This is a genomic window from Actinocorallia sp. A-T 12471, from assembly GCF_033875155.1.
Classification (GTDB): Bacteria; Actinomycetota; Actinomycetes; order Streptosporangiales; family Streptosporangiaceae; genus Actinocorallia.
Map to the genome: position 1 here is coordinate 1 of NZ_JAWZTE010000014.1, position 111,800 is coordinate 111,800.

Genomic DNA, 111,800 nt, shown 5'->3' on the forward strand with positions numbered 1-111,800 from the left:
GGGCCCGTCCGGAGTACGGACGGGCCCGGCCACACGATGCGGCGCGATGCGCGGGGTCGCCTCTCGGCGAAAGGCACAACACGGCTCCAGCCGAACGGTATTCCGTGAAGGCATTAGATGGGGCCCGGGGACACCCGAATCACATCGGCCACGTGCTGTACAACCGACACCCCCCACCCAATGTTCCCGCCCCCCGAACTTTCTCCCCACACCCTCCCCACAGCCCCCCCGCCCACCCCCGCAACCGACCCCTCCGCCCACCCCCGCGACCGACTCCCGCACACCCTCCCCGCGGCCCCTGCGCACCTCGCGGCCGACCCCTCCGCGCACCCCTGCGACCGGCCCCCGCGACCGGCCACGCGCACCCCCGCGACCGGCCCCCGCACACCCTCCCCGCGGCCGAACCCCTCTGCGCACCCTTCGCGACTGGCCCTCGCGACTGGCCCTCGCGACTGGCCCTCGCGACTGGCCCTCGCGACTGGCCCTCGCGACTGGCCCTCGCGACTGGCCCTCGCGACTGGCCCTCGCGACTGGCCCTCGCGACCGGCTACGCGTACCCCCGCGACGGCCCCGCGACCGGCTACGCGTACCCCCGCGACGGCCCCGCGACCGGCTACGCGTACCCCCGCGACGGCCTCGCGACCGGCTACGCGTACCCCCGCGACGGCCTCGCGACCGGCTACGCGTACCCCCGCGACGGCCCCGCGACCGGCCACGCACACCCCCGCGACGGCCCCGCGACCGGCCACGCACACCCCCGCGACGGCCCCGCGACCGGCCACGCGCACCCTCGCGATCGGCCCTCGCGATCGGCCCTCGCGATCGGCCCTCGCGATCGGCCCTCGCGATCGGCCCTCGCGATCGGCCCCCGCGCACCCTCGCGGCCGAACCCCTCCGCGCGCCCTCGCGACCGGCCCCCGCGCACCCTCGCGGCCGAACCCCTCCGCGCGCCCTCGCGGTCGGTCCCTGCGCGGCCCTCGCGGTCGGCTCTCGCGTGCCCTCGCGGCTGGACCCTGTGCAGCCCCGCGGTCGGCCCTTGCGCACCCCCGCGACCGGCCCCCGCGCTCCCTCCGCGCGCCCCCGCGACTGGCTCTCGCGTGCCCTCGCGGCTGGACCCTGTGCAGCCCCGCGGTCGGCCCCTGCGCAGCCCCGGGGTCGGCTCCCGCGTTCCCCGCGGTCGGCCCCTCCGCGCGCCCCTGCGGTAGGCCCTCGCGCGGCCCCGGCAGGCCCCCGGGTCGCGCTGTCCCCGGGGGGCGGGGAGGTAGGAGCGCGGGGGCCGGGGAGGTGGGAGCGCGGGGGGCGGGGAGGTGAGAGCGCGGGGGGCGGGGAGGTGGAGTGGGTGGGGGTGGGAGTGTGGTGGGGGGTGGGTGTGATGGGGAGGTGGAGCGCTGGGGCGGGGAGGTGGAGAGCGCGGGGGCGGGGAGGTGGCGAGAGGGGGGCGGAGGGGTGGAGTGGGTGGGGGTGTGAGGGGGAGGGGGTTGGGGGGTGGGGGGTGGGGTGGGGGTGGGTGGGGGCGTTGTTTGGGGGGTGGGGGGCTGGGAGAATGGGGGGATGATCGAGCGGAAGCCCATTGAGTGTTGGCTGTCGGACATGGACGGGGTCCTCGTGCACGAGGGGAAGCCCGTTCCGGGGGCGGAAGCCTTTATCGCGAAAGTGCTGGGTTCGGGCAAGCGCTTGCTCGTTCTCACTAACAACTCGATTTACACGCCGCGCGACCTTTCCGCGCGGCTCGCGGCGGCGGGGCTGAGCATCGCGCCGGAGATGATCTGGACGTCGGCGCTGGCGACCGCGAAGTTCCTCAACGACCAGCGGCCGCACGGGACCGCCTACGTCATTGGGGAGTCGGGGCTCACGACCGCTTTGCACGAGGTCGGATACATCCTCACCGACCTCGACCCGGAGTACGTGGTCCTCGGCGAGACCCGTAACTACAGCTTCGACCAGATCACCAGGGCGGTCCGGCTGATCGAGCGCGGGGCGAGGTTCATCTGCACCAACCCCGACCCGATCGGGCCGTCGCAGGAGGGTTCGCTGCCCGCGTGCGGCGCGGTCGCCGCGATGATCACCAAGGCCACGGGCGTCGAGCCCTACTTCGTGGGCAAGCCGAACCCGCTGATGATGCGCAGCGCGATCCGGCAGGTGGAGGGGCACAGCGAGTCGACGGCGATGATCGGCGACCGGATGGACACCGACGTCGTCGCGGGCATGGAGGCGGGTCTCGAGACGATCCTCGTCCTCACCGGCGTGACCCGTCGGCACGAGGTGGAGAGGTACCCCTACCGTCCGTCACGGGTCGTTGACTCTGTGGCCGACCTCGTGGACCTCATCGGTTGAGGCTTGTTCCACTCCGGGGGAAAATCCTTTAACCCCCCTACCTCGGGAGAAAAGTACTTATTGGTACCTCATAACGGTTGTCAGTGACCCGGTGAATTCGCCTGTTCCGCGTCGATAACCTCCGATCACTTCGAAATTTCGGGTGACGGGGGGACGCGGTGCCGGCGATTGAGGATTGCCTGACCGCGGTCATGGCGATCCCCGGAGCCAGGTCCGTGGGCCTCGTCGACTTCGCCAGCGGCCTCGTCATCGCCGCCGAGGGCAGGGCGGACGGCGAGGCCGCCGAGCACGCGGCGGGGGCCGCGGAGCTGGTGCGCGCCGTCGTCGCGAGCCCGGTGTTCAGCTCGGCGGGCACCGGTGACGAGATCGAGGAGATCACCGTCAGCGGGACGGCAGGCCACCATCTGCTCGCGCTGGTCACCACCGAGACGGACACGCGGTTGTGCCTGCACCTGGCGCTCGCGGCCGACCGGGGCAACATCGCGCTCGCCAGGCACAGGATGCGTGACGTGCTGCGCGACCTGGCGGCCGGATGAGGCAGATCCGCGCCCATCTGGAGCGCCTGGCGGGGGAGCGCGCCACCGGGACGCTGCTGCTCGGCGAGGACGGCGCGTTCCACCTGCTCGACGGGGCGGTCGCGCACGTCGAGACCGGCCTGACGCCGAGTCTGCGCGACCTGCTGACGGCGTCGGGACGGCTCAGCGAGCAGGGGTGGGAGCGGCTGCGCAGCCGGGGCCCCGGGCAAGGCCCCGCCACTCCCGCCCGCCTCACTGGCGCCGAACTCCAGGCGCACGCGCTCGTCCAGCTGTTCGACGCGGCGTTCTTCCTGTTGCGTTCACCGCACGAGCCGGTCTTCCACGAGGGCAGGGGCGGCTACTGGCCGGACTTCCTCGCGGTCGACCCGGTGACGCTCTGCGTGGAGACGCGCCGCCGCGGGGGCCTGCTCGACGAGGCGTGGCCGTCGCCGCTCGCCGACGACGGCCCGGTCGAGCCGGTGCGCAGGCAGCGTCGTCAGCGGGTGATCCTCACGGGTCTCCAGCTGGAGATCCTGCTGAACGCCGACGGGCGCAAGACCCCGTCCGGGCTCGCGCGGGAGCTCGGACGGACCCGCTTCGGGTGCACTCTCGCCGTCCGCGGCCTCGTCGCGTCCGCGCTCGTCCGGGCCCCGCTGCCCGGCGCGGGCGACGGCCCCGCGCCGGGCGTCCGGGTCGGGGGTGCGCCCCTGCGGGAAGCGGGGGCCCCGCCTTTCGAGGGGCCGACGAAGTGGGCCGACGCCGATCTCGCGTTGCTGACACGGTTGCACGACGCGCTGAGGGAGCTGGAATGAGCGATGAACGGATCTGGAGACACCTGCACGAGCTTCGCCTCAGGGTGCCGCACATGACGGGTTCCCTTGTCGCGACCTGCGACGGGTTCCTCGTCGCGAGCGACCTGCCCGACCCGGTGGAGCCCGACGGGATGGCCGCGATGACCGCGACCGAGCTGTCCCTGTCGGACCGTGTCGCCCGCACCGCGGCTGACGGGACCTTCGAGGAGGTCGTCATCCGCAACAGCGGCGGACACGTCGCGATCTACGCCGTGGGGCCGACCGCGGCCCTGGCGATCCTCGCCGGTCCAGGGGTGACCCTGGGCCGGCTCCATCTGGAGGCAAGGCCCGTCGCACGGGCCATCGCGGCCTTCCTGCCAGAACCCACCAACGAAAGGATGAGGAATGTCGAACCTGGACCAGTCGCTCAAGGAGATGATGTCGATCGATGGCGCCCTCGGCGTGGCGATCGTCGACTACAGCAGTGGCATGGCGCTGGGAGTGCTCGGTAGCACCAAGGCGCTCGACCTCCAGATCGCGGCGGCGGGCAACACCGAGGTGGTCCGCTCCAAGATGCGCACGATCGAGCAGCTCGGGCTGAAGGAGTCGATCGAGGACATCCTGATCACGCTCGACAAGCAGTACCACATCATCCGGCCGCTCACGAGCCGCAGCGGGCAGGGCCTGTTCATGTACGCCGCGCTCGACCGGGGCCGCGCCAACCTCGCGCTGGCCCGCCACCACCTGCGCCGCATCGAGGAGAACGTCGAGGTCTGATCGCCTGACACCGGAAGCCGGGTCCCCCGAGGTCCCGCCTTCCGGGCAGAGCCGCCCCGCCCTCCTCGTCGACCCCGGAGGGCGGGGCCCCGGCGTCTAGCGGAGGGCGTCGGAGAGGTAGAGGACGGCGAGGGCGCAGGCGAGCGCGCCGAGGAGCAGCCGCAGGAAGCGTTCCGGCATCCGCGGTTGCAGCCGCGCCCCGACATACCCGCCGACGAGTCCGCCGAGCCCGCACGCGATCCCGAGGGTCCAGTGCGGCGCGATGTCCCCGCTCGTGACGAACGACAGGACGAGGTAGGTGAGCGCGCCGACGATCGACGTCACGAACGTCGAGGCGAGGGCGGCCGGGGCGACGCGGGCCATCGGCATGCCGCGCCCGGCGAGGATCGGGCCGAGGATCGAGCCGCCCCCGATCCCGTAGATCCCCCCGATGACGCCGACGCCGGCGGCCATCGCCGAGATCGACCGGTCCGACGGCTCGGCCCCGCCCGTCCCCCCGCCCGCGACCGCGGGCCTGAGCGTCCGGTACAGCAGCCAGAGCCCCAGCGGCAGCAGGAACGCCCCGACCAGCAGCCGGAACGCCTGCGGCCCGGGAATCGCGAACACCCGGATGACGGCCCCGACGACCACCCCGGGCAGTGTCCCGAGCACAAGCAGCCGGCTCAGCCGCCCCCCGAGCTGCCCCCGCCGCCGATACCGCAGCAGCGCCCCCGGCCCGGAGACGACGTTGTAGAGCAGGTTCGTCGGCGTCACCGCAGGGTTCGGCACGTGCAGCACGCTCAGCTGCACCGGCAGCAGGAACACCGCCCCGGACACCCCGACCGGGGCGGTGACGACGGAGATGAGCGCCCCGGCACAGAACCCGAGCAGATGGGTCTCCAACGTGGCGCTCTCCGTTTACTCCCAGAATTCCGGTCTTATCGCTCGGAAAACTATCGCACCCGCGCGGTCTCCGTCCTCCGGGCGAACAGGACGGCGGCTCCGGCGACCGCCGCGCAGGCCGCGCACAGCAGCCAGACGACGACATAGGCGGCCTCCGTCGGGGTCCCTTCGAGCGCCATGGTCGCCAGCACCGACGCGATCACCCCGCCCGCCACCGCGCCGCCGAGGGTCTTCACGTTGTTGTAGAGCGCGGTGAGGACCCCGGTGCGGCCCGGGTCGGCGGCCTCGACGATCACCGTAGGCAGCGCGCCGAGGGCGAGGCCGGCGCCGAAGCCCATGAACATCTTGGCGACGACCAGTTGCCACAGCTCCGCGTGCAGGAGCGCCTGGAAGAGGATGCCGCCCGAGACCAGCCCGAACGACAGCACGAGCGCGGCCCGGTAGCCGGTGCCGCGGGCGATCCGCGCGGTGAACGCCGACCCGGCGACGGCAAGGACGGTCGCGGGCAGCGCCATCAGCGACAGGGACAGCGCCGACAGGCCGAAGCCGTAGCCGTCGGTCTCGGGGTCGGCGGCGAGGAACGTCGTGTCGGGGGTCTGGACGCCGAAGAAGACGATGCCGAACAGGAACGCGACGGCGAAGAACGGCGCGATCCTGCGGTCGGCCATGGCCCGCAGGTCCACCAGCGGGTCGGCGGAGCGCAGCTCGACCCTGGTCCACCCCGCGAGCAGCGCGAGGCCCAAGGCCAGGGGCCCGAGAGCGCCCGGGGAGATCCACCCCGACGCCTCGGCCCGCGACACCCCGGAGAGGATCGCGATCATCGCGAAGCCGAGCAGGAGCAGCCCCGGCCAGTCGGCCCGTCCGGTGGCGCGCGGGACGCTCTCGGGCACCCTGAGGAACGAGATCGGCACGCACCCGACCGCGAGCAGCGCGGGCAGCAGCAGCGCCACCCGCACGTTCCCGACGGCCTCGTGCACCGCGCCCATGATCACCGCGCCGAGCAGCCCGCCGAAGGTGAGGGAGCCGACGAGCCGCGCGATGGCCTGCCGCGCCTTGTCCTCGGGCAGCCTGTCCTTGACGAGCGCGACCTCGAGCGGCAGCAGCGCGGCAAGCGGGCCCTGCAGAACCCGTCCGACGAGCAGGGCCTGGAGGTTCGGCGCGAGCGCGACGAGCAGCGTGCCCGCGGCGAGCATGACGAGCGCGATCCGCAGCAGGCGGCGGTGCCCGTACAGGTCGCCGAGCCGCCCGAACGTCGGGACGCACACGGCGGCGGCCAGGAGCTGGAGTGACAGCACCCAGTTGAGGTCGGAGTCGGCGACGCCGTGGTGCTCGCCGAGGGCGGGCAGCAGCGGGGTGAGCCCGCCCTGGAGGAACCCGCTGGTGATCTCGAACATGACGAGGATGCCGACGACCGCGCGGACCGTCGTGTCCCTGCCGCCGGTCACGCCCCGGGGCGGTGCGGCGGTCACGCGGCGGCCGCCTTGGCGAGCCGCCGCGCGGCCAGGGAGGCGAGCAGGAGGGCGGCGTCGGGCAGGACGACGTCGTCGAACGCGGCCTGCGGGGCATGGTTCATGGGCGCGGTCGCCGGGTCGCGATCGGCGGGGCAGGCACTGAGGCCGAGCATCGCGCCGCCGACCTCGCCGAGCACGAAGGAGAAGTCCTCGGATCCGGAGAGCGGCTGCGGGGCCTCGAACGCCCGGTCCCCGCCGAACAGCTCGACCGCCGTCTCCAGCGCGAACGCGGCCTCGGACGCGGTGTTGTGCGTCACCGGGTAGACGAATCTGTAGTCGATGTCGACCTCGACCCGGTGCGCCCTGGCGATGCCCTCGATCGTCTCGACGACGATGTCGCGCACGTCGTGCCTGGTCTTCTCCGAGAACGTCCGCACGGTCCCCTCGAGGCGCGCGGTCTCGGGGATGACGTTGCGGGCGCTGCCCGCGTGCGCTGACCCGACGGTCACGACGGCGGGGTCGAACACGTTGACGGCCCTGGCCACCCGCGTCTGCAGCGCGGTGATCATCTCGGCCATCGCGGGCACGGGGTCGCGGGTGGTGTGCGGGGCCGAGCCGTGCCCGCCCGCGCCCCGGATCGTGACGTCGAACGAGTCGCTCGCGGCGAGGAGGGTGCCGGGACGCGTCCCGATGATCCCCGCGGGCAGCATCGTGGAGAACACGTGCAGGGCGTAGGCCGCGACGGGGCGGCTGCCCGAGGCGTCGAGCACACCCTCCTCGATCATGATCGGCGCTCCGCCGTAGCCCTCCTCGCCCGGCTGGAACATGAGGACGACGTCCCCGGCGAGGCGGTGGCGGCGGTCGGCGAGCAGCCGTGCCGCGCCGACCAGGCCCGCGACGTGCAGGTCGTGGCCGCACGCGTGCATCGCGCCCGCGACCCGCGAAGCGTAGTCGAGGCCGGTGTCCTCCTGGACCGGCAGCGCGTCCATGTCGGCGCGCAGCAGCACCGACGGCCCTGGCCCGCCGCCGCGCAGCACCGCAGTGACGGAGCTGAGCCGCTCCCCGGTGGTGACGTCGAGGGGCAGGCCGTCGAGGGCGGCGAGGACGCGTTCCTGGGTGCGGGGCAGGTGGAGGCCGATCTCCGGCGCGCGGTGCAGGTCGCGGCGCAGGCGGCGCAGGTCGGGGCCGAGTTCGGCGGCGTCGTCGTGCTGGAACATGCCGCGTATCCTGACGAAGTACTCAGCCACCACCGGGAAAACGCAGGGATTGACCTTTGCCACCCGATCCACTGCTGGAATCCGCCGACCTCGACGAGCTCGACTTCCTCCTCGTCGCCGCCCTGCAACGCAGTCCCCGCGCCGACTGGGTGACGATCGGCGCGGCCCTGGGCGTCGACGCCTCCACCGCAGCCCGCCGCTGGGCGCGGCTGACGGGCGCGGGCCTCGCCTGGCTGACCTGCTATCCGACGGCGCTGCCCGGCGCGCACCCGATCGTCGCCATGATCGAGATCGACTGTGTGCGGGGAAGGACGCACGAGGTGGCCGCCGAACTCGCCGATGACCCGCACCTGTTCACGATCGAGCACGTGACAGGGCGGCGCGACCTCCTGGTCACCGCGATCTTCGGCGACCAGGCGGAACTCGCGCGGTATGTCGGGTTCCGGCTCGGCGCGCTGCCGGGCGTCGCGGCCACCCGCACCGACCTCGCGACGACCCTGCACGCCGAAGGCAGCCGCTGGAGGCTCGAGCGGGCCGGCGGCCGCGAGGGCGGCAACACGATCCCCGGGCCGGGAACCCGGGCGTCCGAGGCCCCGCCCGGACGCCCGGGGTCGGGCGGCCTCACCGCCGCCGACCTGCGCCTGATCAAGGTCCTCGGGGAGGACGTCCGGCAGAGCGCCGCGTCCCTCGCCGCCAAGACGGGCCTCAGCCAGACGACGGTACGACGCCGTCTCGCACGCCTTGAGCGGGAGGGCTCGATCGCCTACCGGTGCGAGGTGGCGCGGTCGCGTTCCGGCTGGCCCGTCAGCGTGACGTTCTGGGCGACGGTCCCCGCCCACCGGGTCGCGGAGGTCACCGCGCGCCTCGCCGGGCGGCGTGAGACACGGATGTGCGTGTCCCTGTCGGGCGCGCACAACATGCTGTTCACGGTGTGGCTGCGCTCGATCGACGCGATCCCGGCGTTCGAGGCGTCCCTCGCCGAGCACAGCCCCGACCTCGTCGTCACCGACCGGGCCGTCGCGCTGTGGATTCTGAAGTTCGCGGGCCGTCTCCTCGACCCGCTCGGCCGCCACCTGAGGGCGGTGCCGCTGACGTCGTGGACGCCCGGCGCCGCCGCCGAGGCGGAGGGCGCGCTGCTGCGGCGGCTCGCCGAGGGACCGCCCCGCCCATGAACGCGTCGGCGCGGCGGGGTCGCCCCCCTGCCGCGCCGACGCCCCCTCACGCCGTGAAGCTCCCGTACAGCTGGGGTGCGCGGGTCGCGAGGGGGTCGAGGTGGTGGCCCATCATCTTGTCGTTGGACTCGCGCAGGTCGAGGTCCATGACCAGCTGCTCCTCGAATCCCGGACGGGTCCAGTAGCCGCTCGGGTAGCGCATGAGCGCGATCGGCTGGCCGGGCACGAAGTCGTCGGCGCGCACGATCTGGCTGCCGAGCCCGGCGGGCGCGTCGAGCCTGGTCACCGACACGAGGTGGACGCGGTTCTCCTCGGTCCGCTCGGTGGCCGCGACGTGCATGGCCTCCGGCGTCGTCCACGACGTCGGGTGCGCGATCAGCTCGGCCCCGTTGACGGCAAGGACCCGCGCCACCTCGGGTGCCCACACCTCCTCGCCGACCATGAAGCCGATCCTGCCGAGCGCGGTGTCGGCGACGGCGAGGGAATCACCGGGCGTCGCCCAGGCGCGGTCGGCGTCGGTGAGGTGCGTCTTGCGGTACCGGTGCGCGACCGCGCCGGTGTCGTCCAGCAGATAGACGCTCGAGTAGTACCGGTCGCCCTCGGCCTCGACGAGGCTCGCCGCCACCCAGATCTTGTGCTCGGCGCAGGCCGCCGCGAGCCGCTGGAGCACGTCGCGCGACAGGCCCGCGGCCTTGGCCGGGTCGGCCGCCGCCTCGCCGGGCGCGAGGCAGAACAGCTCGGGCAGGACGCCGAGCCGCGCGCCCTGCCGGGCGGCGTGCGCGACCTGGCCGAGCGCCCGCAGCACGGTCCACTCGGTGTTGCGGGAGAAGCTGACCTGAAGCAGCGCCACCGGCAGCGGCCGGGGAGGCATGTCGGCGGGGGCTGGCCCGTACATCGCCGCGGCGGGGACGTCCGCGAGCGGCTGGGTGAGCACCCCGTACAGGTCGGGACGCCGCCATCCGAACAGATCGCCGACGCCGGGCATCACCTTGTCGTCGGCCATCGCCGGGTCGATGTCGGCGACGATCAGGCCGGGCTCGTCCTCGCCCGCGTCGGCGAGGCGGGTGCCGTCGGGCGCGACGATCTGCGAGCCGCCCATCCACGGCCACTCGTGCTCGGGCCCGCCGACGGTGTTGGCCGCCACGTGCCAGACCCGGTTCTCCAGCGCGCGCAGCGGCACGTGGACGCGGTACTCGTCGGGCCCGCGCGAGTTCAGCGAGTTGCACAGGATCTGCGCGCCCATGAGGGCGAGCGCGCGCGGGGTGTCCGGGACGATCCCGTCGGCGCACAGCAGCAGGCCGATCCTGCCGATCTCGGTGTCGAACACCTCATACGGGTGGTCGCCCGGCGTGAACAGTGTGTACTCGTAGTCCCATAGGACGTGCTTGTGATGGACGCCGACGAGCGCGCCGTCCGGCCCGACGAGCACCGAGCCGATGTGGACGACGGGGGAGGCGTCGCCGCGCAGGTCGACCCCCGCCGCGACGTACACGCCGAGTTCGGCCGCGAGCGCCCGCAGCCCCGTCACGAAGGGGCCGTCCAGCGCCTCGGACCGCTCGTAGCACTCCTCGCGGGAGCCGTAGTCGCGCACCCGGTTGGCGTTCTCCGGCAGCACCACGAGGCGCGCGCCTTGCGCGGCGGCCTCGCGCACGTACCCCGCGCACAGCGCGAGGTTGGCCTCCGGGTCGGCCCCGGAGAAGAACTGGGCCGCCGCGACCCGAACCACTGCCATCTGTCTTTCCTTACCTTCGTGCTGTCGTCTTACAGGGTCGCCAGCAGGCGGCCGGCCCCGGGGACGGGGTCGGTGATGCCGTGGCTGCGGTAGGCGTGCCACAGGGTCGCCGCGTTGATCGGGACGACCGGTTTGCCGATCTCCTCCTCGAGCGCCGCCGCGACCCCGATCACCGGCAGGTTCGTCCCGGCCTGGACCAGGACGTCGACGTCGGGCGCGTCCACCTTGGCGAACGCCGCGCGGATCTCCTCGGGGGTGACGTCGGCGATGGACGTCGCCGACCCGCACTTCAGCCCGTGGACGGCGTGGACGTCATAGCCGAGTTCGGTGAAGTACGCCCTGACCTGCTCGTCGGCGACGGGCTGGTAGGGCGTGATCACCCCGATCCGCCGCGCGCCGAACGCCTGGAGCGCCCGGTGCGTCGCGGAGGCCCCGGTGTAGACGTCGAGGCCCGACATCTCCCTGATCCACGCCTCGAAGCGGGCGTTGCCCTCGACCCCGCCCCAGAACGTCTCGGCGCTCATCCCCATGATGAGCGCGTCCGGCTCGCAGGTCAGGACCGAGGTGACGGCGTTGCCGATCTCGCCGCGCAGGTCCTCGAGGAACGCCTCCATGGTCTCGTCGGAGTCGAGGACGGCGTTGCGGATGAGGATACGTCCCGCGTGGAACGACACGCCCGGTGCGCGGAAGCGGTAGTACTCGTCCTCCACTGCGGTGTTGGTGGACGGGATGATGACGCCGAACACTGCGCGGTCGGCGAGCACGGTGGTCATGCGGGTTCCTTCTCTGGGGAGTCGGGCTGGGCGGGCACTGCCTTCCAGCGGTCCTCGTTCGCCGACAGCGTGGGCAGGCCGAGCACCGTGGTGAACTCGTCCCAGCCCAGCGGCGGCTCGGGGGCCGCGCCGGTGGCGAGGATCGAGCGGTAGGCGTCGCGCATTGCCGCCGCGCCCGCGAGGGCGGCGGCGACGGGGAAGATGGCGATGCGGCATCCGGCGCGGGCCAGGTCCGCGACGGGTTCGGGGGCCTTCCCCGCGGCGGAGAAGTTCACAAGGACGGGCAGGCCGCCCGAGGCGTCACGGGCCTCGGCGACGGTGGCCGCGTCGATCGCGCCCTCGACGAAGACGGCGTCCGCGCCCGCCGCCGCGTACGCGGCGATCCTGCGCATCGCCTCATCCCGCCCGGCCGTGCGCAGCGCGTCGGTCCTGGCGATCAGGACAAGTCGCTCACGGGTCTCGGCCGCCGCGCGCAGCCTGCCGACGGCGTCTTCGAGCGGCGCGAGGCGGGTGCCCTCCATGTGGCCGCAGCGCTTGGGCATCACCTGGTCCTCGAGGTGCAGCGCGGCAGCGCCCGCCCGCTCGTACCTGCGGACCGTCGCGGCGACCTGGAGCGGATCGCCGTAGCCGGTGTCGGCGTCGGCGATGATCGGCAGGTCGGTGCCCGAGGTGACGCGGCCGAGCGCGTCGAGCATGTCCGACGCGCCCACGTAGCCGAGGTCGGGCAGGCCGAACGTGACGGCGCTGACGAGCGCGCCGGAAAGGTGGATCGCCTCGAATCCTGCCTCGGTCGCCAGCCGCGCGGACAGCGCGTCGTGGCAGCCCGCGGCGAGCACGGGCGCGCCCGCGCTCATCCGCGCGCGCAGGCGGTCGGCGGGGTAACCGTTCTGGGGGGTCATACGGCTTCCTTCCACAGGTCATGCACCGTGCGGGTGTCATGGACGTCGGCATACTTCGCGGAGAGATCGAAGAGCGCGGCCTCGTGCGGCCGTGGATCGCGGTCGGCGACGGCGTCGGAGACGACGACGGGCCGGAAGCCGTGGCACAGGGCGTCGAGCGCGGTCGCCCGGACACACCCGCTGGTCGACGTCCCGGTCACCACGACCGAGTCGACGCCGAGCGCCGTCAGGGTGGATGCCAGGGACGTGCCGAAGAACGCCGAGGGGTACTGCTTGGTCACCACGAGGTCGCCGGGCCGTGGCGCGAGGGCGGGCGGCGGCTGCCCCCAGGGCGAGCCCCGGTCGAACAGCCGCAGCGCGGGCACCTTGCGGTAGAACAGGCCGCCGTCCGCGCCGCCCGGCTGGTACTCCACGTAGGTGAACACGACGGGGTGGCCGAGCCGTCGCGCGTCGTCGGCGAGCTCCGCCGTGCGCTCGGCCGCGGCCTCCGCGCCCGCGTACAGCGGCGAGGCCGGGTCGAGGTAGGCCCGCACGAGGTCCACCACGACGAGCGCGGGCCGCGCGCCGAGACCGACGCTGCCGCCGAACCCGGCGGCGCGGTAGTCGTCGGCCAGCGCGCGGTCGCCGGGGGAGCCGTGGGACGGATCAGGCATCGAACTGGATCACCGAGCGGCCCGCGAGGATGGGGGCGAGGCGCTCGGCCACCAGCGCGCGGTGGGCGGGGTGCTCCTGGTAGGCCCGCCAGTCGTCGGCGCTCGCGAAGTCGAGCACCGCGGCGAAGTCCGCGCCGCCCTCAGCGAACTCGAGGGCGGATCCGCAGGACAGCGCGCTGATCTGGGTGACATGCCGGGGCAGGTCATGGAAAGCTTCCTCCGCGGCGCGCTTCTGCGCGGCCGTGGCGGTCGGCTTCCAAGTGAGCAGGACGACGTGTCTCACCTTGGCTTGGCTCACCATGCGGTCGGTTCCTCCGGTGTGTTGTGGGCCGGAGAGTGCTGATTTCTCGTAGTGTGAGAGACTTGTTTCTACGATGTAGGACACCGTAGATCCCGGCGAGGCCGGCGGTCAAGGGGATGAGGAGGAGCTGTGCCGGACAAGACGGACGTCCCTGTGCAGCGGCGCAGCGGGGCGGAGAGCTCCCGCAAGGTGCTGCACCTCCTGCTCGCCTTCAACGAGCGCAGGCACACCCGCACCGCCGCCGAGCTCGCCGCCGAGCTGGGAACGCCGCTCAGTTCGGTGTACCGGTACCTGTCCGTGCTGCGCGAGGAGGGCATGGTCGAGGAGGCCAGGCCCGGCGAGTACCGGCTGAGCCTGCTGTTCGTCGGTCTCGCGGGCGCGGCCCGCGCGGCGGGCGACTCCCTGGAGAAGGTCGCGCGGCCCGTGCTGTCGTCGGTCGCCGAGAAGGGCGGGGAGACGACCCTCCTCATCAAACGGGTCGGCTGGAACGCCACGTGCGTGGACCGCGCCGAGTCGCCCCACCCGGTGCGCCTGCAGTTCGAGCCGGGCCAGCCGATGATCCTGCACAAGGGCTCGGCCTCGCGCGTCCTGCTCGCCTCGATGCCGCCCGACGACCGCCGCCGCTACCTCGCGACCGTCAAGGACCTCACCGCGCCGCAGCGCGAACAGATCGAGGCCGACGTCGACACCGTCGCCCGGGTCGGCTGGGTGGAGAGCTTCGGCGAGGTGGACGAGGGGATCTGGGGCGCGTCGGCGGTGATCCGCGACTGCGGCGACGTCGTCGCGGCGCTCGGCGTCGCGGGTCCGCTCTACCGGCTCCAGCACGCCGACCGGGCGCGGATCATCGACCTCGTGGTGGGCGGCGCTGCCGAGATCTCCCGTGTTCTCGAGGGCCGTTCCTAACATCCGATAACCCCTTCCCAGCCTCGCGAACAAGGCCCCGGCACCCCTGTGCCGGGGCCTTTCGCCGTCCTGACGTGGGACGTTCGGTGTAACCAATCGGTCAACTCGTGTCGGCCAGCCATTGACTTACTCCTCCGGTCATCGTTAGCTTTCCCGCATAGCGAGTGCATGGTTACCGCAGTGTGAGAGCTGCTAGTGATGGAGGAATCCGTGCTTCTCGGCTTCAACGACTCACGGCCCCCGGAGGAGTCCGACGTGGTGGTCGTGGGCCTCGGCCCCGTGGGCGCCACCGCGGCGCTCACGCTCGGCCTGCGCGGGCTGAGGGTGACGGTCCTGGAGTCCGGCCAGGCGGCCGCGGGCTCGCCCGAGGAGTCCCGTGCCTCGACGTTCCACCCGCCCACGCTGGAACTCCTTGACGACCTCGGCGTCGCCGACGCCCTGCACGACGTCGGCCTCGTCTCCGACACCTACCAGTACCGCGACCGCGAGGAAGGGCTGATCGCCCACTTCGACCTGGCTCGCATCGCGGGGGACACCCGCTTCCCCTACCGGCTGCAGAGCGAGCAGCAGAACCTCGTCAGGATCATCGCCGACCGGCTCGCCGACCTGCCCAACGTGCGGATCTACCAGGGCGCGCACGTCAACTCGGCCCGCGACGCGGACGGGTCGGCGGTCGTCTCCGTCGCGGGCTCGCCCGACGCCGACGCCGCCATGATCGAGTGCCGCGCCCGCTGGGTGATCGCCGCCGACGGCGCGCACAGCGCGGTCCGGCGCTCACTCGACCTCGCCTTCGAGGGCATGACCTACCCCGAGCAGTTCCTCGTGGCGTCCACCACGACCGACTTCGCCGCGCTGATCCCCGGCATCGCCTCGGTCAACTACATCTCCGACCCGCGCGAGTGGCTCGTGCTGCTGCGCACGCCGCTGCACTGGCGTGTGCTGTTCCCGATCCCGCCGGGCGAGGCCGAGGCCGAGGCGGCGCTCGACCGCGCCGGCGTCGAGGCGCGGCTCCAGGCGATCGCGCCGAACCCCGACGGCTACGACCTGGTCCACACCCGCATCTACCGGGTCCACCAGCGGGTCGCCGAGACCTTCCGGGTCGGCCGGGTGCTGCTGGCGGGCGACGCCGCGCACATCAACAACCCGCTCGGCGGGATGGGCATGAACAGCGGCATCCACGACGCGGCGGCCGCGGCGGCGGCGATCCTCGCGGCCGAGTCGGGCGACCCGGCGCTCGCCGACGCCTACGACGAGACCCGCAGGTCGGTCGCGCACGACTACGTCCGGGTCGTCACCCATGAGAACTGGGAGATGCTCGGCGAGGAGGACCCGGCCGAGCGGCGGCGGCAGAACGCGCACATGCGCAGGACCGCCGCCGACCCCGAGCTCGCCCGCGCCCATCTGCTGCGCTCGTCGATGCTGTCGTCCCGCGTCGAACGGACCCGGGGTCCGCGCGTTCTCACCTGATAGTTATTAATTCTCACATTATAAGAATCCCCGTTTGTTGAGATGGAGAAGGAGGATGTCTTGGACGTCCCCGTGAACCAGCGGGCCCGCTCGGGCCTCGAGTTCCTAGGCGCGCTCCAGGGCTACACCGGAGGCGTGCTCCAGCAGGCCGCCGCCGCCCGGTACGCCGAGGTCGTCACCGACCCGCCGCTCGACCTGGCCGCCCGCCGCGCCTCGGTGCGCGCCGCGCTCGCCGACCACGGCCCCTGGCTGTTCGACAGGCTCTACACCCGGTACGTCGCCGAGGAGATCTACGTCCGCTCGATCCCGGCCGCCGAGCAGGCGCGCGCGGCGATCGAGGAGTGGCTCGACGTCCCCGGCGACGCCCCTGGCTCGCTCACCCTCGACCCCGAGGTGGCCACCCCGGACTACTTCACCGCGGGCTTCCACCTCACCACCGGCGGCTGGGACGGCCACGACCTGATGGGCGTGGTCATCCACGACCTCGGGTACCGGTACGTCCTCGTGCCCGGCGGCGTCGGCGCGGCCCGCGCGGGCGAGAGCCTGATGGACCACCGCACCCAGGTCGCCCGCGAGGCCCCCCGCCGCGACTACCGGCACGTGCTGGAACTCGGCTGCGGCAACGGCAGGTTCGCCACGGTGCTGAGCACCGAGTTCCCGGGCAGCCACTACACCGGCGTCGAGCTGTCGGCCACCCAGCTGAAGTACGCGCGCGCCCGCGCCGTCCACGAGGGCCGCGACTGGACGCTGGTGCAGGCGCCCGCCGAGGCCACCGGACTGCCCGCCGGCTCGGTCGACCTCGTCGCGGTCTTCACGCTGTTCCACGAGACGCCGCCGAAGGCGACCGAGGCGGTGCTGGCCGAGGCGTTCCGCGTCCTCGAACCCGGCGGCGACCTCGTGATCGGCGACATCGCCCCGCAGGAGCGCAACGCCGCGTTCCGCGCGGTCGTCCTGGACTGGGAGACCGAGCACCGCGGCGAGCCGTTCATGCGCTCCTACCTGCAGCTTGACCTTCCCGCGCTGGTCAAGCAGGCGGGTTTCGCCGACGTCGAGGCGTACGGCCTCGGCAAGGGCGACTACCCGTGGATCGTGCGCGGCCGCAAGGAGGCATGACATGAGCGAACGAACCCCCCGTTATCTGGAGAGCGACCGGCTCGACGACCTGGCCCGCATGATCGCGGAGCTGACGTCGGAACTGTGGATTCTCAAGGACCGCACGCTGGTGCTCGAGCACCTGCTTGAGCGGCACGGCGTCATCGCCGCCGCCGCGGTGGACGGCCTCGCGCCGTCCGCCGACCTCGCCGCGAGGCTGCGCGCCGAGCGCGAGGCGCTCGTCAGCCGGGTCTTCGGGGCGGTCCTCGACCCCGACACCAGAGTCACGGCCGCCGTCGCGGCCGCCGAGAAGCAGGAGCGTTAAGTGGCGGACAAGATCTTCTCCGGCGCGGCGGTGGACCGTCGCGGGTTCCTGCGCGGCGGTATCGCGCTCGGCGGCGTCGCGGTGGGCGGCGGCCTGCTCAGCGCCTGCGGCGGCCCCGGCGGCTCCACCGGCGCGTCCGACGGCGGCGGCCCCCTCACCATCGGCACGGTGATCGTCGACGACACGCTGAACCCGATGCAGGAGCAGTACACGACGTTCCAGTTCAACGCGTTCGACGCGCTGGTCCGCCAGCTGCGCGGCGACGACGAGGCGACGCCGCGTCTCGCCGAGGAGTGGTCGCGCTCCAGCGACACGGTCTGGAAGTTCAAGCTCCGCCAGGGTGTCACGTTCCACGACGGCTCCCCGGTGACGGTCGAGGACATCGTCTTCAGCTTCACCGAGCTCGCCGCACAGCAGTACGCGAACGCCACGGCGGTGGCCACCATCAAGGAGGTCCGCAAGGTCGACGCGACGACACTGCGGATCGAGACGACCGCGCCCGACCCGCTGCTGCTCGCCAGGATCGGCCAGGTCTTCGTCGTCCCCGAGGCGCACTGGAAGAAGGTCGGCGCGGACGGCTTCACCGCGAACCCGATCGGCTCGGGCGCGTTCAAGATCGACAGCTTCCAGGTGGACTCCGGCATCGAGTTCAGCGCCTACGACGGCTTCTACGGCGCCAAGCCCAAGACGCCGAACATCTCGCTGCGCTACTTCACCGACCCGGGCGCGCTCGCGTCCGCGCTCGAGGCCGGCGAGATCGACGCAGCCCAGAACCTCGGCGCGGAGAGCATCAAGACCCTCGCCGGACGCGACGACCTCACCGTCAAGGCCGACTTCAGCGGCAACCAGAACATGCTCCAGCTGAACACCACGAAGGCCCCGTTCGACGACGTCAGGGTGCGCCGCGCGGCGGTCATGGCGGTGGACGCCGCCGCGTTGAACGACGCGATCAACTTCGGCGCGGGCACCCTCGAGGACGGCCAGGTCGCCGCCGAGGGCGTGTTCGGCTACGACAAGAGCCTGAAGCGCACCCCCTACGACCTCGCGGGCGCGAAGAAGCTCCTCAAGGAGGCCGGGGCCGAGGGCGCGGAGATCGAGATCTTCGGCATGAACCTCTACAAGAAGCTCTACGAGGCGGTCGGGGCGCAGCTCCAGGAGGCGGGCTTCAAGCCGAAGATCTCCGCCGTGGAGGTCCCGGTCTGGGTCCAGACGTTCCGCAACGGCTCCGACGCCGACGTCTTCTACCGCGGCGCGTCCTACACCGGCATCTTCGACGCCGACCGGATGTACGGGCACGTGTCGTCGTCCAAGAAGCCGTTCGTCAAGGACGCCAAGTGGGACCGGCTCCTTGAGGCCGAGCGCACCGAGATGGACCCGGACAAGCGCGAGAAGAAGCTCCACGCCTGCGCCGCGTACCTCAACGAGCAGGCTTACGTCCTGCACACCTACGCGGCCCCGACCGTCGGCGGGTTCCGCAAGGGCGTGTCCGGCTTCGACAACACCAACGGCCTGATGCTCCTGCTCGACAGCGTGGTCAAGGAGGGCTGAGGCACATGTCCCCGGACGAGACCGCCGTCCCCGACGGCATGAACCCCGCCGTCAGGCTCCACCAGCGCGGCCGCGCGGAGCTTGAGTTCCTGGCCGCGCACCGGGCCGCGCTCGCGCCGCTGCGCGCGCGGGTCAGGGCGGTGGTGGAGGGCGTTCCCGAGGTCGCGGCGTGGGAGGGCGATCCCACCGCGCCGATCGAGGGGCTGCGCGCCGCGGCGGACCGCGCCGTCGCCGACCGTCCCGAGCAGGCGGTCGTCGGCGCGGCACTGCGCTGGAACCGGCGCTCGCTCACCCCGCGCGCGGTCGCGGCGTTCACCGAACGCCGCGCCGAGCTGGGGGAGCTCGCCGCCGCGCCGGACCCGACGGCGATCCTCGACCGGGGACAGGAGGCGGTGCCGCGCTACTGGAAGTACGAGTTCCACGGCACCGAAGGAGGCTGGGACGGGCACGCGCACATGGGGTTCGTCCACCACGAGCTGGTGTACCGCTACCTGCTCGTGCCCGCCTACGGCGACATCTTCCGGCAGCGCGGCGCGGTCGCGGCGGCCGCGCCGCGCGACAGGTACTCCGCGATCTGCGACCTGGGCTGCGGAACCGGCCAGTACACGCTCAAACTCGCCCAGACCTACCCGGACGCGGCGATCACCGGCGTCGACCTGTCGACGGCGTCGCTGCGCTACGCCCAGCGGCGGGCCGCCGACCGGGGCCTTGCCTGGACCCTCGTGCGGGCCCCCGCCGAGGACACCGGGCTCCCCGAGGGCGGCTTCGACCTCGTCACGTCGTTCATCCTGCTGCACGAGCTGCCGCCGCACGCGATCCGCGCGGTGTTCGCCGAGGCGTTCCGGCTGCTCGCCCCGGGCGGCGACCTCGTCTTCTCCGACGTCACCCCCTACCGGCGACGCGCGGGGCACCAGGCGTGGCTCGACGACTGGGACGCAGAGAACGGCAACGAGCCGTGGTGGCGTACCGCCGCGACGGCCGACCTCGTCGCGGTCGCCGAGGCCGCGGGCTTCACCGACGTGCGGCAGGAACCGCTCGGCCCGGGGAACTACCCGTGGCTGACCATCGCCCGACGCCCCGCGCACCCCGGACAGGAGGCGGCATGAAGACAAGACTGCCGGCGACGGCCACCGCGCCGCCCGCCGACGCCGCGCAGGGCCCCGACGCCCTCGTGATGGACGGGGTGCGCGTGTCGCTCCCGTCCGGGCGCGGCCCCCTGCGCATCATCCGGGACGCCACGTTCCGGGTGCGGCGCGGCGAGGTCGTCGCCCTGGCCGGGGAGTCCGGCTCGGGCAAGTCGACCTCGATCCTCGCCGCGCTGCGGCTGCTGCCGCCCGGCGCGCGGGTCGACGGCTCGATCGTCCTCGACGGCCAGGACGTCCTGGCCACGCCGCGCCGGGAGATGCGGCGGCTCCGCGCGAGCCGGGCACGGCTGATCTTCCAGGACCCCTGGCGGTCGCTGCACCCGATGAAGCGGATCGGCGCGCAACTTGTCGAGTCGGCCCGCACCGCCGACCCGTCGCTGTCGAAGAAGGCGGCGGCCGAGCTCGCCGAGGCGATGCTGGCGCGGGTCGGCATCCCCGACCCCGCCTCGCGGATGGCGTCGTACCCGCACGAGATCTCCGGCGGCCAGTCCCAGCGCATCGTGATCGCGATGGCGCTGGTGGCCCGCCCGTCCGTCCTGTTCTGCGACGAGCCCACCACGGCGCTCGACGTGACCACCCAGGCCCAGATCCTTGAGCTGCTGCGCGAGCTGAACCGCGACCTCGGCCTGTCCATCGTCATCGCCACCCACGACCTCGACGTGATCACCGACCTCGCCGACCGGCTCGTCGTCATGTACGCGGGCGAGGTCGTCGAGTCGGGCCCGACCGCCGAGGTGCTGGCCAGGCCCCGGCACCCCTACACGTTCTCGCTGCTGCGCGCCGCGCCCGGCGCGCAGACCGGCGGACGGCTCCACGCCATCGAGGGCCGCCCGCCGGGACCCGCCGAGGACGTGCCGGGCTGCGCCTTCGCGGCCCGCTGTCCCAGCGCCGAGGACGTTTGCGTCTCGGCCCACCCTGCGCCGCGCGAGGTCGTCCCCGGACGGATCACCGCGTGCCTGCGCGCGGAGGGCTACGGCCCGATCGGAGGAACACCGTGACACAGCAGCCCGTCGCGAGGGTCGCCGACCTCGTCAAGGAGTTCAGGGTCGGCCGCGGCCGTGTCCTGCGGGCCGTGGACGGCGTCTCCTTCGAGGTCGGCAGGGGCGAGACCCTGGGTCTCGTCGGCGAGTCCGGCAGCGGCAAGACGACGGTCGCCCGGATGCTCATCCGCCTTGAGGAGCCGACGGCAGGACGCGTCGAGTTCGAGGGCCGTGACGTCACCGCCCTGAAGGGCGGGCCGCTGCGCGAGGCGGTCCGGCGGCGGATGGCGATGGTCTTCCAGAACCCGTCGACCTCGCTCAACCCCTACCAGCGCATCGGCGACGTCCTCGCCGAACCGCTCAAGGTCCACGGGGTCGGCGACGCCGCCGACCGTGCGCGCGCGGTACGGGAGATGATGGAACAGGTCGGGCTCGACCCGGCCTTCGCGGGCCGCTACCCGCAGGAGCTGTCCGGCGGGCAGCGCCAGCGCGTCGGCATCGCCCGCGCCCTCATGCTCGACCCGTCGCTGATCGTCGCCGACGAGCCGACCGCGTCGCTCGACGTGTCGGTCCAGGCCCAGGTCGTCAACCTGCTTCAGGACCTCCAGCGCGACCGGGGCCTGGCGTACCTGTTCATCACCCACGACCTCGCGCTCGTGCGGCACCTCAGCCACCGCGTCGCCGTCATGTACCTCGGCAGGGTCGTGGAGATCGGGCCGGTGGCCGCGCTGTTCGCCGAGCCCGCCCACCCCTACACCGCGGTGCTCGCCTCGATGCAGCGCGACGCCGAGCACAGGATCGTGCCGCGCGGCGACATCCCGTCGCCGATCGACCGGCCGTCCGGGTGCGCGTTCCGCTCCCGCTGCCCGCTCGCCCGCGAGCGGTGCGCGACCGAGGCGCCCGCGCTCGCGCCCGTCGCCGAAGGCCGTCAGGCCGCCTGCCACTTCCCGGGCGAACTGCGCCTCGCGGGCGTCGACCTGCACCGCGCGCTTCCCGAGCCGCCGCCGCTGGTCCGCCCGGACTCCGCCCTGCTGACCGTCAAGAAAGGGGGGTGAGCGATGCCAGGCTTCGCCGCCGACGACCCCGTCTACCTGACCCGCCCGGAACACCTCGACGGGCTGTTCAACGCCCTCATGGAGGTCGCCTCCGAGGTGTGGGTCATGCGTGACCGCTGCACCGTCCTGGAGCATCTGCTCGCCGAGCGCGGCTCGGTCACCGCCGCCGATCTTGACGAGTTCCAGCCGGACGGCGACCTCGCCGCCCGCCTCGCCGCCGACCGCCGTGCCTTCCTCGGCAGGATCGTCGAAGCCGCGGCCTCGGGCGGGCCGCGATGACCGGCTACCTCGTCCGCCGCCTGCTCATGCTCGTCGTCGTCGCGTTCGGCGTCACCACGTTCCTGTTCGTCCTCGCCCGGCTGTCGGGCGACGCCGCGGAACTGCTGACCCCGCCCGACGCCAGCGCCGCCGTCGTGGAGGCGACCAGGGAACGGCTCGGCCTCGACGCGCCGGTCCTCGTGCAGTACTGGCACGCGCTCGTCGGGTCGGCGACCCTCGACTTCGGCCAGTCGTTCGCGTTCCACCAGCCCGCCGCCGCGATGGTGTTCGAGCGGATCGGCGCGAGCCTGTGGATCGTGGTGCCCGCGCTGCTGCTCGCGGTGCTGCTGTCGTTCGCGATCGGCGTCGCCGCCGCGCTGCGGCCCAGCCGGGCCAGCGGCAGGCTGCTGATGACCGCGACGTTCCTCACCGGCAGCGTCCCCTACTTCTGGATGGCGCTGCTGCTCGTCCTGCTGTTCGCGGTGAACCTCAAGTGGCTGCCCGCGACCGGCAGCGGCGGCATGACGAGCCTGGTGATCCCCGTCCTGGTGCTGACGCTCGCGGCGGTCGCGACGACCGCGCGGCTCGTGCGCGGCCAGCTCCTCGACTCCTTCACCGAAGGGCACGTGCTCACCGCGCGCTCCAAGGGCGTGCCCCCGTGGAAGGTGCTCCTCGGCCACGCCCTGCCGGGGGCGCTCCCGCCGCTGCTCGGCTGGCTCGGCATCGAGTTCTCCTTCCTGTTCAGCTCACTGCTCGTGCTTGAACCCCTGCTCGGCTACAACGGGCTCGGCGCGCTGCTCATCCGCAGCGTCACCAACCAGGACTTCCCCCTGGTCCAGGCGAGCGTGTTCTGCATGGCGATGCTCATCACCCTGGTCAACATCGGCATGGACGTGATCGTCCGGCTCGTCGACCCAAGGCTGCGCGCGAAGGCGGCGGCATGACCGCCGGGCGACCGACCTCCAGGAGGCCATCATGACGACGGCGACGACCGAAGTCTCCAAGCACCGCGCGCCAAGGGCCGCGCGCAGCCGCTCCCGGGCCGCCGAGATCGCCGCCCGCGTGTGGGCCGACTCCACCGGCAGGATCGCGGTGCCGCTGCTCGGCGTGCTCGTGCTCGTCGCGGTGTGCGCGCCGCTGCTCGCCCCGTTCGACCCCGCACAGCAGAACCTCCAGGCCGCTAGCCAGGCCCCGTCCTGGCTCGGCGGGCAGGGCGGGCACCTGCTCGGCACCGACACCCTCGGCCGCGACGTGTTCAGCCGCATCCTGTTCGGGCTGCGGCTCAGCATGGTCGTCGGCGTCGTCACCGCCACCGGCGCGGCGCTGTTCGGGCTTGTGCTCGGCCTGCTCGCCGGGTACTTCGAGAACAGCCTCGGCATCGTGCTCATGCGGGTCGCGGAGATCCAGTTCGCGGTGCCCTTCGTGGCGGTCGGCGTCGCGCTCGCGGCGGTCGTCGGGCCCGGCATCGTCAAACTGATGATCATCCTCGCGGTGTGGGGATGGGTGAACTATGCGCGCACGATCGTGAACTCGGTGTCACAGACCAAACGGCTCGACTTCGTCACCGCCGCGCGCACGATCGGCGCGCGGACCCCGGCGATCCTGTTCCGGCACATCGCGCCGAGCGTGCTCGGACCCGTCGTCATCCTGTGGTCGACCAGCGCGGGCGTCCTCATCCTCGTGGAGAGCGCGCTCAGCCTGCTCGGCCTCGGCGTCCAGCCGCCCGGGTTCTCGCTCGGCAGCATGCTCGCCGACTCCCGCACGACGCTGCGCCTCGCCTGGTGGGCGACGGTCTTCCCCGGCGTCGCGATCATGCTGCTGGTCGTCGCGTTCAACCTGCTCGGCGACGCCGTCCGCGACGCGCTCAACCCGTCCGCACGCGGAAAGGCCGACCCGGAACTGTGGTGAGGCGTCCCGTTGGGCCCGGGCCGGAGGGTCCGGGCTCAGCGGGCTTCGGGGGAGCGCAGCCAGGCCCAGCTGCGGTTGATCTCCTCGGCGGCGGCCAGGACGAGCTCGCGGTGCCGGCCGACGACGTCGGGGGTGAACCGGTGGGCCGGGCCGCACAGGCTGATCGAGCCGTGCGCCTCGCCGTCCGGGCCGAACAGGGGGGCGGCGATGGACCCGGCGTCGGACTGCCGCTCGCCGATCGACACCGCGACGCCCTCCCTGGCGATCCCGGCGAGCTCGGCGCGCAGCGCGTCGCTGTCGGTGACGGTCCGCTCGGTGATCGGCTCGAGCGGCCCGGCCAGCACCGCCTCACGCCGGTAGTCGGGCAGGAACGCGAGGATCGCCTTGCCGGACGAGCCCGCGTACAGCGGGAACCTGCGCCCGACCTCGACCGTCATCTTGACCTCGCGCGGGCTCTCGAACTGGGTCAGGTAGACCCGCTCCTCACCGACCAGCCCGGACAGCGTGGTCGTCTCGCCGGTCTCGTCGCGCAGCCGCCGCAGCACGGGCAGCGCGGCGGTGCGCGCCTCGAACCTGGACAGCGCGCTCGCGCCGAGCGCGACCGAGGCCGGCCCGAGCCGGTACCCGGGGATACCGGGGTCGGTCTGCAGCATCTCCCGCGACACCAGCGACTGCAGGATGCGGTGCACGACGGCCTTGGACAGGCCGAGCTCCCGGCTGATCGCGCTGACGCCGAGGTACTGCGGCCCGCCGACGAACAGCAGCAGCACGTCGGCGACGCGGGCCGCGGTCTCGGTGCCGGAGGGCTCGGGGGCGGGGCGCGGGGCCGCCCTTCCGGCGGCGGTCTTGTCCGTCACGTCATGATCCTAAGGTCGTGGGGATACGGCGAGGCCCCGCCTCCGGGGAGCGGAGACGGGGCCGGCGCGTTCGGGTCAGCGCCCGCGCGGGACGTAGCGGCCGGTCGGCCCGCCGACGATCTTCCCGTCGGCCAGGACGCGCGCGCCGCGCACGAAGGTGTCGGTCACCCGCGCGGTCATCGCGAAGCCCTCGAACGGGGTGTACTCCTGGGTGGACTCGGAGTCGGCGGCCCTGACCGTCCAGGACGCGTCGGGGTCCACGAGCGCGATGTCGGCGTCCAGGCCCTCGGCGAGGTCGCCCTTGCCCAGCAGGCCGTAGCGGCGTGCCGGGTTCGCCGAGGTGAGGCGGGCGATCGCCTGGAGGGACAGCCCGCGCTTGGTCCCCTCGCCGACGAGCCCGGGAAGCAGGTACTCGGCGCCGCCGAAGCCGGACTTGGCGAGGAAGATGTCGTCGCGGTCCGCGCCGAACTTCATCTCGTCCTTGCAGCAGGCGTGGTCCGACACGACCCAGTCGACGTTCCCGGCGAGCACGTGGCCCCACAGCGCCTCGACGTCCTCGCGCTCGCGCAGCGGCGGGTTCACCTTGCCGCCGAGTCCGTGCGCGGTGTCCACGTCGGCGAGCAGGTGGCCGATGGTGACCTCGCGGCGGAAGTCGACGTGCGGGAACGTTCCCGCCATCGTCATCGCCGCCTCCATCGCCTTGCGCGAGGTCAGGTGCAGCAGGTTGATGTTCGGCAGGCCGGTCTCGTGCGCGAGGTAGGAGGCGATGGTGACGGCGAGGCCCTCGGAGTGCGGGGGACGCGAGGCGCTGTAGGCGCGCAGGCCCGTCAGGGAGCCGTCCTGCTCGACGAGCTTGGTGTAGGCCGTCATGATCTCGGCGGTCTCGCAGTGCAGCGACAGCGACAGGTGCGGCGCGTAGTCGGTCAGGATCTCCCGCGCGTTCTGCACCCCGCGCATGACGAACTCGAAGTGCGCGAGGTCGTAGCGCTCGTTCTCGGGGATCATCAGGAAGTCGCTCTGGCTCGTCGAGCGGCCGTGCAGCCCGTGGCTGCCGTAGAACATGAAGATCTTGAACGACGTGACGCCGTGCTCCTCCACGAGGTACGGGATCTCGCCGATGTGCTGCGCCGACATGGGCGCGAGGTGGAAGGCGTAGTCCACGTACGCCTTGCCGTCGGACGCGGCGAGGACCTCGGGGAAGAAGTCGCGGTAGGAGCCGCCCTTGTTCAGGTAGTACTGGCCGGTCCGCATGTAGGTGAGCGCGGTGGTGACGCCGCCCTGGGCCGCCGCCCGGCTCTCCGTCGCGGTGTCGACGGCCAGTTCGTTGTAGATGCCCCAGTGCTGGTGGGCGTCCACCACGCCGGGGAAGGCGAGCAGACCGCGTCCGTCGACCACCTCGGCGGCGTCGTCGGCGGGGATGTCCGGCGCGATCCGCACGATCTTGCCGTCGTTGACCGCGATGTCGACGGGCGGGGGCGTCCCGTCGGCGTCGCCGGGCCGGACGGCGCGGACGCTCTTCAGCAGCAGTTCGATGGACGCCATGGAAACTGTCCTCCAGGGGATCGGAGCGGGTCAGCGCCCGAGGGCGCGGGCGAGGTGGTCGGCGGCGAGGTAGGCGAGGCCGAAGGCGGGCAGCAGGCCGTTGCCCGGCAGGTAGCCGTCCGCGCCGTGGCCGGAGATCCCGGCCGCCGCGCCCCCGGCCGCGTACAGGCCGGGGATCGGGGTGTCGGAACCGTTGACGACGAGGGCGTCCTCGTTGACGATGAGGCCGCCCTGGGTGTGGAAGAGCGCGGGCAGCACCCGGACGGCGGCGTAACGCGGCTCGAGGGGGCGTTCCCAGTGGACGCGGCCGTGCGGGTCGGCGGCCTCGCCGCGCGCGGCGGCGGCGGACGCGGCGAGTTCGGCGGCGAGGGGTCCGGCGGGCAGGCCGGTGACCTCGGCGAGCGCGGCGGCGTCGTCGGCCCACAGGATGCGGCCCGCGCTGTCCACGTCGCGGAAGTCCTGGAACGCCTGGCACTCGTCGTAGATCGTCTTGTCGATGACGATCCAGCCGGTGCCCTCGGGGCGTGCGGCGAGTTCGGCGGCGTACTCGGAGTAGCCGCGGGTCTCGTCGCCGAAGCGGCGGCCGGTGCGGTCGACGAGGACGCCGCCCCGGATGATCGTGGCCCAGCCGAGCAGGGTGCCCGCGCCCGCCGCGACGGCGGCGTGGCCCTGGTAGGCGTCGAGGAAGCCGGTGGCCGCGCCCAGGCGTGCGCCGATCCGCAGCGCGTCGCCGCGCGAGTGCTCACCGCCCTGGTACAGCGCCCCGGCGATCTCCGGAAGGTACTTGTCGACCAGCGCGCGGTCGGCCCCGTAGCCGTTGGTGGCGAGCAGGACCGCGCGGGTCGGGATCTCCTCCTCGGTGCCGTCCGGCAGGCTCACGACGGCGGCGTTGACCGCGCCGTCCTCGCCGGTGCGCACGTCCACCAGGCGGGCGGGGATCAGCAGGTCGATGTCCGGGTGCTCGCGCACGCGGCGGGCCAGATGGTCGATGACGGACGTGCCGTGCCGGCCGGGCAGCGAGTGGCAGCGCGGCACGGAGTGGCCCGGGTAGTTGAAGTCGGTCACCAGGGACAGCGGCAGCCCGACGCCGTCGGCGAGCCACTCCACGAGCGGCGCGCTGACGGCCGCGAGGGTGCCCGCGAGACGCGCGTCGGCCCTGCCCTTGGTCTTGGCCATGATGTCGGCGACGAACGCCTCGGGGGAGTCGGCGACCCCCGCCTCGGCCTGCCAGCGCGAGCCCGCGCCGGGGAACATCGCGGTGGACATCGAGGTGTTGTTGCCCCTGCGGAAGTGCTCGCTGCACTCCACGACGAGCACGCTGAGGCCGTGCTCGGCCGCGCGCAGGGCCCCGGCGAGGCCGCCGCCCGCGCCCGCGACCACAAGGTCGGGGCCGGTGAAATCCGTTGCGCTCATCGCGTCAGCTCCGTGCCTTCCTGCGCGCCGCCGCCCGCGGTGCGGGGTCGGACGGCTGCCCTGTTCTTGTTCCGCTCACAGGAACGACGATCTGGCTACGCCTTATCGTGACATCCGCCGACCGCCCGGGTCAATCTCCTGGACGAACTTGACGATACGCCGTGATCAGTGCGAACTTGGGCTTCCCCGGCCGAAGGGCATGACCGATCAACGGCTCTTCGTCGTTCCGCTAAGAGGAACGAGGCGGCGGGGTGACGAGGAAAGGAAGGTGCACGCCATGGCACGCGCCCTGGAGGGCCTGCGGGTCATCGACACCGCGACGCTGTTCGCCGGACCGCTTGCCGCGACGCTGCTCGGCGACTTCGGTGCCGAGGTCGTCAAGGTCGAGCACCCCAGGGGCGACCCGGTCCGCAGCCACGGCGCGAGCAAGGACGGCGTCGGCCTGTGGTGGAAGATGATCGGCCGCAACAAGAAGGCGATCACCCTCTACCTCGGCTCGCCCGAGGGCCAGGAGATCTTCCGCGCGATGGTCGCCGACGCCGACGTCGTCATCGAGAACTTCAGGCCGGGCACCCTGGAGAAGTGGGGCCTCGGCTACGACGCGCTGAGCGCGATCAACCCCGGGCTCGTGCTCGCCCGCGTCACCGGGTTCGGCCAGTTCGGCCCGTACGCGGGGCGCCCGGGGTTCGGCACGCTCGCCGAGGCGATGAGCGGCTTCGCCGCGATCACCGGCGAGCCCGACGGCCCGCCCACCCTGCCGCCGTTCGGCCTCGCCGACGGCATCACCGCGCTCACCACCGCCTTCGCGGTGATGACGGCGCTGCGCGCCCGCGAGCACACCGGCCGCGGCCAGGTCGTGGACATGGCCATCATCGAGCCGATCCTCACCCTGCTCGGCCCGCAGATCATCGCCTACGACCAGCTCGGCGTCCTGCAGGAGCGCACCGGGAACCGGTCGTCCAACAACGCGCCGCGCAACACCTACCGGACCCGCGACGGCAAGTGGGTCGCGGTCTCCACCAGCGCCCAGTCCATCGCCGAGCGCGTCATGCGGCTCGTCGGACGACCCGAGTTCGTCGCCGAGCCGTGGTTCGCCTCGGGGGCCGAGCGCGCCCAGCACGCCGACGAGCTCGACGCGGCAGTCGGCGGCTGGATCGCCGACCGCGACAGGGCCGAGGTGATCGCCGCGTTCGAGGAGGCGCAGGCCGCCGTCGCGCCGATCTACGACGCCGCCGACGTGCTCGCCGACCCGCAGTTCGCCGCGCTCGGCACGATCGCCACGGTCCCCGACGACGAACTCGGCCCGGTGCGGATGCAGAACATCCTGTTCCGGCTGTCGGAGACGCCGGGCGAGATCCGCTCGACGGGCCCCGCGCTCGGCGCGCACACCGAGGAGTTCCTGGCCCGGTACGGGGTCACCGCCGAACGCCTCGCCGACCTGCGCGCCAAGGGCGTCGTCGGATGATCAGGTCGTGGCTGTACGTGCCGGGCGACCGGCCGGACCGGATCGGCAAGGCGCTCGACGGCCCCGCCGACGCCGTCGTCATCGACCTTGAGGACGCGGTCGCGGCGGCGGCCAAGGAGGCCGCCCGCCGCGCCGCGCTCACCGTGCTCGGCGACGGCCGGGCCGCCTACGTGCGGATCAACGATCCGGCGTCCGAGCCCGGCCGGGCCGACCTCGCCGCGCTGGCCGCCGCGCCGGGCGCGCTCGCGGGGGTCCGCGTCCCCAAGTGCGAGGACCCCGGCGAGCTGCGCCGCGTCGCCGACGCGCTGGGCGTCCCGGTGTTCCCGCTCGTGGAGTCCGCGCGCGGCGTCGAGAACGCGTTCGCGCTCGCCACCGCGCACCCGCTGGTCCACGGCATCTCCCTGGGCGAGGCCGATCTCGCCGCCGACCTGCGCGCCGACCGGGCCGCGCTGGCCTGGCCGCGCTCCCGGATCGTCGTCGCCGCCCGCGCGGCGGGGCTGCCGAGCCCCGCGCAGAGCGTCTGGACGACCGTCCGCGACCTCGACGGCCTGCGCGCCGACACCGTCGAGGGCCGCGCCGCGGGCTTCTTCGGCAGATCCGTCATCCACCCCGCGCAGATCCCCGTCGTCCACGAGGTCTGCGCCCCCGACCCCGCCGAGACGGCCTGGGCCCGCGACCTCCTGGCCCGCGCCGACACCTCGGGTTCCGCCTGGATCGACCCGTCGGGCCGCTTCGTCGACCGCGCGGTCCTGGAACGCGCCCGCTGGCTCACCGCCCTCGCCGACGCCCCCAACCCCTGACCGCTGACAACTCCGAGCACCCCAGAGGACGAGGAAAGCCGATGTCCCAGACCACCGCACGTGATCCGCTGCTGGCCGCCGTGGCCGCCGGGGTCCGCCTGATCGAGCTCGGGCAGCCGTTCTTCACCGGCATGCCGTGTTCGCCCAACCACCCGGGCTTCCGGATGACGCTCATCCGCCGTCACGGCGACATGGAACGGCCCGACGGGGGGTCGGCGGCCAACGAGATCATCGTCACCGGCGGGCACGTCGGCACGCACATCGACGCGCTCTCGCACGTCAGCCACTGCGGTGAGCTGCACGGCGGGATCGACGCGGCCGAGGCGCAGAAGGGCGGGGCGTTCAGCGCGCTGGGCGCGGAGACCCTGCCCGGCCTGCTGCGCCGGGGCGTCCTGCTCGACGTCGCCGCCGTCCACGGGGTCCCGACGCTTCCCGCGGGGTACGGCGTCACCGTCGCCGACCTCGAGGCGGCGGCCGAGCGGGCGGGCGTCGCGCCGGGCGAGGGCGACGTCGCGCTGATCCGCACCGGCTGGGCGCGGAACTTCGGCGACGCCGACACCTACCTGAGCAAGGCCGCGGGCGTGCCCGGCGCGACGGTCGAGGCGGCCCGGTGGCTCGCCGCGCGCGGGATCGTCGCGACCGGCGCGGACACCACGGCCTACGAGCAGATCCCCGCGGGCGCGGGCCACGCGGTGCTGCCGGTGCACCGGTTGCTGCTCGTGGAGAACGGCATCTACATCATGGAGCACCTGAACCTCGAGGACCTCGCCGAGCAGGGCGTGCACGAGTTCGCGTTCGTGCTCGCGCCGCTGCGCATCAAGGGCGGCACCGGCTCACCCGTCCGTCCGCTCGCGGCGGTGAGCGCGTGAGCACCGCCGTCGCACTCCTCGGTGATTTCGCGGCCAAGGTCCGCGCCGAAGGGCTGCCGCCCGAGCTGCGCGCGGACGCCGCCCGGAGGGTACTCGACGTGCTCGGCAACAGCCTCGCCGCCACCGCGGAGGCCCCGGCCAAGGCCGTCGGCGCGCTCGTCGCCGAGTGGGGCGGCGCGGGCCGCTCGACCGCGCTCGGCCATGCCGCGCCGCTGCCCGAGCCGAGCGCCGCCCTGCTCAACGGCACCCTCGCGCACTCGCTCGACTTCGACGACACCCATCTGCCCTCGGTCCTGCACCCGTCGGCGTCGGTCGTGCCCGCCGCGCTCGCCGTCGCCGAGGCGCGCGGCGCGTCCGGGGCACAGCTCCTGGACGCGATCGGGGTCGGCGTGGAGATCGCCGTCCGGGTCGGCATGGCCGGATACGACCCCGGCCTGGGCAACTCGGTGTTCTTCGAACGCGGCCTGCACGCGACCGCGATCTGCGGCGCGCTCGGCGGCGCGGCGGCGGCCGCGATGCTGTCCGGCCTCGCCGCCGACGGCGTCGCGCACGCGCTCGGCATCGCCGCGAGCATGGGTTCCGGCCTGCTCGAGGCAAACCGGACCGGCGGCACCGTCAAGCGGGTGCACTGCGGCTGGGCGGCGCACGCCGCGGTCACCGCGGCAGGGCTCGCCCGCACCGGCCTCACCGGCCCGCCGACCGTCCTCGAGGGCCGGTTCGGCCTGCTCCAGGCGTTCTGCGGCGACAAGTACCACCTCGAACCGCTCCTCGACGGCCTCGGCGAGCGCTGGGAGCTGCCGGGGATCTTCTTCAAGCCCTACCCGTGCAACCACTTCACCCACGCCGGGATCGACGCGGCGCGCAGGCTGCGCGCCAGGGGCTTGGACGTCACCGCGATCGAGCGGATCGACCTCGGCGCGCCGACCCCGGTGCTGCGCACGATCGGCGAGCCGCGTGAGGACAAGATCCGGCCGAGTTCTGGGTACCACGCGGCGTTCTCCGGCCCGTACACGGTCGCCGCCGCGCTGCTCGGCGGCGGAGGGCTCGGCCTGTTCCACGAGGACTTCACCGACGCGGCCGCCGCCGACCCCGCGCGGCTCGCGCTCGCCGCCAAGGTGCACTGCGCCCCCGACGCGCGCTGCGATGAGATCTTCCCGCATCAGTTCCCCGCGGTCCTGCGCGTCACCCTCACCTCGGGCGAGGTGCTTGAGGAGCGCGTCGACGTCAACCGGGGCGGCCCCGGCGACCCGCTGACCGCCGACGAGCTCGCCCTGAAGTTCCGCCTCAACGCGACGCGCCTGCTCACCGACGTCGAAGCCGACGAGGTGACCGCGCGCACCTACGGCCTCCCCGACGCCCCCGACCTCACCGCGTTCACCCGCGCGCTGAGGGCCCCGGCGTCACGGTGAGGTGTCGCCGCCGCCCGTCCCACGCGGCGGGCGGCGGCGTCGCCGTGGGGGCCCTGTCTTTGCTGGTATGGAAGTCTCACTCTGAGAGTCTTGATCTTCTGGTGGAGGCGGCTTACTTTCTGGGCGAAACCGGCGAAGGGAACGTCATGGTGCAGACACCGGAAATGCCGACTAAGCGGGAGGATCCGCTTGGGCTTCCTGTCGGGCTTGAGGAGTTCAGGGACGGGCCGCCCGCGCGCGTCAGGCTCGCCGACGGGGGTACCGCGTGGCTCGTCGGCGGGCATGCCGAGGCGCGTGCCGTGCTCGCGGACCCGCGCTTCAGCGTTGACGACTCCGACCCGGCCTTTCCGAAGCTGCTGCCCGTCCCGGCCGTCAAGGGCGCGCTGTCGTTCCTGCGGCTTGACGACCCCGACCACGCGAGGATGCGCAAGATGCTGGCCGCCGAGTTCACGGTTCGGCGGATCAACCAGCTCAAACCGTCGATCGAGGAGGCCGTCGACGACCTCCTTGACGACATGTTCGCGCAGGGCCCGCCCGCCGACCTCGTCGCCGACTTCGCGCTGCCGCTCCCGTCGCTGGTGATCTGCCTGCTGCTCGGCATCCCCTACGAGGACCACGACTTCTTCCAGCGCGCGAGCCTCGAGTTCCTGAACGTCGAGGCGGACCCGGCGATCGCCGTCGCCGCCGCCGAACGGCTGTACGGCTACCTCACCGACCTCATCGCCGCCAAGGTCGCCGCGCCGACCGACGACCTGCTCGGCAGGGTCACCGCCCACGTCAGGGAGGGCACGCTCACCGAGGAGGAACTGGTCCTCATGGCCCGGCTGCTGCTCATCGCCGGGCACGAGACCACCGCCAACATGCTGTCCCTCGGCACGTTCACGCTGCTGCGCACGCCCGACCAGCTCGCCAGGCTCAAGGCCGACCCGTCGTACGCGCCCGCGGTCACCGAGGAGCTGCTGCGCTACCTGTCGATCGTCCACTTCGGCCTCGCCAGGACCGCACGCGAACCCGTCGAGGTCGGCGGGGTGCGGGTCGAGGCGGGCGACGGGCTCGTCGTGTCGCTGTCGGCCGCCAACCGGGACCCCGCGCACTTCGAGGGCGACCCCGAGACGTTCGACGCCTCACGCCCGCCAGGCCACCACGTCGCGTTCGGGTTCGGGATGCACACCTGTATCGGCGCTGCGCTGGCCAGGCTTGAGATGAACGTCGCGCTGCCGAGGCTGTTCGAGCGCGCTCCGGGGCTCGCCCTCGCCGTCCCGGCCGAGGAAGTGGTGTTCCGGCCCGAGCAGTTCGTCTACGGGGTCGCGGCCCTGCCCGTCACATGGTGAGCGTCCGGGCCGACCTGGCGGCCTGCCGCGGCGCGGGCCAGTGCGTCTTCACCGCGCCCGACATGTTCGACCAGGACGACGCCGACGGCACAGTCGTGATCCTGCCCGTGGAACCCGATCCCGACCTCGCGGCAAGGGCCGTCCGGGCCTGTCCGAACGGCGCGCTCGCGCTGGGCTGACGGCTCAGGGCACCCGCGCGACGACCCCGTGCATGCAGATGTCCCCGGGCCGCGCGCGCTGGCGCTCGGGCACGTTCGGCTGCCAGTGCGGCAGGGTGATCACGCCGGGGTCGACGAGTTCGAGCCCCTCGACGAACCCGGCGAGGTCGGCCGCCGTCCTGAGCCGGAAGGGGATGCCGCTCTGCTTGTTGACGACGTCGTGCTCCTCCACCGGGGAGGCGAGGTCGTCGCTCGTGGCGTGGGACAGGGCGATGTAGCTGCCCGGCGCGAGCGCGGCGCGCAGGGTCCGCAGGATGTGGTGCGCCTCGGCGTCGTCCTCGAGGAAGTGGAAGACCGCGAGCAGCATCAGCGCGACGGGCTTGGACATGTCGAGCGTCTTGTACAGCTCGGGCAGTTCGAGGATCTTCTCCGGCTCGCGCAGGTCGGCCTGGAGGTAGGCGGTCCTGCCCTCGCGCGAGCTGTTCAGCAGCGCGCGGGCGTGCACCAGGACGATCGGGTCGTTGTCGACATAGACGACGCGGCTCTCGGGCGCGATCTCCTGGGCGATCTCGTGCACGTTGCCCGCCGACGGCAGGCCCGCGCCGATGTCGAGGAACTGCCGGACCCCGGCCTCCTCGGCGAGGTAGCGGACGGCGCGGTGCAGGAAGCGGCGGTTCTCGATGGCGGAAAGGCGGATCGTCGGGAAGGCGTCGGCGATGATGCGCGCGGACTCGCGGTCGGCGGTGAAGTTGTCCTTGCCGCCCAGCCAGTAGTCGTACCGCCGTGCCGGATGGGCACGCGAAGCGTCGATCCCCCGAGGCACCCGTTCGATATCCACAACCGGCATTCTCCTGTAAAACCGGCGCGATTGGTACATGATCGTCTATGACGCCCCGCACGACCGCCCCTCGTCCCAGAAGGCAGCCCATGGACCTGCACTACAGCCCGTTCGACTTCGCGATCCAGAAGGACCCGTACCCGGTGTACAAGCGGATGCGGGAGGAGGCTCCCGTCTACCGCAACGAAGAGGACGACTTCTACGCGCTGTCGCGGCACGCCGACGTGGTCGAGGCGCTGAAGGACTCCGAGCGGTACTCCAGCAAGAACGGCCTGCGCCTCGAGCCGGCGTTCTGGGGTCCGCAGGCCGAGCAGATCTTCTCGTTCGTGGCGATGGACCCGCCCCGGCACACCCGGCTGCGGTCCCTGGTGCAGAGCGCGTTCACCAACAAGCGGGTGCAGGCGCTCGAACCCCGGCTGCGCGAGATCGCCAGGGGCCACCTCGAGCCGCTGCTGTCCGGCGACGCCTTCGACCTGATGCACTTCGCGGGCGGCTTCCCGACCGACGTCATCTCCGAGCTCGTCGGGGTGCCCGAGGCCGACCGCGCCAAGGTGCGCGACCTCGGCATGGCGATCATGTACCGGGAGCCGGACGGAGGCCCGGTGCGGGACCTGCCGCCGTCGGCGATGGCGGCGGTCGGGGCGCTCGTCGGCTACTACACCGAGCTGACGATCGACCGGGCCAAGGTGCGTCAGGACGACCTGCTGTCCGGCCTGCTCGACGCGGCCGAGGGCGACGACAGGCTGACGCCCGAGGAGGTCGTGTCGATCCTCATCCTGCTGGTCGGCGCGGGCATCGAGACGACGATGCTGCTGCTCGGCAACGCCTGGCACGCCGCGTGGTCGCACCCCGACCAGAAGGCGCTCGCGCTCGGCGGCAGGATCGAGGACTGGGTCGAGGAGACGCTGCGCTACGACCCGCCGTCGCAGACCATCGCGCGCACCACCGTCGCCGACGTCGAGGTGCACGGGACTGTCATCCCGGCCGAGTCGCGCATCCTGCTCATGACGGGCGCGGCCAACCACGACCCCGAGGTCTTCGAGGACCCCGACGCGTTCGTGCTCGGCCGCGACACCTCAGGCTCCCTGGCGTTCGGCTACGGCCGCCACCACTGCCTCGGCTCGATCCTCGGCCGCCTTGAGGCGCGCATCGCGCTCCAGACGCTCAGCTCGGCGATCGCCGACTACGACATCGACGAGGACAGCGCCGTCCGCGTCGGCTCCTCGAACAACCGAGGCTTCGCCTCCCTCCCGACGAGCTTCACCGCCCGCTAACGCGGAGAAGGGCCCGCCAACGAAGCCGGACCCTCCTCCGGACACCCGCCGCACCCACAACGCGGCCGCGCACAGGGCCCGCCCACAAGGCGGGCCCTTCTTGCGCCTGTCGCCCGCGTAACGCGGGCGTGCGGGCCCGCCGACGAAGGCGGGCCGCTTGTCGCGCCTTGTGACGCGGGCTCGCCGACGAGGCGGGCCCTTCTTGCGCTTGTCGCGCGCGTAACGCGGGCGTGCGGGCCGCTTGTCGCGCCTGTGACGCGGGCTCGCCGACGAGGCCCGTCTTGCGCCGGAGCGCGGGCCCGTCGGCGACGCCGGGTCCAGGTGCGGTGGTCGCGGCCCCCTGGTGCGGGTGGTGCGGGCGGTCCGGGGGAACCGGGCCGCCCGCGTTGGGGGTCAGGGGAGGAAGCTGGTGTGGGCGACTTCGAGGGAGATGCCTGCCGCGCGGTGCAGGGAGACCATGGGGGTCGCGGCGGCGAGGCGGGTGAAGCCCGTCGCGTCGAGCTGGGCGCCCGCGGCGGGGACGTCGGCGGTGAGGAAGACCGGGTAGAACGGGGTGTTCGTGGTCGTGCAGCCGTTCAGCGGCAGCGCGGGGGCCTGGGTGACGATGCTGACGTACGGCGCGTTCGTGCTGCCCAGCTCGACCGTCTCGTGCACGAACACCGAGGACCCGTCGCCGAGCGCCCACGGCATGTCGTAGGCGACCTGCGGCGCGAAGAAGATCCCCGAGATCTGCGCGACCTGCGACCTGACCGCCGCGAGCGGGCACGGCAGGATCGAGATGTTGCGGACCTTGCCCAGGTCGATGCCGGGCGGCTGGCCCGCGTCCTGCCCGGTCGGCGCGGCCGAGTTCTCGATGAGCTGCACGAGCACCCCGCCCGAGCCCTTCCAGAACGAGAACGCGCCGCTGTCGGCGACCCGCTGGAAGCCCGCGCCGACGAGCCGCGACGCCGCCGCGTCCACGTCCGGCACGGTGTAGGACAGGTACGGCTTGGCCTGCGACGGCGTCGCCGACCAGGGCCCGGGCGCGTTCGCCTGGAGCAGCTCGAGGTGCGGCGCGCCGCGCAGGGTGCGGGCGCGGCGCATCTCGATCCGGGACGTGCCGTGGCCCGCGACGGCGACCACCGGCTGGGTCGTGCGGATCTGCGTGAACCGGTTGCCCGTGCCCTTGCGCAGCTTCCACACCGCGGCGTTGATGTCGGCGACGGCGAAGCCGACGTGGTCGGGCGCGCCGAGCGGTCCGGTTCTCGGCCGCTCGACGGCGGAGTGCCCGGTCGTCTCGGGCACCGCGGGGCCGGGGAAGGCGAGCGCGAACAGCGGCACGAGCCCGAGTGCCAGCGCTCGCCCGATCTTGGAAACCTGCACGAATCTCTCCATACGTGTCTGCTGACCGAGGGACCCGAGGCCCGCGGCGTCCTCCGAGACGCGCGCACGCCTACGGGACGGCGCAGTGCCGTCGCGGTCAGTGCGGGGGGACCGACCGCTAATGTCCGGTCGGCCACGATGGGTGATGATTAAATCACTTCCAGCAGTCAATGTTGCAGAAATCGCAGGATCAGTCACTCTGTGAGAGTTTCTGGGGCTTGGTGGGCGTCCAAAAACCCTTCGCGGGCAGGGCCGTCACCCGGCTAGGCTCACCGCGTCTCCCGCCCTCCGAGGGAGGCTTGTGTGCTTGACCTGCTGCTCGACATCGAGACCCAGGACCCCGACGACGTCCTCGCGCTGTGCCTGCTCGCCGGACACCCGCGCGCGCACCTGCGCGCGGTCACGGTCACGCCCGGCTCGGCCGACCAGATCGGGCTCGTCCGGCGGGTGCTGGATCTGCTCGGCCGCCCCGACGTGCGCGTCGGCGGCCGCGACCCGGGCACCGGCCGCGACCACGTCTCGGGATTCCACCGCAAGTGGCTCGGCGCATGGCCCGCCGCCGACCCCGACGCGCCCGCCACGCGGGTCCTCGCCGACGCGCTCGCCGCGCACCCCCGTGCCGTGCTCGTCACCGGGGGCCCGCCGCACCACCTCGGCGCGCTGCTCGAGGAGCACCCGGACCTGCGGCTCGACAGATGGGTCGCCCAGGGCGGCTTCGCCGGCGACGCCCTCGTCCCGCCCGAGCACCGGCTTGAGAAGTTCGCGGGCAAGGACGTGTGCCCGACGTTCAACTTCAACGGCGCGCCGCGCGCGGCCCTGGGCGCGCTGTCGTCCGCCGCGATCGGCCGCAGGGACCTCGTGTCGAAGAACGTCACGCACGCCGTCCGATACGACCGCGCCTTCCACGACCGTCTAGCCCCGCACGCGGCGGACTCGCCCTCGCTCGCGCTCATCCACCGGGGCATGGAGCTGTACCTGCGCCGCAAGCGGGACGGCAAGCTCCTGCACGACCCCACGGCGGCCTGCTGCGCGCTGGACCCGGAGATCGCCGTCTGGGCCGAGGCCGAGGTGTACCGCGAGCCGGGCGGCTGGGGCGGCCGCCCGGCGCCGGGCTCGGGGACCTTCCTGACCGTCGCCCTCGACCACGAGGCGTTCTTCCGCGCCTTCGCCGGGCTGGACTGAGCGCGTAAACCCGGGTGCGGCGCGGGCGCGCGGTCGGGCAGACTGCCGGGATGCCCACGCCGCGCGCCGCCCTGCTCCTGCACCAGCTCGCCGTCGCCGAGGCCCTGCTCGACTACCACCTCGACGGCCTCGGCGACGCCGAGTGCCTGTGGGAGCCGTCGCCGACGTCGTGGACGGTCCGTCCGGACGGCGCGGGCGGCTGGGCCGCCGACTGGGCGGACACCGAGCCCGACCCGGTGCCCACCCCGACGATCGCGTGGCTGATGTGGCACATCGACCTGTGGTGGACCGCCGCGCTGCGCGAGTGCTTCGGCGTCCCGGGCCCCGAAATGCCCGTCTGGCCGGGCTCGGCGACGGCGTCGGCGGCGCGGCTGCGCGCGCTCGTCGCGGCTTGGCGCACTTGTCTCGACGGGGTCGCCGACGCCGACCTCGACACCCGGTCGGTGACCCTTTTCGGGCTCGCTCAGCCGCTCTCTGACGCGCTCGCGTGGGTGACCGTCGAGCTCACGAAGAACGTCGCGGAGATCGGCTCCCTGCGGCTGCTGTACGCCGCGCACGCCGCGTCGCGGGCGCGCTGAGCCCCGCCGCGCGGGCGAGGTCGCGGAACCGCTCGGCGTCGCGTACGGCGGCCCCGCCTTGGTCGTTGTTGAAGTAGACGTAAGCGCGCTGGAAAGGGCCGCCTTCGCGGAGCCGGTCGAGCCAGGTGCGCAAGGCACGGTCGCCGTAGTGCGGACGGGGTTCGGCCGCGCCCTCGTGGAAGCGGAGGTAGGCCCAGTCGGCGGTCCTCCACAGCGGGCTCTGCGGACGGCCCAGCCGGTCGGCCCACGTCAGGGCGGCCCCGCGCGCCTCGAGGACGCGGCGGACGTCGTCGGTCCACCACGAGGGGTGCCTGGGCTCCACGGCGACCCTGACGCGGCGCGGAAAGGCGCGCAGGCACCCGTCGAGGCGGTCGGGGTCGCCGCGCATCGTCGGCGGCAACTGCAGCAGCACGGGCCCCAGGACGGCCCCGAGCCCTTCGGCGGCGTCCATCAGCCGCCGGACGGGCTCGGCGGGATCGCGCAGCCGTTTCATGTGCGTGAGGTACCTGCTCGCCTTGACCGCCATGACGAAGCCGCCGGGAAGCGCGGCCTTCCAGTCGGCGAAGGTGTCGTGTGAAGGCAACCGGTAGAAGGCGTTGTTGTTCTCCACGGTCGGGAACCGCTCGCCGTAGTACGCGAGCCACGCCTTCTTGGGCACGTCCCTCGGATAGAACCCGCCACGCCAGTCGTCGTACATCCACCCGGACGTCCCCACGAGCAGTTCGGACACCGCGCACACCCCCGAAGGCCGTCATATCCGGACGTGACATGGATGAAGCCCAAATCCGGGTCGAATGCCTCTGCACAACTCGGGCCGGACGCCGTCAACGATCCAGCCTTCGTGAACCGGAATGGCAAGAAAATAACGAATCTTGTTCGTATATGCCGGATGTGGCGGGATTCGCGGTAAGACGGGGGGACGGCGAAGGCGGCGTGCGGAGGTGTCGTGGGACTGACGATGCGGGCTTACCGGCTCGGAGCTTGGCTGGCGGAACCCGCGTTCGCGGAGGTCAAGGTACCGGAACCGGGTCCCGGCGAGGCCGTCGTGCGGGTCGCGGGGTGCGGCCTGTGCCACTCCGACCTCGCGATGCCCGGCATCACCGCCGACGTCGCCCGCGCGCTCGGCTGGCATGCCCCGTTCACGCTCGGACACGAGACTTCGGGACATGTCGCGGCGGTGGGCAGGGGCGTCCACGGGGTCGCGGAAGGCGACGCGGTGGCCATCGTGTCGCCCGCGTCATGCGGCTCCTGCCGGTTCTGCGCGCGCGGCCTCGACAGCGTCTGCCCCGAGCGCCCTTACGGACGCGGCTACGGCCGCGACGGCGGGCTCGCTGAATACGTCCTGGTGGACGACATACGGGCGCTCGTAAGGCTCCCGCCCTCCCTCGACCCGGTGACGGCGGGTCCCCTTACCGACGCGGGGGCGACCTCCTACCACGCGGTCCGCAGGGTGCTCCCGCGCGTCCCGGAAGGCGGCACCGCCGTCGTCATCGGCGTCGGCGGGCTCGGCGGGTTCGCCGTGCAGTTCCTGCGGCTGCTGACCGGGGCGCGGGTCGTCGCGGTCGACACCGACCCCGACGCGCTCGCCCGCGCGGGCGGCCTCGGCGCGCACGAGACGATCCCGGGCGGGCGCGGCGTCGCCCGTGCCGTCCGCGCGCTGACCGGCCACGGCGCGGACGCCGTCCTGGACTTCGTCGGCGCGGACGCCACCCTGCGCGCGGGCGTCGGCTCGGTCGCGCCCGGCGGCGCGTTCGGCCTCGTCGGCGCGGCCGGGGGCACCTACGACAGGCCGTGGTTCGGCGGCCTGCCCAAGGACGCCGAGATCTTCACCTTCCAGGGCTCCTCGGTGGCCGACCTCCGCGAGGTCCTGTCCCTCGCCGCCTCCGGAGAGGTGCGTAACGACACCCAACTCTTCCCGTTCGAAGAGACCACGGCCGCTTACGCCGCGCTGCGCGACGGCGCCCTGAGCGGCCGCGCCGTCGTCGCCCTCTGACCCCGGGATCAGGGCGTGAAGCCCTTGGTGCGCAGCACGTTGAGACGGCCGGTGCCCAGCTCGTAGTAGGCCCCCACGAGCCCCAGCCGGCCAGAGCCGACCCGGGAGGCGAGCGCGGGGTCGTGTTCGAGCACGGCGACGGTACGGGTGATCTGGGCGCGCACCGTCGCCTCCACGAGGTCGCCGCCCGCGCGGCGCGCCTCGGTCACCGCGGGCCGCAGCGCCTCGACGACGTCGGCGAGATGTCCCGGGGCGCGTCGGCCGCCGTCCAGCGCGCTGACCGCCGCGCTCACCGCGCCGCACCTCTGGTGGCCGAGGACGACGATGAGGGGTGTGCCGTCCTGGAGCGGGCCGTACTCGATCGAGCCTGTGACGAGGTCGTCAAGGGTGTGCGCGCCGGTGCGCACCACGAACAGGTCGCCGATGCCCTGGTCGAAGACGATCTCGGGGGACAGCCGCGAGTCGATGCACGTCACCACGACCGCGAAGGGGTGCTGCGCCTCGGCGAGCCGGTGCCGGTGCGCGCTGCTCTGGTCGGGATGCCGCAGCCGGTCGCCCACCCAGTACTCGTTGCCCTTGCGCAGCAGCCGCCACGCCTCGCCGGGCCCGAGTGACGGACTGTGCCCCGGACGCGCGGGCTCCGCGGGCCTCGCCGAGACGGGTCCGCCGACGAGCGGGCAGAGCGCGGCCGCGCCCAGCGCGCTGAGGGCACGGCGTCTGTCCAGCGCTGACGTGGGGTCCATTCGGGTCCGCCTTTCGGGGCGCGCGCCGCCGCCTTGTGACGTGGCGTCCTGAGAGCTCTGGATACCCGGTGATCTTCACCGCAAGCTCCATGGAAAACGAAAGATCACCAGAAATTCGACGTACCGGAAAACCCACGTTCACCAGCGCCGATGTTCCCGCCCGACAGCTCCTGCCGAATCCGGTAAAACGGAATCATTGGCTTTCCGGGCAGTTGTCAGAAGGTGTTGGCATTTCCACACATTCGGCCGTCTAAAGAATTACTCAAAGACCGCTTCGCGGATTTGGCCGGGCCCGGGGGAGGGGAGGAATCGCGCGGACCCCGCGGAGTCCGGTACGCGCCGCCACCCGAGGCGGCCCGACCCCGGGTCCGGCCGAGGAGGGTGTGTGAGGGTGAAAAGACCGCTGGCGCTTGCCATGTGCGGCGCGGTCGCGGCGGGTGTCGCCGCGGTGGGTGCGACGGCAGCCCCGGCTTCCGCCGCGGAATCCGGCTGGGTGTATTCCGACAAGTGGGGTGTCATCGGGCGGAACACCCTCGGCTCCCCGGTCGCCGACCTGAGGTTCGGGCCGTGGGGCCGCACGAGCGCGACGTCGGCGGCCACCCAGGCGCCGCCGTACGGGCGCGGCAGCCTCGGCCTCGAGGTCGCCGCCGGCCCGGACCCGACAGTCGTCACGAACGCCGAGAAGGTCGCCTACGGCAACGAGACCGACTTCGCGGGGCTGCGCCTCAGGGACATCAGGACGGTCCGGTACTCGATCTTCGCGGGGATGGACTCGATCGACGGCGTCGCGCTGCCCGGCATCGCCTTCGAGGTCGACCCGAACCTGAACGACACGGTCAACTACTCGACGCTCGGCTACCTGCCGCACCTGTCGACCGCGCCGTCGTCACCGTCGCCGAGGCTGCCCAACCGCTGGCAGGAGTACGACGCGGCGGCCGACGGGAGCCAGTGGTTCGCCACCGGCCAGACCGGCGCGGACAGCGGCTGCATCCTCGCCGACCCGTGCACGTTCGCCGAGCTGAAGCTCGCGCTGCCCAACGCGGTCGTCACCTACTCGGTCCAGTTCCAGAAGGGCCGCGACAACGCGTTCGTCGGCGCGGTCGACGGCCTCCGCCTCAACAACACGGTCTACGACTTCGAGTACAACGGCGTGCGCAAGCGCAAGACCTGAGCCGCCGTCCGGCACACGTGCGGGCCCCCGCCTGGTCACAGGCGGGGGCCCACACGGCGTTTCCCGGGGTCAGCCGTCGCGGTGGCCGCGCCGGGCGGCGCGGCGCGCGACGCTCAGCGCGAAGATCGCGCCGAGTGCGCCGGAAGCGCCCTCGAGCCGGGAGCGCCCGGTCGGGGTGCTCGCCGAGGTGCGGGCGCGTTCCACCGCGCCGACCACGGTCGGGTGCGTCACCACGGTCCTGCCCTGTGCGAGCGCCTGGTCGCCGAACGCGCGTGCCGCGCTCAGCGCGCGGTCCTTGCGTGAGACGTGCCTGGCCCGGTGGAGGCGGGCCCAGACCAGTGCGCCGATCGTGGCGGCGGCCGCGGTGAGCGCGATGCCCTTGGTCCGGCTCTCCGGCTCCGCGACGGCGTGGCCCGCCTTCTCCTTGGCGGCGCGCAGGCCCTCGCGGGCCGAGGTGTCGGCCTTGTCGGCCAGCAGCGTCACCGTCCTGCCGAGAGAACGGCGGGTGTTGTCGATCTCCTGGTGGACGGCCTCGACCTCGGGGTCGCGCGTGGCCGTGTGCCCCAGGTTCTCGCTGGTCATCATGTGCCCTTCTGCTGTCGGACGGGGTGTGCCCGGGACGCGCCCACGACGAGAGGTCGCGAACCCGTGCGTAAAGAACCATCCCCAATCACGGAAAGATAAACACATCTTTTCGTAGATCGTCCCGTGATCGGCGTCGCGGACGGGTTTCGCGCCCGCGTATCGAGGGGTGTGAGGGTCTCCTGATGCCGGGTTGCGTTTACAGAGCGTGTTTCCTTGTCGGCCCATGGTCGCTTTCTTCTTGCCGAATCCTGCGGTTCTGACCTGCGGTTATGTCGCCGTCTCTGGCCGCCTGGGCCGTCGGACACGCTCAGTGATAAAAGCGTGACGCGCGTCTCTTTCGGCTAAAAAGTGATTCAAGGAATGGTCAAGGGGCATGTTTCATGCTGACACCTTCTGAGTGGGAGAGAGACATATGACCGTCGCAGGAATCATCACCGCCATCGTCGTCGGCGCCATCGTCGGGATGCTGGGCCGGCTGGTGCTGCCGGGCCGCCAGCCGATCGGCGTCCTGCTGACCGTGGGCGTGGGTATCGTCGCCGCCCTCCTGGGCACCGCGCTGGCCCAGGGCGTCGGCGTCGCCACCACCAACGGCGTCGACTGGATCGAGCTGGTCTTCCAGATCGGTCTCGCGGCCGTCGGCGTCGGCCTTGTCTCGGCGCTGCGCGGCGGCAGGTCGCGCACCGGCCGCTACTGACCGGCGGTGCCCACCCGGGCCCTCAGGGCTCACCAGGGCACGGACCAGCGGCGCGCCTCTCGGGGAAGGTGTCGCCGCACAACGAGGAGGCCGTATCCGGCGGAGCCGGGTGCGGCCTCCTCGCACGTCCGCGCCGCGCCGGACGCGGAAAACCCGTTGCCGCGCCGCCGTGCCGATGAGATGTTCTCACTATGAGACTGAATCGAAAGGCGATCGCCGAAGAGACGATGGCGATCATCGAGGCGGGTTCCTACCGCGTGGCAGGCCGCACCGTCACCCTTGACGTGCCCAGGGCCGTGGCCGCCGCCCGCCTGGTCCACGCGCACGACGCGCCGCGTCCCGAGACCGGGGAGAGGGCGACCGTCCTGCGGCTGACCCCAGAGACCACCCTCGAGGCCGCGCGCCGCCTCGGCCCCGGCGTCGCCGCGCTCAACTTCGCCTCCGCCAAGAACCCCGGCGGGGGTTTCCTGCGCGGCGCGCACGCCCAGGAGGAGGCCCTGGCCCGCGCGTCGACCCTCTATCCGACCCTGCGCCGCTTCCAGGCCGAGTTCTACGACGCGCACCGCGCGGCCGGCGACGCCAGGTACTCCGACCGGATGATCTACTCGCCACACGTCCAGGTGTTCCGTGACGAGTCCGGCGCGCTGCTCACCGACCCATACGAGGTCGCGTTCATCACCTCGCCCGCCCCCAACCGTGGCGCGCTCGCCCCCGACGTCGACGTCTCCGGCGCGCTGCGCACCCGCGCCGCCAAGGTGCTCGCGCTCGCCGCCGCCGAAGGGCACCGCACGCTCGTGCTCGGCGCGTGGGGCTGCGGCGTCTTCCGCAACGACCCCGGCGAGGTCGCCGACGTGTGGGCCGACCTCCTCGACAACGCGTACTCGTCTGGGCCCGGAGCGCGGGCTTTCAAGGGCCCGACTTCGTCGGGCCGCCCGCGCACCGCGCCGTTCTCCGGTGTGTTCGAGCACGTCACGATGGCGGTGTGGGACCCGTCGGGGACGACCCCGCAGTACCGTGCGTTCGCCGAGCGGTTCAAGGAGGCTCAGGGGGCGGGCTGACACCGCGGACACCAGTAGGTGACGCGGTCGTCCTGCCCGGCGACCCGGATCGGGGTCCCGCAGCGCAGGCACGGCCGCCGCGCCCGTCCGTACACCCACAGCGGCTGCGCGGCCGACCCCGTCGTGACGCGCCTCGGCCGCTCCCGGTTCACCAGCAGCAGCCGGTGCGCGATCTCCACAAGGACGGGCAAATCGGCACGGCCCGTAGGGGTCAGCGGATGGGTCCGGCCGGTGAACAGGATCTCGGACTTGAAGATATTGCCGATCCCGGCGAGGTCGCGCTGGTCGAGCAGCGCCTCCCCGATCGGCCGCTCCGGTTTCGCGGCGAGGTTGGCGACTGCGGCGTCGGCGTCCCAGTCGGGCCCGAGCAGGTCGGGCCCGAGATGCCCGACGACCTCGCGCTCGTCGGCGACGAGCCTGAGCTGGTGCACCCGGTACCCGACGGCGGTCCCCGCCTCGGTCCGCAGCACCGCCCGGATCTGGTGGTACGGCCCGGCCTGGCGGCGCTCAGGGGCCCGTGCGTACGGCCCGGCGCGCGGGCGGCCCGACGAAGTCGGGCCCTTGAAAGCCCGCGCTCCGGGCCCAGACGGGTGCGGCCCAGACGAGTACGGCTCGGCGCGGCGGCGCGCTCCGGACGGGTACACCTTCCATGCGCCGTCCATGAGCAGGTGGCTGTGCAGGACCATCCCGTCGAAGCGGATGAGCAGGTGTTTGCCGCGCGGGACGACGTCGCGCACGACGCGTCCGGTCAGGTCGGCGGTCGCCAGGCGCGGCACGCGCAGGTCGGCTTCCAGCAGCTCGTGGCCCGCGAGCACCTCGCGCAGGTCACGCGCCGCCCGCCACACGCTGTCACCTTCCGGCACCCCTCCATCATCACAGAAGGGGCCGGGAGGTCACGCGTAGGGGTTGGCGGGCTTGGCGGTCTTCTCGACGCTCTCGGCCTGGAGCTCGTAGACGCCGTTCCCGTCCGGGGTCCCGGCGGGCCGCCAGACGCCGACGACCTCGACCCACTGGCCCTTGGGCGGCTTGGGCGCGCCGAAGACGGTCAGCCGGAGGGTGATCGCGTCGGCGGCGCAGCAGTTCAGCTGGAGCCGGTTGAGGAGCCAGCGGCCGTCCTCGCCGGTGGTGGCGAAGCCGGTCAGGCGGACCCGTCTGTCGGTGAGGGTGGCCTGGCCGCCTATCTGCGCCTCGTAGGAGCGGCCCATGAACTCGGCGATGGACATCGGCAGAGGGTCGGCGCCCGGGGGGAGGGCGTAGCCGTCGGCCACAGGCGCGGGCTTGGCTTGGATGCGCTGGTCGGTGCGCTCCGCGGTGAACACGCCGAGCTCGGGCGGCGCCATCGCGAACACGGCGACGACCGGGAGCACCAGCAGCCACGCGACCTTCGGGCCGCCGTGCCCGTGGCCGTGCCCGTCGTGCCCGTGCCCGTCGTGGTGGTCGTGGTCGTCGTCGGCGGGCCGCCAGTCGCGCCGCATCCCGGCGATGCCGAGCGCGACGAGCACGAGCGCGGCGGCGACCAGCGGGTACCGCAGCACGGGCTTGACGTAGTTCAGGACCTCCCCGCTGACCAGGGTGATCCACAGGACGGTCGCCCCGACGAGGACCATGAGCAGGTTCTGCGCGGCCCTGGTCACAGGAACACCACCCCCACGAGCGAGCTGACGGACACGGCGAGCACGAACGTCAGCGGGACGAACCTGAGCGCGAACGCCTTCCCGAACATCCCGGTCTGCAGCGCGATCAGCTTGAGGTCGACCATCGGCCCGACCACGAGGAACGCGAGCTTCGCGGTGGGGGAGAACGCGGTGAGGCTGGCCGCGACGAACGCGTCGGCCTCCGAGCAGATCGACATCAGCACGGCCAGCACCGCGAGGACGAGCACCGACGCCCACCCGATCCCGGCGAGCCCGGTCAGCCACGACGACGGCACCACAACGTTGATCGTCGCCGCCGCGGCCCCGCCGACGACGAGGAACCCTCCCGCGTGCATGAAGTCGTGCCGGACGGCCTGGCGGAAGGCGTCCCACTTGCCGCCGTCGTGCGCCGGACGGGCGGGCACCTTGATCCACTCGCCCTTGCCGAGCCACGCCCACACCCACCCGACGAGCACCGCGACGGCGAGCGACGCGCCGAACCGCGCGGCGACCATGCCGGGCTGGCCGGGAAAGGCCACGGCGGTCGCGACCATGACGATCGGGTTGATCGCGGGCGCGGCGAGCAGGAACGTCAGCGCGGCCGCGGGCGCGACGCCGCGCGCCATGAGGCTGCCCGCGACCGGCACCGAGGCGCACTCGCAGCCGGGCAGGACGGCCCCCGCCGCGCCCGCGACGGGCACCGCGACCGCCGCGCGCCTGGGCAGCAGTCTGGTCCAGGTCTCGGCGGGCACGAACGCGGTGATGGCCGCCGACAGCGCCACCCCGAAGACGAGGAAGGGCAGCGCCTGCACGCAGATCGCGACGAAGATGGTGCCCCACGCCTGCACGGCGGCGTCGGTGACGTGCGGCGCGAGCACGAGCCGGGCGGCGACGAGCAGGGCGGCGAGGCAGCCGAACAGCAGGAGTGCGGACGCGCCGGGGGCGCGGGCGGCGCGGGCGCGCGGACCGGCGGGCGGGCCGCCGGGTGCGGTGGAGATCAAGGCGGTCTCTCGGTCGTGGGTCGGGCGGCGGGCGACACGGATTCCGACGTCCGAAGGCGGCCGGGTGTTCGCCCGGGGACGCCCGAGTTATCCGATCTTGATCATGCGGATTTGTGTGCGGGGCCGCAAACCGGGCCGCGGACTTGAGCCCGTGGCACTAGCGAGCGCTTGTTCGGGTTGGTTCGCTGTGATCCCCGACACGAAAGGTCTCCCATGGACGTTCCCCTCACCCGGCGGCAGGCCCTCGCGGGCTCCGCGCTCGCGGCGACCGCGACGCTCGCCTCGGCGGGCGCGGCGCGGGCCTCCGGCAGGGCCGCCGACGCGGACGTCATCGTGGTCGGCGCGGGCCTCGCGGGCCTCGTCGCGACCGCCGAACTCGCCGACGCCGGACGGCGGGTGATCCTCCTCGACCAGGAACCCGAGTCCAACCTCGGCGGCCAGGCGTTCTGGTCGTTCGGCGGCCTGTTCTTCATCGACTCCGACGAGCAGCGGCTCATGGGCGTCAAGGACTCGCTCGAGCTGGCGCGCCAGGACTGGCTGGGCACCGCGCGCTTCGACCGGGGCATAGACGACCCGCTCGGCGAGGACTACTGGGGGTACCGCTGGGCCGAGGCGTACCTTGAGTTCGCCGCGACCGAGAAGCGGAGCTGGCTGTGGAAGCAGGGCGTCCGCTGGTTCCCGCTGGTCGGCTGGGCCGAGCGCGGCGGCGGCCTCGCCGACGGCCACGGCAACTCGGTGCCGCGCTTCCACGTCACCTGGGGGACCGGCCCGGCCGTCGTCGAGCCGTTCGCCAAGCGGGTGCGCGCGGCAGTCGCCAAGGGCCTGGTGACGCTGCGGTTCCGGCACCGCGTGGACGAGCTCACCGTCACCGGGGGAGCGGTCGACGGCGTCAGCGGCGCGGTCCTCGAACCGAGCAACGCCCCGCGCGGCGTCGCGAGCTCCCGGGTGGTCGTCGGGGACTTCGCGTTGAGCGCCCCGATCGTCATCGTGACCTCGGGCGGGATCGGCGGGAACATCGACCTGGTCCGGCAGAACTGGCCCGACTGGCTCGGCGAGGCCCCCGAGTCGATGGTGACGGGCGTGCCCGCGCACGTCGACGGCAGGATGCTGGGCATCGCCGAGGCGGCGGGCGGCAGGATCGTCAACCGTGACCGGATGTGGCACTACACCGAGGGCCTGAAGAACTGGAACCCGATCTGGGCCAACCACGGCATCCGCATCCTGCCCGGCCCGTCCTCGATGTGGTTCGACGCCGAGGGCAACCGCTTCGGCTCGCCCGACCTGCCCGGGTACGACACGATCTCGACGCTCAAGCGCATCCTCGCGACGGGCTACGACTACTCGTGGTTCGTGCTCACCGACGAGATCATCGGCAAGGAGTTCGCGCTGTCGGGCTCCGAGCAGAACCCCGACCTCACCAACAAGAACATCCCCCTGACGCTGTCGCGGGCCTGGCAGACCCCCGAGCCGATCCGCAAGTTCATGCAGCACGGCGAGGACTTCGTCGTCGCGAACACCCTTGACGAGCTCGTCGCGGGGATGAACCGGCTCACCGGGCAGAACCTCATCGACGCCGCGTCCCTGCGCCGTCAGATCGAGGCGCGCGACCGCGAGACCGTCAACGGCTACACCAAGGACGTCCAGGTCATGGGCATCCGCAACGCGCTCAGGTACCCGGGCGACCAGCTCAGCAGGACCGCGGGCGTGCACCGCATCCTCGACCCGGCCAAGGGCCCGCTCATCGCGGTCCGCCTCAACATCCTCACCCGCAAAACCCTCGGCGGCCTCCAGACCGACCTCTCCGGCCGCGTCCTCTCCGCCGCCGGAACCCCCGTCCCCGGCCTCTACGCCGCAGGCGAGGTCGCCGGCTTCGGCGGCGGCGGCGTCCACGGCTACCGCTCCCTCGAAGGCACCTTCCTAGGCGGCTGCCTCTTCTCCGGCCGCCAAGCCGGCCGCGCCGCCGCCACCGCCCTGACCTAACCCCTCCCATACCCACCCCAGATGATGACATCATCTGACAAGCCCCTCCGCGCAGCCCCTCCGGGCCCGCGCGGAAAAGCTGAGCGCACCGCACTCCCGAGACCGCGGGGCGGAGCCCGGGCCCGCCGCTGTCCTCCGGACCGCACGGCGCTCGCCACCCCGCAGTCTCTTCGGCGCGGCCGGGCTTGTTGGCCCCGCAGTCTCTCCGAGGCGCGCGGCGCTCTTTCTCCGCGCAGTCCCTTCGGGACTGCGCGGAGAAGCTGGGCGTGTCGCGCTTCTGAGACCGCGGGGCGGAGCCCGGGCCCGCCGCTGTCCTTCGGACCGCACGTGGCTCGTCGGCCCTGCGGTCTCTTGGGGCCGCGCGGGGCTCGTCGGCCCTGCGGTCTCTTGGGGCGTGCGGGCTTGTTGGCCCTGCGACCTCTTCGGGGCGGGCGGGGCCGTTCGGTCCTGCGGTCTCTTTGGGTGCGGGGCTCTTTTGCCCCGCAGTCCCGAAGGGACTGCGGGGTGGGGTTGCGTGGTTCCTTTGGGGCTGCGGGGCAGAGTTGGGATGCGGCCTTTGGGCTGTGCTGAGAAGAAGGGGTGGGTATGGGGGACGGCGGTAGGGGGGAGCAGCAGGCGCGGACTCGGCGGAGGGTGCTTGAGGCGGCGCGGGCGGAGTTTCTCGCCGAGGGGTTTCGGGGGGCGACAGTTGATGGGATCGCTGAGCGGGCGGGGCTGACCAGGGGGGCCGTTTACTCCGGGTTCGCTGGGAAGCGGGCGCTGTATTTTGAGGTGCTTGCGCTTGATGCCGAGGCCGCCGTGTTGCGCGGGCCCGTCTCGGAGCCCGTCGTCGCGGGTGCGGCTGATCCCGTCAAGGCGCTCACCGAGTTCGCGCGCGCTTGGACGGGGCGGCTTCCGCTGGCGTTGGACGACCCGGAGGCGGCGGCGCGGCTCGGGCGGGAGGTGGTCTCGGAGATCGCGGTCGATGAGTACGCCCGTAGTGCGTACGCGGGGTTGATGGCGCTTGATGCGCTGCTGCTCGGGCTCGCGCTCGAGCGGATCGACCCCTCCCGGACGTTCGGGGGGCGGCGGGTGCGCGTCGCGGAGAACGCGCTCACGCTGCTGCGCGGCGCGGAGGCGCTCGCGGCCGCCGCGCCGGGCTTCGGGGAGCCGTTCGACGTCGTCCGCGCCTGCGGGGCGATGGCAAGGGACGAGCCCGAGGAGCGCTGGGACCCGCCGCACCTGCCCTACGTCGGCAAGGCGCGCCCCGTCGACGAGGTCTGGACGCCCCCGCCCGCCCTCGACGCCGTCCGCGGCGTCCCCGCCCCGCTGGCGGCCGACGGGGTCGTCGCGGTCCTCGGCATGCGCCATCTCGGCGCGATCGAGGAGGCAGTCCGCGCCACGCCCGACGGAACAGTCACCGTCGTGCCCGTCTCGGCCGAGCCGCGCGAGTTCGGCCCGCTCGCCAGGCTCGTCGTCGCCGAGGCCGCGTTCTGCCTGCAAGCCGCCTTCCCGCCCTACGCGCTGCCCAGGCTGCGCGTCGCGCACGACCCCACGGGCGAGATATCCGCCGCCATGGGACTCGGCGGCGCGGGCGACGACACCCAGGCCGCGATCCTCGTGCGCGACGGCAGGATCGTCGCCCGCGCCGACGGCTACGGCGCGTGCCACGCCGCCGCCACAGCGCGCTAAGGCGAGTCGCCTATTCGTGGCGCACTCGTCTGACTGAACTGCTGTGGTCTGCCCGGTTTGCCGGACTCGGCGACGTTCACCTGGTGCGCCCACAGCAGGGCGAGCGCGGCGAGGGTGGCGCAGATCCAGAGCGTGACGCGGCGCATGCGTCTCCCTTCCTCACGAATGTCAACGGCTCCCGACGGAGCCGACGGCCCCACGGCCACGGTGTCCTGCGGAAGGGGGCGTCACCAGGCGAAGTCCTCGGTGTGGACCTGGTCGGGGTGGGCTCCGGCGCGCCGGACCGCGCGTCTCACCGCGCCGAGCCACGCGGGCGGGCCGCAGGCGAACACGTCGCGGTGGGCGATGTCGGGGACGAGGCGGCGCAGCGCCTCGGCGTCGTCGGTGTGCTCGGACCCCGCGGGCAGCCACGACACGCCGGAGCGGCGGCGTCCCGGCAGGAAGTGCACCTCGACCCCGCGCCGGACGGCGATCTCCCGGATCTCGTCGGCCAGGACCGCGTGCTCGTGGTGGGAGTACCGGTAGATGAAGGTCGTCTCGCCCGGCGCGAACGGGGTGTCCTCGAGCAGCGCGCGCATCGGCGTCACCCCGATCCCCGCCGCGATCATCAGCATCCGCGGGTGCTTGCGGCGCGCCGCCGTCAGCGTCCCGTACGGGCCCTCGATCAGCACCCGGACGCCCGGGGCAAGGCACGCCGCCCGGGAACTGCCGTCCCCGGCGGCCTTGACGGTGATCCGCATCTTGTCGGCCTTCGGGGCCGTCGAGAGCGTGTACGGGTTGCCGCGGCTCCAGCCGGGCCCGTCGAGGAACCGCCAGATGAAGTACTGGCCTGAGCGGGTGCGCAGCCTGTCGAGGTCGCGGCCCGTCATCGTCACCGAGACGACGCCGGGGGCCTCGATCCGCACGTCGGTCACGCGCAGCCGGTGGTAGGCCGACCGCCACAGCGGCAGCGCCACCCGGAACACCACGACGACCCCGAGCGCCGACCCGAACAGCGCCCACCAGTAGGCCCGTGCGACGGGATCGCGGAAGTCGGTGCCGTGCGCGACCATGTGCGGGAAGCTCAACGCGATCCCCAGGTACGCGTACAGGTGCAGCAGGTGCCACGACTCGTACCGGATGCGTCTTCGCACCGGCCGCAGCGACGCCAGCACCACAAGGACGAGCAGGGCCGTCCCGACCGTCGCGAACAACATCCAATGCCGATGGATGTACAACTCCCACAGCCGCACGTTGACGCCCGGCAGACCGGGCGACACCCGGCACGCCGTCGCCATCGCCAGATGACAGATCATCAGCCAGAACGCGGCGAAGCCGATCCAGCGGTGCCGCCGGATCAGCTTGTCGTGCCCGAACGCCCGCTCCACCCACGGGACCCTGGCCAGCAGCAGCACCTGGAGCACCATGAGGTCGGCGGCGAGCAGCCCGGTGAGCAGGCCGAGTGACCACAGGACGGTGTCGGACGAGGCGAGGCTCGGCGGCCCGTGGTAGCGCGTCCACAGCCACAGCACCACGACGACCGACGCGATGCCGAGCGCGCCGAGCAGGTCGGCCGGACCGAAGCGGCCGAACGCCGAGGTCTTCCCGGACGTCGTCATCGGCCCCCTTCCGTCGGCGTCGGCCCCCGGAGGCAACAATCCCCGATCGGACGGCTCGCGAAAGCAGTCCTGACCCGCGCCTTACCCAACCGATCATCAACCAGGGCGCGTCTTGACGTGTTCCGGGCGCGCCGAGGGGCCGCGATCGTCCGGGTATGTCGGGGCAAGGGGAGTGACGTGAGGTGGCTGTGAGGCAGATCTCGGGACTAAAGGCACGGTTAACCCGGCGTTCGTCCTATCGTAAAGAAACTCGATCGTTCACTTAAGGGGGACCCGTGCCGGAGCCGGTCAAGTCCCGCAAGAGCAGGGTGTCGCCGCTGCGTGAGGGCGAGGTGTTCGCCCTCGTCCTCGACCGGCTGCGCGCCGTCGGCTACGAACTCCTCAGCGTCGGCGACGTCGCCGCCGACGCGCGCATGAGCAAGGCGACCATCTACCGGCAGTGGGGCGGCAAGCCCGAACTCGTCGCGCGGGCGCTGAGCTGGCGCGGGTGCCTCGACGTCGCCGACATCGACACCGGGACCCTGCGCGGCGACCTCAAGCGGCTCGCCGTGGTCCTCATCGAACGGCGCGACCCCGAGCTGAACCGGGCGATGGCCCAGGCCATCCACCGCGACCCCGCACTGCTCGAGGCGTTCCGCACGCACTTCCTGCGGCCCGGCTCCGAGGCGACCGAGCGGCTGCTCGCCAGGGCGGTCGAGCGCGGCGAGGTCGCCGCCGACCGCGCGGCGCTGCCGTACGTGCGCAGCGCCCTGTTCGGCGCGTTCATGGGCCAGGGAATCCTCGGCGACCCCCTCGACGAGGAGTGGGCCAACGGATACGTCGACCACCTGATCGCACCGGCCCTGGGCCTCTGACCACGGCCCCACCCCCGGCTCCCCCCGTCCCGGCCCCCCGCCGGGACCGCCGTCGCCCCCGACGGCGTCCGCATGAAAGGAGCGGGCCTTGCTCCCGCAGTACTCCGTCCCGGCCCCCCGGCCGAAGATCGTCCGCGAACTCGCGCTGATCACCGTCCTGTACGCGCTGTACCGGTTCGGCCGCCTCCTCGCCAACGGCAACGTCGCCGAGGCGTTCGCGAACGCGGCGAAGGTCTGGGACTGGGAACGCGGGCTGCGGCTGCCGTCGGAGACGACGGTCCAGGCCGTCCTGCTGTACCACGACGCCTGGCCGAAGCTCGCGAACATCTTCTACACCGGGGTCCACTTCCCCGCGACGATCGTGTTCCTGATCTGGATGTTCCGCATGCATCCCGCCCACTATGTGTGGGTTCGGCGGACCCTCACGCTGCTGACCGCCGCCGGACTCGTCCTGCATCTGGCGTTCCCGCTCGCGCCGCCGCGCATGGTCCCGTCGTTCGGGCTGGTCGACACCGGGCGGCTGGTCGGGCCGTCGCCTTACGGGGACGTGGAGACCGGGGGGCTCGCCAACCAGTTCGCGGCGATGCCGTCGCTGCACGTGGGGTGGGCGCTCGTGGTGGCGATCGGGCTGATCGCGGTCGGACGGTCGCGCTGGCGGTGGCTGTGGCTCGCGCACCCGCTGCTCACCGTCTTCGTGGTGGTCGCGACGGCCAACCACTACTGGCTCGACGGGATCATCGTCTTCGCCCTGCTCACCGCGATCCTTCTGCTGCTGCCCGCGCCGGGGCGGGCCGGGCTCGTCACGCAGGTTCGGGAAGCGCGGGCAGCCGGGACGCCACGCGCACTGCGGTCTCCCTGAGCCACGCGTGCGCGGCGTCCTGGGCGTGGATCGGATGCCACCACAGCGCCTCCTTCACCGGCACCGCCTCGAACGGGCACGGCAGCACCCGGAACCGCGACCGGTCGGCGAGGCGGTCGGCGAGCCTGCGCTGGATGAGCGTGACCCTGCGGGTGCCGACGACGAGATCGGGCAGCAGGACGAAGCTCGCGGCCGACGCCTCGACGTGCGGCTCAAGGCCGAGCATCGCTATCTGACGCGCTACGGGGGCGTCGTACAGGCGCTGGTAGGAGACCCACGGAAGACGGGCTAGATCGGCAAGGGTGAGCGCGTCGCCGATCTCGGGGTGGTCGGCCGACACAAGGCACACCCACGCGTCGTCGTACAGGTCGAGCGCGTTGACGCCGCTGATGATCCCGTGCGGCATGAGCACCCCGTCGGCCCCGGTCAGGATCGCCTCTGGCTGCTCGACGAGCCCGGCCGCGATGTTCATGAACCGCACCTGGACGCCGGGGGCGACCTCGCTCAGCTCGCGGGAGAGGTCGGCGCCGAAGACCGCGACCGCGTAGTCGGACGCGTAAAGCGCGAACTCGCGCTCCTCGGTGGCGGGATCGAACTCCATCCGGGCGGTGAAGAGCTGGTCGAGCATCCGGTACGCGCCCGCCGACCGCTCCCGTAGGGCCGCGCCCAGAGGCGTCAGCTCGTAGGCGTTGCCCTGACGCACCAGCAGTTCGTCGTTGAAGTGCCGGCGCAGCCTGCCGAGCGCGGCGCTGGTCGCGGGCTGGCTGAGGCCGATCCGGTGGCCCGCGCGGGTGACGTTGCGCTCCTCGAGCAGCGCGTGCAGCGCCACGAGGAGGTTCAGGTCAAGGCTGGCGAGGTTCACGGCGGCTCACCTATCGGCTCGGTGGATGTTCTTCGGCAGGGGGATCGGCTCCACGGATCTCAGCGAGTTCTCACGATAGGGCCTGCGGCGGCGCTCGGAGCGCGTCGACGGGAGAGCGCGCGACGGGCGCGGAACCGTCGACGCCACAGGGGTTCGCGGGGTTCGGGGGTGTGGGGGGCGTAAGGAGAGCGGGTTCATCGCCGGAGATCTACCGGATTCCGGTGGACCTCTGGGGGAGCGCGGGGATGGCGTACCGGGGGCCGGTGTTCCCCCGGGACGCGGTTGACGCGGGTTTCGCGGGTCGTGAAGGCGACAGGGGCGTGGGGCGTGGGGATGTGCGCCGATCGAGCGTCCGGACGGCGAATTGTGCGGGTTTTCTGCGGAGTTGGGGGCGCTTTGGGGGTGTACGACAAGATCATTATGGGATTGTCACGTCCTGTGAGAGTGTGGGCACTGTCAGTCACTTTCCGTGACATACGTGACGAGGGGGAATCAACATGAAGGCGACCTCGATCGCACGGCGCATCGCCGTGGCGGGAGCCATCGTAGGCGCGGCGATCCTAGGGGCGTCACCCGGCGCATCGGCGGCCGCGGTGCCGACGAGCAGCAGCGGGCACGGACACCACCACGGCCACCATGGCGGCGGCCACCACGGCTGGAACCACGGCGGCTGGAACCACGGCGGCAAGCACCACGGCCACCGGCACCACGGCGGCAAGCACGGCGGCTGGGGCGGTCACCGCCACGGCGGCAAGCACCACGGCTGGGGCGGCCACCGGCACGGCGGCAAGCACGGTGGCTGGCACGGCGGCGGGCACCGCGGCGGTGGCTGGGGCGGCCACGGCGGCTGGGGCGGCCACGGCGGCGGCTGGGGCGGCCACCGGTAGGACCCAGGACCACGCCGTCCGGTGACGTCGTCGTGACGACCGGACGGGGTCCGCGAGAAGGGCTCTCTCCTCGGAGGGGGCCCTTCCTCGTGCTCCCGGCCCGGTCTTCGTGCTCCCGGCCGGATTCTTTCGGCGTCGCGGTCCGGGTCTACTCGCGGGGCGAGGTGAGGATGCGGCGGGGGAGCGGGCTCGAGTAGACGACGCTCGTGGTGATCGAGCCGAGTCCCGCGATCCGCCCCGTCGTCTGTTCGAGGTGGCGCATCGAGCGGGCGACGACCTTGAGCATGAAGCAGTCCTCGCCCGTCACGTGGTGCGCCTCCACGATCTCGGGGGTGGTGTCGAGCAGGTCGTGGAAGGGCTTGTAGTTGCCCGTCGGGTACTTCAGCCGGACGAAGGCGAGGATCGTCAGGCCGAGCCCCTCGGGATCGACGGTCGCGGCGTAACCGGTGATCACCCCGGTCTCCTCAAGCCGGCGGACCCGTTCGGTGACGGCGCTCGCCGACATGGACACGGTCCTGGCGAGCTCGGCGTAGGTGGCCCGTCCGTCGCGCTGGAGCGCCTCGAGCAGGCGGAGATCGGTCTCGTCAAGGGATTCAGCGGTCACCGCCGATTTCTACCATGGGATTCACGGTGATCGGCGGGTAGCGCAGGGGATCGTCACTTCCGGGGCGGGACGCCGAAAAATAACCTTTCTGGCATGTCTTCCGCATCTCCCGTCCTCAGCACCCCGCCCGCCCCGTCCGCCGACGCCGTCGCCCACTTCGCGGCACGGCTCGCCTTCGAGACCGACGTCGCCGACGTCAGGGCGGCCCTCGCCTCGGGCGACCCGGGCTTCGTCCTCGTCGACTCGCGCGACACGGCAGCCTGGGACCAGGGCCACATCCCCGGCGCACTGCACCTCCCGACCGCCGAGATCCCCACCCGCGCCCGCGACCTCCTCGACCCCGCGGTCCCCGTCGTCACCTACTGCTGGGGCCCGGCCTGCAACGGCGCGACCCGCGCCGCCCTTGCCCTCGCCCGCCTCGGCTACCCCGTCAAGGAGATGCTGGGCGGCATCGAGTACTGGATACGCGAGGGCAACCCCACGACCACCCGCGGCTCACGGCTCGACCCCCTGACCGCCCCCGCGTGCGGCTGCTGATCCAGGCCGTCGAGCGGAGCGGAATGTCAGAGGGCTGCGGCAAGATAGCACTATGTCCGGTTTGATGGCTTCTGATCTGGTGGGGCGCTCCGCTGAGCTCAGGGCGCTCGGCGACGCGCTCGCCGACGCGCGCGGCGGGGAGTCGCGGGCGCTGCTGCTCGGGGGCGAGGCGGGGGTCGGCAAGACCCGGCTGGTCCGGGAGTTCGCCGCGCAGGCCGAGGCAGAGGGGGCGCGCGTCCTCGTCGGCGGCTGCATGGAACTGGGCGTCGACGGCTTCCCGTTCGCGCCCTTCACCGCGGTGCTGCGCGCGCTGGTCCGCGAGATGGGGGCCGAGGGCGTCGGCGCGCTCCTCGACGGCCGCACCGACGGCCTCGCCAGGCTCCTCCCCGAGTTCGGCGACGCGGTCTCCGGCGAGCCCGGATACCTCCAGGTGCGCCTCTTCGAGCAGGTCCTCACCCTGCTCGACAGGCTCGCCGCGCGCGGCCCCGTCGTCCTGCTGATCGAGGACGCGCACTGGGCCGACAAGTCGTCGCGTGACCTGCTGACCTTCCTCGTCCGCAACCTCGGCGCGGCGGCGTCCCTGCTGATCGCCGTCACGTTCCGCTCCGACGAGCTGCACCGCGCCCACCCGCTGCGGCCGCTGCTCGCCGAGCTGGCCAGGATCGACCGCGTCACGCGGTGCGAGCTGGGCAGGCTGACCCGGCGCGAGGTCGCCGAGCTCATGCGGAACCTGCGCGGCAGCGAGCCAGAGCCGCGCCGCGTCGGGCAGTTCTACGAGCGCAGCGAGGGCAATCCCCTGTTCGTCGAGGCGCTGATGGACGCCGACGGCCAGATCGCCTGCGAGCTGCCCGAGTCGCTGCGCGACCTGCTCGTCGCGGGCGTCCAGCGGCTGCCCGACGACACCCAGGAGCTGCTGCGGATCGCCAGCGCGGGCGGCGCGCGGATCGAACACCGGCTGCTCGCCGCCGTCAGCGGGTTTGACGAGCGCGGCCTCACCCGCGACCTGCGGCCCGCCGTCGAAGGCAACGTCCTCGCTGTCGACGGAGAGGGCTACGCGTTCCGCCACGCCCTCATCCGCGAGGCGCTGCATGACGACCTCCTGCCCGGCGAGCACACGAGGCTGCACACCCGCTACGCCGAGGTCCTCGAGGACGACGCAACCCTCGTCCCGCCCGGCCGGGCCGCCGCCGAACTCGCCTTCCACTGGCACGCCGCGCACAACGTCGAGTGGGCGTTGATCAGCGCATGGCGCGCGGCCGCCCAGGCCGAGAAGTCCGCCGCCTACGCCGAGCAGCTGCGTTTCCTGGAACGCGTCCTGAAACTGTGGGACCGGGTGCCGGACGCGGACGAGAAGATCGGCACGTCGGTCCTCGACGTCATGGACGAGGCGGTGTGCGCCGCCGAGCTGGGCGGCGCGAGCGACCGCGGCATCAAGCTCGCCACCGAGCTGCTGCGCACGATCGGCGACGCCGAGCCCAAGCGCCGCGCGTCACTGCTCGAGCGGCGCGGCAGGCTCAGGCACCGGGAGGGCCATCCGGGCTGGCTCGACGATATGCGCGACGCCGTCAAGATCGTCGGCACCCTCGAACCGGACACGAGGATCGCCCGCATCCTCGCGAACTTCGCCCAATACATCTACAAGAGCTGGCACAACGACGAGGCGGCCGGCATCGCCGGACACGCGCTCGACGTCGCCCGGCGCGTCGGCGACCTGTACTCCGAGGCGAGCGTGCTGCTCACCCTCGCCTGCCTGGACAGCGCCTCGGCTTACGGGGAGGGTTCGCCTGCCGTCCTGGCGGAGGCCGAGAAGATCGCGACCGAGCACGACTTCGTCCAGCTGCTGCTGCGCACGGCGGTCAACCGGTCGCACTTCCTGGAGGGCGCGGGACGGCACGCCGAGGGCGCGGAGGTCGCCCGCGAGGGCATGGAATGGGCCCGCGAGTGGGGGCTGTTCCGCACCCAGGGCTCCTTCCTCGCGATCAACCGCGCCGAGTCGCTTTACTCGCTCGGCCGCTGGGACGAGGCGCGCACCGCGATCGAGCAGGGCATGCACGTCGACCCGCCGCTCGCGCACCAGGCGTGCCTGCTGGAGATCGACGCCGAGATCGCGCTCGGCCGTGGCAGGTACGAGGAGGCGGCGACGCTGCTCGAAAGGTGCCGCCAGACCCGTGCCTGGGAGGTCGACAAGCGGCTTCAGGAGTTCATCCCGCTGCTGCGCGCCGAGGCCGAACTCGCGCTCGCGCGCGGCGACGCCGAAGCCGCGCTGCGCAGCCTCGCCGAGGCGCTGCCGCTGTCGGGCAGGCCGGACGACTCCCGTTACACCTGGCCCGCCCTCATCACCGCGGCCCGTGCCGCGCGGACCGCGCGGCAGCTCGCCCCGTTCGCCGAGCGCGCCGCCGCGACGTCCGTCTACGGCCGCCTGCAGGCCGCGCAGCGCGCCACCTTCGACGCCGAGGCCGCCCGGCTGACCGGCGGCCGCCCCGACTGGGGACCCGTCATCGAGGCATGGGAGTCCGTCGGCCAGCCGTACCCACTCGCCCACGCCCTGCTGTCCGCCGCCGAGTCCGCCGCCGCCCACGGCGACCGCGCCCTCGCCCGCACCCGCGCCTCTCAAGCCGCCGACCTCGCCGCTTCCCTGGCCGCCACCCCCCTCCAATCCCGCGCGAGAGCCCTGACCCGCCGCCTGACCACAACCTCCCCCTCCCACGGCCTCACGGCCCGAGAACTAGAAGTCCTGACCCACCTCTCCGAAGGCCGCACCAACCGCGAAATCGCCCAAAACCTCTTCATCTCCACCAAAACCGCAAGCGTCCACGTCAGCAACATCCTCGCCAAACTGGGCGCATCCTCCCGCACCGAAGCCGCCGCCACCGCCCGCCGCCTGAACCTCCCCACCCCCTAACCCCGAGGCTCGGTCCCACGGCCCGACTGTCTCGGCTCGGCGCTTTGCCCGGCGGGCCCGGTCCGTCGCCTCGCCGCCGCCTCGATCGGCCCGGCGTGGTGCGGTGGCTTGGTGGGTGGACCGCCGTGGGCACGGGCCTCGGGAGGAGGGGCGTGCCCACGGCGGGGGGGTTAGGCCGGGAGGCCCAGGGTTGTTCGGAGGGCGTTCCGCAGGGTTGTGCGGGGGTCTTCTGTGGTGGTGGGGGAGCGGAAGAGGATGTGGCCGTCGGGGCGGACGAGGACCGCGCCCTTGTCGTCGTGGCCGCGGAGGGCTTGCCAGGCGCCGGTGGGGTCGGTCAGGTGGGCGTTCGGGCCGATCAGGTAGGCGTGGATGTCCAGGTTGAGGTCGAGGGCCAGGGCTTGGGCGGCGTCGGCCCAGGCTGCGCCGTCGGAACCGGCGAGGAGGAGGAAAGCGCCGGGCGGCAGGAGGTCGTGTGTCGCGACGCGGTAGCCGTCGCGTTCCAGCCACGCGTGCGGCATCCGCGCGCCGGGACGCGTCGTCTGCCGGTAGTCGAGGCCGAGCGGGTCGCGCTCCGGGGGCGGCGTGCCGTCGGCGACGACCGCGGCCGAGCCCTCGTAGACGTAGCCCATCTCGACGTCACGGGCCTGGAACTCGGTCCGCTGGATCGCCAGGAACTCGCGCAGCCGGGCGAGCTGGGCCGCGCCCGACGGCGTGTCCGCGAGGGTCGAGTGGAACGCCGCGAGGTTCGCCTCGACGGGCGCGCCGGGCAGGATGCCCCATCCGGTCTGGACCGCGAGGTGGTTGGTGAAGGTGAACAGCGCCCAGTCGATGTTGCGCGCCGCGACCGGGCGGCGCTCGGTCTCGTAGCTGTCGAGCAGCGAGTCGTCGGCCAGGCCCGCGAGCACCGCCGCGAGCTTCCACGTGAGGTTGTGGGAGTCCGCCGCGCCCGAGTTGAGCCCGAGTCCCGTGGTCGGCGGGTGGCGGTGCGCGGCGTCGCCGACGAAGAACACGCGGCCGAGCCGGTAGCGCTCGGCGAGCACGCCCTCGATGTTCCACTCGCTGACCCGCAGGATCGTGCCGCGCAGATCGTCGATCTTGAGGATGTGCCTGACCTGCGCGAGGGCCTGCTCGTCGTCCCAGTCCCGCGCGCCGAGGTCGACGCCGATCGGCACCACGATGTTCAGGTGCCACTCCTCGGAGTGACGGTTCCAGTTCTTCGGCCCCATCGCGACGAGCCCGCCCTGGACCATCTGCCCCTGCGCGTCCGGACGCACGATCAGCCTGATGAGCGAGGTGTCGTCCTGCACGTAGGGCGCGAGGTCGGCGGCGAAGTGCACCCCGACGACCCTGACGAACGGCGGCTCGCCCACGAGCCGCATGCCGAGCGCGGGCCCGACCGAGTTGCCGCCGTCCGCCGCGATCAGGTACTTGGCGCGCACCTCGAACTCGCCGTCCCCGCCCCGGACTGTCGCGGTGACGCCGTCGTCGTCCTGCGCCACCGCAACCATCTCGTGCCGGAACATGACGCGCTCAGCGCCGTACCGCTCGGCGTGCTGGCGCAGCAGCGGTTCAAGGTGCTTCTGCGCGAGGTTGCCCGACTTGTACCCACTGGTCCGGTCGTAGGCGGGCTGGAGCGCTCCACCGCCGAACGCGTCCCAGGTGTAGACGAGCCGCCGGTCGTTGAGGTCGTCGCCGCCCAGCGACGTGTACAGCGCGGTCGACGCCATGTTGCCCTGCGGCGCGCCCGCCTCGTAGATCGCGTCGGCGATGCCGAGCTGGCCGAAGATCTCCATCGACCGCGAGTTGAGGTAGTGCGCCTTGGGCAGCTTGGACGTGCCGTCGCGCCGCTCCACGAGCAGCGTCGAGACGCCCATCTGCCGGAGCTGGGTGAACGCGGTAAGACCGGCCGGGCCCCCTCCCACGATCAGGACGTCGACATCCCAGTCGGCCATGTCTTAACCTCCATTGCGACAGCGAACCGGGGTATACCCCGGTTATATTTGATAACAACATAGTGACCTCCTTAACACCGGTCAACAGCTTCACCCTTCCCGGCTGTGGCTAGTCGAGGCAGAACTCGTTGCCCTCGGGGTCGAGCATGACGATGTGGCCCGCACCGAACGGGGGAGCGGGCTCCTCACGACGCAGCCGCTTCGCCCCGAGCGCGATCAGCCGGTCGCACTCGGCTTCCAGCGCCGCCATGCGCTCCGCCCCCTGGAGGCCGGGGGCCGCGCGGACGTCGAGGTGCACCCGGTTCTTGACGACCTTGTCTTCCGGCACCCGCTGGAAGAACAGGCGTGGTCCCGCGCCCTCCGGGTCCTCGATCGCCGAGCGGCTGTTGCGGTGCTCCTCCGGGACGCCGACGCGGGCGAGGAAGTCGTCCCAGGCGGCGAGGGGATCGGCGTCCGCCGCCAGCTCGACGCCGGGCGGGCCGGGGTGGACGTACCCGAGCACCGCGCACCAGAAGGTCGACAGCGCCCCCGGGTCGTGGCAGTCGAAGGTGATCTGTACATGGCGGCTCATCGGTGACGCTCCATTCATCGTGTCGGCGTGCGGTCGGGCCCACTTTCGCACGGCCCACCGACAGAATCCGGCGCCCCGCCCGGACCACCCCTGACGCCTCCGACCTCACGTTTCCTGAGGCGTCTTAGACCGCCTTAGCCGGACATAAGCCGTCTAAGGCGCACCCAGGCGGCTCGGGGATAAGGCATTCGGACGATGTCCGGCGCAGGGCTTAGCGCGAGGTTGGAGGTGTCGGAAGAACCGAAGACCCAGAGCGGAGCCCAGGGATGCACCCCGATTTTGTGAAGCAGGCCGCCAAGGACCACGTGGAGATCATCACCGGAAGGACCGGCCTGCTCAAGCTGCTGAAGAAGAAGCTGTGACGCCCCGGCCACGACGACGGCCCCGCCGCTGAGCGCGGTACCGGGCGGGGCCGTCGGATGGCCGAAGTCGGACATCGGTGAACTGGGGGTGGCGAAGGGGCGTCGGATGCGTGGGGGGCAGGGTCGGGCGTCGGGAGGGGACTCATGGTCGCGGTGGCGGGAGACGGCGTCGGAGGGCAGCCGTCCGGGTGGACGTCCCCGGTGGACGACCCGGCGGAGGTGGGCGGGTGCGCGCTCGACGCGGTCATCGCCAGGGGCGCGGGCCCCGGCGGCATGAACACGGTGTACCGGGCGATCGCGCCCGACGGCTCCCCCCTGTCGCTGACGGTCCTGCGCGGTGAGGGCTACGAGCATTGCGCCGCCCAGTTGGAGGCCGCGCGCAGGGCCGACCCCCCGGCGTCGGCGCGGATCGTCGCGTGGCGGCTGGACGGCCCCGAGAAGTTCGTCATCCGCGAGTACGTCCACGGTAGGGACCTCGCCGCCTACGCCACGACTTACGGCCCCGTAGCGGGACGCGACCTGCAACGCCTCGCGATCGGCGTGGCGGTGACCCTGAACGGCCTGCACAGGCACGGCCTCGTCTACGGCGTACTCAAGCCGAACGACGTGGTCCTCACCGAGTCCGGCACCGTCCTGTGCGGGGTGGGCCTGCCCGACCCGCCCGACCAGGAGCACGCCGACCCGCTCGGCGGCATGCAGAAGATGCTGAGCCGCCCGCCGGAGAGCCTCTTCGGGGTCGGCCCCTCGGCGGCCTCCGACGTCTACGCGTGGGGCTACCTCGTCGCTTTCGCCGCGGGAGGCGGCCGCCACCCCTACCCCTCCGCAGGTGACGCCGTCGCCGGTTTCGACGCGATCTGGCGCACGTCCCCGGACTTGTCCGCGCTGCCGGAGGCCCTGCGCCCCCTCATCGGCGCGGCGATGGCCCGCGAGCCCGACGCCCGCCCGTCGATCGACAGGGTGCTCGCCGCGCTCGCCGACCTCGTCCGCGACGGCGCAGTCTGACGCCTAGGCCCGCAGCCGCGCGAGCAGCGTGTCGAGCATCCTGAGCTGCCGTCCGCCGTCCCACCGCTGCGGTTCCATGACGGCGACGACCTGCGCGCCGAGCAGCGCGGACAGCAGTTCGTCCACGAGTGGTTCGAGCTCGGTCCCGTCCGGAATGTCCCCCTCTTCGGCGGCCTGGCCGAGATACCCCAGAATCCACCCCCGCCAGACGGCCATGGCCCGCGCGTTCACCGCCGACAGGACGGGATCGGCGGTCGTCCGCCCCCAGAACGGCAGGACGATCTTCGCCTCGAGCAGCCGCGTCTGGTCAAGCGGCAGCACTTCGAGGCAGAACAGCCGGAGCGCGGCGAGGCCGGTCGCGTCGCCCATCGCCGCGCCGATCCGGCTGTTGGTCTCCTCGTAGACGAACTCGAACGACGCGCGCAGCAGGTCGTCCTTGCCCTCGAAGTAGTGGGTGAGCGCGCCGTTGGCGAATCCGGCCTCGCGGGCGATCTCCCGCATCGTCGCGCCGTCGATGCCGTGCTCGGCGATGAGCCTCCAGGTCGCGTGGATGATCTCGCGGCGGCGTGCGGAGTGGTCGACGAGCTTCGGCATGGGTCCTCACTGATGGGCGTCGGGGCCGCACCAAGCTACGCGATCCCCCGCCCGCCGCGCCGGAAACCCGGGAAGGTCAGACCGTGCGGGACGTCGTGACGCCGAAGCCCGCTATCCACTCGGGTATCGCCTCGTAGAAGCGCGCGGTCATCTCGTAGGGGCCGGACGCGGCGAGGGCCGCGTGGGCGGCGATCCACGTGCGCACCTCGTGGGCCGACCCGCCGCCCTGCTCGCCCATCCACGCGACGGTCCACGAGCCGAACGCCGCGAGTTCGTTCTTCGCGAGATGGTCGAGCAGCAGATTGTCCCATTCCGGATTGATCGGAATCATCCGCGACGAACCCGCCGCGTAGTCACGCCCGGCCTGCACGACGCGTTCCTCGCCCCGCGCCCGCTGCTCCGGCGTCGGCCGACGCCCCTCGATGAGCGCGTCCGCGACCCGCGGGGGAGCCCCTTCCAGCACCGGAACCGGCGGATCATGCGAAAGCCCCCCGGACCCGACGAACAGCACACGCTTCCCGAGCCCGGCCGCGGCCCGCCCGACCGCGTCGCCGAACGCCAGAATCCTGCTGACGGGCCCGAGCGGCGTCGCGACCCCGTTGACGAACACGGGCACGACCGGCACCCGGTCGATCCCCCCGAACAGCACCTCAAGCGGCTGTGCGAACCCGTGGTCGACGGTCATCCGCGCCGACACGGTGAGGTCGACCCCCAGGTCGAGCACCCCCCGCGCCAACGCGCGCGCCGCCTCCCCGTCCACCGACAGCGGCCCCGCCGCCGACCCGAAGTCCCCGACGGCATGTGCCTCGGTCGCCAGACAGAACGGAGGCATCTCCCGGTAAAAGAACCCGTTGTAATGGTCAGGCGCGAACAGCACGACAAGTTCGGGCGCGAACTCCGCCACGAACCGGCGCGCCCCCGCGATCGCGGCGTCCACCCGCGCGAGCACTTCGGCCGGGGGGTCGTTCTTCCCGATCAGCGGCGAATGGGACAGCCCGACGGCTGCTGCCTTCATCTGCGTCTCCTTCACGCGTGGGGGTGGACGACGAGCTTGCCGGTGAGCGCGCCGTCGATCATCAGCTGGAAGCCCTTGTGGATCTCGGCGAGCGGCAGCACCCGGTCCACCACGGGACGGACGCCGGTCGCCTCCATCATCCGCAGCAGCGCGACGAGCTCGGCCCGCGTGCACCCGGTCGAGCCGAGCACGCTCTGCTGCTGGTAGAACACCCTGCCCAGGTCCGCCGGAGGGTTCGTCCCACTGGTCGCCCCCGCGACCACGACGACGCCGCCCGGCCGAAGGCACCTCAGCGAGTGCCCCCAGGTGGCCTCCCCGACGGTCTCGACCACCACGTCCACCTTCTCCGGCAGCCGCTCCCCGGTCGGCACGGCGGCCCGCGCCCCCCACGTCAGCGCCTCAGCGCGCTTGCCCTCACTCCGGCTCGTGGCGTACACGACGGCCCCAGCGGCGGCGGCCAGCTTGATCGCCGCCGACGCCACCCCGCCGCCCGCACCCTGCACGAGCACCCGGTCCCCCGCGGTGATCCGCGCCCGCGTGAACAGCATCCGATAGGCAGTCCCCCACGCGACGGGCAGGCAGGCCGCCTCGTCGAACGACAGCCACGACGGCTTGGGCACGAGGTTCCCGGTCGGAACCGTCAGATACTCCGCGAAAGCCCCGTCATGCCGCTCGGACAGCAGCGCGCGTGCCGGGTCGAGCGTGACGTCGCCGCCGCCCGCCTCGGCGTCGCCGAGCACGGGATGGACGATCACCTCAGCGCCGTGCTCGTCGTACCCCGCGGCGTCACAGCCGAGGATCATCGGCAGCCGGTCGGCGGGGTGTCCGACGCCGCGCAGGGTCCACAGGTCGTGCATGTTGAGCGACGACGCCATGACCTTGACCAGCGACCAGCCGGGCGCGGGGGTGGGTACCGGGACTTCGCGCAGCTCAAGACCGGAAAGGGGGTCCGAGGCGCTCTGGGAGACGGCGGTGGCAGCGAGCATGCCCAGAGACTCCCGTGCGCCCCCGGCCCGGCTACAGTCCGTGTTCCGCCCTGCGGCACACGCAGTTCCGACGCGCGGGGCCCACCGGGTTCCATGCCTTCCATGAGCTCCTCCACCGAACCCGTCACGGCGACCCCGCGCGGCGCCCTGCGCCGTCCCGCGGAGCCGGCGAGGAACGTTGACGTCGCCGGGCTTGTCGACGCCGAGGGCGGCCTGCTCGATCGCGCGGTCTTCACCGACGAGCGGATCTACCGCCAGGAGATGCGCCGGATCTTCGCCCCGAGCTGGCTGTTCCTCGCGCACGCCGACCAGTTCCACCGCCCCGGCGACTTCTTCACCACGTGGATGGGCGAGGACCCGGTCATCGTCACGATGGACAAGGGCCGCAGGATCAGGGCGTACCTGAACTCGTGCCGCCACCGTGGCGCGCGGGTGTGCCGTGCCGACTTCGGCACGACGCGCAACTTCACCTGCACCTACCACGGCTGGTCGTTCAACCTCGAGGGCGACCTGGTGAGCGTGCCGAACCGGGAGGGCTACCCCGAGACCTTCGACACCGCCCAGTGGGGCCTTGTCGAGGTGCCGCACGTGGCGACCTACCACGGGCTGATCTTCGGGACGTGGAACCCGTCGCCGGTTCCGTTGCGCGCGTCGCTGGGCGACATGGCCTGGTACATGGACGCGATGCTCGACCACGACGCGCACGGCACCGTCGTCGTCGGCGGCGTCCACAAGTGGGTGCTGGAAGGCAACTGGAAGCTCGCGGCCGAGCAGTTCGCGACCGACTGGTACCACGTGAACATGAGCCACGCCTCGGCCCTGACGGTGCTGGCGAACGGCGGAAAGCCCAAGCAGGAGATCGTGCACCGTACGGGCCGCCAGTACGTCGACCCGAACGGGCACGGCGCGGGCTTCCCCGTCCACCCGCGCAACCGGTTCGACGCCCAGGCCGTCCACGACTGGACGGACTACGCCGCCCTCCGCGAACGCCTTGGCGACGCCCGCGTCGAGGGCCCGCTGACCAACGGCCACGCGACGGTCTTCCCGAACTTCTCCTACCTGCCCGTCAACGGCTCGATCCGGATCTGGCACCCCAAAGGCCCGGACCGGATGGAGGTGTGGGCGTGGACCATCGTTGACGCGTCGATGCCGGAGGAGGTCCGCGAGGCCCAGCGCCTGTACAACCTGCGCACCTTCGGCCCGAGCGGCGTCTTCGAGCAGGACGACGGCGAGAACTGGTCGGAGGTCCAGGCGATCGCGCGCGGTTTCGTCACCAACTCGGTCGCCCTGAACTACCAGATGGGCATGGGCAGCGAACGCGAGGACGGCCGCTACCCCGGAAAGACGAGCGAGCTGTACTCCGACGCGGCGGGACGGTCGTTCTACGCGCGCTGGCGGCAGCTCATGAACACCCCAGCTTGGCACGAGGAGGACCCGGCATGAGCGCCGGAATCAGGGTCGCCGCGGTCGCGGACATCCCCGAAGGCGAGGGCCTGAAGATCGACCGGAGCCTCACCGGCACCGACGACCACATCGCCCTCCTGCACGACACCGACGGCTCGATCTGGGCCCTTGACGACACATGCCTGCACGGCGACGCGTCACTGTCGGAAGGCTGGGTCGAGGACGGCTGCGTCGAGTGCCCGTTGCACACGTCCAAGTTCTGCCTGAAGGACGGAAAGGTCCAGGGCCTGCCCGCCACCGAGGACCAGCGCCCGCACCGGGTCGAGGTCCGCGACGGCGAGGTCTACCTGTTCCCCGGAGAGGCCCCCTGACATGTCCGACATCGCGCACGTGGTGATCGTCGGCGGCGGCCTCGCCGGGGTCAGTACGGCCGCCGCGTTGCGGTCCGCCGGATACGACGGCGTACTGCACCTCGTGGACGCAGGGGAGTTCCCCTACGACAGGCCACCGCTGTCCAAGGACTTCCTGCTGGGGTCCAAGGACCTCAAGCGGATAGCACTCCAACCCGAGGAGTGGTACGCCGACCAGGACATCCGCCTCATAACCCGCACAAGAGTCACCGCGATAGACGACGGCTCGGTGACGCTCTCCGACGGCGGCGTCCTCACCGCCGACCGCGTCATCCTCGCCCCGGGAGGAGACGCGGCACGCCCCCCGATCCCCGGCGCGGACGGCCCCCGCGTCCACGTGCTGCGCGACGCCGAGGACGCCGAACGCCTCGGCGCGGCCCTCGTCCCCGGCGCGCGGGTCCTCGTGGTCGGCGGCGGCCTGATCGGCGCGGAGACGGCTTCCACGGCGCGCGCGCTCGGCTGCGACGTCGTCCTCGCCGAACCCGCGACCCCCCTTGAGGCTGCGGTCGGCCCCGTCATGGCGCGCTGGCTGCACGCGATGCACCCGGCGCGCGGGATCACCACCCTGACCGCGCGCGTCCTCGCCTTCCAGGACGGCCCCGACGGCATCGCGGCACGGCTCGAAGGCGAGAACACACCCCGCCTTTTCGACGCCGTAGTGATCGGCGTAGGGCTCGTCCCGCGTACCGGACTCGCCAAGGCGGCTGGCCTTGAGGTCAACGCCGGGATAGTCGTCACCGAGGGACAAACAACCGCGAACCCGGCGATCCTCGCGGTCGGCGACTCCGCACGCCGCCGCGTAGACGGCCTCCTCAGACCCTGCGCCGGGCACTGGGAAGCCGCACAACAAGACGGAAAGCGTGCCGCCGCCACGATCCTCGGGCGGCCGCTCCCGCCCGAGAGCGCGTCATGGTGGTGGAGCGACCGGCACGGCGTCCACGTCGAGGCCGTCGGCTCGATGGCCGCCGCCGACACCACGGTCATGCGCGGCGAGCCGGAACCGTCGTTCGCGGTGTTCGGCCTGCGCGGCGGCAGGGTCGTCGCGGCCGCCTCGGTGGACGACCCGGCGGCTGTCCGCGCAGCCCGCCGACTGATCGACCGCGCAGTCGAGGTCGACGCCGCCGCGCTCGCCGACCCCGCGACCGACCCGCGCAGGCTGCTGCGCCGGTGACCGAGACAGAAGGGACACCCGTGAGCATCACCGCACCCGACGCCGCGCAGGCCGGCCGGCCCGCCGACCGCGACACCCACTTCGCGGTCGAGCGCTTCTACTACCGCGAGGCGTTCCTCCTCGACGAGGGCCGCTACGCCGACTGGCTCGACCTGCTCGCCGACGACCTCGACTACTGGATGCCGACCCGGACCAACCGGCTGCGCCGTCAGCAGGCACTCGCGGTCGCCGCGCGCGGGGAGGCGGCCTACTACGACGAGACCAAGGAATCGCTGGCCTGGCGCATCCGCCGGTTCGACTCGGGCATGGCCTGGTCGGAGGACCCGCCGTCGCGGACCCGTCACCTGGTGACGAACGTGCTCGCCGAACACGTCGACCCGGCGGAGCATCCGGGGTTCACCGCCGCCGACCTGCTGGTCCGCTCGGCCTTCCTGGTCTACCGCAACCGGCTGGAACGCGAGGAGAACGTGTTCGCCGGAAGCCGCACCGACGTCCTGCGCCGCACCGACGACGGCGGCCTGCTCGTCGCAAGGCGCACGATCCTGCTCGACCAGAACGTCCTTCTCGCCAAGAACATCTCGACGTTCTTCTGATCCTTCATGTGAGGTTACGCGTGACCGAGACCGAACCGATCACCCGGCATGTGGTGCCGACGTCCCTGGGCGACATCGCCGTGGCCGAGGCGGGCGCGGGACCCGTCCTGGTGATGCTGCACGGCGGCGGCCCGGGCGCGTCGGGCGCCAGCAACTACCACCAGAACCTGCCCGAGCTGACCAAGCGGTTCCGCGTGGTGCTGCCCGACCAGCCGGGTTTCGGCGGCAGCTACCGGCCCACCGAGGCCGATCTCGACGCCCGCTCGATCACCGAGATCACCGTGGACGCCCTCTTCCAGGCCCTCGACGCGCTCGGCATCACCACGTTCCACCTGCTCGGCAACAGCCTCGGCGGCGCGGCCGCCATCGCGATGGCGCAGACCAGGCCCGAACGGGTGACCGGCCTCGTCCTGATGGCCCCGGGCGGCGGCTGGCTCCCGTTCGGCCCGACCCCGACCGAGGGCCAGAAGGAGATGTTCCGGTACTACAACGGGACTGGCCCGTCGGAGAAGAAGATGGCGAACTTCATCCGGACCATGGTCTTCGACCACAGGCAGTTCGGGGCTGACGTCGTCAAAGCGCGCTACGAGGCTTCCCTGGACGAGAGCCACATCGCCTTCTACCACCGCTACAACGCGGCGTTCGCCAAGCGGCACGGCATGGACCCGCTCTGGCGCGACATGCACCGGATCAAGGCCCCGACCCTGCTGCTGTGGGGCCGCGACGACCGCACGATCACCCTTGAGGGCGCGCAGCTCATGCTGAAGCAGATCCGTGACGTGCAGCTGCACGTGTTCGGGAACTGCGGGCACTGGGTCCAGCTTGAGCGGGCCCGCGAGTTCGAGCGGCACGTCGCGGACTTCCTCGGGGACCTGGCGTGAGCGGGTGGCTCGCGGGCTACGCGGTCCTGATCACCGGGGGAGGGTCGGGGATCGGCAGGGCGGTGGCCGACCGATTTGTCGCCGAGGGCGCGTCAGTGGCGGTGTTCGGGAACGACCCGGCACAGCTCGCGGTCGCGGCGGCCGGGTCGCCGGACCCGTCGCGGGTGCTGACGGTCGAGGGCGACGTGCGCTCGTCCGCCGACCTGCACCGGGCCGTCGCCGCGACGGTCGAACGGTTCGGGAAGCTCGACACGCTCGTCGCCAACGCCGGGATCTGGGACTTCCAGCGGCAGCTCACCCGCCTTGATGCCGCAGCGCTTGAGGCGACCTTCGACGAGGTCTTCGCGGTCAACGTCAAGGGCTACCTCCTCGCCGCCGAAGCCGCCTGGCGTGAGCTGGTCCGGACGCGCGGCAGCATCGTCATGACGCTGTCGAACGCCTCCTTCTACGTGAACGGCGGCGGACCCGTCTACACGGCCTCCAAGCACGCGGCCCTCGGCCTCATGCGGGAGCTCGCCTACGAGCTCGCGCCCAAGGTCCGCGTCAACGGCGTCGCCTGCGGCGGCATGAACACCGACCTGCGCGGCCCCGCGGCCCTCGACCTCGGCGAACGCTCGATCGGCGCGTCGTTCGCCAGACGACGGCCCGACGCGCCGCCGTCGATCCCGCTGCACGACTCGAGTACCGACCCGCGCGACTTCACCGCCTCCTACGTGCTGCTGGCGTCCCGCGAGCAGAGCGGCCCGATCACCGGCCAGGCGATCTCGGTCGACGGCGGCATCGGCGTCCGTGGGTTCGCGGCCCCGGCCGGCGGCGACCACCTCTGACCGAAAGGACGACCCGCATGACAGTGCCGCCGCTCCCCGCCCTCACCCCGCGACCACCCTGGACGGCGGTCCACGAGCCGTGGGGCCGCGCCCGCGGCGTCCTCAGGCTCAGCCGCCCCGACGGCGCCCACGCCGAAGTCCGGGTCGAGCGCTGCGCCGCAGGACGCCTCAGCGCCGCCTACCCCATCAGCGCGCTGGACGTAGAGATCTCCCTCCTCTCCACCACCCCCGCCGCAACGGAAGCGCTGAACGCGGTAGTAGAAGCGATCTGGACGGCCGAACCACGCTGCCGCCGCATCGTCCTGGCCGCCCCGAACACCAAGACCGAAACGACAGCCCTCCGAGCAGGCTTCCGCCCCACAGTCGAGATCGACCTCCCCAACGGCCCAGTCACCCTCCTCGTCCGCGAACCCCCCTGGGCCACCCACGTCGACATGGATCTCACCCGCATCCCCACCTGACCCCGCACCCACCCCACGAACCCCTCCCACGGCCCGCCCGGCCTCCGCGCGGCTCGCCCTCCGCGCGCGTCGCGCCGCTCGACCTGGCGTCCGCGTGCGGCCCATCCCACGGGCACGCGCGCTGCCCGACCTGGCGTCCGCGCGCGGCCCACCCCCACGGGCCCGTCGCACCGCCTGCCCCGGCCTCCGCGCGGCTCGCCCTCCGCGCGCACCGCGCTGCCCGACCTAGCGTCCGCACGGGGCTCACCCGACGGGCCCGTTGCGCCGCCCGCCCCGGCCTCCGCGCGGCTCGCCCTCCGCGCGCGTCGCGCCGCTCGACCTGGCGTCCGCGTGCGGCCGACCCCCACGGGCCCGTCGCACCGTCCGTCCCGGCCTCCGCGCGGCTCGCCCTTCGGGCGCGTCGCGCTGCCCGACCTGGCGTCCGGGCGCGGCCCATCCCACGGGCACGCGCGCTGCCCGACTTGGCGTCGGCGCGGCTCATTCCGGGGTGCCGTAGCGGGTTCGGAGTTCGGCGCGGTGTAGTTTGCCCGTCCGGGTGCGCGGCAGTGACGGCACTACCTCGGCGGTGTGCGGGATCTTGTAGCGGGCTAGGCCGCCGTCGAGGCAGGACAGGACGGTGTCCGGATCGAGGGTGATCCCGTCGGCGGCGACGAGGAGGGCGTGTCCGACCTCGCCCCAGTCGGGATGCGCGACCCCGACCACCGCGCACTCCGCGACCCCGGGCACCTCCGCCAGCGCGAGCTCGACCTCGGCCGGGTAGATGTTCTCCCCGCCGGAGATGATCACCTCCTTGAGCCGGTCCACCACCTGGAGCACCCCGTCGATCCGGGCCCTGACGACGTCGCCGGTCCGCAGCCACCCCCCGTCGAACGCCGCCCCGGTCTCCTCAGGCCGCCCCCAGTACCCGGCCATCAGGTTCGGCCCCCGCACCTGAAGTTCGCCGGTCCCCTCCGGCGATCCGGCCAGTGCCGCGACCCGCACGTCGGTGAAGAAATGCGGCACGAGCCCGTCACACCCCTCCACGAGCACCCCCGGCGCGGCCTCGGTGAGCCCGTACCCCTCCCGCACGACGACGCCCCGCGCCGCATACCGCTCCTTCAGCCCCGACGGCACGGGCGCGCCCCCGCACAGCAGCGTCCGCAGCGACGAAAGGTCGGCCTCCTCGAACTCGGGCAGCGCGGCGATCCGCTGGAGCATCGTCGGCACCGCGAACGTCGCGGTGACCCCGAGCCGCGCGACGAGGTCGAGCGCATGGGACGCGTCAAAGGAATCGACAAGGACGCAGGTCCCGCCCTTCAGCAGGACCGGCAGCGCGAGCATGCCGAGCGCGGCGGCGTGGAAGAGCGGCGCGGCCACCAGCGCGACCTCGTCGCCGGTCAGGTCCACGTCCACGAGCACGTTGAGGCAGTTCCACAGCACCGCCCGGTGGGTGAGCACCGCGCCCTTCGGCCGCCCGGTCGTGCCTGAGGTGTACAGGATGAGGCACGGGTCGTCGGGCGTGACGCGCACCGCAAGCGGCGTGCTCTCGGCCGCCGCCAGCACTGCCTCGTACACGGCGTTCCCGACCTGCCGCACCGGGACCTGCACGGCGAGCGCGGGCGGCGGCACGAGCGCGTCGCGCAGCAGAATCCGCGCGCCGCAGTCCGCGAGCTGGTGGTCCAGCTCCGACGCCGTCAGCAGCGTGTTCAGCGGCACGAACACGCCGCCGAGCAGTCCCGTCGCGACAAGGCACTCGAGGAACCCCGGCCGGTTCGGCCCGAGATAGGCCACTCTGTCGCCCGGGCCGACCCCGTCGGCGCGCAGCGCGTGCGCGAGCCGCCGCGCCCGCTCGTCCAGGTCGGCGTAGGTGAGTTCGGCGCTGCGCGCGGACTCCTGCGCGCCGGGTTCGTACCGCACCGCGACCCGCGAGCCGGTCCGCGCGGCGCGCCGCGCGATCCACGCCGCGACCCCGACGGGCTCGGCCGCACCGCCCCCGGCCTGCGGTTCGGTGGGCAGTTCAGCGTGCGGGTCGAGCAGGTGGTCGCGCATGTCCGCTCCCGTCAGTGACGTCGGTGAAGTCTCGGAAGTGCGCGTTTTAAATGGCGCATCCCGGCAATTGCTACGGATGGCAACATCATAGTTACTTGGTGTGATTGCGGGTGGGAGGGGTGGGCCATGGTGGAAGCCGGACCGGGCACGGCGGCGCTGATGGACGCGCGCCTGCGGCACAGCCCGGAGGCCGAGCGCGTCGACACCCGGGAGGAGCCTCCGGTCTGGCGCGCGCCGCTGCCCGACGGCACGTTCGTCTGGACGGTCTCCGGCTTCGACGCCGCGCGCAAGGCGCTGGGCGAGCCGACGTTCGCCAGGTCGTTCAGTGAGCCGGGCGGCGACCGGTGGAAGCGTTACCTGTGGTTCTCCGAGCCGCCGGTGACCGACAGCATCGTGCGCAGCATGTTCAACACCGACGGCGACGCGCACCGCAGGCTGCGCGCGCTCGGCGCGGCGGCCATCACGCCCGAGCGGATCGCCCGCGCCGCGCACGACGCCCCGGGAGCCGCCGCCGCGCGGCTCGCCGCGATCGCCGAGCGCGGCACGGCAGACCTCGTCGCCGACTTCTGCCACCCGTTCGTCCTCGACCTCGCCGAGGACCTCTTCGGCTACCCCGCCGAGGTCATCGCCCGGCTGCGCGCCATGCCGCGCTGGGCCCCGGCCCCGCTGTTCGAGCCCGAGGGCTCGCCCGAGCGGCTGCGGTACGGCGCGGAACGCGAGGAGATGGTGGCGCTGCTGTACGACCTGCTCGCCGAACGCCGCCGCGACCCAGGCGACGACGGGATCAGCGCCATGCTCGCCTGCGCCGCCGAGACCGGCATGGACGACCAGGAACTCACCTCGACGGTCTTCGCGACCCTGATGGCGGTCACCGAACCCGTCACCGACTTCCTCACCACCGCCCTGTACAGCTTGTGGCTCAGGCCCGGCATGACCGAGGACGTCGCGGCGGTCGAGCACGGCATCGACGAGCTGCTCAGGTACACCACGCCGGTCGCCGCGCCGATGCCGCGCCTGGTCACCAGGCCGCTGGCGTTCCACGGGGCCTACCTTGAGCCGGGCGAGGCGGTCGTGGTGCATCTCGGGCTCGCCAACCGTGACCCGCGCAGGTTCGACGCGCCCAACCGGCTCGACCTCTCGCGCGACGTAGGCAACGACCTGGCTTTCGCGCACGGTCCGCATCACTGCCTGTCGCCGTCCCTGGGCGCGCACCTTTGCCGGGTCGCCCTGCTGACGGTTCTGCGCGGCCTTCCCGAGCTCGTCCCGGCGGTCCCCTTGGCCGACCTGTCTTGGCGGCCCGGATGCACGGGACCCTTCACCCGCTTCCACGTCACCTCCGGCCTCGCGGAGCTGCCCGTGGTGTTCCGGCCCTCGGGCGGGGACGCGCTCGCGGCGCGCGTCGCCTCGGGGGTGGCGTGATGGCGCATGTCACCGGCCTTTCCGCGCTCACCGCCTACGGTCCCGGCCTCGCCGCGCTCAGAGACGGCGTGGCCTCGGGCGTCCCGGCGGTCGCGCCCGTCACGCGGTTCGACACCCGGCACCACCGCGCGCACCACGCGGCGACCCTGCCCGGCAACCCCGATCTCTTCGAGGCCCTGCGCGGCCTCATCGACGAGGCGTGCGACCAGGCGGGCCTCACCGTGCAGGAGCGCGCGGGGACGCCGCTCGTCCTCGCCCTGCACGCCGGACGCGACACCGCGGCCAAGGCCGTCGCGCTGGCGGCCGCGTGCGGGCTGCGCGGGGTCGTCGCGGTGCACACCGCGGCCTGCGCGGCGTCGAACTCCGCGCTCGCCGACGCGGCAGAGCTCATCGCCGACCTCGCCGAGGAAAGGGTCGTCGTCGCAGGCGGGAGCTTTGTCGACCCGAGCATGTTCGCGGCGTTCGACAGCGCGGGCATCCTCACCGCCGAGGGCGTCAGCCGCCCGTTCAGCGCGGGCCGCAGCGGGCCGATTCTCGGCGACGGCGCGGCGGCCGCCGTCCTTGAGCGCGCGGACTCACGGCCCGGCCAGCCGGGCCCGTGGCTGCGCGTCGCCGGGTGGGGCAACACCTGCGAGGCGCACCACGTGGTCAGGCCGCGCGAGGACGGACGCGGCCCGGCCGAGGCGATCGCCAAGGCGCTCGCCCGCGCGGGCGGTCCGCGCGTCGGTTACGTCAACGCGCACGCCACCGCCACGCCCGCGTTCGACGCGGCAGAAGCGGCGGCGATCCTACGCGGGCTCCCGGCCGACTCCGCTGACGTGCGCGTCAGCTCCACTAAGGCGCTGCACGGCCACTGCCTCGAAGGGTCGGGGTTGGTGGAACTCGCCGTATGCGCGCTCGCCTTCCGCGAAGGGCGGCTGCCCGTGAACGCCGGATTCACCGGCTTTGACGACGGCTGCCCGCTCAACCTCGTGCTGGACTCCGAGCAGGCTCCGGAGACCGGCCACATGCTCAGCCTCAACACCGGTTTCGGCGGTGTCAGCACCGCCCTCGTCCTGGCGGCGCCATGAACCTGACAACGCAGACGGGGGCGGCCGCGCAGGCCGCCCCCGCCGGTCCCATCCTTCCAAAAAACCGGGTCCCCGACGAACTCACGGCGGCGCTCACGGTCCTCGCCGAGGCGCACTGGCCGCCTCCCGGCGACCCCGATCCGACGCTTCCCGAGGTCCCGCGCTGGGACGTCTCCTTCTTCGCGCCGCTCCTCATGGCGGCCGCGGAACCGTGCCTCACCGGCCACTTCGGCGCGCCGCCGCTCGCGGCCGGCGACCGCGTCGGACTCGTCATGGCGGCGACGCGCGGCGACACCGTCACCCAGACGGCGATAGACGAGGCCGCGAACGCGCCGCGTCCCGTGCCCAAACACCTGCTCTTCCAGAACGTGCCAAGCACCGCGCCCGGCCATCTCGCCGCGCTGTGGGGGCTTGCCGGACCTTTCGTCACCCTCCTGGCCACCGGCTGCCCGCTGGCAGCGGCCCGGGAGCGCGCGGCCCGCCTCATCGCGACGGGGGACGCCGACCATGTCCTGGCCGTCGCCTTGGACCCGGGCGACCACCCGAGCCGTCCAGGCACGGCGCAGGCCCAGTTGCTGGCGGCTTCCGGCCGATAGGCCGCCGCCCACACACCACCAGGAGGAGACATGTCCGTCGACCAGCTTCCCGTCACGGCCACGCTGGTGTTCCCGGCCCGGCTCACCCCGGAGGCCCTGGAACAGGCCGCCGCGCCCGTCGCCGTGACGCTCGACGAGTCGGCCCGCAACGCCGTCGTGAGCTGCCACGACTTCCTGCACCTGTGCCTCGCCGAGGGCCGCGAGATCTACGGCGCGACCACCGGGTTCGGGCCGCTCGTCACGTTCGCCGGGCAGAGACAGGCGGCCGACCAGTGCGAGAACCTGCTGTTCCACCTCGAGGTCGGCCAGGGGCCCGATCTCCCGCCCGCGATCGCGCGGGCCGCGCTGCTCGCCCGCGTCTGGACGCTCTCGCAGGGCCGCTCGGGCGTGTCCCTCGCCGTCGTGGACGCGCTGCGCGCCACCCTCGCGACGTCGTTCGCCCCGGCCATCCCGGAGTTCGGGTCGGTCGGCGCGTCCGGCGACCTCGCGCCGATGGCGCACGCCGTCCGCGCGCTCCAGGGCCGTGGCCAGGCGTACCTGGGCAACACCAGGATGGCCGCCGACGAGGCGCTGGCCGGTGCCGGGCTCGTCCCGCTGGAGCTGACCGGACGCGACGCGCTCGCCCTGGTCAACGGCACGTCCGTCACGTCGGCGGCGGCCGGGCTCGCGCTCACCGCGCTCAGCCGCAGCCTCGCCGCGGCGACCGCGCTCACCGCGCTCATGGCCGACGTGCTCGGCTGCCGCACCGACTTCGTCGTCCCGGAGATCTTCGAGGCGCTCGGCCACGACGACACCGCGGGCCAGGCCGCCATCCTGCGCGCCCACCTCGCCGGGCACACGCCGGGGGCCGACCGCCCGCTCCAGGAGCCGTACACGCTGCGCTGCGCCCCGCACCTGCTCGGCGCGGCCGCCAGCAGCCTGCGGCACGCCCGCCAGGTCGTCACCGACGACCTCAACGGCGTCAGCGACAACCCGCTCCTGTTCCCCGAACGCGACGTCATCGCGCACGGCGGCAACTTCTTCGGCCAGCAGGTCGCGTTCGCCGCCGACCTCATGTCGATCACCGCGACCCAGATGGCCAACCTGGCAGAACGCCAACTCGACCTGCTCATGGACCCGCACCGCAACGGCGGCCTCAACCCCGTCCTCGCGGAGCTGCCGGGGCGCGACCACGGCGTCCAGGGCGTCCAGCTGGCCGCCACGTCGCTCGTCGCGAACATGCGCCGCCGCGCGACCCCGGCCTCGATGCAGAGCATTCCGACCAACCACCACAACCAGGACGTGGTGCCCTTCGGCACCCAGGCCGCGCTGACCGCCCACGAGCAATCCCAGACCCTGCGCCTGCTCCACGGCTCCCTCGCGGTGGCCCTGGTCCAGGCCGTCCGGGTGGGCGCGCGCCGCCCCACCACCACCGACGGCGCACGCCTTTTCGACGCCCTCGATCCGGCCCTGTCCCCGGACACGCCATGGGCGACGCGGGTCCGTCACGCAGCCGACATCCTGGACATCGCGACGACCCCCACGGTCCCACCCGGGCGGTAACAGGCTCGCGATCCCGGCGCTGCCCTTCCGGCCCTTGCGGGTCGGCGGGGCAGCGCCAGGACGTCCGCTCACGCCGGACCCGGTGAGGGGGTCACGCGGCGGGCTTGGTCGTCACGAGCATGCCGCCGAGCCGGACGAGGTCGTAGTCCTCGAGCAGCACGTGCAGCTGGGTCGCGCGCAGCCAGCGGACGCGCGGGTCGTCATGGGCGAGCGTCGTCGCCTTGGGCACGAGGCCGGTGGGCGTCGGCCGGTAGAACATGCCGGAGAGCGCGGCGGGGGAGACCCGCCGGGGCCGCAGCACGACATGGCCGTCACGCAGATGCGGGCACAGCCGCGTCGACCGTTCCACGCATCCCGGACAGACCGGGGGATGGGACGTCATCACCGGCGCGGGCCACGGCCCTTCGGCGCTTTCGTACTCCTTCTGCGAGAGCATCCACAGCGCGCTTTTCCCGCAGGGCGTTCCGCACACCTGGCACAGCAGGCCGTGCATCGCGCGCCGCTGCCGCAGGAAGTGCACGTTCGCGAACTGCGGGACCCCCACTCCCGGGCTGAACGCTATGCGCGTCCACAGCACCCCCGCGCTGTCCCGGTCCCCGGCGGTCTCGTCGGCATAGCCGAGCCGCCCGTCGCGGACCACGAGCGTGACCAGCGAAGCGGTCTCCGACGACCACGCCGTGATGTACGGCACCGCACCCCACCGCGCCAGATTCACCGCAGCCCCAGAACGCCCGCCGACGGACATAAGCGCACACCCTTCTCATAAAGATTACGCCGAATCGCACTTTCCAATGCGGCAAGTTCTTTCCCTTTCCGCATTTCTGCTTTTTCTATCCACACCCTGCACTCATCGGCGTAGGCTGTGGAGAGCAAGCACGGACACACCCGATACACATGACCATCCCCCGAGTTGTGCAGGAGCTGTGCAGAGAAATGACGGCCGTTCACCTGACCCCCCGCAAGTTCCTTGGTAGGGAGATCAAGCTCGCCCGCGAACGCCGCGCCCTGCGCCCCGAGCAGTTCGCCACCGCGATGAACGTCTCCCTCAGCCTGGTCTACATGTGGGAACGCGGCGAACGCATACCCGTCCCCGAGGACCTCACCAAGATCGAGTCCTACTTCGGCTTCAGCGACCCCACCAAGGACTCCCCCGACCCCGGCTACCTCACCCGAATCCGCGACGACATGATCAACGACGCAATGCCCCAGGAATGGTTCGGCAAATGGCTCGAAGCCGAACGCGCCAGCAAGTTCATCTGGTCATTCGAACCACTTGTACTCCCCGGCCTGCTCCAGACCGAGGAGTACATGAGGCGCACCTTCGAGGCCCACGGATATATCGGTGCCGAAGTCGACAGGCACGTGGCAACCAGGCTGGGGCGGCAGGAGCTGCTGACGCGAGACAGTCCGGTGACCCTCGTGGCCCTGATGGATACCGCAGTCCCGGAACGGTGCGTCGGTGATGACGGGATCATGCAGCGCCAGATGGAACACCTCTACGAGATGGCCCAGCGGCGTAACGTGATCGTCGCGTTCCTCCCCCTGTCTGATAGCGTTTGTAGCGGATTCTCCGGAGCTTTCGCCATCGCGAACCTCAGCAGTGGAGGAGAGGTCGCGTACGTGGACAACCAGCTGAACGGCGAAGTCGTGGAAAGCCCGGAGGCCATCTCGCACCTGCGTAATAGTTTTGAGACGTTCAGGGCGGCCGCCCTGAACAGAAGCGAATCCCTGACCGTGATCGAGAAGGCGATAGACAGATGGAAGAGCTGAACTGGCGCAAGTCCTCGTACTCCAGCGGAAACGGTGGCAACTGCGTAGAGCTAGCCCCCCTCCTGGGAAAGGTCGCCACCCGCGACTCCAAGCACCCAACCGGCCCAAGCCTCCATTTCAGCACCTCCGCCTTCACCGCCCTCACCACCGCCATTAAACGCGAAGGCGAGTAACTCACCCGATGGAAGAACTGAACTGGCGCAAGTCTTCCTACACCACTGGAAACGGTGGTGACTGCGTAGAAGTAGCCCCCCTCCCCAACGGAATCGCCACCCGAGACTCCAAACACCCAACCGGCCCCACCCTCCACTTCACCACCTCCACCTTCACCACCTTCACCACCGCCCTAAAACACCCAACCCCCTAACCAGCCGCACCCACAGACCGCCGCCCCACCCCCGGCGGCGGTCCCCCACCCCCACCCCGCGACGCCCGCAATGCGCCGCCTGGTCGCGGAACTGAAGCACGCTCCGGGCCTAACCTTCATCGAGAGTGAGTTCACCTTCCAGGCAGCGCGGCCCTGGACTACCTGACCGGGCTCGTGCGCCGCGTGGGCCTCTTTCGATGAGAGTTCAGGTGTGTTCTCCTCACAGAAACGGCGTGAGCGGCAGACGGGGTGGTCGACCATGAAGCTGATCGGGCTGTCCTCCTACGACCGACGTCTCTCCCGCGCCGCCCGAACCCTCCTGGCGAGCCAGGGCTTCGACGGCGGCTGGGGACTGACGCTCTCCTCGGTTTCCTCGGTCGTGAACACCAGCGAGGTGCTGCCGATCCTCCGCGCGGCAGGGATCGGCGGGAAGCCGGTCCGTGACGCCCTCGCCTACCTGGCCGGAGCGATCGAGGAGCACTGCCGACCCCGGCAGAAGGGCGGCCGTGGCGAGAACACGCGGTTCGTCTGCTTCGGGTTGACGGGGCTGCTGCACTACCCGGAGTTCGTCACTCAGCCGGAGGTCGCGCAGACCGCGGCCTGGTGCGTCGACTGGCTCACCGAGCACCAGATCGGGCAGGGCTGGCCGGAAGTCGCGGGAATCGACGACGTCTCCCTCCACCAGACCGCCCTCGCGGTGACGGCGCTCGCGCAACTCCGCGACGCCCTGACCGGGCTCGGCCCGGGCCTCAACCTGCCGGGCGGCATCGACACCACCGAACTCACCGGGAGGATCGACCCGCTCATCGCGCACGGACTGGCCGGGCTGCTCTACCACCGGCGGACCAGCGGCGCCTGGGGGTGGCGGACCTATGTCGACACCGCGCCCTCCCCGAGCAAGACGGCGTTGTGCTCGATGGCGGTCGTCGCGGCAACCGGCCAGACCACCAGCGGGCCGCCGGTGAACGACGCACCGCTCCAGGTCGGCGGAGTTCACGACGACCCGGAGCTGAAGCGGCCCTCCCAGATCATCGCCGAAGCCGGGCAGTGGCTGCTGCGCCACCATCCCCGCTGGGAGACGTTCGTCGAAGACGACAAGGACGTTCAAGGCACCGCCTGGGAGCACATGGCCTACGCCCTCGGAGTTCAGGCAGTCCTACGGGCCGGAGGCAGCCCCTACGACCAGCGCCTCGCGCGGGCCTGGAAGCTCATGGACTCCCTCTGGGATCCCGAGGGCGGCCTCTGGACCGAGCCGGGCGCTTCGGGACGGCGGCGGCCGACGATCCGCGCGGCCTACTACACCGTGTGCGCCTACGAGGCCGCGCGGATCCGGATCGCACAGATGACGATGGCCGGCCACGACCCGAACGCCGTCGGCGGGCCGCTCGCGGCCACGCGCGCCGAACTCCGCGAGGTCTCCCTCGTCGCTGACGGCCGGCAGATCGTCGTGAGCACCGCGGACGAGTCGGTGGCCTGCATCGTCTCGACACGGCTCTTCGACCTGGCAGTCCTGCTGCACCACGCCCCCAACGGCTTGGCCGTGGCAGCCATCGCGACGGCGCTGGGCGTCTCGCCGTCCTCGATCCCGAAATACGTCCAGCGGCTCAACGCCGCGATCACCGAAGCGTTCGGCGGCACCGCGGTCAAGCTGGCGGAGTCCTGCTTGACCGCAGACGGCAACGGCTACGCTCTCGCGGTTCCCGCGCTGGGCCGCACCTCCGGCGGCACCCGCTCGGACTCGACCGGGTAGTTCCGGATCGCCCACCGGGCCAGCGAACGGACCTGCTCGAATGTCGGCAGGTCGTCGAGCTCGGCGAGGGTGAACCAGCGGGCCTCATGCACCTCTTCGAGGTCGGCCCGGAGGTGGGCGCTGTCCTGGCCGGGGAGTCGGCGGACGAAGTAGAACTGGGCGAGCGCGGGGATCCGGAACCCTTCCCGCTCGACATCGACATGGAACGGCACCGGCTCCGGGGTGGCGTTCCCGTCGGCGGGATGGATCTCGGCGGGTTGGAAGGAGATGGCCTCGACCAGCAGACCTGTTTCTTCCTTGACCTCGCGGACGGCGGTCTCGGCGAAGGTCTCGCCGGGTTCGATATGGCCGCCGGGCGGCACCCACTTGTCGAACCCGTTGTGATGCACCAGCAGGACCCGGCCGGCCTCGACGAGATAGCCCGAGCAGATATAGACGAGCCCGGATTCTCTGGTCACACCGTCATCATCAATGAGGATCGTGCGCTGCACCATGCCCAGCAACCTAACCCACCCACCATGATCATCCCGGGTGATATGAGGGTTCTCCCGGCCGATGACATGACATCGCCGAGCCGATGACACGTCATGGCGATGCCGGGGACAGGTCAGCGGTCATGACATCGGTCTGTCAGCGGGAAACCGTGATCGGCGGTCGGATGCTCATTTCATGGACACCAGCGCCCGCACCCGCCGGATGAGATTCGATGAGCGGATCGGCCGGAGCTTCCGGACCGTGATCCTGCAGCCGACCAGCCTCTGCAACCTCGATTGCGACTACTGCTACCTGCCCGGACGCAAGAAGCGCTACGAGATCCTGCCGACGGTGGTGAAGGCGGCGGCGGCCTCGATCGCCGAACAGAACGACCCGGAGCCGGTCGGGGTGGTCTGGCACGGCGGCGAACCCACCGCCCTGCCCATCGCGACCTTCAGGCAGCGGGTGCTGGCGTTCGAGGACCTGCGGATCGCCGGGCTCATCGAGCACTCGATCCAGACGAACGCGACGTTGCTGACCGAGCAGTGGTGCGCGTTGTTCCGGACCTACCGGTTCCAGGTCGGGGTGAGCGTCGACGGGCCCGAGGCGGCGAACGTGAACCGGGTCGACCGGGCGGGGCGGCCCGCGTTCGAGAAGATCATGCGCTGCATCGGGGTGCTGCGCGACCACGAGATCCCCTTCTCCGTGATCTGCGTCGTCTCCCCGGAGACCGTCGGTGATCCCGGCGGGCTGATGGAGTTCTTCGCCGGCCTCGGCTGCACGCAGGTCGGGTTCAACATCGAGGAGCTCGAAGGAGTCAACGACTCCCGCGACGTCGTCGACACCGGCCTCGCCGAGGCGTTCTGGGCCGGCGTGATCGCCGCCCACCACCGCTTCCCTGACCTACGGGTCCGGGAGATCGACCAACTCGCCGCCTACCTGAACAAAGCCAGGACCGGGCGGAAGGAGGAATGGACAGGAGTCAAACACGACCCGATCCCCACGATCGCCTGGAACGGAGACCTCGTCCTGATGTCCCCGGAACTGCTCGGCATCGACGCCCCCGAGCACCGCGGCTTCGTCGTCGGGAACGTGCTGAAGGAGTCGCTGTCCGCGATTCTGCGCCGCGCGCACGACGTCCCCTACATCGCGGAACTGCTCGACGGCCTGGACGGCTGCGAGTCGACCTGCGCGTTCTGGGACTTCTGCCGTGGCGCCCACGCGGGCAACCGGTACTTCGAGCACGGCAGCTTCGCCGCCACCGAGACCGCCCACTGCCGCAACACCCGACAGGCCCTCGTCACCGCGTTCGCGGCCGCCACGGCCGTGATCCAACCGAAGGAGAAATAGCCATGCCCGTCCTCGAACTGCTCGAGACGACCACCGCCACTACGGTGGAGGAGTTCCTTGCCGAGGTCACCGCCGCGATCCCGGACGTCGCGCCGGAGGCCCACGACAACCGGCCGACCTGGGACAACTGGAGCAACAAGAAATAGCTCCGCCGGCACCACCACGACGGCGCGCCCCGGCCTGGCCCTTGCCTGGGCGGGGCGCGCCCCACGACCTCGGAGGCACCTCGATGGACATCCGCCAGATCCGCGACATCAAGGTCCTGCTGCCCTCCGACGACGAACTCGTCCCCGCCGACGGGCCGCCCGCCCGCGGCGACGTCAGCGGCCTCGCGGTCACCGACGCCGACTGGTCCCGCCTTCAACTCGACGGCCGCGCCGTCACCGGCTGCCACTTCACCGGGGTCTCCCTCCGTGAAGCCGTCCTCGAACAGGCAAGGCTCAGCAACACGACCTTCGACGACTGCGACTTCGCCTCCGCCCGCCTCACCGACACCAAGATCGACCGCTGCGTCTTCACCGGCTGCCGCCTCATGGGGGTGAACGCCCGCCGACTCACCCTCATCGATGTGGTCTTCGAGCGTTGCCGGTTCGACTACGCGACCCTCACCGAGCTGACCGCGACCGGGCCGCTCGCGTTCGTCGACTGCATGCTCCGCGAGACCACCATCGCCGAGTCGAAGCTTGAGGGCGTCGTCTTCGCCGACTGCCCCATGCCCGGTACCGGCATCGCCCGGACCAAGTTGCGCGGAGCCGACCTGCGCGGCAGCCAGATCAGCGGCCTCGCCGGCGCCACCCAGCTCGCCGGAACCACCCTCGACCCCGCGCAGATTCCGCAACTCACCCACGCCCTGCTCGCCGAACTCCACATCAACATCCGCCCCTGACAACCACCCCCAACCACAATTCCCGATCTGGCCCCGGTCGGCCCGCGCGTGTATCAAGATCACAACAGGAGGGTTGATGATTTCTGTTTCGGAGATTTTTGAAGGTGTGCGGCGTGCGGCTCCCGCTGGGTCCGTCGCTGGGCTGGGGAGGGAGGAGATCGGTCGTGTTCGTGAGCGGTGGGGTGTTCACGCGTTGCCTGAGCGGTACGTGGAGTTCCTTTACGGAGTTCCTGAACTCCGAGTACATGAACGCCTATCCGGGTTCTTGATGTGGGTCTTGGGCGATGCCGCATAGGTCTCGGCTCGGGGGTTCGCGCGGTGGGGGTGCTGGGGTCGGCGGGGTTGGGGGCCTTGCTTCTGGCTTCGGGCGGGGTGGGGGGCCTGGAGGAGTGGGGTGGTCAGGGGGTGGGGGGTGGGGGGAGGATGTGGGGGTTGGGGATCTTCTGGGAGAGGGGTTGGCATGGGCGGGAGTGGGTTTTGGGGGGATGTGGAGAGGCATCTGGTGCGGTATGGGGGAGCGTTCAGCCCTGTGGTGATCGGGCGGGCGGAGGGGGCGTATGTGTTTGATGAGGCGGGGAGGGGGATTCTGGACTTCACGTCCGGGCAGATGAGTGCGGTGTTGGGGCACTCGCATCCGGAGGTCGTGGCGACGGTGCGGGAGTATGCGGGGTCGCTTGATCATTTGTTCAGCGGGATGTTGAGCCGGCCGGTGGTGGATCTTGCGCGGATGCTGGCGGGGATCGCGCCGGAGCCGCTGGAGAAGTCGATGTTGCTGTCGACGGGGGCGGAGGCCAACGAGGCCGCGTTGAAGATGGCGAAGCTCTATACCGGGGGGTATGAGATCGTCAGCTTCAGCACGTCCTGGCATGGGATGACGTCGGGGGCGGCGGCCGCGACCTACAGTGCCGGGCGGCGCGGGTATGGGCCGCCTGTGCCGGGGAACATCGCGATTCCCGCGCCCAACGCGTATCGGAGCCGGTTCGTCCGGGACGGGGTGCATGACTGGCGGGGTGAACTGGATCATGCGTTTGATCTTGTGGACGCGCAGTCGGCGGGTGCGCTGGCCGCCTGTCTCGTTGAGCCGATCATCAGCTCCGGCGGGCTTGTTGATCTGCCGCCGGGATATCTCGCCGCACTGAAGGACAAGTGCGTTGAGCGCGGGATGTTGCTGATCCTCGATGAGGCGCAGACGGGGCTCGGGCGGACCGGGGCGATGTTCGCGTTCGAGCGGGACGGGGTCGTGCCCGACATCCTCACGCTCTCGAAGACGCTGGGGGCGGGGCTGCCGCTGTCGGCGGTCGTGACGAGCGCGGAGATCGAAGAACGATGCCACGAGCGGGGGTTCCTGTTCTTCACCACGCACGTGTCCGACCCGCTGCCCGCCGCCGTCGGCAGGACCGTGGTGTCGATCGTGCTGCGGGATCGGCTGCACGAGCGGGCCGCCGAGCTGGGGGCGCGGCTGCGTGAGGGACTGCTGACCCTCCAGGACCGCCACGAGTGCATCGGCGACGTCCGGGGCCGCAGACTCATGCAGGGCATCGAACTCGTCAAGGACCGGGCGACCAAGGAACCCGCCGACGAGCTCGGCAAGGCGATCACCGCGGCCTGTCTCGATCTCGGGCTGCACATGAACATCGTCCAGCTCCCCGGCATGGGCGGCGTCTTCCGGATCGCCCCGCCCCTGACGGTGACGCCGGACGAACTCGACCTCGGCCTGGAGATCCTCGACAAGGCGATCGCCCAGGCGACCTCCTGACCCGAGAACCCAACGGCCCGGCTCGATCACCTCACGGCGATCGAGCCGGGCCTGTTTCCGACGGGTCCGCCCGCACTCCGGGCGTATCAGCGCAGCGCCGGACGGTGAGAAAGCTCACCCCGTCAGGCGAAGGGAAGTTCCACCTCGTCCAGCGCCGTGACGATGTGGGATTGCAGCGGGGCGGCGCAGGCGCCGTCGAACCAAAGGTGCCCGCCCGTGCGGATGGCCGACAGGAACGCCGACGCGACGACCCGGCCGCGTTCGGGGGTACAGTCGTCGCGGTCGGTCACGCGTTTGGCAAGGTCACGCTCGAGTTCGGCCTGGCCGGCCAGCAGCCGCGCCAGCAGGCACGGGTGGCGACGGGCCAGGCGCGAGCGGGCGGCCCACTCGGGCGAAGGCAGCTGGAGCGGGGCGAGCAGCCGGTCGAGTGCCCCGCGCAGCGCCTCCCAGCCGGACAGCTCCGGCGGCTGACGGTCCACTGAGGCGAGCAGCTCGCGAAAGAGATCCTCCTCACCGAACATGACGGCTTCGGCCTTGTCGGTGAAGTAGTTGAAGAAGGTGCGCCGGGAGATGTTGGCCGCGTCGGCGATCTCCTCGACGGTGACCCTGTCGTAGCCGTGCTCTGTGGCGAGGCGGATCGCGGCATGGTGGACGGCCCGCCGGGTCTCGGCCTTCTTCTGCTCGCGCAGGCCGTGCGTGCTGCTCATGGCCCCCATGCTATGCAAAATCCAAGCTTTCTGCCCAGTGTGCAACTTTGCACAAAGTGCAGGTAACCTTGGCTCGTTCAATCGTTACTTGGGGGACGTCTGGTGACAAACACGGCACTTGAGGCCAAGAGCCATCGGGAGATCATGCGATCTCTGATCGGTCTTCTCACGGTCATGGGCATCGGCCTGATGAGCAGCACCATCGTCTCGGTGGCGCTGCCGCAGATCGTCGGTTCGCTGGGCGGCTCCCAGTCCCAGTACACCTGGGTCGTCACCGCGACGCTGCTGACGACCACGGCGACCACCCCGATCTGGGGCAGGCTCGCCGACCTCTTCGACAAGAAACTCCTGCTCCAAGTCGGTATCGCCCTGTTCGTCGTGGCGACCATCGCCTGTGGGTTCGCGCAGAACACCGGCCAGCTGATCGCGTTCCGCGCGGTCCAGGGCATCGGCGTCGGCGCGCTGCAGGTCCTCGTGCAGGTGATCATCGCCGCGATGATCCCGCCGAAGGAGCGCGGCAAGTACAACGGCTACCTCGGCGGCGTCATGGCCTTCGGGACGGTCGGCGGCCCGCTGATCGGCGGTCTCATCGCCGACTCGCCGCTCGGCTGGCGCTGGTGCTTCTTCATCGCGGTCCCGTTCCTCGTGGTCTCGCTGGTGGTCCTGCACCGGTTCCTGCACGTCACGCACGTCCGCAAGGACGGCGTCAAGATCGACTACTGGGGTGCGACCCTCATCGCGGCGGGCGTCTCGCTGCTGCTCGTCTGGGTGACCTTCGCCGGCGACTCCTACGCCTGGATGTCGTGGCAGACCGCCGCGATGGTCGGCGGATCGATCGCCCTGCTGGTCGCCGCGACGGTCGTCGAGGTGCGCCACCCGCAGCCCGTCGTGCCCGTGCACATCGTCCGCCAGCGCACCCCGCTGCTGGCGATCATCGCGAGCCTCGCGGTCGGCATGGCGATGTTCGGCGGCTCGGTCTTCCTGGGCCAGTACTTCCAGATCGGACGCGGCTACTCGCCCACCGAGGCGGGTCTGCTCACGATCCCGATGATGCTCGGCGTCCTGGTGTCCTCGGCGGTCTCCGGACGGCTCATCAGCAAGACCGGCATCGTCCGCCCGTACATCATCGCGGGCCTCGCCGTCCTGATCGCGGGCTTCGGCGCGATGTCGGTGATCGACCACGAGACGAGCCTCGTCTACATCGGCTTCGCGATGGCGCTGATCGGCCTCGGCGTCGGCGCGTCGATGCAGAACCTCGTCCTCGTCGTGCAGAACAGCGTCGAGATGAAGGACATGGGCGCGGCGAGCGGCGCGGTGACCTTCTTCCGGTCGCTCGGCGGCACCATCGGCGTCTCGGTCCTCGGCGCGATCCTCGCGACCCGGGTCACCGACCTGATCAAGGAGGGCTTCACCAAGATCGGGATCGTGCCGACCGGAGAGCAGGGCGGCAACCTCGACATCGCCTCCCTGCCCGCGCCGCTCGCGGAGATCGTCCGCGCCGCCTACGGTGACGCGACCGGCCACATCTTCCTGGTGTCGCTCGGCGTCGCGGTCGTCGGCCTCATCGCGGCGATCTTCCTGAAGCCGCCGGCGCTGCGCGAGAGCCTCGAACTCCACCCCGAGGCCGCCGAGCCGGTGCAGGCCGCCGAGGCCACGACCCCGGACCTCACCGGACGCCACGCGGCGCCGGCCCACGCGTCGGTCGCCGCCTCGGTGACCAGCGGCCCGATCGCGGCAGTCGCCACCCTGACGACCGCGGAACGGGAACTCGCCCACGCCGCCAACGGACACTCCACCTACGCGGAGTCCGATTACGCGGGGTCCGATTACGCGAAGTCCGATTACGCGGGGTCAAGCTACGCGGAGTCGAACTACGCGGGCTCCGGCAACGCGGAGTCTCCTTACCGAGAGTCGGTTTACGGGGGGTCTTCCTACCGGGAGCCAACTTACGGGGAGCCCGAGAGCCCGGCGGAGACCACCGACGGCATGCTGATCCCGGCAGGGCTGGTCGAGGACCGTCCCGAGCCGCGCCGCCGTGAGCACGACGTCGTGACGCGCCCGGCGCGCGGCCCGCGCCACCTGCACCCCAGCGGCAGGCGCGAGCGGATCACCAGCAGCGCGCTGCTGTTCGGCACGATCCTGGTGATCGGCGGCGCTATCGCCGGGTTCATCACGGTCCGCGGCGACCAGGACCAGGTCGACGTGGCCCGCGACGGCGTCAAGATCTCGCAGGAGGCCCAGGCCGCCGACCGCTACACGCGGGCGGTCCGCCAGCTCGGCTCGACCAAGCCCGAGGTGCGCACCGGCGCGATCTACTCGCTGGAGCGTGTCGCGACGGACTCGCCGCGCGACCGCCAGGCCGTGCGGGGCGTCCTCGCCGCGTTCGTGCGCGAGCACGACCCGGCCCCGGAGAACCCGGTTCCGGCGACCCCGCAGTCGGACGTCGCCGCGGCGCTGAGCGTCCTCGGCGGCCAGCCGCACAACGCGGGTGAGCACCTTGACCTGTCGCAGATCCGGGTGCGCGGGGCCGACCTCGCGGGCGCGGACCTGCGCGGCGTGAACCTCGCGGGGGCCGACCTCCGCCGGGTCGACCTGACGGGGGCCGATCTGGAGGGGGCGGACCTGCGGGGCGCGCGGTTGCGCAACGCGGACCTGACGGGGGCCAACCTGGCGGGCGCTGACCTGCGCGACGCCAGGGGGGTCACCCCGCAGCAGCTCCAGGCGATGACGACCCGCCTGGACGGCGCGTCCCTGGGATCCACCCAGACGACGGGCTGACCCCGCGCAACACCCCCAGAGGGCCCCGGGTCAGGCAGAGGCGGGGTCCTTGCGCGGCTTCAAGCGGGTCAGTCTTTGCCCATCTGGTCTTCGGGTGACAGGTGCTCGACCGTCACGCCGGTCTCGGTGAACGTTCTGGTGACGTAACCGGAGCTGTACACCCAGAGAATCCGGAGCGGGGTGTTCCCGACATTGCGGAAAAGGTGGGGGATGGGGGAGGGGATGTATGTGGTGTCGTGCCGCACGAGCCGGGTCACCTCCCCGTTGACGACGACCTCGGCCTCCCCGTCGAGGATCGTGACGTGCTCGTCGCAGTTGTGCGAGTGCAGCGGCGCGCCCGACCCGACGGGGTAGACGCTGATCCCACTGGTGATCTTGTTCTCGCCCCCCGCCGACGCCGTGGTGATCAACGGGGTCGTCACCACCGAGCCGCCCCGGTCGAGCAGTCCCACCTCGGCAACCTTGATGATCGTCGTCACGGTCTCGTCCCCTCAACTCACCTCGTAGCGTGCGGTTCGACAGTAGAGCGGGACGGTGCCGGCCAGGGGTGCCAAGACGTGCAGCTTTACGTTGCGCGTGTAGCGGTGTGTACCACCCTGTCCTGAGTTGTACGGTCATGCCGGAACGGTCCCGAGTGGTCGGGGTCACAGAGCGAGGGTTCCGGTGGGCATGAGACTTCCCGTCATTGATCCGGCCGACATGAACGAGCGGCAGAAGGAGATCGCCGAGCGCATCGCCGGCCGCCGCGGCGCGGTCCGCGGGCCGTTCCGGGTCTGGCTGAACAGCCCTGAGCTGTGCGAGAAGGTCGAGGCGCTGGGGGCTTTCGCCAGGTTCGAATCGAGCCTTCCGCTCCGGCTGCGCGAACTGTCCCTGCTGCTCGCCGCCCGCAACTGGGACGCCCAGTACTCCTGGAACGCCCACGTGGACAAGGCGATCGAGTCCGGCGTCCCCGCCGACGCCGTCAAGGCGATCGCCGAGCGCCGCGAACCGGTGTTCGACCGGGCGGAAGACCAGGCTTTCTACCAGTTCTGCGTGGAGATCCTGCGCGACCACTTCGTCACCGAGGAGACCTTCCGCGCCGCCGAGGAGCACTTCGGCGCGCAGGGCCTTGTCGACGCGGTCGGCTCGCTCGGCAACTTCACCATGCTCGGCATGTGCCTGAACGCCTTCCAGGTCGATCTCCAGGCCGACCGGGAGCCTCCGTTCCCCGACATCCGCGGGTACGAGCGCGTCGCACGGTGAGCCCCGCGATGACCACCACCCCGGTGATCGGCGTCCGCGACGTCACCAAGACCTTCGGCGGCGCGGTGGCGCTGCGGAACGTGTCGGTCGACGTGCGGGCGGGGGAGATCCACGCGCTGATGGGCATGAACGGCGCGGGCAAGTCGACCCTCGTCAAGGTACTCGCGGGCGTGGAGAACCCCGATTCCGGACATATCGAAGTGTCCGGACGCGTCCAGAAGCAGCTCAACGCGCGCCTCGCCCGCAAGCTCGGGATCTCGACGGTCCCGCAGCGCCGCGAGCTGGTGACCGCGTTGACCGTCGCGGAGAACATCATGCTCGGCGGCCTGCCGAACCGGCGCTCGTTCGTCAGCTGGAAACGGGTGAACCGCGACGCCCAAGCCGCGCTGCGCGACCTCGGCATCGACCTCGACGTGACAGCCCTCGCGGGCGACCTCACCGTGGCCGAGCAGACCATGGTCGAGATCGCCCGCGAGGTGCGGCGCGGCGGCCGCGTCCTGATCCTCGACGAGCCCACCGCGTGCCTCGGCGCGGAGGCCGCCGACCAGGTGCGCGCGCTGGTCCGCAGGCTCCGCGACGCGGGCAAGGCGATCGTCTACATCTCCCACCACATAGCCGAGGTCCTTGACCTCGCCGACCGCATCACCGTGCTCAGGGACGGCCGCGTCGTGCGCGAACTGCGCGCGGGCGAGACCGACGAGCGCGGCCTGGTGCGCGCGATGGTCGGCCGCGAGGTCGTCTCCGCGCACCCGGTCCGCAAGCCGTGCGGCGCGGAGGTGGGCCTGGCGGTCCGCGACCTGTGCGACGGCCGCGCGATCGACGGGTTCGGCGTCGAGGTGCGGCGCGGCGAGGTCGTCGCGGTGCTCGGCCCGGCGGGCGACGCCCAGTCGCGCCTGTTCGATCTGCTGTCCGGCCGCCGCCGCCCCGACCGCGGCGGCCTCTGGGTGGACGGCCGGCGTGTCCCGTTCGGGAATGTCAGACGCTCCCTGGCGAGCGGGCTGCGCTGCGTCACCGGAGACCGCCGCTCCCTCGGCCTGATCCCCGAGCTGTCGATTGACGAGAACCTGCTTCTTGCCAGGGACCGCCTCGACCGCAGGCTGCTGCACCGCCGCGCCGCCCTGACGCGCAGGGCCGCCCCGCTCCGCGACGCCTACCGCGTCGTGTCGCTCACCGCGAACCCCCCGGTCGGCGGCCTTTCCGGCGGCAACCAGCAGAAGGTGCTGCTCGCCAAGTGGCTGGGCACCGACCCCGCCGCGTGCCTGCTGGAGGACCCGACCAACGGCGTGGACGTCGCCGCGATGGCCGACATCCACGCGCTGATCGACGGCCTCGTGGACCGGGGCGTCGCGGTGCTGCTCGCGTCGTCGTCCGCCGAGGAGGTGATGCGGCTCGCCGACCGCGTCATCGCCGTCCGCGACGGCAGGACGATCGGCGAATACCGCACCGAGGACATCACGCGCGACGAGCTCGTCGCGGCAGTGCTGGGAGGATGACCCACGTTGACCGTTGAATCGACAGCGCCGCACGGCGGTCCCGCCGCGCCCGCCGCGCCCGCCAAGGGGCCTGGAGCGTTCCGACGCGCGCGGGCCCTGAGGTCGGTCCCGCACGCGGGCCTGCTCCTCGTGCTCGCGCTGATCGTGGTGTTCGCCGGCGCGAGCACCGACACGTTCCTCACCTCGACGAACCTGCTGAACGTGCTCCAGCAGGTCAGCGTCACCGCGGTCATCGCGGGCGGCCTGACCCTGCTGATGACGGCGGGCGGCATGGACTTCTCGCTCGGCAGCACGGTCGCGGTGATCACCGCGGTTGCCGCGCAGCTCATCGACGCGGGCCACGGGACCTGGACGGCGGTCGTCGTCTGCCTCCCGCTCGCCACCGCGATCGGCCTGGTGAACGGCCTCGTCGTCACCTACATGAAGGTCGCCCCGTTCGTGGTGACCCTCGCGACCGCGACGCTGCTCGACGGCGTCGCGCTGCTCGTGCTGAACGGCATGAGCGTGTCCATCGGCGACCACCTGCTCGAGCTCGGCAACGGCTCGCTGTTCGGCCTGCCGAACCTCATGGTCGTCGCGCTGCTCGTGCTTGTGGTGATCGGCGTCTGTATGCGTTACACGACGTTCGGGCGCGACGCGTTCGCGATCGGCGGCAACGAGGACGTCGCACGGCTCAGCGGGATCAGCGTGAACCGCAACAAGCTCGTGCTCTACGGGCTCGGCGGCGCGCTCGCGGGACTCGCCGGGATCATGCTGCTCGCCAGGCTCGGCGCGAGCAGCCCCGGGACGGGCGGGCTGTCGCTCCAGCTGACCGCCGTGGCCGCCGTCGTCATCGGCGGGACGTCCCTGGAGGGCGGGCGCGGCAGCGTCGTCGGGACCGCGCTCGGCGTGGTGCTGCTCGGCGTCGTCGCCAACGTGCTGAACCTCGTCGGCGTGCCCAGCTACTGGCAGCTGATCTCGGTCGGCGCGGTGCTGCTCGTCGCCGCCGTCGCCAACCAGCTCCAGCGCCGCGCGCGCTAGCCACACCCCATCGAAAGGCGGCATCCCCATGCGTTACACCGTCTTGCGCCCTCTGGGCATCCTTTTCGCCGCGACGGCGTCGGCGGCCCTGCTCGCCGCCTGCGGCCAGGCCGGAGGCTCCGACGGCGGGATCAAACTCGGGTTCGTGAACGGCGCGAACACCGAGTTCCACACATGTCTGCTGAAGTCGATCGAGCACGAGGCGGCCGCCGAGGGCGTCGAGCTGCTGTCGGCCAACTCCAACCAGAATCCCGGCACCGAGCTGTCCAACATCGAGGACATGATCGCCCGGCAGGTCGACGCGCTGATCGTGCAGACGGTCAACGTGGACGCGCTGGAAGGCGACATCGCCAAGGCCAACCGCGCGAACATCCCGATCTTCCTCACCTCGGTCGTCACCGACGACGCCTCGAAGATCCTCGGCGCGGCGGTGGTCGACCTGAAGCGGGTCGGCGCGCTCGATGCGGGCTGGGTCGCCGAGGACGCCAAGGGCGCGGCAGTCGAGGTCGGCGTCATCGCGGGCGCGCCCGGCGCGGCCTCGGACCTCCTCACCGGCGGCTTCGAGGCGGCGCTTCCGGCCAACGCGAAGGTCGTGGCGAACCAGCCCGGCATGTTCAACCGCGCCAAGGCACAGGACGTCGCGGAGAACATGATCCAGGCGCACCCCGGCCTCGACTACGTGTTCGTCGCCAACGAGGAGATGGCGTTCGGCGCGCTCAACGCGTTCCAGTCCGCCAAGGCCGACGTGAAGATCGTGACGGTCAACGGCTCAGCGCCGGGCATCGAGGCGATCAAGGAGGGCAAGTTCGCCGCGACGGTGGCCAACTCGCCCACCACGACCGGCGAGCTCGCGGTGCGGAACACGGTGACGCTCCTCAACAAGGGCACGGCCGACAAGATCGCCCAGGTGCCGATCAAGCTCATCACCAAGGACAACCTCCAAGAAGCCCCCGCATACTGCCTCGAGTAGGGCGTGACCTGGGGCACACTTGCCTGGGACACACTTAACGACCAGTTAACCGAGTCGGGGTGACCGAAAGTCGGGGTCGCCCCGGCCCGCCACGTGAGGGAGAAACCATGGACCGCCTCCTCGTCATGCGGAGCTTCGTCACCGTCGCCAAGGTCGGCAGCTTCAGCGGCGCGGCGAAGCTGCTCGGCACCTCGGGGTCGCTGATCTCCAGGCATGTCGCCGACCTGGAGAAGCAGGTGGGGGTGCGGCTGGTGAACCGCACGGCGCGGTCGGTGAGCCTCACCGAGCCCGGCGTGCGCTACAGCCAGTTCGCCCAGCGGATTCTTGACGAGATAGACGACGAGGACGCCAACCTCGCCGAGGCGCACGACAGACCCGAGGGAACCCTGTCGATCATCTGTCCGAAATGGATCGGCAGCCTCGACCTCGGCGACGCGATCGCGGCGTTCTCCGTCGCCCATCCGAAGATCACCGTGCGGTTCGAGCTCGGCGGGATGTCCGACCGGACCTACGACTTCCTGGACGACGGCTTCGACGTCGCCTTCCACACCCGCGACCTGCGCGACTCGAGCGTCAGGCTGAAGAAGATCGCGTCGCTGCCGTTCGTGCTGTGCGCTGCCGAGTCCTACATCGCGGCGCACGGCATGCTCACCGACCCCAACGACCTGGCCCGCCACGACTGCCTCGTGCACGTGAACGACCCCGTCTGGCGGATCGGGCACGGCCACGCGAGCACCCTGCACAAGATCAGGAACGTGGCGTTCTCCTCGAACTCCTACATCGCGCTCCAGAAGGCCGCCGTGCACGGCAGGGGGATCGCGCTGATCCCGCACCGGCCCGCCTATGACGACCTGGTGAGCGGCGCGCTGCGCGTCCTGCTGCCGGAACTGCCGGTCCCCGCGCGGTCCCTGTACGCGATCTACGGGCCCGCGCAGCAGGCCCCGAGGAAGGTCGAGGTGTTCCTCGACTTCCTCACCCGCTGGTTCTCCTCGAATCCGATTCCCGCGTTCGAATTGTGAGACCGGCCCGCTCCGTGCAACCAACACTTGCGCATTCGGTAGCGCTCCGCACCCCCGTGGCGGTGGCGGAGTTCCTAGGATCGAAGTCGAGCCGGGCCGCGAAGCCGACCGGCGGATAAATGACGAAGGATGGCAATGGGAATCCAGCGCATTGAGTCGGTGGTGTACACCGTCGATGATCTCGCGGAGAACATCAGGTTCTTCACGGACTTCGGGCTCGCGCGGGTCGGGGCCGGCGACACCCGCGCGGTGTTCCAGACGCTGGTCGGCCAGACGTTCGTGCTGGACACCGCCCCTGACCCGCTGCTGCCGCCCGCCCTTGAGGCGGTTCCGACGATCCGGGAGATCGTGTGGGGCGTCGACACCCCCGAGTCGCTCGCCGAACTCGTCGCCCGCGTCGGTGTTGACCGGCCGGTGCGCGAGGACGAACACGGCGTCTTCCACACGGTCGACGAAACGGGTTTCGGCGTCGGTCTCACACTCGCCGGTCCGACGCCTACGGAATTCACCGAAGCGCGTGTCGCGAACAGCTGGGGAAACGTTTCCCGGTGGAATTCGTCGGTCACTTCGGTGGGCCGGGTCAGGCCGATCCGGATGTGCCATGTCGCTTTGAACATCCCCAAGGACGGGCGCGAGGAGGCCGTCGCGTTCTATCTCGACAGGCTCGGTTTCCGCGCGACCGACGTGGTGAAGCCGATGGGCGTGTTCATGCAGTGCGAGGGCGACGACGACCAGCACAACTTCCTGCTCTGCCACCGGCCGGACAAGGCGGGCTGCAACCACGTCTCGTTCGAGGTGCCGGGCTTCGACCACGTGATCGAGGGCGGCAACCACATGATCGAGCGCGGCTGGCGCGAGGCGCGCAGGCTCGGCAGGCACACGATCGGCTCGAACGTCTTCCGGTTCGTCCATGCCCCCTGCGGCGGCCGCGTCGAGCTGGCCGCCGACATGGACCGGGTGGACGCCTCCTACGGCACCCGCGTCCACGAGACGACGCCGCCGCACCACATCTGGACCCTGCGCGGCTCCCGGGACGCCGACGGTCACTGAGCGCACCGACGACCGGGCGCGCACCGACGCGAAGAAGGCATGATGACGACAGACGACTACACCCCGCTCAAGATGTACATCGCGGGCGAGTGGTGCGAAGCGGGCGACGGTTCCACCGCCCCGGTGGTGAACCCCGCCACCGAGGAGGTCATCGGCCACGTCCCCCAGGCGACCGCCGCCGACCTCGACCGCGCGCTCGCCGCCGCCGTCACGGGCTTCGCCGCCTGGCGCGGCACCCCCGTCGCGCGCCGCGTGGAGATCCTGCGCGCGGCCGCCGACCTGCTCACCGCGCGCGCCGCCGACATCGGCCGGATCATGACGCTCGAGCAGGGCAAGCCCTTCCCCGAGGCGCGTAACGAGGCGGTCCGGGTGGCGAACTCGATCCGCTGGGACGCCGAGGACGCGCGCCGCGAGTACGGCAGGATCATCCCCTCAGACGACGGCACCCTGCTTTCGGTCCGCAAGGAGCCGATCGGGCCGGTCGCGGCCTTCACCCCCTGGAACTTCCCTGCGGGCTCCCCGAACCGGAAGATCGCCGCCGCGCTCGCGGCGGGCTGCTCCATCGTCATCAAGGCGTCGGAGGAGACCCCGGGGACTGCCGTCGAGCTCGTCCGCTGCTACGCCGACGCCGGGGTTCCGGCCGGTGCGCTGAACCTCGTGTTCGGCGACCCGGCCGAGGTGTCCGCGCGCCTGATCCCGGCCAAGGAGATCCGGCTGGTGGCCTTCACCGGCTCGGTCCCGGTCGGGAAGCTGCTCGCGTCGGCGGCGGGCGCGGCGATGAAGCCGTCGCTGATGGAGCTCGGCGGGCACGCGCCGGTCATCGTGTGCGCCGACGCCGACCCCGTGGTCGCGGCGCGCCGCGCGGCGACCGCCAAGTTCTTCAACGCGGGCCAGGTCTGCACCTCCCCGAGCCGCTTCCTCGTCCACGATGACGTGCACGACGCGTTCGTCGCCGAGTTCGTGAGGGCCGCCGAGGAGATCGTGGTCGGCGACGGGCTCGCCGACGGCGTCGGGATGGGCCCGCTCGCCAACGAACGGCGGCTCAAGGCGGTCGAGGAGCTGGTGTCCGACGCCGTCGCCAAGGGCGCGAAGGCGCTCACCGGAGGGGCCAGGCTCGACCGTCAGGGCTACTTCTACCCGCCGACGGTCCTGGTCGACGTGCCCGCCGACGCGCGGATCATGGCCGAGGAGCCGTTCGGCCCGCTCGCCCCGATCGTCAGGTTCCGCGACCTCGACGACGCCCTGGCGATCGCCAACTCCCTGGAGTACGGCCTCGCCGCCTACGGCTTCACCGAGTCCGCCGCGACCGCGGAACGCCTCGTCCGCGGGTTCGAGGCGGGCATCCTGTCGCTCAACCACTGCGGCGGCTCGGTGCCCGAGGCGCCCTCGGGCGGCGTGAAGGCGAGCGGCTACGGCCGAGAGGGCGGTCCCGAGGGACTTGAGGCGTACTTCGTCACCAAGCGCGTCTCGCACCTGCTGGACGGCCGATGAGGTACTGCCGCGTCGAGCTCGGAGGACGGCCCGTGTGGGGACGGGTGGACGGCGACGTCGTCCGCGTCCTCACCGGCTCGCCCATCGACGGCTCCCCGTCCGACGACGGCCGCGTCATCGCCCTCGACACCGCAGTGTTCCTGCACCCCGTCGTCCCCCCGGTGTTCTACGCCGTCGGGATGAACTACAAGAGCCACGTCGCGCACGCCCAAGCGCTCGGCAACAAGACCGCGGTGCTGCCCGACCGTCCCGAGGTCGCCTACCGCGCCAACAACGCGCTCACCGGGCACCGCGCCCCGATCGTCAGGCCCGCCGAGGTCACCGGACGGTTCGAGGCCGAGCCCGAGCTCGTCGCGGTGATCGGCAGGAGGCTGCGGCACGCGACCTACGCCGAGGCCCGCGAGGCGGTCTTCGGCTGGACGATCGGCAACGACGTCAGCGCGCGCGAGTGGCAGCACGCCGACCGCTCGTTCTGGCGCAGCAAGAACAGCGACACCTTCAAACCGATGGGCCCGTGGATCGAGACCGACCTCGACCCGCTCGCCCAGACCACTGCCCTGCGCGTCAACGGTGAGGAGCGCGCCTCCTTCGCCACCGGCGCCATGGTCTTCGACCCCTACGACTACATCGTCGAGACGACCAGATACCTGACGATGCACCCCGGCGACGTCCTGTGGCTCGGCGCCGACGCGACATGCCAGCTCGAACCCGGCGACACCGTCGAGGTCGAGATCAGCGGGATCGGCGTGCTCGCCAACCCCGTCGTCCTTGCGCAGACACCTCAAGAAAGGCCCCGGCGATGAGCAACCGCCCGCGTTACATCCACCACGTGAACTTCCCGACCACCGACGTCGAGCGCACCAAGGAGTGGTACGCCAAGGTGTTCGGCCTGAAGGCGATCACGCCGAAGAGCAACACCAAGGTCCTGCTGATGACGCGGGGCAACTTCGACCTGCACTTCACCCCGGTCGAGGAGATGGACCGGATGGCCCCCTACCACTTCGCGATCGAGGTGGACGACTGGGACGGCTTCCTCGCCCACCTCAAGGAGCTCGGCATCCGGCACACCAGGCCGATCGAGCGGCCGGAGAACCAGTCGAAGTTCTGCTACATCCACGACCCCGACCACACGATGATCGAGCTGGTCTTCCACGGCCGCCGCCCGAACTGACCGCCGGCGTCCCACCCCCGTAAGGAGAACGCCCATGGGCGTCGCACTATCCGACGGCACAGTCAAGATCTACTACGAGGTCCACGGTTCCGGCCCGGCCATCGCGCTCGTCCACGGCTCGGGCGGCCACCACGCCGCCTGGTGGCAGCAGGTCGCCGCGCTGCGCGATCGCTACACCCTCGTCACCATCGACCTGCGCGGCTTCGGCAACTCCGACTCCTCGATGCCGGAGTTCGACGGCCAGGACTTCCCCGGCGACGTCGTCGCCGTCCTCGACGCCGCGAACCTCACCGACGTGCTCGTGTTCGGCCAGTCCATCGGCGCGGTCGCCGCGCTGCGGGCGGGCCTGGCAAGGCCCGACAGGATCAGCGGCGTCGCGCTCGGCCACTCCTTGGGCGGCATCGCGCACCCCGAGCTGACGCCGCTGGTGGCGGCCGACCGGGCCGAGGCCGTCAAGCTGCCGGTCATCGACAGGCTGCTGTCCAGGGAGTTCCAGGAGAAGGAAGCCGCCAAGACCTTCCTGTTCCAGCAGCAGGGCACGTTCAACGTCGCCAAGATGGCCGACCTGCGCAACCTGACCGTCGGCGGGCCGACCCTTGACGAGGTCGTCGCGTCGGGCCTTGAGGTGACGTTCCTCGCGGGGGAGAAGGACGCGGTCATCAGCCCCGCGACGGTCCGCCGCGCGCACGAACTCCTCAAGGGCTCGCACGTCGAGCTCATCCCGGACGCCCCGCACTCCATGTACTGGGAGCGCCCCGACCTGTTCAACGCGGCGCTCGTCCGCATCCGCGAGCGCCTCTCGGCGAAGAAGGCAAAACACCCATGAAACTCACTCTCCAAGAGGCCGAGCAGATCATCGAAGCGGTGCTCAAGCAGGGCCTCGCCCTGGGCAAGGCGCTCAGCGTCGCGGTCGTGGACGACGGCGGATTCCTCAAGTCGGTCAAGCGCGCTGACGGCGCGCGTCCCCTCACCCCGAGCATCGCGCTCGCGAAGGCATACAGCGCCGCGGTGATGGAACGGCCGACGAGCATGCTCAAGGACTGGGCCAACAGCAATCCAGGGTTCTTCGCCCAGCTGTCGACCATGGGCACCCACCCGATCGTCGCCACCGAGGGCGGCGTCACCATCAAGCGCGACGGCGCGATCCTCGGCGGCCTCGGCGTCTCGGGCGGCACCCCCGCCGAGGACCAGCAGGCGTGCGACGACGTGCTCGCCGCGCTCGGCTACGAGCTCGAGTTCCGGGCCTGGGGCGTTCCCGCGGAGGAGAAGTAGCGATGGCAGACACGTTCAAGTACCGCATCGACCACCACGGCAGCCTGATCCGGCCCGCCGAGGTGCTGACCGCGCGCGACCGCCACGCGGCGGGCGAACTCGACGCGGCGGGCCTGCGCGCCGTCGAGGACGACGCGATCGCCGAGGCCGTGCGCTTCCAGCGCAAGCTTCGCCTTTCGGTCGTCACGGACGGCGACTTCCGCCGCGCCGACTTCCGGAGCGCGGTCCTCGGCGCGGTGCACGGCTTCCGCCGCACCGGCGAAACCGACAAGTACGGCCGTGCCGCCTGGCTCGCCGCCGAGGAGCTGAAGGCCGACGGGCCCCTCGTCGCCGACGACGTCGCACGCCTCGCCGAACTGACCGGGGCCGCCGCCCCCAAGGCGACCCTCCCGTCGGCCGCCTACCTGGCCGCGACGACCTTCGACCCGGCCGGGCCGTACCGGAGCCCGGTCGAGCTGGGTGAAGCGCTCGCCGCCATCGTCCGGGCCGAGATCGAGGCGCTGATCGCGCGCGGCGTCCGGCTCGTCCAGCTCAACAACTTCCGCTACCAGGCGTACCTCTTCGGCGGGGGAGGGCAGCCCCTCACCCTTGACGAGGCCATCGCGATCGACGCGGCGGCCGTCGCCGTCGCCGAGCGCCCCGAGGGCTTCCGGATCGGCGTGTGCCCCACCCACCGGGCCGCCGACGTCGACGCCGGGGCGGCCGCGAAGCTGTTCGGCGAACTGCCCGTGGACCGCTGGGTGCTGCCCTACGACCAGGGCACGAAGGGCGAGATCGACCTCCTCAGGGCCGTCCCCGCCGACCGCGACGCCGCCCTCGGCATCGTCAGCCCCCGCGTCGCCGCCCTTGAGGACATCGACGTCATCATGGACAGGATGGACGTCGCCGCCGAGCTCAAGGACATCGAGGACATCGCGGTGACCCCGTCGGCGGGCTTCGCCGACACCGCCGGGAACGCCGAGATCTCCGCCGACGACCAGCGCCGCAAGCTCATCCACGTCGAGACCATCGCCCGCATGTGCTGGGGCAACGAACTGTGAGCTGACCGCGTGCGGGCCCGTCCGGACTTCCGGGCGGGCCCCTACGCGTCGCCGGACCGCCCGCAAGGGCCCCCGCCGCGCGTGGAGCTGGCCGTGACCCGGCATTCCGGACCGGCGCGCCACCGGACCGACGCCTTGTCGCTGTACGACCCGCCCTGTCGGATGGCAGAAAGGGCGCGGCGGCGGTTTCGGGGGGCCGGGCACGCCGCCGTTCACCGCACACGATGGGGCCTCGTGCGACAGATAACCCAAGAAGAGCAGGACGCCGTCCTTGACGTCCTGCGCCGCAACCGGGAAAGGCTCCTCGCCGTACCCGGGGCGCACCACGCCGACGTCGGATACGAGTACAAGGCGGGGGACGCCTCCGGGCACCTCGCGATCCGCGTCTTCGTGACCGACAAGCGCGCTGAGAGCGAGCTGCCCGACGCCGAGATCCTGCCGACGGAGATCGAGGGCGTGCCCGTCGACGTGATCGAGAGCGCACCGCTCCCGCACGGCGACAACCCGCGCGACGGGCGCTTCGAACCGCTCGTCGGCGGGGTGGGCATCGCCAACGCCAACCCCAGGTGCGACGGCTTCGGCACGCTCGGGACAGTCGTCCACGACGCGGTGACCGGCCTGCCGCTCGGCCTGTCGAACTACCACGTGCTGGTCCAGGACGTCGGCACGAAGGGCGACCCGATCGTCCAGCCGTCGGCGGGGTCGAAGGCCGCGAACCTCGTCGGGACGCTGGAACGCTGGGACCAGACCCTCGACGCCGCCGTCTTCACCCTCACCGGCGCGCGGACGTTCGCGCGCGGCATCGTGGACCACCCGGGCGGGGCCCAGGGCATCGGCAACCCGCTCGTCGGCACGCCGGTCACCAAGTCAGGACGCAGCACCCAGACGACGTTCGGGATCATCGACGGCGTCAGCGACCAGAAGATCACCATCATGCCGGACAAGCTCAGGCCGTCGCCCGGCGAGATCAGCGCGCCAGGCGACTCGGGCTCGGTCTGGCTGCGCGTGGACGACTACGCGGCGGTCGGCCTGCACTTCGCGGGCGAGGACCCGCGCGTCCGGGTGGACCGGGCCTGGGCCGCCGACATGAACGCGGTCGCCAGGTCGCTGCGCATCGTCGTCACCATGACCATGCCGAGCCTGCCGGGCGCGCAGGGCGACACCCTCCCGCCCGGCGGCGTCCTGCACGGCGACGACGTCATCACCTCGCCCGACGGCATGTTCCGGCTCGTCTACCAGGTCGACGGCAACCTCGTGCTGTACCGGGTGTGCGACGGGCGGCCGACCTGGGCGTCGGGGACCAAGGGCAAGCCGGTCGGCGTCTGCGTGATGCAGGCCGACGGCAACCTCGTCATCTACGATCCCGTCCAGCGGCCGGTCTGGTCGTCGGGCACGCACGAGGGCAAGGACGCGGGGAGCCGTCTCGTCCTGCAGACCGACGGGAACCTCGTGCTCTACCGTCCCGACGACACCCCGTCGTGGGACTCGGGCACCCGCCAGAACCCCCTGCCCGTCGGCGCTCCCGCCTCGGGCGACACGATGCAGCCGGGCCAGGTCATGCACCGGGGAGACACGCTGACGGCCGCCGACGGCTCCTGCTACCTGGTCTACCAGCCGGATGGGAACCTCGTGCTCTACCGCCGCAGCGACGACGTGCCGGTCTGGGCGTCCGGCACCCGTGGCCGCTCGACCGGCGTCTGCATGATGCAGTCCGACGGCAACCTCGTCGTCTACGACGCCGACTCCAAGGCGGTGTGGGCGTCCGACACCGACGACGGCGACGCCAACAGCCGCCTCGTCGTCCGTCCGGGCGGCGTCCTCACCATCTACCGCCCCGACGGCTCCATCGCCTGGTCGACCGGCCCCGTCTGACGCCCGTCATGCCTCGTCGGTGCGACGGAAGGCGGCGACGGCGTCGAGCACGCGGGGGTACATGTGGTCGGCCCCGATGCGTGACTCAAGGCCGGTGTCGCGCAGCAGCGCGCGGATCGGCGTGCGGACGCGCGCGAGGGCGAGCCGCACGCCGTGCGCCTCAAGATCGTCAAGAACGCGGTGCAGGGTCTGCACGCCCGTGGTGTCCATGTCGTAGATGGCCTCGGCGTTGAGGACGACGAGCCGGATCGGCGGGTCCGCCTCGGACACCAGACGGCGCAGGTCGGCGCGCAGCGTGTCGGCGTTGGCGAAGTACAGGGGCGCGTCGAAGCGGTAGACGACGAGGCCGGGCAGCGTCTCGGCGTCGGCGAAGTTGGCGATGTCGCGGTACGCCTCGTGCTCGCCGGTCCTGCCGAGCACGGCGGTGTACGGCATGATCGCGCGGCGCAGGATCGCCAGCAGCGAGACCACGACGCCGACGACGATCCCTTCGAGCACGCCGAGGACGAGGACGCCGACGGCGGTCACCGCGGCGAGCACGAAGTCGGTCCGGTGGACGCGCCACAGCCGCCTGAGCTCGGCCACGTCGATGAGCCGCACGGCGGTGACGATGATGATCGCGCCGAGCGCCGCGTGCGGAAGGTAGTGCACGAGCGGCAGCAGCGCGGCCGCGGTGACGGCGACGGCGAGCGCCGCGACGACCCCGGTGAGCTGCGTCTTCGCGCCGGAACCGGCGAGGAGCGCGCTGCGCGAGTCGCTGCCGTTGGCGGGGAACCCGCCGAACAGGCCGGAGGCGGCGTTGGCCGCGCACAGCCCGAGGAACTCCTGGCTGGCGTCGGCGTCACGGCCCTCCGCCGCCTCAAGCGAGCGCGCGGTGAGCACACTGCCCGCGTAGACCAGCAGCGCGATGCTCGCGGACGGGCCGAGCAGCGCGACGACGTCGTCGAACCGCACGTGCGGCAGGTGCGGGACGGGCAGGCCGCCGGGCACCGTGCCGAGGACGGCGAGCGTGTCGTCAAGGCCCGCGACGGCGACCACGGCGGTCGCGGCGGCCAGCGCGATCAGCGGCCCGGGCAGCCGCGGCGAGACCCGGCGCAGCACGATCACGACGGCGGCGGTGAGGAGCGCGCAGACCAGCGCGGGCCACTGGAGGCCGCCGAGCCCGGTGAGGACGCGCGCCGCCTTGCTCAGCGAACTGCCGGAACCGGCGTCCACCCCGGTGACCTTGCCGAGCTGGCTCATGACGATGACCAGACCCGATCCGGCGAGGTAGCCCGTCAGAACGGGCGTGGACAGCAGCCGCATCAGGACCGACGCCCGCACCAGATATCCGATGAGCAGCCAGCCCGCCACGAGGAACGCGAGGAGCGCGGCCAGCCCGCTGTGCCGCGCCGCGTCGGCTGCCGCGAGCGGCGCGAGCACGCTCGCCACCACGATCGCCACCGACGACTCGGGCCCGACGTTCAGCCGCCGCGTCGGCCCGAGCACCGCGTACCCGAGCATCGCGCCGAACGCCGTGTACAGCCCGGTCGTCGGCGGCAGCCCGGCGAGCTGCGCGTAGGCGAGCCCCTGCGGGATGACGACGGCCCACAGCGACAGCGCCGCCAGCAGATCGGGCCGCAGCCAGGACCGCCGATACCCGCGCAGCATGACGACCCCGGGAACCACGGCGTCAGCGTCCGGTCGAACGGAACGCGGGCCCGGAGGCGGCTGTCATGCGGATCGTCATGCGCCCTCCGGAAGCCGGCATCCCTCAGGGAGCCTCCCCCCACCCCGAGACGCCGCAAACCGCGCGTTGACGAGCCTTGGCGGGGTGGTGGCCGTCGCATGGGGGGCCGTCGGGTATCCCCGGCTCAGCCGTCATCACCGAGCCGCGGGGGAGCCGATGAGCCAGGGGAACCTGCCACCGTCCGGCGCGTCACCCGCGCGCCGGGAGCGGGCACTTGGCTGACGCGACCGCGCCCGCCTTGGGCTCGGCCCTGCGCGGCGTCCCGCGCGCCGGGCTAGCCAAAGAGGTCATCGCCGGTATCACCCTCGCCGCGCTGGCGATCCCGCTGAACATCGGCTACGCCCAGATCGCGGGCCTGCCGCCGGTGACCGGCCTTTACGCGGCGATCGTCCCGATGCTCGTCTTCGCGCTGCTGTGCTCGTCACGGCAGCTCGTCGCCAGCCCCGACGCGCCGATCGCCGCGCTCATCGGCTCGCTGCTCGCCGGATTCGCCGCCCCAGGCACCCCGCAGTACGTGGAACTCGCCTACGCCCAGGCCCTGGTCTGCGCCGCGGTGTTCCTGCTGTTCGCGGTCTTCCGGCTCGGCTTCCTGGCGAACTTCCTGTCCGAGCCGGTGCTCGTCGGCTTCATCGCGGGCCTGGCGATCGAGATCCTCACCAGCCAGGTGAAGAAGATCCTCGGCATCAAGACGACGGCCGAGGACTTCTTCCCCGAACTCTGGCAGATCATCACCGGCATCCCCGACGCCGTGCCGTGGAGCGTCGCCGTCGGGGTCGGCACGATGGCGGTGATCGTCGGGCTGCGCCGGTATGCGCCCGCGTTGCCCGGTCCGCTGATCGCGCTGGTGCTCGCGACGGTCGCGGTGGCCGTCGCCGGACTCGACAAGCACGGCGTGTCGATCCTCGGGCCCGTGCCGTCCGGGCTGCCGACGCCGCACCTGCCGCACGTGCCGCTCGGGCAGTGGGCCGCGCTGATCCCCGGCGCGGTCGCGATCTGCGCGGTGACCCTCGCTGACGGGCTGCTCACCGCGCGCCGCTACGCCGAGCGGCACGGGTACCCGCTGGACGCCGACCGCGAGCTTCGCGCGTTCGGCTTCGCCAACGTCGGGGCCGGGTTCACCCAGGCGATGACGACGGGGTCGAGCGCGTCGCGGACCGCGGCGATGGACGCGGCGGGATCGCGCAGCCAGATTCCGAGCGTGGTGTGCGCGGTCGTCGTCGCGGTCCTTCTCGCGTTCTTCTCCGGGGTGCTGCGGTACCTCCCGGACGCGGCACTCGCCGGGATCGTCGCGGTCGCCGTCGTCAAGCTCCTCGACGTCGTCGCGCTGCGCAGGCTGTGGCGGCTGCGCAGGTCGGAGTTCTGGATCGCGGTCGTGTGCATGGTCGGCGTCCCCGTCCTCGGGTCGCTGACCGCCGTCGTGATCGCCTTCCTGCTGTCGGCGGTCGAGGTGGTGCGGCGGGCGTCGCGGCCCCGCGCGGTCGCGCTGAAGCCGGGCCCCGAAGGCAGGTTCGTCCGGAGCGACACCCCGGAGGCCGCGCCCGGCCTGGTGATCTGCCGGTTCGAGTCCGACCTGTTCTTCGCCAACGCCGCCACCTTCACCGACCGGGTCGAGGAACTCGCGGGCGACGGGGTGCGCTGGTTCGTCCTCGACGCCGGGGCGATCACCGACGTCGACACCACCGGCGCGCAGACCCTGCACGAGGTCGTCAGGACGCTCGGCGACCGGGGCGTGGTCTTCGCGGTGTCCCGCGCGACGGGCCCGCTGCGCGACCTCCTCGCCCACTACGGCCTCGCCGACCTGCCCTACTACGCCTCCAACCGCGCCGCCCTCGACGCCTACCGGGAGAAGGGGTGAGCGGTCAGCGGTCGGGGTGGCTGAGGGCGTCGACGCAGACGACGATGGCGAGCAGCAGCGGGACGTCCTCGCCCTTGGTGACGGCGACGCCGTAGGTGTCGCGGGCGCGTATCCACTGCTTGGAGACGCGGGCGATGTCTTCGCCGTCGCGGGTGATCACGTAGTCGTGGTCGAGGATGTTCCCGCGCGCCTTCAGGTCGGCGCCGTCGGCGACCTTGACGGTGAAGCGGTCGCGGAACCCGAACATGCCCTTGTGCAGGGTGGCGACCGTGGTCCCGGCACGTTCGACGGTGAAGCTCGACCGCACGCGCAGCACCTTGCTGCGGACGCGGAGCAGCTCATTGCCCTCGGCGTCCTCGAGCGTGAAGGTCTTGCGCAGCCGGAACACCTTGCCGTTGACGCGGTAGGCGCGCTGACCGAGGCCGTTCTCGATCCAGAAGTCATCGCCGAACGACAGCATCCGCTGCTGCATCTGGTAGGTCTCGGTGACCGCCGGAGTGGATTCGGCCTTGTGACGGAACATGGAAGCCCCCTTTCCCCTGCGGGGTGAAATGCCCGATTTGTTGGTTCGGGTAGCCCAAGGGGAAGCCAAGTCTGGCCGCTCACGACCCGACGGTCCCCGCCTCGATCAGCCGTCCCCGCGTCGTCTCCACGACGACAGGGAAGCCGTCAGGGACGACCCCGTCGAGGCGGGCCAGCAGGTCGGCGACGGGCGGCGGCTCCGACGGCGTCCGCACCGCGATGTGGAAGGTCCTGCCCTCGGTGCGGACGCCGATGACCGACGCGTCGGGCTCGGCGGCGAGCCAGTCCGTCGCTGCCTTCTTTGCCTGGTTCCGCCAGGACGCGAGCAGGTAGTTCGCCGCGGTGTCGGCCACCAGCACCACCGCGACGGCGACGCCAAGCCCGCCGAGGGCCGCGACCGCCCGGCCGCGCCGCCCACGCCCCGAGTACCCGAGCGCGCCGAACACGAACGCGCCGGTCACGATGAGGGCGAACACGTTCGACAGGAACAGCACGAGCGCGCCGAGCGCGAGCACCGCGACGCCGGGCAGGACGCTCGCCAGGTCGCGCCGGGCGATCGCGACGGCCCCGGCGAGCCCGGTCGCCACCGCGGCGAGCAGGTCGGCCAGGCCCGGCGAGGTGCGCCCGGCGATCTGGCTGTTGTCCAGCAGCTGGTAGGACCCGGGCACGACGAGCGAGGTCACGAGCCCGATCGTGACGACCACCGCCGCCCCGCCCAGGACGAACCAGCCGGCCCCGGTCCGCGCCCGTTTCACCAGGCCGAGCGCCATGCCCATGATCGGCGTCGACATCGGCGCGATGATCATCGCGCCGATGACCGTCGTGGTGGAGTCCGCGACGACGCCCGCCGCCGCGATCGTCGCGGACAGCAGCAGCATCGTCCAGAACGCCGAGTACCGGGACGCCCGGTCGCCCGCCCTCAGATCGAGTTCGGCGGTCACCTCGTCGAGCGTCCGCCGCTGCGCCCGCGGGACGAGCCGGTCGCGCACCTCGGCGAGCATCACGCTTCCCTCCGGATGCCGGACGCCCGCCGGGCGTCGCGGATGCCTGGCCCGTCAGGGCGTGACGATGTCGAAGTCGCGGTCCGGCGTGTCGAGCATGCCGAGCAGCGTGGTGAACGCGTTGGTGTCGCCGTCGGCCTGGACGCCGTCGAGGCTGCCGGTGGCGGCGACCTTCAGCAGCTGCGGCTTGGTGAGCGTCAGCGTGAGGTCGGGCCGGGTGCCGTCCTGGTGCGTCATCTGGGTGAGGACGCCGTTGGCGAGGCGGAGCCGCACCTCGTCCTTGAGATCGGTGATGTTCCAGTCGATCGTCAGCCGGATGTCGCACGCGCGCGGGCCGTCGACGCGGATGGCGAGCGAGTCGAAGATCTGCTCGACGCTCAGCGCGCGCAGGACGTCGGGGCTGGAACTGTCCAGGGTGTTCGCCGGCTTGTGGCCGCGCAGCTCGGCCGCGCCCTGGAGGTAGAAGTTCCGCCATGTCCCGTTCTCGCTGCCCTGCCCGAGCCGCTCGTACACGTCGGCGAGGAGGCCGCGCGCGGCGGTGTCGGCGGGGTCGGCGAACACCGCGTAGTTGAGGAGCTGCGCCGCCCAGCGCAGGTCCTCCGCCGCGAACGCGTCACGCGCCTTCGTCACGACGGCCGTGCTCCCGCCCATGGCCTCCACGTGCCGCTTCGCCGACTCCACCGGCGGCAGCTCCCACAGATGGGCGGGGTTGCCGTCGAACCAGCCCATGTAGCGCTGGTAGATCGCCTTGACGTTGTGGGACACCGACCCGTAGTAGCCGCGTGTGTGCCAGGCCGATGACAGCGCGGGCGGCAGCTCCATCGCCTCGGCGATCTCCGGGCCGGTCATGCCCTGGTTCAGCATGCGCAGCGTCTGGTCGTGCAGGTAGGCGTACAGGTCGCGCTGCTCGGACAGGAACGTGGTCAGCTCCTCGGTGCCCCACGTCGGCCAGTGGTGCGACGCGAACAGCACGTCGGACTTGTCGGCGAACATCCCGATCGCCTCGGTGAGGTAGCGCGCCCACACCCGCGCGTCACGGACGAGCGCGCCGCGCAGCGTCAGCACGTTGTGCAGGTTGTGCGTCGCGTTCTCCGCCATGCACAGGGCGCGCCGGTCGGGGAGGTAGAAGTTCATCTCGGCCGGGGCCTCGGTGCCCGGCGTGAGCTGGAAGACGATCCGCACCCCGTCGAACGTCTCCTCCTGGCCCGTCTCGGTGATCGAGACGGTCGGCTCGATCAGTGAGATGGTCCCGGTCGAAGTCGTCTGGCCGAGGCCCGCGCCGATCTGGCCTTCGGGGCCCTTGGGCAGCTCAGCGCCGTACATGTAGATCGACCTGCGGTTCATTGCCGTGCCCGCGTAGACGTTCTCCGAGACGGCGTGCTCGAGGAACCCCGAGGGCGCGACGATGGGGACGTCGGCGTCGTCGTCCACCACGCCGCGCA

Annotated in this window: 109 protein-coding genes and 2 pseudogenes (1 of these 111 running past the window's edge); 74 read left to right on the top strand and 37 right to left on the bottom strand. The window is 72.0% G+C overall.

What is annotated here, in order from left to right; all coding sequences use genetic code 11:
- Positions 1-1,551 precede the first annotated feature (1,551 nt).
- From R9X44_RS30030 to R9X44_RS30050, 5 genes are all read left to right on the top strand, one after another.
- Positions 1,552-2,334, top strand: coding sequence for an HAD-IIA family hydrolase (locus R9X44_RS30030; RefSeq protein ID WP_319817703.1), 783 nt, complete (start codon positions 1,552-1,554; stop codon positions 2,332-2,334).
- A 158-nt stretch (positions 2,335-2,492) separates the two neighbouring features.
- The gene (locus R9X44_RS30035) at positions 2,493-2,870 is read left to right on the top strand and encodes a hypothetical protein (protein ID WP_319817704.1); all 378 of its coding nucleotides are present in this window, start codon (positions 2,493-2,495) and stop codon (positions 2,868-2,870) included.
- On the top strand, positions 2,867-3,661 hold the full coding sequence (locus tag R9X44_RS30040; RefSeq protein WP_319817705.1) for a hypothetical protein: 795 nt from the start codon (positions 2,867-2,869) through the stop codon (positions 3,659-3,661). Before R9X44_RS30035 ends, R9X44_RS30040 begins: the two co-directional genes overlap by 4 nt.
- The gene (locus tag R9X44_RS30045; RefSeq protein WP_319817706.1) at positions 3,658-4,152 is read left to right on the top strand and encodes a roadblock/LC7 domain-containing protein; all 495 of its coding nucleotides are present in this window, start codon (positions 3,658-3,660) and stop codon (positions 4,150-4,152) included. Before R9X44_RS30040 ends, R9X44_RS30045 begins: the two co-directional genes overlap by 4 nt.
- Positions 4,046-4,417 (top strand): hypothetical protein, encoded by a 372-nt coding sequence (locus tag R9X44_RS30050; RefSeq protein ID WP_319817707.1) that lies wholly within the window; start codon positions 4,046-4,048, stop codon positions 4,415-4,417. The genes R9X44_RS30045 and R9X44_RS30050 overlap by 107 nt, the downstream gene beginning before the upstream one ends.
- A 96-nt stretch (positions 4,418-4,513) precedes the next feature.
- Here the strand turns inward: R9X44_RS30050 and R9X44_RS30055 are convergent, their stop codons facing one another.
- From R9X44_RS30055 to R9X44_RS30065, 3 genes are read right to left on the bottom strand one after another with little or no spacing between them, the layout of a single operon-like run.
- Positions 4,514-5,299, bottom strand: coding sequence for a sulfite exporter TauE/SafE family protein (locus R9X44_RS30055; RefSeq protein ID WP_319817708.1), 786 nt, complete (start codon positions 5,297-5,299; stop codon positions 4,514-4,516).
- 50 nt (positions 5,300-5,349) lie between these two features.
- On the bottom strand, positions 5,350-6,768 hold the full coding sequence (locus R9X44_RS30060; RefSeq protein WP_319817709.1) for an MFS transporter: 1,419 nt from the start codon (positions 6,766-6,768) through the stop codon (positions 5,350-5,352).
- Positions 6,765-8,000: a M20 family metallopeptidase gene (locus tag R9X44_RS30065; RefSeq protein ID WP_319817710.1), complete on the bottom strand. Its 1,236-nt coding sequence runs from the start codon at positions 7,998-8,000 to the stop codon at positions 6,765-6,767. The genes R9X44_RS30060 and R9X44_RS30065 overlap by 4 nt, the downstream gene beginning before the upstream one ends.
- 23 nt (positions 8,001-8,023) lie before the next feature.
- Between R9X44_RS30065 and R9X44_RS30070 the strand changes: the two genes are divergently transcribed.
- The gene (locus R9X44_RS30070; protein WP_319817711.1) at positions 8,024-9,139 is read left to right on the top strand and encodes an Lrp/AsnC family transcriptional regulator; all 1,116 of its coding nucleotides are present in this window, start codon (positions 8,024-8,026) and stop codon (positions 9,137-9,139) included.
- A 46-nt stretch (positions 9,140-9,185) separates the two neighbouring features.
- Here R9X44_RS30070 and R9X44_RS30075 read toward each other — a convergent pair whose 3' ends face one another.
- Genes R9X44_RS30075 through R9X44_RS30095 form a run of 5 tightly spaced genes read right to left on the bottom strand, consistent with a single transcriptional unit; the run spans position 9,186 to position 13,497 of the window.
- Positions 9,186-10,871: a carbon-nitrogen hydrolase family protein gene (locus R9X44_RS30075; RefSeq protein ID WP_319817712.1), complete on the bottom strand. Its 1,686-nt coding sequence runs from the start codon at positions 10,869-10,871 to the stop codon at positions 9,186-9,188.
- Between the two features lie 29 nt (positions 10,872-10,900).
- The gene (locus R9X44_RS30080; protein WP_319817713.1) at positions 10,901-11,644 is read right to left on the bottom strand and encodes an aspartate/glutamate racemase family protein; all 744 of its coding nucleotides are present in this window, start codon (positions 11,642-11,644) and stop codon (positions 10,901-10,903) included.
- Complete coding sequence (locus R9X44_RS30085; RefSeq protein ID WP_319817714.1) at positions 11,641-12,543, bottom strand: isocitrate lyase/PEP mutase family protein; 903 nt, start codon at positions 12,541-12,543, stop codon at positions 11,641-11,643. The genes R9X44_RS30080 and R9X44_RS30085 overlap by 4 nt, the downstream gene beginning before the upstream one ends.
- Positions 12,540-13,196 (bottom strand): isochorismatase family protein, encoded by a 657-nt coding sequence (locus R9X44_RS30090; RefSeq protein ID WP_319817715.1) that lies wholly within the window; start codon positions 13,194-13,196, stop codon positions 12,540-12,542. Before R9X44_RS30090 ends, R9X44_RS30085 begins: the two co-directional genes overlap by 4 nt.
- The gene (locus R9X44_RS30095; RefSeq protein WP_319817716.1) at positions 13,189-13,497 is read right to left on the bottom strand and encodes a Dabb family protein; all 309 of its coding nucleotides are present in this window, start codon (positions 13,495-13,497) and stop codon (positions 13,189-13,191) included. Before R9X44_RS30095 ends, R9X44_RS30090 begins: the two co-directional genes overlap by 8 nt.
- A gap of 129 nt (positions 13,498-13,626) precedes the next feature.
- On the opposite strand from R9X44_RS30095, the gene R9X44_RS30100 reads away from it, so the two are divergent.
- From R9X44_RS30100 to R9X44_RS30150, 11 genes are all read left to right on the top strand, one after another.
- The gene (locus tag R9X44_RS30100; protein ID WP_319817717.1) at positions 13,627-14,400 is read left to right on the top strand and encodes an IclR family transcriptional regulator; all 774 of its coding nucleotides are present in this window, start codon (positions 13,627-13,629) and stop codon (positions 14,398-14,400) included.
- A 210-nt stretch (positions 14,401-14,610) separates the two neighbouring features.
- Positions 14,611-15,867 (top strand): FAD-dependent oxidoreductase, encoded by a 1,257-nt coding sequence (locus R9X44_RS30105; RefSeq protein ID WP_319817718.1) that lies wholly within the window; start codon positions 14,611-14,613, stop codon positions 15,865-15,867.
- A 60-nt stretch (positions 15,868-15,927) separates the two neighbouring features.
- Positions 15,928-16,980 carry a class I SAM-dependent methyltransferase gene (locus tag R9X44_RS30110; RefSeq protein WP_319817719.1) on the top strand — a complete coding sequence of 351 codons (1,053 nt, stop codon included), beginning with the start codon at positions 15,928-15,930 and terminating at the stop codon, positions 16,978-16,980.
- A gap of 1 nt (position 16,981) precedes the next feature.
- The gene (locus R9X44_RS30115; protein ID WP_319817720.1) at positions 16,982-17,284 is read left to right on the top strand and encodes a hypothetical protein; all 303 of its coding nucleotides are present in this window, start codon (positions 16,982-16,984) and stop codon (positions 17,282-17,284) included.
- Entirely contained in the window at positions 17,285-18,832 is a 1,548-nt protein-coding gene (locus R9X44_RS30120) for an ABC transporter substrate-binding protein (protein WP_319817721.1), read from the top strand.
- A 5-nt stretch (positions 18,833-18,837) separates the two neighbouring features.
- A complete protein-coding gene (locus R9X44_RS30125) occupies positions 18,838-19,938 on the top strand; it encodes a class I SAM-dependent methyltransferase (protein WP_319817722.1) in 1,101 nt (366 codons plus the stop codon).
- Positions 19,935-20,975 (top strand): ABC transporter ATP-binding protein, encoded by a 1,041-nt coding sequence (locus R9X44_RS30130; RefSeq protein ID WP_319817723.1) that lies wholly within the window; start codon positions 19,935-19,937, stop codon positions 20,973-20,975. The genes R9X44_RS30125 and R9X44_RS30130 overlap by 4 nt, the downstream gene beginning before the upstream one ends.
- Complete coding sequence (locus R9X44_RS30135; RefSeq protein ID WP_319817724.1) at positions 20,972-22,012, top strand: oligopeptide/dipeptide ABC transporter ATP-binding protein; 1,041 nt, start codon at positions 20,972-20,974, stop codon at positions 22,010-22,012. The genes R9X44_RS30130 and R9X44_RS30135 overlap by 4 nt, the downstream gene beginning before the upstream one ends.
- A gap of 3 nt (positions 22,013-22,015) precedes the next feature.
- Positions 22,016-22,291, top strand: coding sequence for a hypothetical protein (locus tag R9X44_RS30140; RefSeq protein ID WP_319817725.1), 276 nt, complete (start codon positions 22,016-22,018; stop codon positions 22,289-22,291).
- Entirely contained in the window at positions 22,288-23,214 is a 927-nt protein-coding gene (locus R9X44_RS30145; RefSeq protein ID WP_319817726.1) for an ABC transporter permease, read from the top strand. The genes R9X44_RS30140 and R9X44_RS30145 overlap by 4 nt, the downstream gene beginning before the upstream one ends.
- 31 nt (positions 23,215-23,245) lie before the next feature.
- The gene (locus R9X44_RS30150; protein WP_319817727.1) at positions 23,246-24,178 is read left to right on the top strand and encodes an ABC transporter permease; all 933 of its coding nucleotides are present in this window, start codon (positions 23,246-23,248) and stop codon (positions 24,176-24,178) included.
- Positions 24,179-24,213: 35 nt separating this feature from the next.
- Here the strand turns inward: R9X44_RS30150 and R9X44_RS30155 are convergent, their stop codons facing one another.
- From R9X44_RS30155 to R9X44_RS30165, 3 genes are all read right to left on the bottom strand, one after another.
- A complete protein-coding gene (locus tag R9X44_RS30155; RefSeq protein ID WP_319817728.1) occupies positions 24,214-25,035 on the bottom strand; it encodes an IclR family transcriptional regulator in 822 nt (273 codons plus the stop codon).
- A 75-nt stretch (positions 25,036-25,110) separates the two neighbouring features.
- On the bottom strand, positions 25,111-26,577 hold the full coding sequence (locus tag R9X44_RS30160; RefSeq protein WP_319817729.1) for a dihydroorotase family protein: 1,467 nt from the start codon (positions 26,575-26,577) through the stop codon (positions 25,111-25,113).
- Between the two features lie 30 nt (positions 26,578-26,607).
- Positions 26,608-27,990 carry an FAD-binding protein gene (locus R9X44_RS30165; protein ID WP_319817730.1) on the bottom strand — a complete coding sequence of 461 codons (1,383 nt, stop codon included), beginning with the start codon at positions 27,988-27,990 and terminating at the stop codon, positions 26,608-26,610.
- Positions 27,991-28,267: 277 nt separating this feature from the next.
- Between R9X44_RS30165 and R9X44_RS30170 the strand changes: the two genes are divergently transcribed.
- From R9X44_RS30170 to R9X44_RS30195, 6 genes are all read left to right on the top strand, one after another.
- Entirely contained in the window at positions 28,268-29,455 is a 1,188-nt protein-coding gene (locus tag R9X44_RS30170) for a CoA transferase (protein WP_319817731.1), read from the top strand.
- A complete protein-coding gene (locus R9X44_RS30175) occupies positions 29,452-30,255 on the top strand; it encodes an HpcH/HpaI aldolase/citrate lyase family protein (RefSeq protein WP_319817732.1) in 804 nt (267 codons plus the stop codon). Before R9X44_RS30170 ends, R9X44_RS30175 begins: the two co-directional genes overlap by 4 nt.
- 41 nt (positions 30,256-30,296) lie before the next feature.
- A complete protein-coding gene (locus R9X44_RS30180) occupies positions 30,297-31,124 on the top strand; it encodes a cyclase family protein (RefSeq protein WP_319817733.1) in 828 nt (275 codons plus the stop codon).
- Complete coding sequence (locus R9X44_RS30185; RefSeq protein WP_319817734.1) at positions 31,121-32,533, top strand: MmgE/PrpD family protein; 1,413 nt, start codon at positions 31,121-31,123, stop codon at positions 32,531-32,533. The genes R9X44_RS30180 and R9X44_RS30185 overlap by 4 nt, the downstream gene beginning before the upstream one ends.
- 164 nt (positions 32,534-32,697) lie before the next feature.
- Positions 32,698-33,864, top strand: a complete 1,167-nt coding sequence (locus tag R9X44_RS30190) for a cytochrome P450 (protein WP_319817735.1) — start codon at positions 32,698-32,700, stop codon at positions 33,862-33,864.
- Positions 33,858-34,043, top strand: a complete 186-nt coding sequence (locus R9X44_RS30195) for a ferredoxin (RefSeq protein ID WP_319817736.1) — start codon at positions 33,858-33,860, stop codon at positions 34,041-34,043. Before R9X44_RS30190 ends, R9X44_RS30195 begins: the two co-directional genes overlap by 7 nt.
- 4 nt (positions 34,044-34,047) lie before the next feature.
- On the opposite strand, the gene R9X44_RS30200 is transcribed toward R9X44_RS30195, so the two are convergent.
- Positions 34,048-34,869: an SAM-dependent methyltransferase gene (locus R9X44_RS30200; RefSeq protein ID WP_413774999.1), complete on the bottom strand. Its 822-nt coding sequence runs from the start codon at positions 34,867-34,869 to the stop codon at positions 34,048-34,050.
- Between the two features lie 80 nt (positions 34,870-34,949).
- Between R9X44_RS30200 and R9X44_RS30205 the strand changes: the two genes are divergently transcribed.
- Positions 34,950-36,134 (top strand): cytochrome P450, encoded by a 1,185-nt coding sequence (locus R9X44_RS30205; protein WP_319817738.1) that lies wholly within the window; start codon positions 34,950-34,952, stop codon positions 36,132-36,134.
- A 393-nt stretch (positions 36,135-36,527) separates the two neighbouring features.
- On the opposite strand, the gene R9X44_RS30210 is transcribed toward R9X44_RS30205, so the two are convergent.
- The gene (locus tag R9X44_RS30210; RefSeq protein WP_319817739.1) at positions 36,528-37,496 is read right to left on the bottom strand and encodes a VOC family protein; all 969 of its coding nucleotides are present in this window, start codon (positions 37,494-37,496) and stop codon (positions 36,528-36,530) included.
- A 303-nt stretch (positions 37,497-37,799) separates the two neighbouring features.
- On the opposite strand from R9X44_RS30210, the gene R9X44_RS30215 reads away from it, so the two are divergent.
- Both R9X44_RS30215 and R9X44_RS30220 read left to right on the top strand, forming a co-directional pair.
- Positions 37,800-38,678, top strand: coding sequence for a nucleoside hydrolase (locus R9X44_RS30215; protein WP_319817740.1), 879 nt, complete (start codon positions 37,800-37,802; stop codon positions 38,676-38,678).
- A 50-nt stretch (positions 38,679-38,728) separates the two neighbouring features.
- Positions 38,729-39,256, top strand: a complete 528-nt coding sequence (locus R9X44_RS30220) for a DinB family protein (RefSeq protein WP_319817741.1) — start codon at positions 38,729-38,731, stop codon at positions 39,254-39,256.
- On the opposite strand, the gene R9X44_RS30225 is transcribed toward R9X44_RS30220, so the two are convergent.
- Positions 39,183-39,986, bottom strand: a complete 804-nt coding sequence (locus R9X44_RS30225; RefSeq protein ID WP_319817742.1) for a DUF72 domain-containing protein — start codon at positions 39,984-39,986, stop codon at positions 39,183-39,185. The two genes, R9X44_RS30220 and R9X44_RS30225, sit on opposite strands and share 74 nt — an antisense overlap.
- A 216-nt stretch (positions 39,987-40,202) precedes the next feature.
- Between R9X44_RS30225 and R9X44_RS30230 the strand changes: the two genes are divergently transcribed.
- A complete protein-coding gene (locus tag R9X44_RS30230) occupies positions 40,203-41,249 on the top strand; it encodes an alcohol dehydrogenase catalytic domain-containing protein (protein ID WP_319817743.1) in 1,047 nt (348 codons plus the stop codon).
- An 8-nt stretch (positions 41,250-41,257) separates the two neighbouring features.
- Here R9X44_RS30230 and R9X44_RS30235 read toward each other — a convergent pair whose 3' ends face one another.
- Complete coding sequence (locus R9X44_RS30235) at positions 41,258-41,992, bottom strand: carbonic anhydrase (protein WP_319817744.1); 735 nt, start codon at positions 41,990-41,992, stop codon at positions 41,258-41,260.
- A 391-nt stretch (positions 41,993-42,383) separates the two neighbouring features.
- Between R9X44_RS30235 and R9X44_RS30240 the strand changes: the two genes are divergently transcribed.
- Positions 42,384-43,163, top strand: coding sequence for a hypothetical protein (locus R9X44_RS30240; protein WP_319817745.1), 780 nt, complete (start codon positions 42,384-42,386; stop codon positions 43,161-43,163).
- A 69-nt stretch (positions 43,164-43,232) separates the two neighbouring features.
- Here the strand turns inward: R9X44_RS30240 and R9X44_RS30245 are convergent, their stop codons facing one another.
- The gene (locus R9X44_RS30245; protein ID WP_319817746.1) at positions 43,233-43,748 is read right to left on the bottom strand and encodes a hypothetical protein; all 516 of its coding nucleotides are present in this window, start codon (positions 43,746-43,748) and stop codon (positions 43,233-43,235) included.
- A 412-nt stretch (positions 43,749-44,160) separates the two neighbouring features.
- Between R9X44_RS30245 and R9X44_RS30250 the strand changes: the two genes are divergently transcribed.
- Both R9X44_RS30250 and R9X44_RS30255 read left to right on the top strand, forming a co-directional pair.
- On the top strand, positions 44,161-44,442 hold the full coding sequence (locus tag R9X44_RS30250; protein ID WP_319817747.1) for a GlsB/YeaQ/YmgE family stress response membrane protein: 282 nt from the start codon (positions 44,161-44,163) through the stop codon (positions 44,440-44,442).
- Positions 44,443-44,633: 191 nt separating this feature from the next.
- Complete coding sequence (locus R9X44_RS30255; protein ID WP_319817748.1) at positions 44,634-45,500, top strand: TIGR02452 family protein; 867 nt, start codon at positions 44,634-44,636, stop codon at positions 45,498-45,500.
- Here the strand turns inward: R9X44_RS30255 and R9X44_RS30260 are convergent.
- The 3 genes from R9X44_RS30260 to R9X44_RS30270 are packed head-to-tail and all read right to left on the bottom strand — an operon-like array spanning position 45,485 to position 48,135.
- Entirely contained in the window at positions 45,485-46,363 is an 879-nt protein-coding gene (locus tag R9X44_RS30260; protein ID WP_319817749.1) for a DNA-formamidopyrimidine glycosylase family protein, read from the bottom strand. The genes R9X44_RS30255 and R9X44_RS30260 overlap by 16 nt on opposite strands.
- 30 nt (positions 46,364-46,393) lie before the next feature.
- Entirely contained in the window at positions 46,394-47,134 is a 741-nt protein-coding gene (locus R9X44_RS30265) for a TIGR03943 family putative permease subunit (RefSeq protein WP_319817750.1), read from the bottom strand.
- Positions 47,131-48,135 carry a permease gene (locus tag R9X44_RS30270; protein ID WP_413775000.1) on the bottom strand — a complete coding sequence of 335 codons (1,005 nt, stop codon included), beginning with the start codon at positions 48,133-48,135 and terminating at the stop codon, positions 47,131-47,133. Before R9X44_RS30270 ends, R9X44_RS30265 begins: the two co-directional genes overlap by 4 nt.
- A gap of 213 nt (positions 48,136-48,348) precedes the next feature.
- Here R9X44_RS30270 and R9X44_RS30275 point away from each other — a divergent pair, with 213 nt between their 5' ends.
- Positions 48,349-50,115 (top strand): FAD-binding dehydrogenase, encoded by a 1,767-nt coding sequence (locus R9X44_RS30275; protein WP_319817751.1) that lies wholly within the window; start codon positions 48,349-48,351, stop codon positions 50,113-50,115.
- A 585-nt stretch (positions 50,116-50,700) separates the two neighbouring features.
- Positions 50,701-51,786, top strand: a complete 1,086-nt coding sequence (locus R9X44_RS30280) for a TetR/AcrR family transcriptional regulator (RefSeq protein ID WP_319817752.1) — start codon at positions 50,701-50,703, stop codon at positions 51,784-51,786.
- Here R9X44_RS30280 and R9X44_RS30285 read toward each other — a convergent pair.
- Positions 51,783-51,932, bottom strand: coding sequence for a hypothetical protein (locus R9X44_RS30285; RefSeq protein WP_319817753.1), 150 nt, complete (start codon positions 51,930-51,932; stop codon positions 51,783-51,785). The two genes, R9X44_RS30280 and R9X44_RS30285, sit on opposite strands and share 4 nt — an antisense overlap.
- Positions 51,933-52,013: 81 nt before the next feature.
- Complete coding sequence (locus tag R9X44_RS30290; RefSeq protein WP_319817754.1) at positions 52,014-53,384, bottom strand: ferredoxin reductase family protein; 1,371 nt, start codon at positions 53,382-53,384, stop codon at positions 52,014-52,016.
- A gap of 275 nt (positions 53,385-53,659) precedes the next feature.
- Here R9X44_RS30290 and R9X44_RS30295 point away from each other — a divergent pair, with 275 nt between their 5' ends.
- A complete protein-coding gene (locus R9X44_RS30295) occupies positions 53,660-54,238 on the top strand; it encodes a TetR/AcrR family transcriptional regulator (protein WP_319817755.1) in 579 nt (192 codons plus the stop codon).
- Positions 54,239-54,326: 88 nt separating this feature from the next.
- Positions 54,327-55,097, top strand: coding sequence for a phosphatase PAP2 family protein (locus tag R9X44_RS30300; protein WP_319817756.1), 771 nt, complete (start codon positions 54,327-54,329; stop codon positions 55,095-55,097).
- Here R9X44_RS30300 and R9X44_RS30305 read toward each other — a convergent pair.
- Entirely contained in the window at positions 55,039-55,959 is a 921-nt protein-coding gene (locus R9X44_RS30305; protein WP_319817757.1) for a LysR family transcriptional regulator, read from the bottom strand. The two genes, R9X44_RS30300 and R9X44_RS30305, sit on opposite strands and share 59 nt — an antisense overlap.
- A gap of 497 nt (positions 55,960-56,456) precedes the next feature.
- Here R9X44_RS30305 and R9X44_RS30310 point away from each other — a divergent pair, with 497 nt between their 5' ends.
- Positions 56,457-56,846 (top strand): hypothetical protein, encoded by a 390-nt coding sequence (locus R9X44_RS30310; protein ID WP_319817758.1) that lies wholly within the window; start codon positions 56,457-56,459, stop codon positions 56,844-56,846.
- A 148-nt stretch (positions 56,847-56,994) separates the two neighbouring features.
- On the opposite strand, the gene R9X44_RS30315 is transcribed toward R9X44_RS30310, so the two are convergent.
- Positions 56,995-57,450 (bottom strand): Lrp/AsnC family transcriptional regulator, encoded by a 456-nt coding sequence (locus tag R9X44_RS30315; protein ID WP_319817759.1) that lies wholly within the window; start codon positions 57,448-57,450, stop codon positions 56,995-56,997.
- A 93-nt stretch (positions 57,451-57,543) separates the two neighbouring features.
- Here R9X44_RS30315 and R9X44_RS30320 point away from each other — a divergent pair, with 93 nt between their 5' ends.
- Positions 57,544-57,987, top strand: a complete 444-nt coding sequence (locus R9X44_RS30320; RefSeq protein ID WP_319817760.1) for a rhodanese-like domain-containing protein — start codon at positions 57,544-57,546, stop codon at positions 57,985-57,987.
- A gap of 64 nt (positions 57,988-58,051) precedes the next feature.
- A complete protein-coding gene (locus R9X44_RS30325; RefSeq protein WP_319817761.1) occupies positions 58,052-60,889 on the top strand; it encodes an ATP-binding protein in 2,838 nt (945 codons plus the stop codon).
- A gap of 170 nt (positions 60,890-61,059) precedes the next feature.
- Here the strand turns inward: R9X44_RS30325 and R9X44_RS30330 are convergent, their stop codons facing one another.
- Both R9X44_RS30330 and R9X44_RS30335 read right to left on the bottom strand, forming a co-directional pair.
- Entirely contained in the window at positions 61,060-62,841 is a 1,782-nt protein-coding gene (locus R9X44_RS30330; RefSeq protein WP_319817762.1) for an FAD-dependent monooxygenase, read from the bottom strand.
- A gap of 109 nt (positions 62,842-62,950) precedes the next feature.
- Complete coding sequence (locus R9X44_RS30335) at positions 62,951-63,412, bottom strand: VOC family protein (RefSeq protein WP_319817763.1); 462 nt, start codon at positions 63,410-63,412, stop codon at positions 62,951-62,953.
- A 506-nt stretch (positions 63,413-63,918) separates the two neighbouring features.
- Here R9X44_RS30335 and R9X44_RS30340 point away from each other — a divergent pair.
- Positions 63,919-64,776 (top strand): protein kinase, encoded by an 858-nt coding sequence (locus R9X44_RS30340; RefSeq protein ID WP_319817764.1) that lies wholly within the window; start codon positions 63,919-63,921, stop codon positions 64,774-64,776.
- 3 nt (positions 64,777-64,779) lie between these two features.
- On the opposite strand, the gene R9X44_RS30345 is transcribed toward R9X44_RS30340, so the two are convergent.
- The 3 genes from R9X44_RS30345 to R9X44_RS30355 all read right to left on the bottom strand — a co-directional run bounded on the left by R9X44_RS30345 (position 64,780) and on the right by R9X44_RS30355 (position 67,371).
- Positions 64,780-65,370, bottom strand: coding sequence for a TetR/AcrR family transcriptional regulator (locus R9X44_RS30345; protein ID WP_319817765.1), 591 nt, complete (start codon positions 65,368-65,370; stop codon positions 64,780-64,782).
- 76 nt (positions 65,371-65,446) lie between these two features.
- Positions 65,447-66,385 carry a 3-carboxyethylcatechol 2,3-dioxygenase gene (locus R9X44_RS30350; protein WP_319817766.1) on the bottom strand — a complete coding sequence of 313 codons (939 nt, stop codon included), beginning with the start codon at positions 66,383-66,385 and terminating at the stop codon, positions 65,447-65,449.
- An 11-nt stretch (positions 66,386-66,396) separates the two neighbouring features.
- Positions 66,397-67,371 carry a zinc-binding dehydrogenase gene (locus tag R9X44_RS30355; protein WP_319817767.1) on the bottom strand — a complete coding sequence of 325 codons (975 nt, stop codon included), beginning with the start codon at positions 67,369-67,371 and terminating at the stop codon, positions 66,397-66,399.
- A 102-nt stretch (positions 67,372-67,473) separates the two neighbouring features.
- Between R9X44_RS30355 and R9X44_RS30360 the strand changes: the two genes are divergently transcribed.
- Genes R9X44_RS30360 through R9X44_RS30390 form a run of 7 tightly spaced genes read left to right on the top strand, consistent with a single transcriptional unit; the run spans position 67,474 to position 73,118 of the window.
- The gene (locus tag R9X44_RS30360) at positions 67,474-68,814 is read left to right on the top strand and encodes an SRPBCC family protein (RefSeq protein ID WP_319817768.1); all 1,341 of its coding nucleotides are present in this window, start codon (positions 67,474-67,476) and stop codon (positions 68,812-68,814) included.
- Positions 68,811-69,146, top strand: coding sequence for a Rieske 2Fe-2S domain-containing protein (locus R9X44_RS30365; RefSeq protein ID WP_319817769.1), 336 nt, complete (start codon positions 68,811-68,813; stop codon positions 69,144-69,146). Before R9X44_RS30360 ends, R9X44_RS30365 begins: the two co-directional genes overlap by 4 nt.
- Before the next feature lies 1 nt (position 69,147).
- Positions 69,148-70,356: an NAD(P)/FAD-dependent oxidoreductase gene (locus R9X44_RS30370; protein ID WP_319817770.1), complete on the top strand. Its 1,209-nt coding sequence runs from the start codon at positions 69,148-69,150 to the stop codon at positions 70,354-70,356.
- 20 nt (positions 70,357-70,376) lie between these two features.
- The gene (locus R9X44_RS30375) at positions 70,377-70,949 is read left to right on the top strand and encodes a 3-phenylpropionate/cinnamic acid dioxygenase subunit beta (protein ID WP_319817771.1); all 573 of its coding nucleotides are present in this window, start codon (positions 70,377-70,379) and stop codon (positions 70,947-70,949) included.
- 20 nt (positions 70,950-70,969) lie between these two features.
- Positions 70,970-71,830 carry an alpha/beta fold hydrolase gene (locus R9X44_RS30380; protein WP_319817772.1) on the top strand — a complete coding sequence of 287 codons (861 nt, stop codon included), beginning with the start codon at positions 70,970-70,972 and terminating at the stop codon, positions 71,828-71,830.
- Positions 71,827-72,657: a 3-(cis-5,6-dihydroxycyclohexa-1,3-dien-1-yl)propanoate dehydrogenase gene (gene hcaB / locus R9X44_RS30385; protein WP_319817773.1), complete on the top strand. Its 831-nt coding sequence runs from the start codon at positions 71,827-71,829 to the stop codon at positions 72,655-72,657. Before R9X44_RS30380 ends, hcaB begins: the two co-directional genes overlap by 4 nt.
- 17 nt (positions 72,658-72,674) lie before the next feature.
- Positions 72,675-73,118, top strand: coding sequence for a hypothetical protein (locus R9X44_RS30390; RefSeq protein WP_319817774.1), 444 nt, complete (start codon positions 72,675-72,677; stop codon positions 73,116-73,118).
- Positions 73,119-73,595: 477 nt separating this feature from the next.
- Here the strand turns inward: R9X44_RS30390 and R9X44_RS30395 are convergent, their stop codons facing one another.
- Positions 73,596-75,146, bottom strand: a complete 1,551-nt coding sequence (locus R9X44_RS30395; protein WP_319817775.1) for an AMP-binding protein — start codon at positions 75,144-75,146, stop codon at positions 73,596-73,598.
- A gap of 126 nt (positions 75,147-75,272) precedes the next feature.
- Here R9X44_RS30395 and R9X44_RS30400 point away from each other — a divergent pair, with 126 nt between their 5' ends.
- The 4 genes from R9X44_RS30400 to R9X44_RS30415 are packed head-to-tail and all read left to right on the top strand — an operon-like array spanning position 75,273 to position 79,773.
- The gene (locus R9X44_RS30400; protein WP_319817776.1) at positions 75,273-76,565 is read left to right on the top strand and encodes a cytochrome P450; all 1,293 of its coding nucleotides are present in this window, start codon (positions 75,273-75,275) and stop codon (positions 76,563-76,565) included.
- A complete protein-coding gene (locus R9X44_RS30405) occupies positions 76,565-77,635 on the top strand; it encodes a beta-ketoacyl synthase N-terminal-like domain-containing protein (protein ID WP_319817777.1) in 1,071 nt (356 codons plus the stop codon). The genes R9X44_RS30400 and R9X44_RS30405 overlap by 1 nt, the downstream gene beginning before the upstream one ends.
- Positions 77,632-78,231, top strand: coding sequence for a beta-ketoacyl synthase N-terminal-like domain-containing protein (locus R9X44_RS30410; RefSeq protein ID WP_319817778.1), 600 nt, complete (start codon positions 77,632-77,634; stop codon positions 78,229-78,231). Before R9X44_RS30405 ends, R9X44_RS30410 begins: the two co-directional genes overlap by 4 nt.
- Before the next feature lie 30 nt (positions 78,232-78,261).
- Positions 78,262-79,773 (top strand): aromatic amino acid ammonia-lyase, encoded by a 1,512-nt coding sequence (locus R9X44_RS30415; protein ID WP_319817779.1) that lies wholly within the window; start codon positions 78,262-78,264, stop codon positions 79,771-79,773.
- A 91-nt stretch (positions 79,774-79,864) separates the two neighbouring features.
- Here the strand turns inward: R9X44_RS30415 and R9X44_RS30420 are convergent, their stop codons facing one another.
- Positions 79,865-80,464, bottom strand: coding sequence for a hypothetical protein (locus tag R9X44_RS30420; RefSeq protein WP_319817780.1), 600 nt, complete (start codon positions 80,462-80,464; stop codon positions 79,865-79,867).
- 242 nt (positions 80,465-80,706) lie between these two features.
- On the opposite strand from R9X44_RS30420, the gene R9X44_RS30425 reads away from it, so the two are divergent.
- The 4 genes from R9X44_RS30425 (at position 80,707) to R9X44_RS30440 (ending at position 83,660) form a co-directional block, all read left to right on the top strand.
- Positions 80,707-81,543, top strand: coding sequence for a helix-turn-helix transcriptional regulator (locus R9X44_RS30425; RefSeq protein WP_319817781.1), 837 nt, complete (start codon positions 80,707-80,709; stop codon positions 81,541-81,543).
- Complete coding sequence (locus R9X44_RS30430) at positions 81,531-81,716, top strand: DUF397 domain-containing protein (RefSeq protein WP_319817782.1); 186 nt, start codon at positions 81,531-81,533, stop codon at positions 81,714-81,716. The genes R9X44_RS30425 and R9X44_RS30430 overlap by 13 nt, the downstream gene beginning before the upstream one ends.
- An 8-nt stretch (positions 81,717-81,724) precedes the next feature.
- Positions 81,725-81,910 carry a DUF397 domain-containing protein gene (locus R9X44_RS30435; RefSeq protein WP_319817783.1) on the top strand — a complete coding sequence of 62 codons (186 nt, stop codon included), beginning with the start codon at positions 81,725-81,727 and terminating at the stop codon, positions 81,908-81,910.
- A gap of 259 nt (positions 81,911-82,169) precedes the next feature.
- Positions 82,170-83,660 (top strand): hypothetical protein, encoded by a 1,491-nt coding sequence (locus tag R9X44_RS30440; protein WP_319817784.1) that lies wholly within the window; start codon positions 82,170-82,172, stop codon positions 83,658-83,660.
- Here the strand turns inward: R9X44_RS30440 and R9X44_RS30445 are convergent.
- Positions 83,594-84,154, bottom strand: a complete 561-nt coding sequence (locus R9X44_RS30445; RefSeq protein ID WP_319817785.1) for an NUDIX hydrolase — start codon at positions 84,152-84,154, stop codon at positions 83,594-83,596. The two genes, R9X44_RS30440 and R9X44_RS30445, sit on opposite strands and share 67 nt — an antisense overlap.
- A gap of 175 nt (positions 84,155-84,329) precedes the next feature.
- On the opposite strand from R9X44_RS30445, the gene amcB reads away from it, so the two are divergent.
- The 4 genes from amcB to R9X44_RS30465 all read left to right on the top strand — a co-directional run bounded on the left by amcB (position 84,330) and on the right by R9X44_RS30465 (position 88,126).
- A complete protein-coding gene (amcB, locus tag R9X44_RS30450) occupies positions 84,330-85,484 on the top strand; it encodes a cyclophane-forming radical SAM peptide maturase AmcB (protein WP_319817786.1) in 1,155 nt (384 codons plus the stop codon).
- Between the two features lie 2 nt (positions 85,485-85,486).
- Complete coding sequence (locus tag R9X44_RS30455) at positions 85,487-85,630, top strand: hypothetical protein (protein ID WP_319817787.1); 144 nt, start codon at positions 85,487-85,489, stop codon at positions 85,628-85,630.
- 83 nt (positions 85,631-85,713) lie between these two features.
- Entirely contained in the window at positions 85,714-86,370 is a 657-nt protein-coding gene (locus R9X44_RS30460; protein WP_319817788.1) for a pentapeptide repeat-containing protein, read from the top strand.
- A gap of 460 nt (positions 86,371-86,830) precedes the next feature.
- Positions 86,831-88,126, top strand: a complete 1,296-nt coding sequence (locus tag R9X44_RS30465) for an aspartate aminotransferase family protein (RefSeq protein ID WP_319817789.1) — start codon at positions 86,831-86,833, stop codon at positions 88,124-88,126.
- Positions 88,127-88,248: 122 nt separating this feature from the next.
- Here the strand turns inward: R9X44_RS30465 and R9X44_RS30470 are convergent, their stop codons facing one another.
- On the bottom strand, positions 88,249-88,833 hold the full coding sequence (locus R9X44_RS30470; RefSeq protein ID WP_319817790.1) for a helix-turn-helix domain-containing protein: 585 nt from the start codon (positions 88,831-88,833) through the stop codon (positions 88,249-88,251).
- Positions 88,834-89,022: 189 nt separating this feature from the next.
- On the opposite strand from R9X44_RS30470, the pseudogene R9X44_RS35835 reads away from it, so the two are divergent.
- The 3 genes and pseudogenes from R9X44_RS35835 to R9X44_RS35845 all read left to right on the top strand — a co-directional run.
- Positions 89,023-90,123, top strand: a pseudogene (locus tag R9X44_RS35835) (MFS transporter); the annotation flags it as partial.
- A 545-nt stretch (positions 90,124-90,668) separates the two neighbouring features.
- Positions 90,669-90,872, top strand: a pseudogene (locus R9X44_RS35840) (hypothetical protein); the annotation flags it as partial.
- Complete coding sequence (locus tag R9X44_RS35845) at positions 90,820-91,611, top strand: pentapeptide repeat-containing protein (protein ID WP_413775001.1); 792 nt, start codon at positions 90,820-90,822, stop codon at positions 91,609-91,611. The pseudogene R9X44_RS35840 and the gene R9X44_RS35845, both read left to right, overlap by 53 nt.
- Before the next feature lie 68 nt (positions 91,612-91,679).
- On the opposite strand, the gene R9X44_RS30480 is transcribed toward R9X44_RS35845, so the two are convergent.
- Positions 91,680-92,090 carry a cupin domain-containing protein gene (locus tag R9X44_RS30480; protein ID WP_319817792.1) on the bottom strand — a complete coding sequence of 137 codons (411 nt, stop codon included), beginning with the start codon at positions 92,088-92,090 and terminating at the stop codon, positions 91,680-91,682.
- Between the two features lie 190 nt (positions 92,091-92,280).
- On the opposite strand from R9X44_RS30480, the gene R9X44_RS30485 reads away from it, so the two are divergent.
- The 13 genes from R9X44_RS30485 to R9X44_RS30545 all read left to right on the top strand — a co-directional run bounded on the left by R9X44_RS30485 (position 92,281) and on the right by R9X44_RS30545 (position 105,251).
- Positions 92,281-92,853 carry a carboxymuconolactone decarboxylase family protein gene (locus R9X44_RS30485; protein WP_319817793.1) on the top strand — a complete coding sequence of 191 codons (573 nt, stop codon included), beginning with the start codon at positions 92,281-92,283 and terminating at the stop codon, positions 92,851-92,853.
- A gap of 8 nt (positions 92,854-92,861) precedes the next feature.
- The gene (locus R9X44_RS30490; protein WP_319817794.1) at positions 92,862-94,346 is read left to right on the top strand and encodes a sugar ABC transporter ATP-binding protein; all 1,485 of its coding nucleotides are present in this window, start codon (positions 92,862-92,864) and stop codon (positions 94,344-94,346) included.
- A gap of 6 nt (positions 94,347-94,352) precedes the next feature.
- Entirely contained in the window at positions 94,353-95,366 is a 1,014-nt protein-coding gene (locus R9X44_RS30495; RefSeq protein ID WP_319817795.1) for an ABC transporter permease, read from the top strand.
- 28 nt (positions 95,367-95,394) lie between these two features.
- The gene (locus R9X44_RS30500) at positions 95,395-96,336 is read left to right on the top strand and encodes a sugar ABC transporter substrate-binding protein (protein ID WP_319817796.1); all 942 of its coding nucleotides are present in this window, start codon (positions 95,395-95,397) and stop codon (positions 96,334-96,336) included.
- 107 nt (positions 96,337-96,443) lie between these two features.
- Complete coding sequence (locus tag R9X44_RS30505; protein WP_319817797.1) at positions 96,444-97,355, top strand: LysR family transcriptional regulator; 912 nt, start codon at positions 96,444-96,446, stop codon at positions 97,353-97,355.
- Between the two features lie 135 nt (positions 97,356-97,490).
- Positions 97,491-98,405: a VOC family protein gene (locus tag R9X44_RS30510; RefSeq protein ID WP_319817798.1), complete on the top strand. Its 915-nt coding sequence runs from the start codon at positions 97,491-97,493 to the stop codon at positions 98,403-98,405.
- Between the two features lie 39 nt (positions 98,406-98,444).
- Entirely contained in the window at positions 98,445-99,896 is a 1,452-nt protein-coding gene (locus R9X44_RS30515) for an NAD-dependent succinate-semialdehyde dehydrogenase (protein ID WP_319817799.1), read from the top strand.
- Between the two features lie 32 nt (positions 99,897-99,928).
- A complete protein-coding gene (locus R9X44_RS30520; protein WP_319817800.1) occupies positions 99,929-100,699 on the top strand; it encodes a fumarylacetoacetate hydrolase family protein in 771 nt (256 codons plus the stop codon).
- The gene (locus tag R9X44_RS30525; protein ID WP_319817801.1) at positions 100,696-101,067 is read left to right on the top strand and encodes a VOC family protein; all 372 of its coding nucleotides are present in this window, start codon (positions 100,696-100,698) and stop codon (positions 101,065-101,067) included. The genes R9X44_RS30520 and R9X44_RS30525 overlap by 4 nt, the downstream gene beginning before the upstream one ends.
- Positions 101,068-101,101: 34 nt before the next feature.
- A complete protein-coding gene (locus R9X44_RS30530) occupies positions 101,102-101,893 on the top strand; it encodes an alpha/beta hydrolase (protein ID WP_319817802.1) in 792 nt (263 codons plus the stop codon).
- Entirely contained in the window at positions 101,890-102,339 is a 450-nt protein-coding gene (locus R9X44_RS30535; protein ID WP_319817803.1) for a heme-binding protein, read from the top strand. Before R9X44_RS30530 ends, R9X44_RS30535 begins: the two co-directional genes overlap by 4 nt.
- Positions 102,340-102,341: 2 nt before the next feature.
- Positions 102,342-103,379, top strand: a complete 1,038-nt coding sequence (locus R9X44_RS30540; RefSeq protein WP_319817804.1) for a hypothetical protein — start codon at positions 102,342-102,344, stop codon at positions 103,377-103,379.
- 234 nt (positions 103,380-103,613) lie between these two features.
- A complete protein-coding gene (locus R9X44_RS30545; RefSeq protein ID WP_319817805.1) occupies positions 103,614-105,251 on the top strand; it encodes a hypothetical protein in 1,638 nt (545 codons plus the stop codon).
- 6 nt (positions 105,252-105,257) lie between these two features.
- Here R9X44_RS30545 and R9X44_RS30550 read toward each other — a convergent pair whose 3' ends face one another.
- Positions 105,258-106,919 carry a SulP family inorganic anion transporter gene (locus R9X44_RS30550; protein ID WP_319817806.1) on the bottom strand — a complete coding sequence of 554 codons (1,662 nt, stop codon included), beginning with the start codon at positions 106,917-106,919 and terminating at the stop codon, positions 105,258-105,260.
- A gap of 275 nt (positions 106,920-107,194) precedes the next feature.
- Between R9X44_RS30550 and R9X44_RS30555 the strand changes: the two genes are divergently transcribed.
- Positions 107,195-108,835 carry a SulP family inorganic anion transporter gene (locus tag R9X44_RS30555; RefSeq protein ID WP_319817807.1) on the top strand — a complete coding sequence of 547 codons (1,641 nt, stop codon included), beginning with the start codon at positions 107,195-107,197 and terminating at the stop codon, positions 108,833-108,835.
- Positions 108,836-108,839: 4 nt separating this feature from the next.
- On the opposite strand, the gene R9X44_RS30560 is transcribed toward R9X44_RS30555, so the two are convergent.
- From R9X44_RS30560 to R9X44_RS30570, 3 genes are all read right to left on the bottom strand, one after another.
- A complete protein-coding gene (locus R9X44_RS30560; protein WP_319817808.1) occupies positions 108,840-109,358 on the bottom strand; it encodes an LURP-one-related/scramblase family protein in 519 nt (172 codons plus the stop codon).
- Between the two features lie 79 nt (positions 109,359-109,437).
- Positions 109,438-110,358, bottom strand: coding sequence for a DUF389 domain-containing protein (locus R9X44_RS30565; protein WP_319817809.1), 921 nt, complete (start codon positions 110,356-110,358; stop codon positions 109,438-109,440).
- A gap of 54 nt (positions 110,359-110,412) precedes the next feature.
- Positions 110,413-111,800 carry the 3' portion of an alkyl/aryl-sulfatase gene (locus tag R9X44_RS30570; RefSeq protein WP_319817896.1) on the bottom strand. It continues 412 nt past the right edge of the window, so the window shows 1,388 of its 1,800 coding nt (coding positions 413-1,800); its start codon lies off the right edge, out of view; its stop codon occupies positions 110,413-110,415.

Coding starts and splice junctions, on each gene's coding strand:
- R9X44_RS30030 (WP_319817703.1), top strand. CDS start 1,552: ATGATCGAGCGGAAGCCCATTGAGTGTTGGCTGTCGGACATGGACGGG.
- R9X44_RS30040 (WP_319817705.1), top strand. CDS start 2,867: ATGAGGCAGATCCGCGCCCATCTGGAGCGCCTGGCGGGGGAGCGCGCC.
- R9X44_RS30045 (WP_319817706.1), top strand. CDS start 3,658: ATGAGCGATGAACGGATCTGGAGACACCTGCACGAGCTTCGCCTCAGG.
- R9X44_RS30050 (WP_319817707.1), top strand. CDS start 4,046: ATGTCGAACCTGGACCAGTCGCTCAAGGAGATGATGTCGATCGATGGC.
- R9X44_RS30075 (WP_319817712.1), bottom strand. CDS start 10,871: ATGGCAGTGGTTCGGGTCGCGGCGGCCCAGTTCTTCTCCGGGGCCGAC.
- R9X44_RS30080 (WP_319817713.1), bottom strand. CDS start 11,644: ATGACCACCGTGCTCGCCGACCGCGCAGTGTTCGGCGTCATCATCCCG.
- R9X44_RS30085 (WP_319817714.1), bottom strand. CDS start 12,543: ATGACCCCCCAGAACGGTTACCCCGCCGACCGCCTGCGCGCGCGGATG.
- R9X44_RS30090 (WP_319817715.1), bottom strand. CDS start 13,196: ATGCCTGATCCGTCCCACGGCTCCCCCGGCGACCGCGCGCTGGCCGAC.
- R9X44_RS30095 (WP_319817716.1), bottom strand. CDS start 13,497: ATGGTGAGCCAAGCCAAGGTGAGACACGTCGTCCTGCTCACTTGGAAG.
- R9X44_RS30115 (WP_319817720.1), top strand. CDS start 16,982: ATGAGCGAACGAACCCCCCGTTATCTGGAGAGCGACCGGCTCGACGAC.
- R9X44_RS30125 (WP_319817722.1), top strand. CDS start 18,838: ATGTCCCCGGACGAGACCGCCGTCCCCGACGGCATGAACCCCGCCGTC.
- R9X44_RS30130 (WP_319817723.1), top strand. CDS start 19,935: ATGAAGACAAGACTGCCGGCGACGGCCACCGCGCCGCCCGCCGACGCC.
- R9X44_RS30140 (WP_319817725.1), top strand. CDS start 22,016: ATGCCAGGCTTCGCCGCCGACGACCCCGTCTACCTGACCCGCCCGGAA.
- R9X44_RS30145 (WP_319817726.1), top strand. CDS start 22,288: ATGACCGGCTACCTCGTCCGCCGCCTGCTCATGCTCGTCGTCGTCGCG.
- R9X44_RS30150 (WP_319817727.1), top strand. CDS start 23,246: ATGACGACGGCGACGACCGAAGTCTCCAAGCACCGCGCGCCAAGGGCC.
- R9X44_RS30160 (WP_319817729.1), bottom strand. CDS start 26,577: ATGGCGTCCATCGAACTGCTGCTGAAGAGCGTCCGCGCCGTCCGGCCC.
- R9X44_RS30165 (WP_319817730.1), bottom strand. CDS start 27,990: ATGAGCGCAACGGATTTCACCGGCCCCGACCTTGTGGTCGCGGGCGCG.
- R9X44_RS30170 (WP_319817731.1), top strand. CDS start 28,268: ATGGCACGCGCCCTGGAGGGCCTGCGGGTCATCGACACCGCGACGCTG.
- R9X44_RS30175 (WP_319817732.1), top strand. CDS start 29,452: ATGATCAGGTCGTGGCTGTACGTGCCGGGCGACCGGCCGGACCGGATC.
- R9X44_RS30180 (WP_319817733.1), top strand. CDS start 30,297: ATGTCCCAGACCACCGCACGTGATCCGCTGCTGGCCGCCGTGGCCGCC.
- R9X44_RS30190 (WP_319817735.1), top strand. CDS start 32,698: ATGCCGACTAAGCGGGAGGATCCGCTTGGGCTTCCTGTCGGGCTTGAG.
- R9X44_RS30195 (WP_319817736.1), top strand. CDS start 33,858: ATGGTGAGCGTCCGGGCCGACCTGGCGGCCTGCCGCGGCGCGGGCCAG.
- R9X44_RS30200 (WP_413774999.1), bottom strand. CDS start 34,869: ATGCCGGTTGTGGATATCGAACGGGTGCCTCGGGGGATCGACGCTTCG.
- R9X44_RS30205 (WP_319817738.1), top strand. CDS start 34,950: ATGGACCTGCACTACAGCCCGTTCGACTTCGCGATCCAGAAGGACCCG.
- R9X44_RS30220 (WP_319817741.1), top strand. CDS start 38,729: ATGCCCACGCCGCGCGCCGCCCTGCTCCTGCACCAGCTCGCCGTCGCC.
- R9X44_RS30235 (WP_319817744.1), bottom strand. CDS start 41,992: ATGGACCCCACGTCAGCGCTGGACAGACGCCGTGCCCTCAGCGCGCTG.
- R9X44_RS30245 (WP_319817746.1), bottom strand. CDS start 43,748: ATGATGACCAGCGAGAACCTGGGGCACACGGCCACGCGCGACCCCGAG.
- R9X44_RS30250 (WP_319817747.1), top strand. CDS start 44,161: ATGACCGTCGCAGGAATCATCACCGCCATCGTCGTCGGCGCCATCGTC.
- R9X44_RS30255 (WP_319817748.1), top strand. CDS start 44,634: ATGAGACTGAATCGAAAGGCGATCGCCGAAGAGACGATGGCGATCATC.
- R9X44_RS30275 (WP_319817751.1), top strand. CDS start 48,349: ATGGACGTTCCCCTCACCCGGCGGCAGGCCCTCGCGGGCTCCGCGCTC.
- R9X44_RS30280 (WP_319817752.1), top strand. CDS start 50,701: ATGGGGGACGGCGGTAGGGGGGAGCAGCAGGCGCGGACTCGGCGGAGG.
- R9X44_RS30285 (WP_319817753.1), bottom strand. CDS start 51,932: ATGCGCCGCGTCACGCTCTGGATCTGCGCCACCCTCGCCGCGCTCGCC.
- R9X44_RS30290 (WP_319817754.1), bottom strand. CDS start 53,384: ATGACGACGTCCGGGAAGACCTCGGCGTTCGGCCGCTTCGGTCCGGCC.
- R9X44_RS30310 (WP_319817758.1), top strand. CDS start 56,457: ATGAAGGCGACCTCGATCGCACGGCGCATCGCCGTGGCGGGAGCCATC.
- R9X44_RS30320 (WP_319817760.1), top strand. CDS start 57,544: ATGTCTTCCGCATCTCCCGTCCTCAGCACCCCGCCCGCCCCGTCCGCC.
- R9X44_RS30325 (WP_319817761.1), top strand. CDS start 58,052: ATGGCTTCTGATCTGGTGGGGCGCTCCGCTGAGCTCAGGGCGCTCGGC.
- R9X44_RS30330 (WP_319817762.1), bottom strand. CDS start 62,841: ATGGCCGACTGGGATGTCGACGTCCTGATCGTGGGAGGGGGCCCGGCC.
- R9X44_RS30335 (WP_319817763.1), bottom strand. CDS start 63,412: ATGAGCCGCCATGTACAGATCACCTTCGACTGCCACGACCCGGGGGCG.
- R9X44_RS30340 (WP_319817764.1), top strand. CDS start 63,919: ATGGTCGCGGTGGCGGGAGACGGCGTCGGAGGGCAGCCGTCCGGGTGG.
- R9X44_RS30345 (WP_319817765.1), bottom strand. CDS start 65,370: ATGCCGAAGCTCGTCGACCACTCCGCACGCCGCCGCGAGATCATCCAC.
- R9X44_RS30350 (WP_319817766.1), bottom strand. CDS start 66,385: ATGAAGGCAGCAGCCGTCGGGCTGTCCCATTCGCCGCTGATCGGGAAG.
- R9X44_RS30355 (WP_319817767.1), bottom strand. CDS start 67,371: ATGCTCGCTGCCACCGCCGTCTCCCAGAGCGCCTCGGACCCCCTTTCC.
- R9X44_RS30360 (WP_319817768.1), top strand. CDS start 67,474: ATGAGCTCCTCCACCGAACCCGTCACGGCGACCCCGCGCGGCGCCCTG.
- R9X44_RS30365 (WP_319817769.1), top strand. CDS start 68,811: ATGAGCGCCGGAATCAGGGTCGCCGCGGTCGCGGACATCCCCGAAGGC.
- R9X44_RS30370 (WP_319817770.1), top strand. CDS start 69,148: ATGTCCGACATCGCGCACGTGGTGATCGTCGGCGGCGGCCTCGCCGGG.
- R9X44_RS30390 (WP_319817774.1), top strand. CDS start 72,675: ATGACAGTGCCGCCGCTCCCCGCCCTCACCCCGCGACCACCCTGGACG.
- R9X44_RS30395 (WP_319817775.1), bottom strand. CDS start 75,146: ATGCGCGACCACCTGCTCGACCCGCACGCTGAACTGCCCACCGAACCG.
- R9X44_RS30400 (WP_319817776.1), top strand. CDS start 75,273: ATGGTGGAAGCCGGACCGGGCACGGCGGCGCTGATGGACGCGCGCCTG.
- R9X44_RS30405 (WP_319817777.1), top strand. CDS start 76,565: ATGGCGCATGTCACCGGCCTTTCCGCGCTCACCGCCTACGGTCCCGGC.
- R9X44_RS30410 (WP_319817778.1), top strand. CDS start 77,632: ATGAACCTGACAACGCAGACGGGGGCGGCCGCGCAGGCCGCCCCCGCC.
- R9X44_RS30415 (WP_319817779.1), top strand. CDS start 78,262: ATGTCCGTCGACCAGCTTCCCGTCACGGCCACGCTGGTGTTCCCGGCC.
- R9X44_RS30425 (WP_319817781.1), top strand. CDS start 80,707: ATGACGGCCGTTCACCTGACCCCCCGCAAGTTCCTTGGTAGGGAGATC.
- R9X44_RS30430 (WP_319817782.1), top strand. CDS start 81,531: ATGGAAGAGCTGAACTGGCGCAAGTCCTCGTACTCCAGCGGAAACGGT.
- R9X44_RS30435 (WP_319817783.1), top strand. CDS start 81,725: ATGGAAGAACTGAACTGGCGCAAGTCTTCCTACACCACTGGAAACGGT.
- R9X44_RS30440 (WP_319817784.1), top strand. CDS start 82,170: ATGAAGCTGATCGGGCTGTCCTCCTACGACCGACGTCTCTCCCGCGCC.
- R9X44_RS30445 (WP_319817785.1), bottom strand. CDS start 84,154: ATGGTGCAGCGCACGATCCTCATTGATGATGACGGTGTGACCAGAGAA.
- amcB (WP_319817786.1), top strand. CDS start 84,330: ATGGACACCAGCGCCCGCACCCGCCGGATGAGATTCGATGAGCGGATC.
- R9X44_RS30455 (WP_319817787.1), top strand. CDS start 85,487: ATGCCCGTCCTCGAACTGCTCGAGACGACCACCGCCACTACGGTGGAG.
- R9X44_RS30460 (WP_319817788.1), top strand. CDS start 85,714: ATGGACATCCGCCAGATCCGCGACATCAAGGTCCTGCTGCCCTCCGAC.
- R9X44_RS30465 (WP_319817789.1), top strand. CDS start 86,831: ATGGGCGGGAGTGGGTTTTGGGGGGATGTGGAGAGGCATCTGGTGCGG.
- R9X44_RS30470 (WP_319817790.1), bottom strand. CDS start 88,833: ATGAGCAGCACGCACGGCCTGCGCGAGCAGAAGAAGGCCGAGACCCGG.
- R9X44_RS35845 (WP_413775001.1), top strand. CDS start 90,820: ATGCTGATCCCGGCAGGGCTGGTCGAGGACCGTCCCGAGCCGCGCCGC.
- R9X44_RS30485 (WP_319817793.1), top strand. CDS start 92,281: ATGAGACTTCCCGTCATTGATCCGGCCGACATGAACGAGCGGCAGAAG.
- R9X44_RS30490 (WP_319817794.1), top strand. CDS start 92,862: ATGACCACCACCCCGGTGATCGGCGTCCGCGACGTCACCAAGACCTTC.
- R9X44_RS30500 (WP_319817796.1), top strand. CDS start 95,395: ATGCGTTACACCGTCTTGCGCCCTCTGGGCATCCTTTTCGCCGCGACG.
- R9X44_RS30505 (WP_319817797.1), top strand. CDS start 96,444: ATGGACCGCCTCCTCGTCATGCGGAGCTTCGTCACCGTCGCCAAGGTC.
- R9X44_RS30510 (WP_319817798.1), top strand. CDS start 97,491: ATGGGAATCCAGCGCATTGAGTCGGTGGTGTACACCGTCGATGATCTC.
- R9X44_RS30515 (WP_319817799.1), top strand. CDS start 98,445: ATGATGACGACAGACGACTACACCCCGCTCAAGATGTACATCGCGGGC.
- R9X44_RS30525 (WP_319817801.1), top strand. CDS start 100,696: ATGAGCAACCGCCCGCGTTACATCCACCACGTGAACTTCCCGACCACC.
- R9X44_RS30530 (WP_319817802.1), top strand. CDS start 101,102: ATGGGCGTCGCACTATCCGACGGCACAGTCAAGATCTACTACGAGGTC.
- R9X44_RS30535 (WP_319817803.1), top strand. CDS start 101,890: ATGAAACTCACTCTCCAAGAGGCCGAGCAGATCATCGAAGCGGTGCTC.
- R9X44_RS30540 (WP_319817804.1), top strand. CDS start 102,342: ATGGCAGACACGTTCAAGTACCGCATCGACCACCACGGCAGCCTGATC.
- R9X44_RS30560 (WP_319817808.1), bottom strand. CDS start 109,358: ATGTTCCGTCACAAGGCCGAATCCACTCCGGCGGTCACCGAGACCTAC.
- R9X44_RS30565 (WP_319817809.1), bottom strand. CDS start 110,358: ATGCTCGCCGAGGTGCGCGACCGGCTCGTCCCGCGGGCGCAGCGGCGG.